Genomic DNA, 113,604 nt, shown 5'->3' with positions numbered 1-113,604 from the left:
GGCCCGGCCGTGGCAGGCGTGGACCTGCACGCTGCGGTCGCCTGCGGCCAGCAGTTCGTGGCCCAGTTCTGGTTCGTCCTCCCGCAACGACCGCTGCAGGCGGCCGAGCAGGGTGGCGGGCGGTTCCGGGGCCGGGTGATGATGGGCGACCGCCCCCCGCTGCACCCGCTGCTGCAGCTCGGATCCATCGGTTCCCATCGAGACCAGCAACGGGTGACGGGCCACCGGCTCCTGATCCGCCCGGCGGATCCCGGGCGGGGGCGTGGTCGCGACGGCGTCCCACACCACCGGGGAGGGGTGCGGCAGCCACAGGTGCACCTCGCGGTGAGTGGCCAGACCGCGCAGCACACGCAGCTGATCCTCCGGCAGCCGGGTGGGCCCGAACACCGAGAGCCTGCCCGGCAGGTCGACCGACTCCGGATCCGCTTCGATGGCGGTCAGCGCCGCCGTCAGTGTCTCCGCCGGACTGGGGGAGCCGATGTGCTCGCGCACCCGCCGCCAGAGTTGCGGTTGCCAGTGCAGATCGTCCGGGACTGCGATGCCGTGGCCGTCGGTGTCGCTACCCTCGCGCCACGCCGTGATCAGATCCGGACGTTGGTGAGCATAGGCAGAGAACAGGCCGGCGATGCGCTGGGCCAGCGCCACCCGGCGGGACCGGCGGATGGCGTCGACCGGCCCGTCATCTGCTCCGCCCACAAACCGAGACAACGGCGCGGCCCAGTCCTCGTCCAGGCACGCGTCGACGGTTTCCAGGACCGGCCACACCAGCCGGGCCGAGCGCCACGGATCCTCATCCGGGTCCACCCCGGTGCTCGCGGACAGCACCGCCTGCACCAGCCGCCCGGGGGAGCGGAAGTCGACGTTCGCGCACACACCCGCGGAACCTGCGCCGTCGGGGACCCCCAGATAGTGCGAGAGGCGCTGGGCGAGCCACCGCTCGATCCCGCGCGTGGGCACAGCCACCACGTCCGGGGTGAACGGATCCTCCGGTGCCTCGGCGAGCACCTCCGCGAGCGGCGCGACCAGGGCGTCGGTGCGCTCGGAGCGGTGGATGTGCAGCACGTCGGCCATGCTACGGGGGCGGTGTGACATCCGGGGCAGGGGTGTGGACAGCGTGACAGGTTGAGCGCGGTGAGTTGCCAGTTCCGGCCCGTGTCGGGCCGTTCGCACCGGCCACACCTGGCAACTCGGTGGCCGCAGGATGCGATCGCATCGGCCGTTTCTCTGCCAGGCTGTGTCCATGGTCGAACCGTTCATCGAGTCCGGCGCCGAGCTGCGCCGTCTGTACACCGGCAGTGTCTGGGCTGAAGGCCCGATATGGCTGCCCGGCCCCGAGACCGCCGGACGTGTGCGCTGGAGCGATATCCCCAACAACCGGATCCTCGAACACGACCTGACCTCCGGACGCACCCGCGTCTACTCCTCCGGCGCCGAGTACACCAACGGCCGCACCCGCGATCTGACCGGTGCTGTCGTGCAGTGTTCGCACGGACGGCGCGCGGTGGAACGGGACAGCATCGACGCCACTCCCGCCTCGGTCACCCTGGTCGACTCCTGGCGGGGTCGCCGCCTCAACTCCCCGAATGATGTGGTCGTCGCCTCCGATGGCGCGATCTGGTTCACTGACCCGCCCTACGGCATCCTCACGAACAAGGAGGGCCGCCAGGCACCCCAGGAGTACGACGGTTGCTACGTCTTCCGCTACGACGAGTCCTCCGGCGAACTGACCGCCGTGATCACCGACATGGTCCACCCCAACGGGCTGGCGTTCTCACCGGACGAGAGCACCCTGTACGTCTCCGACACCGGGGAGGGGGCGCGCCACATCCGTGCCTACGACGTGCAGATCCCAGACGGCGGAGCTCCCGTGTGCGGGAACGGCCGGGTGCTGGCCACGGTCCGCCCGGGCGCCTCCGACGGGTTCCGCATCGACACCGAGGGCCGCATCTGGACCTCTGCCGGTGACGGTGTGCAGATCTACTCACCCGAGGGTGATCACCTCGCCACGATCGAGGTGCCGGAGACTGTCTCCAACGTCTGCTTCGGCGGCGAGGACGGACGGGAGCTGTTCATCACCGCCACCACGAGTCTGTACACGATCCGGGTCACCGCGACCGAGGCGCCTCGGCCGGCCTGATCCGACCCGGATTCATCCCTGCCTCACTCAACCCGGCCTGGCCGCGTGCTGTTCCATCCCTCCTGGCCGGACCTGCCGGTCTGTCCTCCTCCCGCCTTGTCCTGTCCCCATCGACCGTCATACGTCGAGTCGCGCAGCCGGCTGCCTAGCTCGACGCATCTGTGTCGTTCCGGTCACCGCCGCCCGCTGCCAGGGTTGCCGCGGCGGTGATCTCACTGGCCCGGATCACCGCACCGGTGAGCTCGGCCGCTACCCCCACATCCGCCCTGACCGCGGCATTGCCGATCACTTCCAGCCGGTCCAGATCGGGCAGCAGGCGGCGCGCCGCCGCACGGCATTCGCTCACCCGGGCGTGGGCGACCTCCACGGCCCGCTCGATCGCGGCATCCCGGTGACGCCGCTCCACCCGCGTGTTCTCCGGCAGCCGGAACGCTTCGGCGAACCGGGCGGAGGCGCGGGCGTCGGCATCGATCAGCTCGGTCGCCTCCTCCTGCACGGCCTCCGCACGGGCGGCGATCGCGCGGCTCTCGTCACAGTCCGGCGCGTAGCGGGCGACCATGCCCGTCAGGGCGGCGGCCAGGGCGAGTGCGGCCGCCGTCGCGGCACCACCCCCGGGGTCGGGACGAGCGGCACCCAGGTCCCCGAGCCACTGCTGATCGAACGCGGTCACGTCGATCAGCCCTGCTCCTGTGCCGCCAGTGCCGCCTCCAGGTGGGACCCGAGAGCCGTGAACCCGAAGCACTGCCGCACGTTGTACACGGTGGCCTGCATGCAGAACTCCGGGCTGGTGGTGCCCACGCCGTCCTCCAGCATCACCACGTCATATCCCAGGTTCGCGGCATCGGTGAGCGTGGCCAGCACGCACTGGTCGGCGTTCACCCCAGCCAGCAGCAGCGTGTCCACCTGCAGATTCCGCAGGATCGAGTCCAACGGCGTGTCCGGGAAGCCGCTCATCCGGTACTTGTCCACGCACACGTCCTCGGGTGCGATCTCGAGCTCGTCCACCACGGCCGCGGCCCAGGCGTCTTTGGTCAGCACCGGGCTTCCGGACGGCGACGTAGTGGAGCCGATGCCGCCGCCGGTGCCGTCGCTGTCGTAAACGTGCCGCACTCCCGGGGGCAGATTCGCCTGGTCGGGCCGGTTCCCCCAGTTGACCCACACCACCGGTACACCGGCCCCGCGCAGCACCGGCAGCAGTCCGGCGATCGGCGCGATCGGCTCACGCGCCCCACTGATGTCAACGCCGATCCCGGCCAGCCACCCCTGCGGGTGGCAGAAGTCGTTCTGCATATCCACCACCACGACGGCGGTCCTCGCCAGGTCCAGCACGATCTGTTGCGGCTGGGCCGGCAGAGTGAGCGGCCGTTCCGGCCGCGGTGGGCGCCGCAGGTCGACAGTGTCCGGGGAGAGTCCCCACCGGTTGCGTGCGAGCGGCGGTGCAGGCAGTGCGGTTGTCGTCATCGTGTCCTTCTTGTCGCCTCGAGGATGTCGAGCAGGCTCAGGTCGCTACCGGGCGGGCCGATCAGGGAGAGCCCACCTGGTGCGGTGCCGACGCGGGCGGTCGGGGCGCTGACCTGCGGGAACCCGGCCAGGGAGGCCAGGCAGGTCAACCGGAGCGTGCCGGCACGGGCGGTGGCGATCTCCTCTTCACTCGCATCCCGCGCGGGAGCGGGAGCGGAGCTCGTGGGGAGAACCAGGGCGGCGTCGTCGAGGAGGTCGCGAAGCTGGTCACGGGCCTGGTCGAGAACGTCACGGGCGGAGGTGACGGCCTGGGCGCTGACCTGTGCCCCGGTCTGGAAGCGCTCGCGCACGGCAGGTTCGAGCGACTCGCCATGGTGGGAGATGAACCCGCCGTGCATCGCCCACGCCTCCGCTTGCTGCACAGTGCGGAATGCCGTGAACCAGGTCTCGAGCTGGTCCGGGTCGACGTGTACCTGGCTGACGTGGGCGGGGATGGCTCGCAGCGCGGCGAGCGTCGCGGTCTGCGTCTCCTCCTCGGCCAGCGCCAGGAGCGACGGGGCGAGGATCAGGCGAGTCACCGCCGTCGGGGCCGACGTGGGTAGCAGCGCGGCCGATGCGGCGCGCAGGGTGGCGAGGTCGCGGGTGAGCACGCCCACGGTGTCGAAGGAGGGGGCGAGGCCGAGCAGGCCGCGGCGAGGGACGTCGTCGTGAGTGGTGCGCAGGCCGTATAGGCCGCAATAGGCGGCCGGCACCCTGATCGAGCCGGCGGTGTCGGTGCCGAGTCCGATGGTGGCGGCACCGGTGGCCACGGCGGCCGCCGGACCACTGGTGGAGCCACCGGGGATGCGGCCGGGGGCGGCGGGGTTGGGAGGCGTGCCGTAATGGATGTTGGTGCCGGCGAGGGAGAACGCCAGTTCGTCGGTGTGGGCGATGCCGATCACGTCGGCCCCGGCCCGCGTGAGGAGATCCACGGCGGCAGCGTTGCGCGGCTCCGTTCCGGCCTGGGCGAGCCAGGCCGGCGTCCCGCCGCCGATCTGCTGCCCGGCGACGGCGAACAGATCCTTGACGGCGACGCTCGCCCCGGTCAGGGGTCCTCCGGGCCTGCCGGAGACGAGCGGGGTCGATCCGGGAGGAACCCGCCAGATGGTCGAGTCGGACCCGGAGAGGAGCCGGATCGTCGCGGCACGCCACTCCTCGCTGGGCCCGTCGCTGGAGACGTGCGCGGCGGTGATCTGCCACCGGCCGTCGAGAAGTTCCCAGACTTGCGTCTGCACTCCGGTCGAGCCCGTGGGGCGAACGGATTCGGCCACCACCAGTGTGCACCCGGTGCCGAGGTCGCGTAGGTGCACGCGCGTGAGCCGGCGCCGTGGTGCCCCGCCGCGGGTGGCGCGCATCTGGGCGATGTGGGAGTGACCGACCAGGGTGGCGCCGCCGGTGGATCGCAGTGTGGTGGTGCTCTCGGCGAAGAGGTCGTCCAGTGCGCTGACGTCGTCAGCCATCAGTGCGGTCTCGTAGCGCCAGAACGCTCGCTCCAGCTCCCGGTCGGGCCAGGCCGGGTGCGGTTCGAGGGGCTCCTCGAGCGGGCTCGGTGGGTCGGCAATCATGGTGGTGCTCACCTTCCCGACGCTAACCCCGGGTGTTGACCGGGCGAACATCGGATACGAAGTTCTTACCTGCGTGAAACACCAGGGTTGCTGGCGCCCGGTGCGGGGCGGTTCGGCGTGCGCAGCCGACACAGATGCGTGGGGCGCGGTCCGATGGTGCCGCAGACCGACGGACCCGTGTCGAGCCGGTCACGGCAGGGTGTCCACGACGCGCCACTTTTCGCTCGGGGACGCCGCGGTACCCGCGGTCTCGCTGTGGGTGAAGCGGGTCTTGGTCGGGGGTGTGTCCTCGGTGCCGGCCCGCCAGAAGTCGATCCGCCAGGGCGAGAGCTCCAGGGTGGTCCAACCCGTAGGCCGGGTAAGAGGTTCGCGCGCCGCGGCGGCGTCGAAGCGCTCCCGGATCCGGGTCTGATCGACCTCCCCGTCCGTTCCGGGCCCCTGGGGCGCCAGATCCTCATACGCCCAGGCCACGAGCTGCAGCTGCCGGGGTCGGGTGGGGTAGGCGGCGTCGGAGACCTCGGTCGGGAGCTCGCGGGCGGTACCGGTCAGGATCACCTGCCGGCCGAGGGCCGGCCAGTGGAAGACCGCGCTGACGCGGGGGTTGGCAGCGATGTCCTCGGTCTTCGTGGTCGGGGTCGAGGAGTGGAACCGGAGGCCCTGGTGGTCGATCTGGGTGACGAGCACCGTCCTGGCGTGTGGGGCGCCTGCGGCATCGGCGGTCGCGAGCGTCATCGTGCTCGGCAGCGGGAGGCCGGCGGCCTCGGCTTCGGCGACCCAGCGGTCGAGGATCGGTAGCGGGGCGCCGGTGAGGTTCTCGGGCACGTGCTCTCCTTGGATGCAGGGGGATGAGGGAATGCTGAGGTGCAGGTGAGTGCCCCGCACGCGCCGGAGTGTGATCCGGATGCAGGGCCAGGTCGTTCGTCAGGCGCTCTTGGGTCCGTCCGGTGTGTGCACCACCAGCACCACGCTCGGGTCCGGCCCGTGCCGGCGGAACCGGTGGTCGGTCTCGCCGGCGTAGCCGATCGAGTCCCGGGGGCCGAGGGTGGTGATGGTCGAGATGCCCTGTTCGTCGAGGATCTCGACGTCGATCGAGCCGGAGACCACGTAGAGCAGCTCATGGCGGGTGTGGCGGAAGAACTCCTCGAACTGTGGCGGTGCGCCGAGGAACTCGGTGACGCCGGTGCCGCTGGGTGTCTGCATCAGCAGCCGTGCCCCGCCGGAGTCGACGTCGACCAGCGGCGCCGAGCTGCCGCGTTGCACCTCATCCGAGGGTGGCCGGGCGGCGGCCAGTAGCTCCTGCTGCGTGGTGCCCAACGCCTGCGCGATATGGAACAGCGAACGCATCGAGGGCCGGGCACGGCCGTGCTCAAGCTGGGAGAGGAACGGGTGGGAGAGGCCGCTGGCGGCACCGACCTGCACGAGGGTCATCCCGCGCTCCTTCCGCGCGGTGCGGATGGCGGCGCCGAGCAGCACATCGGCTTCCGACTGTTTCGTCGGTTGTCTCCTACGCGTTCTGCGCGGGCTCTTCGGCGCGGTCGTCGTCATGTTCACACATCCGGTGCTGATCGGTTACGCCAGCGAAATAGTCGCTGCTTACGTTGCTCGATGTTACCCACATCAACATTTCGAGTCGGAAGTACCCGGGAGGTGGCATGCAGGTTCAGACAACCAGCTCGTGCGTCGAGGCGATGAGCGGCTGGTATCCGGCCGGCTCAGCGGACGTGTCGAGTTCAGGAGCCGGCACCCCTCGTGGCCACCGCACCCAACCCGCCGTGATCCCCGAGCCGGAGGGCCAGATCGCGATGTCCCGACCTGCCGGCCACGCCCGTGCCGCCGACTGGTTCGACGTCCGCGACCTCGGGGGCGGGCATCTGATCGCCGAACCCGGCCACGTCAACAGCTATCTCCTCACCGGCCGCGAACGAGCCCTTCTCATCGACTCCGGGATGGGCATCGCACCGATCAGCGAGATCGTCGCCGATCTGACGACACTGCCGGTACTGGTGGTCTCCACCCACGCGCACGCCGATCACCGCGGCGGCCACGCCGATCTCGCCCGCGCCCACCGTGAGGGCCGGCTGGAGGTATCCGGCTTCGCCGCCCACCCTGCCTCCCAGCTCACCGAGGTCGACGCCGCCTTCCTGGCCCGCTACGCCCGGGTGATGCGCGAGGTCGTGGCCGAGCACCACACGCTGCGCGAGATCGACGACCAGTCCTTCTTCGCGCTGACTGGCCTGCCGCGGATGCGGGACCTGCCCGACCTGCGTCGCTGGCAGATCCCGGCCACCCCAGCCAGCGTCCCCCTCGCTGACGGGCAGCGGATCGACCTCGGTGGCCGCATCGTGACGATCCTGCACACACCCGGTCACGCACCGGACGCCCTGAGTGTCTGGGAGGAATCCACCGGCACCCTCGTCACCGGCGACACAGTGCTCAGTGCCGCTCACTGGTTGCACGGAGCTGACGCTGATCTGACGGCGTTCGCCACCTCCACCGCCCGCCTCGCCACCCTCGGGGCACAGCGGGCGCTGGTCGCGCACAACCTGCGTCCGGAGATGCCTGGAAGCCACGTCCGGACGGTGGCCGCGGCGGCTGCGGCCGTTCTCGACGGCGTCACTCGCCCCGAGCCGGGCCGTGACCTACTCGGGGGGCGGGCCTGGCGGCACGAGCACGACGGCGTCGTGATCCTGACCGATGCGACGTCCGGAGGGTCACGATGACCGGCCCTGTGACCGGCCCTGTGACCGGCCCCGCGACCGGCCCTGTGACCGGCCCCGTCTCGATGGGAGCGCCGGACGCATGGGCGGATCTGACCGGGACCACCGTCACGAGCCTGCGCGGGGTGCGCCTGCTCGACGGCACGATCGCCGACCTGACCCTCGCCGGTGGCACGATCGCCGCGGTCACACCTGCAGGCGCCGGGCCTGAGGCGGTGGCTGGGCGCGGTGCAGCCACGGCGGTGGGTGACACGCGTGATCTCGCGGGCGCGTCCACGGACCGATGTGCACCCGGAACGTCCGAGCCGGCCGGAGCCCTCGACGCCACCGGGTGGCGGCTCGTCCCGGCCGCGAGCGAACCCCACGCTCACCTCGACAAGGCGCTGACGGCGAACCGGATCCCGCCCGGGACCGGGCACGACCTGGTCGGGGCAATCGACGCCTGGCGGTCCATCACCCCGACCATTGACGCCGGTGACATCACTACCCGCGCACGGGCCGCCGTCGGGCGCTATCTCGCCCGCGGCATCACCACGGTGCGCACGCACGTGGACGTTCACATGACGGGCGACCCGCTGCGCGGGGTGGACGCCCTGGTGGCCCTGCGCGAACAGCTACGCGGAACGCTCACGCTGCAGGTGTGCCTGCTCGCGGGTGAGCATGCCTCGGACGCGGTGGTCGCCGAGGCTGTCGACCACGGCATCGACGTGATCGGTGGCTGCCCGCACCTGGCCAGTGATCCGCGGCACGAGACCACCCGCATGCTCGACCTCGCCGAACGGACCGGCCTGCCCGTCGACCTGCACACCGATGAGCAGACCACCCTCGACGAGCACGCCGGAGGCGGCGGCATTGCTGACATCGTTGACATTGCCGACCTCGCCCAGCAGGTGCTCGCCCGGGGGCTGGCCCAGCGCGTCACAGCCAGCCACTGCGTGCGCCTGGGCTCCCTGCCCCCGGCGGATCTCGCCCCCGTGCTCGACGTGGTGGCGCGCGCGGGCCTGGGGGTCGTCGCGCTCCCGATCACCAACCTCTACCTGCAGGGCTGGCAGGACACCCACCTCATCCCCCGCGGGATCGCACCGCTGCGGGCGATCCTCGACGCCGGCATCGACCTGGCCGCCGGGGCGGACAACCTGCGGGACCCGTTCAACCCGGTCGGGCGGGCCGACCCCTTCGAGACCACCTCGCTGCTCGTGAGCGCCGGGCACCTGCGCCCGGAGGAGGCGCTTGCGGCGGTCACCACCTCCGCCCGGACTGTGCTCGGCCTGCCACCGGTGGGTGCCACACCCGGTGCGGCTGCCGACTTCCTGCTGGTACCCGATGCCGACCTCGGGGACGTGATCGCGGGCGGGACCACCGCGCGCGTCGTGGTCTCCGGCGGCCGGGTGGTGGCCGACACCCGGGTGCGCAGCTCCCTCGATCACCCTGCCCTCGTCGAGCCTCCCCCCGACCACAGAGCGTCCGAGGACAGAGCGCCCCACCACCCAGCACCTCACCCCGCAGTGCCCACGCCGGCTCTGGCTGCCACGGCAACCACAGCAACCACGTCATCCACCCCCACCCGTCGCCCCACCCCGATCGGAAGGTGACCCATGACTGCCCCGACCGCTTCCGCCCCCGCTCCCACCGCCTCACAACCGGACTCCATGACCCGCACCCTGGTGCTCGACGGCGTCTCCAAGCAGTTCGCCACCGGCACTGTGGCGCTCACCGACGTCGACCTGCACCTGCGCTCGGGGGACTTCGTCACCGTGGTCGGCCCCTCCGGCTGCGGTAAGTCCACGCTGCTGCGGCTGGCCTCCGGCCTCGACGACGTCACCGAGGGGACCGTCGAGGTCAACGCCCACGCGACCAGCTACGTCTTCCAGGAAGCGACGCTGCTGGAGTGGCGCACCGCCGCCAAGAACGTCGAACTGGCCGACGAACTGCGCGGACTGCCGACCTCCCAACGCCGTTCCAGAGCCCAGGAGGTCCTCGATCTGGTGGGCCTGACGGGCTTCGAGAAGCAGTTCCCCCGCCAGCTCTCGGGCGGGATGCGCATGCGCGTCTCCATCGCCCGGGCGCTGGTGACCGACCCCGATCTGGCGCTCTTCGACGAACCCTTCGGCGCTCTCGACGAGATCACCCGGCTACGGATGCAGACCGAGTTGCAGCGGATCTTCCAGCTGAAGAAGTTCGCCGGCCTGTTCATCACCCACTCCGTGTCCGAAGCCGTGTACCTGTCCACCCGCGTGATCGTGATGAGCGGACGGCCCGGCCAGGTCGTCGCCGACATCCCCATCCCCTGGGACTACCCCCGCCCGCCGGAACTGCGCTACTCATCCGAGTTCGCCGCCCTCACCGGCGAGGTCTCCACCGCACTGGGAGAGCACTCATGACCGCCACCCACGCACGTACCCAGCACCCATCAGCCGAGCACGCACCGGCAACTCCGGCGAGCGACCAGTCGCAGCAGTCCAGCGAGTCCGACCGCCTCAACCAGAGCCGTGTCGGCAACGATCGCCCCGTCGGAGTCCCCGGCCCGGCCACCCGCCCCAGTGCTCCTGAGGTGGAGGCACGCACTCTCGGCACGGCATCCACGACCGCCGTCCCCGGACCTCCCCGGTGGCGAGCCGCACTCGGCAAGGCGGCCCCGATCCTGCTCGCCCTCGCCGGGATCGCGGCCATCTGGTACCTCGTCTCCTACCTCCTGCTGCCGGCCGAGCAACGGTTCCTGCTCCCGCCCCCGCACGAGGCGTTCGGGAACACGGCCACCAACCCGGCTGTGATGACTCCGATGCTCGAGGCACTCGGGCGCAGTGTGTCGGTGGCGATGATCGGACTGGTGATCGCGGTCGCCGTCGGGATCGGCTACGCCGTGCTGATGTCCTCGGCCGGGTGGGCCGAACGGATCCTCTATCCCTACGCCGTCATCCTGCAGACCATCCCCATCCTCGCCCTGGTGCCGCTCATCGGCATCTGGTTCGGCTACGGGCTCGGTGCCCGGGTGATCGTGTGCGTGATCATCGCGTTGTTCCCGATGATCTCCAACACCCTGTTCGGGCTGCAGTCGGCCAGTGCCGCCAGCCACGACCTGTTCACTCTGAACAAGGCCACCGCACTGCAGCGCCTGACCAAGCTGAAGTTCCCCGCCGCCCTGCCGTCGATCTTCACCGGGCTGCGCAACGCGGCCGGGCTGTCGGTGATCGGCGCGCTGGTCGGCGACTACTTCTTCCAGCAGGGCCCCGTGGGCATTGGCGGACTGCTGCGCACCTACACGCTGCGGATCCAGATGGACGCCCTGTTCACCGCTATCGCGCTGACAGCCGTGTTCGGCGTGGCGGTCTTCACGCTCTTCGCCGTGCTGGACCGGCTCGTCATCGGCCGTTGGTACGGCCAGCGACAGTAGGCGTCCGGCGACGGCGGAGCCCGCACCCCCGCACCAGTCTCACCTGTTCCTGGCCCACCTGGGCGCGACCGCCCGGGTAGCCGCAGACCTCCAACCCCGTCCCTTCCCTCCTCCGAAAGCGAGATCCCCATGAAGCGACACCTCCTCCTGTCCGCGACCACCGCAGCCGGCCTGCTCGCCCTCACCGCCTGCAGCGGCAGCAGCGATGCCACCGAACCCAGTGACACCGGTGCCGGGGACGTAGCCACCGGCACCACCGCAGCCGAGGCGGGCAGTGCACTCGACCTGGCGGGCGTCTGCCCGGCCACCGTGGTCATGCAGCAGGACTGGCAGCCCGAGGCCGAGCACGGCGCCATGTACCAGCTGGTGGGGCCCGACTACGAGATCGACACCGAGAACAAGTCCGTCAGCGGTTCACTCGTGGTCGACGGCACCGACACCGGGGTCGACATCGAGGTGCGGCCGGGCGGCCCGAACGTCGGTTTCCAGCCCGTTCCGGCGCTGATGTACCTGGATGAGGACATCACCTTCGGTGCGGTCAACACCGATGCCGCCATCGCTGCGCACGAAGCGCAGCCCACGGTGGCGGTCACCTCGCAGATGACCTATAGCCCGCAGATCCTCATGTGGGACCCCGAGACCTATCCGGGCGCGACCACCATCGAAGAGGTCACCAGTCAGGGAGCCGTGGTGGTCACCTCCGGCGATGTGATCCCGGCGCTGCTCGCCGAGACCGTCGGCTTCGACCTCGCCCAGTCCGACACCAGCTACGAGGGCACCCCGGCGCGGTTCGTCTCCGACACCACGATCATGCAGCAGGGATTCGCCACCGCCGAGCCCTACATCTACGAGAACGAGATCGCCGAATGGGGCCGCCCGGTGGGCTACCAGCTGATGAGCGAGGTCGGCTTCTCGATCTACCCCGAGCCGCTGGCCGTGCGCGCCGACAAGCTGGAGGAGCTCTCGCCGTGCCTGGAGCTGCTCGTGCCGATCATGCAGCAGTCCCAGATCGACTATCTCGACGATCCCGAGTCCACGAACGAACTGATCGTCGAGCTCGTGGAGGCCTACGACCTCTCCTGGTCCTACTCCGCCGGGGTCGCGACCTTCTCCGCGCAGGCCCAGCTGGATGAAGGGATCGTCACCGACGATCCGGCCTCCGGTGTCTTCGGCCAGCTCGACCCCGACCGGATGGCGGAGATCGTCGACACCTTCGCCCCGCTGCTGGAGGCGCAGGGCACCATCACCGACGCCTCGGCGGTGGACCCCGAGGCGTTGTACACGAACGAGTTCATCGACACCTCGATCTCGATGGGGGAGTGACACATGACAGAGCGCACCATCGCCGAGCGCACCGCCCGACTGGCCGACCTCCTCGCCCTCGAGCTGGGACCGGACGCCGTCTCCACCGATCCCGAACTGGTCCGGAAGGTCTCCTCGGACTGGTCGAAGATGTCGCCGATCCTGGCCGAGAAGGTGCCCGCCGGGCGCTATCTGGCTGATCTGGTGGTGCGGCCCAGCACACCGGAGGAGGTGCCGGTCATCCTGGCGCTCGCCTACGACGCCCGCGTCCCGGTCACCCCCCGGGGTGCCGGGACCGGGAACTACGGGCAGCTGACCCCCTTCGACGGCGGGATCACCCTCGACCTGCGAGGGCTGGACCACATCGCCGTGGAGGGCGATCTGGTCCGGGCCGGTGCGGGTGCCAAGCTCACCGCCATCGATGCCGCGGGCCGGGCCGCCGGGCGTGACATCTGGATGTTCCCCTCCACCAAGGGCTCCACCATCGGCGGCTTCCTCGGTGGCGGCAGCGCCGGCACCGGCACCATCGCCCGGGGGACCACCGGCGATGGCTGGGTGGAAGCCCTGACCGTGGCGCCGATGGACGGCAGCGGACGCTCCGTCGTCGTGACGGGCGAAGAAACCCAGGCCTACATTCACGCCTACGGCGTGACCGGCGTGATCACCGAGGCGGTCGTGCGCACCGACCCCGCGCAGGAGTGGGTGGCGATCTACGCCGCGCTGCCCGCCTACGAGGCGCTGGTCTCGGTGCACCGATCGCTCCTCGACCTGCCGGTCCTGCCGCGACTGGCCTCCGGAGATGAACCGGCGTTGGTGGCCACGCTGCCCGCGGACGTGGAACTGGACCCGGCCTCCTACAGTCTGCGGGTGATCGCCGAGGTCTCCACGGCCGGTGAGATCGGCCGCCGTGTGCGGGCCGCCGGCGGTGAGGTGGTCGGTGTGCTGGAGGACTATGCCGCCACCGACAAGCTCTCCTCCCAGTCCTACAACCACCCGATCTACTACTGGCAGAAGGAGGTCGGCGAGCCCACCTGCTTCCACCTGGAGACCGGCGGGACGGTCCTGTGGGACGACCCGGACGCCGTCCGGGCGGTCTACGGGCCGAGCACCCGGCTGCACCTGGAGCTGATGGGCAGCCAGCCACTGGCGATGGTGGTGGCCGACTACGAGAGCGAGGAGCAGGTGCTCGCGGGTATCCCGCGGCTGGAGGCGACCGGGCTCGGGGTGCACTCCCCGCACCAGTGGTACGTCGACCGCAACGTGGACTTGGTGCTCGAGACCGTGAAGCGCACCGATCCGCGCGGCCTGCTCAATCCCGGCAAGCTCGACACCTCGCTCGCCCGGCCCGATACCCGCACCACGATCGGAGCCCGCTGATGCCCGCACCCCGCTTCATCGACCTGACGTTCCCGGAGGTTGCGCACCTGCCGGAGGACACCGTGGCGGTGCTCCCGCTCGGGGCGATCGAGCAGCATGGCCCGCACCTGCCGGTCTCGACCGACTACGTGACCGCCACCTCGGCCGCCGAAGCAGCGGTGGCGGAGGTGGCCGAGGCCGGTACGGCGCCGGTGGTCCTGCTGGAGGGGCTGGCCTACACCAAGTCCGATGAGCACCACTGGGCGCCCGGCACGATCTGGCTCTCCTGGGACACGCTCATGCGAACCCTGGTGGACATCGGGCGCTCGCTGCAGACCTCCGGGATCACCCGGTTGGTGTTCGTCAACGGGCACGGTGGGAACTCGGCGCTCGGGCAGGTGGCGTGCCGGGAGCTGCGGCGCCAGTTCGGGCTGGCGACGTTCTTCGCGCACCTGTCGGTGCCGGGGGATCAGGTGCGGGACGTCTCCAACCCGCACGAACTGGGCCTGGGCATCCATGGCGGGCACAGCGAGACGTCCCTGATGCTGCACCTGCGCCCCGAGTTGGTGAAGATGGACCGCGCCGTGCGGCGGGTGCCCGAACAGTTGACCGCCTATGAGCAGATCGGGTTCGGCAAGCCTGTCAGCTTCGGGTGGCTCTCGGACGATTTCGGGCCCGACGGTCACATCGGCGATCCGACCACCGCCACTGCCGACGCCGGCAAGGTGCTGTTCGAGGCCGGGGTGCAGCGATTGGCTGCCGCGATCGTGGAGGCGAGTACCTTCCGGGTCCGTTGAGGGGCGGGCCGAACTGCACCTTGGGCGAGAACGCGAGCACCTGCGAGAGCCTTGCCCCAGAACCGAACACCGACCAGAACCTCGCCCCGGGTGAGGTTGTGGTCGGTGTGGGGCCGATCATCGACGGCAGGTTCACCCGGGGGTGAAGTTGTGGTCGGTAGTCAGTCCTCGGTGAGCACGATGCGTTCGCCGTCGAAGTCGTCGGCCATGTAGGCGTCGTAGCCCAAGGAAACGAGATGCTCGGCCTGAGCCCCGAACCTGGCCAGGTCGGCGAGGTATCGAGCGGTCTTGTCGTCGTTCACAGCGGCACTGCCTCGCTCCGTGCTCGCTCGCCGACAGGGCTCCGGGCACAGTCGGAGACGATGTCCACGCGTACGCCCAGCGTGCTCTCGAGCTCTTCGACCAGGAGCACCTTGTCGAAGATGTCGAAGCCATCGGGCACGGCCACGAGTATCGAACCCGAGACGCAACTGCCTTGCGGGACTGTCGTCGTCGAGATCTTCGATCCAGGTCGCCCACGTCGCAGCCTGGATCGCGTCCTCGGGATCGATACCGTGCTTGCGAGCAGACGGGTGGACTCTCACGTGGAGGCCAAGGCCTCTCGGATCACCTCAGAGCGAGATGTGCCTTCGCGTTCGGCGCGTGCTGGTGTGGTCAACCCTCGTGGGTGTGCGATCCCGAGTGGTCCAGGGCCTCAGAGCTCGGCCAAATCGGCCTTCCGGATCTTTCCGTGCACTCCGCACACCCGGTCCACCACCTGCGAGACTGCGAAGTCCCCGGCCGCTGAGAGGTAGGCGTAGGCGTGCGCGGTATCCATCCCGCGGGCAGTCAACAATGTCAGTGCCGAGCGCACGCACGCCCGCATCGCCTCGTCCAGATCGGTATCCAGCCCCACGGGAACCAGCAGGTCGGGCGTCTCAGCCCAGATCATCGGCGGGTGCGGCAAGGACTCGGCCGGGATCACCTCGAAGCGCAGCCGCGCGCGCAACGGCGCCTCGAACGCCGTCAGTGCCACCTCGCCGTCGCCCTGCGCGAAGTGCGGATCGCCCACGTAGGCCAGCGCACCGGGCGCCTGCACCGGCAGGTACAGCGTCGACCCGGCCGTGAGCAGGGAGATGTCCAGGTTGCCGCCGTGCAGTCCAGGCGGCACTGAATGCGCGCGCTCCGACCCGGCCGTCGCCACCCCCATCGTGCCGAGGAACGGTCGCAGCGGGAAGTGCACCGTGGCCTCGCTCCCGGCGCTCGCCGCCATATAGCCGTACGTCGTCGCACCTGAGCTTCCGGGGCCCGTCCAGCACGGCACCGAGACGACGTCCTTGCCCCCGGCCGGGAGCTCCTCCGGCAGTGCACCGCGCCCGTGCCGGTTGGAGACCAGCCCGTAGCCGCAGCGCAGCGCCAGATCCAGCACCGTGATCGCCAGCACGTCCCCGGGCCGGGCTCCCCGCACGTGTACCGGCCCGGTCACCACGTGCGGACCCTGGGTCGCAGGGTCGTGCGGGACCGTCGCCGCGATCTCGACCGCATCGGTCAGCACCCGCTCCGACGGCACGCCCAGGCCTGCGAAGTAGGCGAGCGGGTCGCGCCCCTGATCCTCCAGGATTCCCTCGTGCGAGACCGTGTCGATCACGAGCTCCTCGCCCGGGTCGACCTCGACGACGGCCCTGTCAGTCCCGCACGGAAGCTCGCCCCACAGGACGGTCGCCGGGGTTGCCGGCAGGTAGCCCGGGCGTGGTGGGCCCGGTTGCAGGACGGGAGGGCCGCCGTCGGGAATCCGGGCGGACGGGGCGGCGATGGCGGGTGGGGAGGCGGGCATCCGCGTTCTCTCCGTCACAGTGGGTCAGGGCAGGCGGGGCAGGCGGTGGAACGCCCGGTCGCCATAGGCAAGCATGGACTGCACGGCCCCGGGAGTACCCGCGCTGCCCGGGCTGGCGTGCACGGCCCCGACGGCGCCCACGATCAGCAGGTGGTCGCCCGCCTCGGTGGTGGACAGGATGCTGCATTCCACCGCGTGCGCGGCGTGCCGGTCCAGCCACGGCAGGCCGGTGTCGGTGCGGGTGTAGCCGGTGCGGCCGAACTTGTCGGTGGCGCGGGAGGCGAAGATGGTGGCGGCCTCCTCGGCGTCGCCGTGCAGGATGTTCGCCACGAACGCGCCGCGTTGCAGTAGCACCGGCAGCGTTCGGGCGCGCAGATCGACGCAGAGCCCGAACATCGGAGGGGTCACCGAGATCGAGAAGCCGGTGCTGACCGTCAGTCCGCTGGGGGTGCCATCGGAGTCAGCGGTGGTGATCACGCAGACTCCGGCCGGGAGGGTGGACATCGCACGGCGGAACTGGGCGCTCCGCTCCTGAGCCTCGTCGCTGTCTACATGGTGCGCCGGCCGGGCTGTCACGGTCATGTCCCGTCCTCTCTGTCACTGATCTCATCGCCGAGGCGATGGTCGCGAATGTTGATGTGATCAACATTGAGACTAGGGACCGGATGTTTCGCCCGCGTGACGGCAGCGCAATCTTCCGGTGACACGCGCGGCGGACGATGACGCTCATGACCTCCTCCCGCCCGCGCCTGCTCACCCATGCGCTGCTGCTCCCGATGGCCGACGATCCGGACGGCCTGCCCGACTGGTTCCACGGCTGGATGCGCGTCGGCGCCGGCGGCCGTATCGAGTCTCTCGGCGAGGGAGACCCACCGGCCGAGGCGCTCACGGCCGATGACGGTGGTCCGGTGGAGATCCTCGACGCCGCCGGTGCCATCGTCGCGCCGGGTTTCGTCTCCGCCCACTCGCACCTGTTCACCTCCGGGTTGCGCGGGATCGCCTCCGGATCAACCCTCTACCCCTGGGTGGGGGCCATGATGGAGGTCTTCGCGCAGACCGGCGCGGAGGACATGTACTGGTCCACCTTCCACGGCAGCCTCGACTTCCTTGCCAACGGCATCACCAGCGCCTACAACTTCACCCAGTCGCGGGTGACCTGGCGCTACGACGCGGCCGCAGCCCGGAACGAGCTCGTCGGGATCCACCCGCCCGAGTACCTCACCCGGCAATTCGATGGTGCCCGTGACGCCGGCCTGCGCACCGTCCACGCCATCCGGCTCGACGACGAAGCGGCCCCCGAGCCGCAGGTCCGGGCGACATTCGCGGACATGGTCGGCGCCGCGGCGGAGCACACGGGGCTCGAGCTGTACCTCGGCTCCTCGGTGATGGGCGCCGTCCAGTGGGCTGCAGGGCCGCGCACGGCGGAGCTCGAGGCCGAGATGATGGCCGAGCATGGCATCACCAATCAGGCCCACTTCGTCGAGACCGCGGAGGGGATCGACGTGCAGCGCTCGAAGTTCGACTGGTACGTGCAGGCGGGAGCACTCGGGCCGGAGTTCCTGTTCGGTCACTTCATCCACCCGACGGACGAGATGGTCGCCGAGGCTGCCCGCGCGGGCGCGCGAATGGTGTGGCAGCCGACCTCGAACGGCCGCCTCGGTTCTGGGGTGGCCGATGTGGTCCGCTACCAGCGCGAGGGGATCGAGGTCGGGATGGGGCTGGATGATCAGTCCTGCACCGACATCTCCGACCCGTTCGCGAATATGCGCCTCGGGATGTACTCCCAGCGCGCCCTGCACCACGAGGCGGCGGTGATGATGCCGCGGGAGGTGCTGCGCCTGCACACGCTGGGATCGGCGGAGGTGCTCGGGGTCGCCGACCGGGTGGGAAGTCTAGAGGTGGGCAAGTACGCCGACTTCGTGGTGGTCGATCCCCGCCGCCCGGACACCGGACCCATCTGGGATGTGTACGCCACCTATGTGCTCGCGTGCGGACTGCGGAACCTGGCCCAGGTGTACGTTGGCGGGCGGCTCGCCAGCGAGGGCGGTGTGGCCACCGCACCCGGCGCTGCCGACGCCCCTGCTGAACTGGCCGAGCGAATCACCGCCGCGGCGCACCGCGCCGGGAAGCGGCTTGCCCTGGACGAGCCCACGCCATGACGACGTCCCTGACTCTCTCCGCCGTCGGGGGCTGCCCCAAGCACATGACCTACGGACCGTGCGGGGGAGTGGCCGCGGACGGCACCTGTGAGGTGACGCCCGAGCCTTGCCCGTTCGTGGCTGGAGCGACCGTGCCCTGGCCAGGGCCGGGCCCGGCGAGCACCTCCCCGACGGCGGAGGGTCTCCAGATCCTGGACCTGCTGGAGCGTCGCGGCATCGTCGTGGCGGGGATGCCCGCCCGGGCGCTGGACGTCGCCTCGGTCGAGGCGTGCGGGCGGCAGCTGGCAGGGCGGGTCGACGCCGTGCTTGCTGGTGACTCCGGGCGGGCGCGGGTGCAGTTCCCGCCCACCTACCGGGCCGAGCTGATCCGGCGGGCCGGATTGCGGGCGTGGCCGGGACTGAACTGCCGGGACCGCAACCGGGTGGCACTGGAGGGAGAACTGGCCGGGCTGGCTGCTGTGGGTGCGGCGGGAGTGCACTGCGTCACCGGCGACCACCCGGCGGGCGGACACCGGCCGGACGCACAGCCGGTCTTCGACCTGGAATCGACCGAACTGGTGGGGCTGGCACGCGAGCAGGGATTGCTCGTCTCCGTGGCCGAGTCCCCGGCGTCGCCCCCGGTGCACCGCCGGGCCGAGCGGCTGGCCGAGAAGGTGCGGGCCGGGGCGCAGCTGTGCTTCACCCAGTACTGCGGGGAAGCCGGAGAGGTGGGGGCCTTCGTGGCAGCGATGCGGCAGGCCGGGGCTGACGTGCCGCTGTTGCCCGGGGTGCCGGTGGTGCTGGACGTGCCCAGTGCCGAGCTGCTGGCCTCGTTCGCGGCCGCGGTGCTGCCCGCGGGGTACGTCGAGAGCGTGCTGACGGCGTCCGATCCGTTCCGCGCCGGCGTGGAAGCCGCCCTCCGGTATGGGGAGGAACTGCTGGCGGTCTCCGGGGTAGCCGGGGTGGTGGTGGCCGGAGCCGCCGAGCATGGGACCGAGGTGGAGACCTCTGCCGCCATCGGGGAGATCAGTGCGGCGCTCGGTGGTGGGAGCTGAGCCCGTCCTCCAGTGCCCTGACTCCCGGCGCCCGGCTGGCGCAACTGACACAGATGCGTCGGGCCGCGCGGCATGGTGCGCAGCCCGACGCGGGCGTGTCGATGCGGTCAGGGCTATCGGCCGAGCTGGGCCAACGGGGGCTACGCGGTCCCGCCCTCGACCAGGTATGGGCTGAGCACCTGCGGCCCGGCGGGCGCGGGGGCACCGTCCACCATGTCCAGCAGGGTGGCGGTCGCGGCTGCCACCATCTCCACCAGCGGGTTGTAGACGGTCGTCAGGCGCGGGGTGGTGCGCTCGGCGACCCCGAGGTTGTCGTACCCCATGACGGCGATGTCCGCCGGTACCCGCACTCCACGTTCGGTCAGCACCTGCATCGCTCCCAGGGCCATCAGGTCCGAGGCCACGAAGATCCCGTCCAGATCGGGGTGTGCCTCCAGCAACTCGGCAGTGGCTCGGGCTCCACTCTCCACCGTGAAGTCGCCATGTGTGACCGCATCGGTGGCCCGTCCCGCGCCGGTCATCTCCTGCCCCCAGCCCGCCAGCCGGTCCAGGCCGCCGGGCATCGTCATCGGGCCGGTCACGGTGCCGATCCGGCGACAGCCCCGTTCCAGCAGCCGCCGAGCCGCGATCGCCCCACCGGCGATGTTGTCAGCGTCGACGTAGTGCAGCCCTGAATCCGAGAGCGGTCGCCCCACGAACACCACCGGGAGCGCAGCATCGGCGAGTTGGTCATCGAGGTGGTCCTGCTCGTGGTGGGAGGCCACGATCGCACCATCGACATGCCCGCCGCGCAAGTACCGGGCGGTGCGGCCGGGGCGCTCGCCCTGCCGCGAGATCAGCAGCACCAGCTGCAGATCGGTGCCGCTCAGCCCGTCACTGACTCCGCGTAGCAGCCCCGCCAGGAATGGGTCCGAGAGGATCCGGGCGTCCGGCTCGGGTACGACCAGCGCGATCGAGCCGGTCCGCCGCGTTACCAGCGTGCGAGCCGCCGGGTTGGGTGAATAGCCCAGCATCGCCACCGCGTCGTCGACCGCCCGCTGCGCCTCCGGGGAGACCTTCCGGCCGCCGTTGATCGCCCGCGAGGCGGTCGAGCGGGACACGCCCGCAGCTTGGGCGACGTCGTCCAGCGTGACGGTGGGCATGGACCCGGAGCCTAGTCGTGTCAGCGTCATCGTGGCTGACCGTCCGGGGATTCGCTCGGCCCGGCAGGTGTCTTGGTCGACCCATCATCCACTGCGTTCGCGGCGGCCACCTGCGCATACCAGCGTCCAGACGTCTTCACGGTGCGCCGCTGCGTTTCGTAGTCCACCCGCACGATCCCGAACCGCTTCGAGTACCCCAGCGCCCACTCGAAGTTGTCCAGCAGCGACCACACGAAGTATCCCCGCACGTCCGCACCAGCCTCGATGGCCGCGTGCACCGCCCGCAGGTGCGCATCCAGATAGGCGATCCGGTCGGCGTCGTCCACCGAGCCGTCCGGCTCCACCACATCGGGATAGGCCGCCCCGTTCTCGGTGACGTACATGGCTACCCCACGGGGCCCGGCGTAGTCGGCCTGAAGTCGCTGCAGCAGCCGCGTCAGACCCTCCGGCTGCACCTCCCAGCCCATATCGGTCGTGGGCAGGCCGCGGCTGCGCGGGTGCACCGGCCCCACCGGCTGTGGCGGGGACACCTCACGGTGAGGTCCCTCGCTCGCGGAACGGACGCCGTCGGGACCCCCCAACTGAACGTGTGGGTCGGGGCGGGCGGAGACGGCCGCGCCGTTGTAGTAGTTCACGCCGAGCACGTCGATCGGTGCCGAGATGAGGTCCAGGTCCCCCTCCTGCACGTGACCGGCCAGCCCCAGGTGGGCCACGTCGTCGACGATGTCCGCCGGGTAGGCGCCGCAGAAGATCGGGTCCAGGAACATCCGGTTGAAGAACCCGTCCTCGAGCCGGGCTGCGTTCACGTCCGCCGGATCGGAGAGATCGAAGGGGTCGGCCACGGTGAAGTTCAGCGTGATCCCCAGGCTCGCCTCAGCGTCCCGACGGCGCAGCTCACCCAGGGCGAGACCGTGCCCCAGCAGCAGGTGGTGGACTGCCGCCACCCCGTCCGCCGGGGACTGACGGCCGGGGGCGTGCACCCCCGCCGTATACCCCAGGAACGCCGAGCACCATGGTTCGTTGAGCGTGGTCCAGGTGCGCACCCGGTCCCCGAGGGCATCGTGCATCACCGCGGCGTACTCGGCGAACCGGTAGGCGGTCTCGCGCATCGGCCAGCCGCCGGAATCCTCCAGGGCCTGTGGCAGGTCCCAGTGGTAGAGGGTCAGCCACGGCGCGATACCGGATTCCAGCAGTTCGTCCACGAGCCGGGAGTAGTAGTCCAGACCGGCCCGGTTCACGGTGCGCCCGTCCGGCATGACCCGCGCCCAGGAGGTGGAGAACCGGTAGGACTCCACACCCAGATCACGGAGCAGCGCCACATCCTCGCGGTAGCGGTGGTACTGGTCGCACGCCACCGCGCCGTCGTGGCCGCCATGCACGGCTCCTGGGACCCGGCAGAAGGTGTCCCAGATCGAGGGCCCACGGCCGCCGATCGCAGCCGCGCCCTCCACCTGGTAGGCGGCGGTGGCCGCACCCCACGTGAAGCCCTCCGGGAACCGGGCTGCGGCCGGTCCGCGGTTGGGCAGGGGAGTGGTGGGCGTGAACGGAACCTGCGGGCTCAGGGCGCGGGTCGTCGGCTGTGTGGTCATGGATCCTCCCTCAGCCCTTGACCGCGCCGGTCATGATCCCGGCCACGAGCTGCTTACCGACGATCGCGAAGATCACCAGCAGCGGGAACGTGACGAGGAAGATCCCGGCCATCACGAGCGAGTAGTCGGTGAAGTACTGGCCCTGGAGTGACTGCACCACCAGCGGCAGCGTCGGGTTCTGCGAGTTGAGCACGATCGAGGGCCAGAAGAACATCGTCCACTGCATCACGAACCAGAACAGGAACAGCATGGCCGCTGCCGGGGCCGCCGCGGGCAGCGCCACCGAACGGAACGTGCGCAGCATCGACGCCCCGTCCACACGGGCGGCCTCGATCAGCTCGAACGGCAGTGCCGAGGAGAGGTACTGGGTCATCCAGAACACCCCGAACGGGCACAGCATCGCCGGCACGATCACGGCTTGCAGCTTGCCCACCCAGTCCAGATCGGTCATCAGGATGTAGAGCGGGATGACGCCGAGCTGGGTGGGCACCGCCATCGTGGCGATCACAAACACCAGCAGGCCCCGCCGCCACGCGAACCGCAGCTTCGCGAACGCGAATCCGGCGAGCGTGGAGAACAGCACGACCGCGAGCGAGGCGGTGACCGAGATGATCACCGAGTTCATCAGCGCCTTCCAGAAATTGATCTGGCTGGCGTTGATCACCGTGGCGAACCGGTCGAACAGGCTCAGGTCCGGCAGCCACTGCGGCACCGCGTTCTGGGAGACCTCCTGCTGCGTGGACGAGCCCAGCAGCAGCGTGTAGTACAGCGGGAAGATCGAGATCAGCAGGGCGATCCCGAGCAGGGCGTAGGTGACCCAGCCGGGGCGGCGCTGGGCCGCACGAGTGGCGCGTGATCCCCGGTTGCGCCGGCGTGTGGCGGCCCGGGCGGCCGCCTTGCCGGCGGTCTGTGCGGTGACAGGTACCGAGCTCATCCTCGTCCTCCGTCCTCAGAATCCGTCGTCGATCTGGTGGTCCGCCCCGGCGACGGCGGAGCCTGGTCTGGCGGGCCCTCGTCCGGTGGCGTCGCGGGGTGAGTGGGCAGGGGTGCCGTGGGCGCCTCGGCTTGCGATCCTGCGCGTGCCTTGGCCTGCGCCTGGGCGATGAGCGCCTGAGTGCGGCGCCGGCTCACGGCCGACCGGTCGCCGTCAGCGGCTGAGATCCGGGAGGTGAGGTAGAAGTTGATCAGACCGATGCACACGATCAGTAGGAACAGGAGCCAGGCGACGGCCGCAGCCCGCCCGAAGTTCTTCTGGTTCCCCCAGGCCACGTCGTACAGATAGAGCACGGTGGTCATCCAGTTGCGGCTCGGCCCGCCCAGGCCGATCGGGTCGTACATGCGGACCTCGTCGAAGATCTGCATCCCGCCGATGGTGGCGGTGATGACCACGAACACCATGGTGGCGCGGATCTGCGGGACGGTGACGGAGAAGAACTGGCGCAACCGGCCGGCTCCGTCGATCACAGCCGCCTCGTACAGTTCGCGTGGGACCGCCTGCATCGCCGCGAGCAGGATGAGGGCGTTGTACCCGGTCCAGCGGAAGTTCACGATGGTCGCGATCGCTACGTGGCTGGCGAACCGGTCGCTGTGCCAGCCGACCGGGTCCAGGCCGATCCCGCCGAGGATGGCGTTGATGAGGCCGTACTGGTCGGCGAACATCCGCCCGAAGATCAGCGAGACCGCCACCGGGGCCACGACGTAGGGCACGAGCACGCCCATCCGCCAGAACGTGGCCGCGCGCAGGTTCTGGTCCAACACAGCCGCGATCGTGATGGCCAGTGCCAGCTGCGGGGCGGCGGAGAGCACGAAGATCGAGAACGTGTTCCCCACGGACTTCCAGAAGATCGCCTGCCCGAGCACGTCGGTGAAGTTCTGCAGGCCCACGAACTCCCCCTGGCCGCCGAGCAGGTTCCACTCGTGCACCGAGACGTAGGCGGTGTAGACGAGCGGGAAGGCGCCGACGAGGGCGAACAGGATGAAGAACGGTGAGATGTACAGATAGGGGGCGAGCTTGACGTCCCAGCGGCTGAGCCGTTGGGTGAAGCCGACTCGGCGGGGTGCCGGATCAGGGTTGCCGCGCGCAGGCGCGGGGGTGGGCGTGTGCAGGGCAGTCATCGGTGGCTCCAGGGCTGCGGAGTGCGGCGGCGTGGGTGCGAGCGTGCGGTGCGGTGAGGCACCGGCGGGCCGTGCCGATCGGAGATATCCCCGATCGGCACGGCCCGTGCGTGTCACATCAGGCCGAGGCCGTTGAACTCCTCGACTGCGCTCTCCCAGCTGGAATCGGCGTCCTGTTCACCGGTCACGTCCACTCGCAGCACCGCGTTCTGCACGGCCTGGTGGATGGAGAAGTAGTTCGCTCCCTTGAACGGCACCACATCGATTGCCTCGGCGCGGGAGGTGAAGATCTCCCCGATCGGGGCGTCGTTGAAGAACTCGTTCGTTGCGGACTGGACCTCATCGGAGGCCTGGGCCTCGATCTGGGAGGGGAAGGTTCCGGCGTTGCCGAACGCCTCGGTCTGCTGCTCCGGGTGAGTGAGCCAGGCGGCGAGCTCGGTCGCGGCCTCGGTGTTCGCACCCGAGGCGGGCACGGTCAGGAACGATCCGCCCCAGTTCCCGCCTCCACCGGGGAAGACGTCGGCGAGGTTCCATCCGTCCACGCCGCCGGCGCGCTCCTCGACCGGACCGGTCATCCACGCCGGGCAGAGCATGGTGGCGAAACCGTCGTTCTGGAACGCGGCGTCCCAGTCGGCGCTCCACTGCTCCAGGCCGGCCGAGAGACCGTCGTCGACGGATGCGGAGAGGACCTGGTCGTAGAGGTCGCGGACGGCGGTGTTGGTGGACAGGTCGAGAGCGTCACCGGTACCGGCGTCCTCATAGGCGGATTCGAGCTGGTTGACCATGCCCTGGTAGGTGGCCTGGGCGCCGTCGTACCAGGCCGCGTCGGAGTTGGCGACGAAGTCGCGCCCGGCTGCGAAGTAGTCCTCCCAGGTCGCGTCGTCGCCACCGAGCAGCTCGGCCACCTCGGCCGGGTCGGTGGGCAGACCCGCGGCTTCGAAGAGATCCTGCCGATAGCAGATGCCCTCCGGGCCGATGTCGGTGCCATAACCGAGCAAGCGGCCGTCCGGGGTGGTGGCCTGGGCGACCTTCCAGTCGACCCACCGGCCCTCGAGCTCGGGGTCGGAGAGATCGGTGAACAGGTCCGGGTACTGCATCAGCTCGGGCAACCAGTCGACCTCGATGCCCTCGATGTCGGCCAGGCCTTCCCCGCCAGCGGCGATCTTGGTGGTGAGGTTGGTGCGGGCGTCCTCGGAGGAGTCGGCCGTGGTCAACTCCACCGTGATCCCGGGGTGCTCCTCCTCGTAGCGGTCGAGCATCTCGTCGGTGTAGCCGAACTGGTTGAAGGTGGCGACGGTCAGAGTGATCTCCTCCCCGCCGTCCCCGGAGCCGGTGGTGCCGGTGTCCTCGGAATCGCTCCCGCTGTCACCTCCTCCGCAGGCGGCAAGCGCGGTCATCGCCGCGATGCTGGTCGTAGCCCAGAAGATTCTCGTGCGAGTGGTCATGATGACGTCCTTGTCTGTGCGGACTTCGGTGGCCGTGGTAGCGCTCCCACCCCCAAACGTGGAAGCGCTCCCACTCGTGTGTCATCGTGCGGTGATCGATGTGAGGTCGTCAACCCCGTGCCGTCGCGTCTTCGGTCGTCGATCGACATCGCCGCAGGTCAGCGACCTATAGCCGGCAGCAATGTGTCCGGATTGTTATCTACTGTTGCCGTCGCCGGGCTGCCCGGCGCGCGAGTTTGCGCAGGCGGTGGAAGCTGGGACGCGGTGGTTTCCACCCGACCGACTCCGGGAGCACCCAGCCGCGCCACTGTGCGAGCAGGCACAGCACGGCGCCGAGCGCGGCCCCGGCCAGGCTGCCGATCGTGCTCGCGCCCAGCAGGGTGAGACCGGTGGCCAGGACGGCGGCGGCGAGTGCGCAGGTGGCATAGAGGGTGGAACGCCCCAAGATGCGTGGGACCTGGCGCATCACCACGTCCCGCACGAACCCACCGCCGACGGCGGTGACCACCCCGAGCATCACGGCGGCCAGCGGCCCCAGGCCCACCGCGAGCGTCTTCTGAGCGCCCACGGCGGCCCACAGGCCCAGGGCAAGGGCGTCGATCGGTGGGAATGCCCGGTCCCAGATGCGCCCTTCGAGTCGCACGGCGAACGCGATCACGGCACCCGCGAGGGCTGTCAGGACGTAGGCGTTGTCCGTCAGCGCCACCGGCGGACCGGCCTGCAGCAGGGTGTCCCGGATGAGTCCACCCCCGAGGCCGGAGAGGATCGCCAGTACGGCGAATCCGATCGGATCAAGCCGGTGCGCCCGGGCGACGACGCCACCCAGGATCGCGTTGAACAGGACCCCGGTCAGGTCCAGCCAGCGGATGACCGCCTCAGGATCCACGTCACCCCTACGTCAGGCGTGCCTGGACGGCCGACCGGAGTCCGGCCTGCCACGGCTGATCCAGGTGCTGCTCGGCGAGGAAGGCCACCAGCTGCGGTGGCAGACCGTCGAGGACGACGAAGGTGGGAGCAGGCAGCGCTGCCTCCCACGGCACCAGATTCCACATCGGGGCGGCCGCCCGGGTGAACTGGCGGTCATGCTCGGCCGCGGAGGCCTCCTCCACGCCGTCCATGCTGCGCCAGTACCAGCGGCCGCGGGTGAAGGAGGCGTTCAGCTCATCCCAGCCCCGGTAGCGCGAGCGCAGGCCGGCCGCGGCTGCGAGCGCCAAGTCTCGCCCTTCGGGTTCGCTGAGATACCCGGCTCCGACCCCGGCGCGAGCGAGCAGAATGACCCGGTCCAGGTCCCAGGCGAGGAAGTCGATCGACCGCGCCCCCTGCGCATCGGTGCGGATCCGTTCGAAGCGCAGGTACTCCTCGCGGGCGGTGGGCGAGGTCATGGCCGCCCTGGCGAGATCCTTGCGGAGCTGGCGCTGCCCGGCCTGGTCGAGAGAGTGCCAGTGCGCACGTTCGGCGTCGAAGGAGGCGCGGTGCCCGGACGTCAGCAGGCTGAGGATCTGCGCCACCAGGTCGGTACGGGAGTGCACGTCCCACGACTCGGCGAGGATCCGGGCCCCCTCGCCCGGCCCCGGGTAACCGAACACGTCCAGCGGCTGACTCGCTGCCACCGCATGATGCCCGCTGGCCACCAGCAGCCAGCCGGTGGGGTCCTGAGAGATCGCATCTGGACCCCACTGGAAGGTGACGGTGTGTGCGCCGTTCTTGAACTCCTTGACCACTGCACGCTCGGCCCGCTTACGTTCACCGCGCTCACCGGCGCGGCGGTACAGCAGGGAGATCCCGAACCAGCTGGCTCCGACGAACAGGATGACGGCGACCCAGGCAGCAATCGTGATGAGGTCCACGAAAGACATCCCACCACAGACGTGGCATCTGCGGGCGAAAGGTCAGTTCCCGGCGGCGCGGAACTGTTCGATCACCGTGGTCGGGACGCGCTTCTTCGCGGGCACCTCGATGCCGCGTGCCCGGGCCCATTCGCGGACAGCCCGGGTATCGACGGGCGTCTCATCGCGCACGGATCCGGTATCGGCGACACCCCCGCGCACCCGGCGAGCCGCGGCCGCGAACGGGGCCAGAGCACGAACGAGCTTGTCACGGTTGGCGCCGTTGAGGTCGATCTCGTACACGGCGTCCTCGAGGGAGAACCGCACCGTGTGCTGTGCCTCGGTGCCGTCGAGGTCGTCGGTCAGGTCGATGATCGTCCTGGTGGCCACTTGGTCTCCTGAGTTGGGGGTCGGACCCATCGTAGGCGGTGCCATGGCACGTTCCGCCGACGGCGGTCGCTACTGTGGCGCCATGAGCTCCCGCCGGTCCGTGCGCACCGCCCTCCGGCGCGCGTGGGTGTGGATCGGTGCCGGCCGGTGGCGGCAGATCGGGGCAGGGGTGGTCGCAGGTGTGCTGCTGGCACCGGTGGCCATCGCAGCCGTGGGCGGCTTCGCCACGGCCGATGACGTGCAGGCGCAACGCTACGCCGTCGGGCAGAGACTCGACCTGGGCCAGGTGGAGGTGGAGGTGCGATCGACGTTCCTCTCCGCCGAGGTCCAGACCCACGCGCTCCCCGAGGAGGCGTCGGCATGGCTCGGCGTGGTGGTCGAGGTGGTCAACCGGGGGGATGAGGAGGTGATCCTCAGCCGCGACCTGCTCCGGGTGCCGGGACTGGACCCGCTGCAGGAGCATCCCCGGACCACGGTGGTGGTCAGCGACGAGTCGTTCTTGGTCACGCTTTCCCCGGATGTGCCGCACGAGGTCGCGATGCTGTGGCCGCTTGCGGGCTCACCCGCCGCCCAGTCGGTGGAGGTCGAGCTCTATCCCGTGCTGGCGCAGGAGAGCATGCTCGACCCTGGCAGCATCTTGTGGCAGGTCGAGCCGCTGCTGGGCGTGGTCGAGGTGCCCGTCACGGATGTGCCGCCCACGCTCGTGGATGAGGAGGACTGATGCGACCGCGGCTCTCGCTGTTGCTCGGCGTCCTCCTTGTCCTTGCCGCCGGGGTCGGAGTCAACGCCCTGACCGACCGGACCGAACCGTCCGGATCGGTGTCGACGCGTTTTGCGCTCGGGGAGGATGTGCGTATCGGCGAGTTTCAGGTGCACGTGCACGACGTGCGCGCGGCTCAGACCCTCGACGATGACGGCGTGCCGCTGCAGACCAGCGGGATATGGGTGATCGTCGACTACTCGGCCGCCACCACACGCGAGCCGGCCTACTCGCCCAATCTCGGGCTCCGGGACTCCGAGGGTCGCACCTATTCGATCTCGAGCCGCTCACCGGTGTCCGATTGGCGGGTCGCTCCGGACACCTGGACACGGGGCGAGGTCGCGTTCGAGGTGGCGGCCGATGCGCTCGGGGACCTCACGCTGTACGTGTGGGCCTACCCACGCACGGTGGCCGAGGACGTTCCCGTGGGCTACGGCGTCACGACGATCTCGCTCGAGGAGATCTCGGCCGATCGCGTGATCCTCGACGAGCCCGAGCTGCTCGGTGAGGGGGAACGGTGACCGGCGCATCCGCCGGCACAGCCGGTCTGCGGGGGAGGCGCCGCACCCTGGTGCTGACGCTCGTCGCCCTGATCTCGCTCGTTGCCCTCGGGTGGCAGGTGACCCGGGACGCGCGCGAGTCATGGTGGCCCAGCGGTCCACATGCGGCGCTCGGTGCGGGGGAGTCCCTCGACGGCGTCCAGGTCGAGCTGGTGGCGCTCGAACCCGCCGCTCGTGTGCTCGAGTGGGACACGGTCTGGTCTCCGCCCGAGGGGTTCCAGCCGTGGCGTATCTCGTTGGCGGTGACCACGACGCAGGATGAGTACTCCCTCGTGACCACGCTCGTGGAGTCTGCCGACGGCAGGTTGTTCGAGGCGGGCCAGAACGTTCCGCTCAGCTCCGACGACTACGAGTGGTCACTGACTGTATCCGCACCGGAGCCGGGGGAGGACCCGATCCCCGAGGTTCAGCACCTACTGGTGCTGCTGCCCGAGGATGCCGAACCCGCAGCGGTCCGGATTGAGGAAGTGGTCCGCTACCCGGAGTACATCCGGCTCGAGGTGGAGCAGTAGCTCGCCGCTCAGCGGACCGGGCGCTCTTGCAAGCGCAATGCCGTGGGTGCCCCGAGCCGCGCCAGCAGCCGGTCGGCTGTCGCCGCGAGCAGTGTGGCCGTGAGTGCCATGACGAGGATGTCGGAGGCGGCCGTCAGCGGCGCCCACCATGCGTTCCATGCGACGGCGTCGAGCCACGACGTGATCGCCCGGAACACGCCCCACACGAGGTAGGGGACGAACGTCAGCAGCAGGTACAGCAGGCAGTACGCCCCCAGGGGTGCCCACCCGGAGCGGATCATCAGGCCGAGGCCGCCGATGAGCATCCCGAACCGCCCCTGCGGCTGACTGATCCTCGTCCATGCGCGTGCCACCCTCGGGTCCTCCACCCGGGAAGCGATCCGCTGCGCGAACGGCGCTCGTGCTGAGACGTCCGCCATGCTGACCAGCTCGGAGGTGCGGATGCCGTAGATCACCAGCCCGATCGTCAGCCACGCCAACGGGACCACGACGGCGGTGATGGCCCCCGCGAGGAGTACCCCGCCGGCCGCCACGAGCCAGGAAACTGCGCCACCCAGGCTGGGTAGCGAGAGAGCCACCGAGTCCCACCAGGCGGCGAACGCCCGCGCGATCACCCGTGCGTGCCACCAGCCGCGTGCTTCGCCCATCGCGTAGGTGACCACGGAGGCACCGAGCACGATCCAGACGAGCTCGAAGTACCCGACGACGACCCGCAGTCCCATCCGGACCGGTGCGTCCTGGTCCGGCCAGAGTGAATCGCGCTCGACTACCTGCGAGCCGAGACGTCGCAGCACCAAGGCGATGGCCACGAAGGCGAGTACGAGCGGCGAGGTGGCTTCCGCCAGGCGGGTCGTCCCGTCGACGTCGTCGATGTCCATCCGGCCGATGTCATCCCACACGCCCGCCAGGGCGTACACGCGGCGATCCTCGGTGAGTCCGCCGCCGCTCTCGTACACCACCAGGAATGGCACGAGCACGCTGCCGAGTGCCGCGATGAGGTCCCGCGCCATGCTGCGAGAACGGGCCCGGCGGCGCAGCACCAGGAGGATCGCGACCGTCGTCAGCAAGGTGGCGAACGGCACCAGCGTCAGGGTGAGGAGTCCCGGGACCGCACCGAGCCGTCCGGCCAGGATGGACAGGTCCTGCAGGTACAGGTGCGCGGTCACGCCGACCAGGGCCAGGACCAGGACGGCGAACCAGTGTGTGCGCAGCAGGCGCGCCGTGGTGACCAGCAGGGCGACCAGCTCCACCGCGAGCGCCCGGAACGAGAACGGGTCCCCGGCGTGGGCGACCACGGCTGTCTCCTCCTGCGGCGGGTTGCTCATGGGGTGACGATAGCGAGTGGGTGACCCTGCGCCGTCAGCGGTCCATCCGGGCGGCGAGCCAGGATATGACGTCCTGCGCATAGGCGTGGCGGACGCGGGCTGAGGACAGCGCCAGATCGTGCCGGCCGCCCTCGAACCGGCGCACGGTTACATCCGCTCCGAGCCTGGGTGCGCGCGCCCACATGTGCGCCACGTTCAGCACGCAGTCGGCGCCGGCGAGATCCTCCGGAGAGGGGTGGCCGGGGTGCCCGCTGCGCCCCGAGGTGCACACCAGGACCGGCGCCTGGATGTCCAGGCCGTGCGCGACCCGGGCGTGCCCGCGCCGTACCGCCCGCAACCAGCCGGCGTGAACCGGGACATCCTCGATCGGCTTCCATGCCAGGTCGTAGTCCCAATCGCCGCCGGTGGAGGTGTGCAGGCTGCGCCCGTACGGCTCGCCCAGGGTGCTCACCTGCAGCATCGGGAAGCGGGCGCCGAGCACGTCGATGACCCGGGTGGCGATCACCCGGTTCATCCAGGAGGAGTTGAGATCGAACCAGGGGCTGTTGAGCACCACGGCGTCCACGGCTCCGGGGTGGTCGGAGGCGTACAGGGAGGTGATCAACCCGCCGGTGGAATGCCCGAGCAGCACCACCTGCTGCGCGCCGGCCGCACGCACCCGAGCGAGTGCGAGACCGATCTCCTCGTCGTAGGTGCCCAGGTCCGCCACGAAACTCGGTGTGCGGCCGGGGCGGATCGACCGGCCGCAGTCACGCAGGTCCAAAGCGTAGAAGTCGTACCCGGCGTCCAGCCACGCCTGGGCGTGTTCGGTCTGGAAGAAATAGTCGGTGAAGCCGTGCACGTAGAGCACGGCCGGTGAGGGTGTCGCTGCCGCGGCCGGATCAGCAACGTCGATGGGTGCCGTGGCGCTGACCAGGGTCGCGACGGGTTCGCCCGCCGCATCTGGCCGCAGCCGCAGCGTCTCCTGCTGCCAGGGGTGTCCCAGAACGTCCGTCGTCATGCACCGAGACTACGGGTGACGTTCGACCCGGCCGCTGCTGGGGCTGGGCTCAGTGCGTGCCGGCCAGGACCTGCGCCACCGTCGGTGCGGTGCTGGGAGCCGGGCCGCACCCTGCGCCGGCTGCCGCGGTCGCGAGCACCGACGGCGCATCCGCCTCCGCATGCAGATCCTGCAGCAGCCCGATCGCCTCCGGCAGTTCACGCTGGTCGTCCTGCGGCTGCCACCGGCCGCCCACCACCTCGTAGGAGGCGCGGGCACCGGTGGTCAGGTACTGCTCGATCCCGGCGATGAGCCGGTCCACGTGCTCGGAGGTGGTGCCGAGCCCGATGCTGGCGCGGAGCCCGGCCTCCAGCCCCCGTGCAGCGAGCAGCGGGTGGGCACAGAACCGGCCGTCGCGCACTCCGATGCCATGTTCGGCGGAGAGATAGGCAGCCACCAGGCCGGCATCATGACCGGGCAGGCTGAACGAGACCACCGCGGTCGGCTCGGCCGAGTCCGGCCACAGGCGCAGCACCTGCACGCCCTCGATCCCCTCCAGCCCGTCGACCAGCCGTGCGCGCAGCGCCGAATCATGCTCAGCCAGGCGCGCGGCCACCGCCTCCAGCTGGGTGCAGGCCACACCGAGGGCGATCGCCCCGATCACGTTCGGGCTGCCGGCCTCGTGCCGTTGCGGTGCGGGTTCCCACACGGTCTCCTCGACCGCGACGTTCGAGACCGCACCACCACCGGCCAGGTACGGCGTGCCCACGTCCAGCCAGTCCCGGCGCCCGATCAACGCACCGGCGCCGTAGGGCGCATACAGCTTGTGGCCCGAGACGGCCACGTAGTCGGCACCGGTGGCCTGCAGCGAGAACAGCCGGTGCGGGGCCAGCTGGGCGGCGTCCACGACGACGCGAGTTCCGGCCTCGTGCGCGGCTGCCACCACCTCGGCCACCGGCAACGACTCACCGGTCACGTTCGAGGCCCCGGTGATCGCCACCAGGGCGTAGTCGCCAGCAGTCAGAGCCTCCCGCAGTGCCGTCACCGTCTCGGCCACGGTGGCGCGCGCGTCGAGCACGTCGGCGCCGCGACGCTGCCACGGCAGCAGGTTCGCGTGGTGCTCGATGTCGAGCACCAGCACCCGCCCGGGTACACACCCGCCGAGGAGGTTCAGCGAATCGGTGGTATTGCGGGTGATGACCACCACGTCATCGGGCCGTGCCCCCACGAAACGTCCGACGGCGGTGCGAGCCTGTTCGTACAGGGCCGTCGAGACCTGCGAGAGGTACCCGGCCCCACGATGCACGCTCGCATACAGCGGCAACGCCCGCGCGACGGCGTCCGCCACAGCTGCCAGCGCCGGTGCGCTCGCGGCATAGTCGAGGTTCGCGTAGCCGATCGACGAGGCACCGTCACGGGGAACGGTCAGCGGGACCGTGGTCTCGGCGCCGACGAGCGGGAGAAGGGTGTGCTGTGACATGTGATCCTCCGGAAGGTCCGTCGGACCCCGAGGGGTCCGCGCTTGCCGGGCGCCACCTCGACGCCGGCCTGGTCGTCACCCGGGGCACCCCACCGCGGTTGGAGGGTTGCCGGCCAGCTAGCCGGGGCTGTTCGCTGGCGCTCATGACCTGATACCTAGGATGCCACAGACGCTCATGTGGCGGTCAGGGTGTCTCAGTACCCGTACTGCTCGCTGCATCGGCCGGTCGACGGTAACGGCATCCCGCAGCGCTATCGTGCCGTTCCACGGCGAGTGGCGCTCGCGGAGCGCACGCTCGGCACGCCGCGAGTGAGTTCCGGTTCGCGTGGTGACGGCGTGGCTGCTCTCGCGGGCCCTGTCCTGTCAGGCCTGGTGAAAGTTGCCCTTCACCTGACCGAGGCGGCCCAACTCGTCGAGTGTGCAGGTGGCGGTCCCATCCGGTGCAGCCAGCGTGAGGCCCTCGGGTGCCTCGCTCAGGGTGAAACCCCGCCATTGGGCGTAGCTGCGGATCGCCCGGTCCCAGTTGCGAACCTGCCCGGCCTGGGCCACTTCCGCGAGCACCCGTGCGGCACGGATCGCGCTCGGCGGGGTGGGAGCCAGCTCGGGGGATTCGAGCAGCAGCGCCGCCACGGTGCCGCTGCCGGCGTCAAGGGTGTAATGCGTCAACCCACCGCAGATCAGGCCGGCAGCGGCACAGAAGTGCCTTGCCACCTGGCGTGGTTCACCGTCCAGGGGAACCTCGGCGTCCCGTAGCGGCGGGATCGCGTACTGCTCGCCGAACCTCCGCACCTGTTCGGCGCGTGCGACCAGGGGACCGGCGTACTGCGGATTGGCCCACGACCACAGCCAGGATCCCGGTCCCGGTGCGGCGCTACCGAGCAGGTGCGCCGTGGCGGTGAACGTTCCCGCAGGGCCGGTGAACGTGGCCATGCGGGCATTGAGATCCACGTCCCAGGTGCGGTCCGCCTCGGGCCCGCAGGCCTCCAACCGGCCCTGGAGGTCGGACTGTCGGTCGTGAGCGGTGAGCAATGAGTCGTCGAGGACGTCCTGGAAGGAACTGATCCGGGCCACGCCTCGAGACTACGACAGCGGCATCGACGATGACCCGGCGTCGATTGACACACCGTGTGCAGACTGACGCATCTCCGGCGCTGCCCGGCGATGTGTCAGTCTGCCAATCCTGGTTCAGACGGTGAGGTGCGCGCCCCCTTACCCCCAGGATGTGGCGACCACCACAGGCCTTACCCAGCCTGCGCCGTCATGGGGGCCGGGGTAAGGGGGACCGGCGCAGACGGGACGTGACCACCCCATCCCCGGGTGTCAGACCTCAGGAGCAGAGTGAGGCTCATGCCGAGCACCGAGGAGCACACCATGAACGCCCACGACGACCTGTTCCGAGCCGAGACGGCCGACCGTCGGGAGCGGCTGCTCACCCAACTCGTCGTGCCCCGCACCCGCCGCCGGCTGAGCATCCGCCGGCTGATGGCTCAGCGTGCCGCCGCCCGGACAATACGAGCTCAGCCCAGCCTCGCTCACCAGGACCTGGAGCGGCGAGCCTGACAGCGCGGTGCATGACACGATGACCTCCGTGGCACGGGTCGGGTCTGAGATCGCGCTGGTCGCGCGCACCGCGGAGCTCGCCCGCCTGGACGCCGTGTGGCGGGAGGCGGTCGGCGGTTCCGCGGCTGCCGTGCTCCTGCCCGGGGAAGCCGGTGTCGGCAAGACCCGGCTGGTGGGCGAGCTCGCCGGTATCGCCGAACGCAGCGGCGGGGTCGTGCTCGTCGGGCATTGCGTCGGCCTCGGTGATGCCGCCCCGCCGTACCTGCCGGTGGTCGAGGTGCTCGAGCAGATGCGCGACATCGACGCCTCCCTGGTGGCGGACGCGCCGGCACTGGCGACCCTGGTGGCGCGCGGTGGCACCGGGCGGACATCAGAGCAGCTCCAGGTCTTCGACTCCTTCTTCTCGGCTCTGACCGCTCTGGCCGAACGGGCGCCGGTCCTGCTGGTGATCGAGGATCTGCACTGGGCTGACGCCTCCACCCGTGATCTGCTGACCTTCCTGCTCGCCCGCGTCTCCGGGGAGGCGCTCGCGGTGGTGCTGACCTACCGCTCCGACGAGATGCACCGCCGCCATCCGCTGCGCCCGATGCTCCTCGAGATCGCGCGGATGCGGCGGGTGGAACGGCTTGATCTGGAGCCCTTCACCGAGGCCGACGCACGCGAGTTCGCCCGGGCCGTGGCGGCCAGGGACGAGCTCGTACCCCGAGACGTCGAGGTGGAGCAGATCGCGGCCCGATCCGGAGGCAACGCCTTCTTCGTGGAGGAGTTGCTCGCTGCACCTGGGAGCAGGTTGGCCGGACCGCTCGCCGATGTGCTCCTGGGCCGGATCGAGCAGCTCGAGCCCGACGCGCAGCGCCTCGTGCGGGTCGCCTCGGTGGCGGGGCAGCGCCGGGTGCGGCGCGCCACACTGCTGGCGGTCACCGAGTTCGACGAGGACAGGCTCGAACTGGCGCTGCGCGAATGCCTGGCCCGCTACGTGCTGGTGCTCGGCGAGGACGACACGGTCGAGTTCCGGCACGCGCTGCTGCGGGAGGCCGTCTACGCCGACCTGCTCCCCGGGGAACGGACCCGGACGCACGCGGCCTTCGTGCGCCTGCTGCAGGAACGACGCTATCCCGGCTGGCGGGGGGCACAGGCGCATCACGCCACCCAGTCCGGCGACCTGCCCACCGCCCTCACGTCGCACATCGGTGCCGCACAGGAGGCCGAGGATGTCGCCGCCACTGCCGACGTCCTCGCCCACTTGGAGCAGGCGCTGGCGCTGTGGGACGCGGTGCCCGACGCGGTCAAGGTCACGGGAACCGACGAGCTCACGCTGATGATCCGGGCCGCGGATGCCGCCGTCGCCGCCGGGCGCACCGAACGCTGTACGGCATTCCTGAGGTCCGCTCTCCGGCTGGCCGACGCCGGTGGTGACCCGATCGCCCGCGCCGGGGTGCGCCGTCGGCTGGCGAAGGTGCGCTATGCCGAGGACGACTGGGCTGAGGGGCGGCGGATCATCGACGAAGCGTGGGAGTTGGTGCGGGACCAGCCACCCAGTGGAGAACGGGCGTGGGTGCTCTCGACCCTCGCGTTCGGCGGGCCGTCCGCCCAGCATCGTTCCTGGGTGGCCGAGGCGGTCAGTGATGCCCGGCAGGCGGGTGCCGGGGACGCCGAAGCTGACGCCCTGATCTCCCTGTCCTACCTGCTGCTGCACGAGGGGCAGGAGGAGGAGGCGATGGCGGTCCTGGACCAAGCACGCGCCCGCGCCGCTCAGGTGCGCGCCTACGAGGTGGAACTGCGTGCCCATTTCAACCTCACCGTCGGTGAGTTCGAGCGCGGGAACCTGGCGCTCGCCGTGGAGCACGCCCGTCGCGGGCTCGGCCGGGCCAGGCAGGAGGGACTGGTCTGGGCGACCTACGGCCGGGAGTTGGTGTGGCTCGCCATCCAGGTGTTCTATGCGGCCGGCGCGTGGGATGAGGCGGAAGAGCTCGCCTCGCCGCCGGGCGAGCAGGCACCCGATTGGCTCTCGGCGGTCATCGGCTGCTCGGCTGCGCTCTTGGCCGCCGGCCGGGGGCGGTGGGAGGAAGCTGACGCTCGGCTCGCACGGGCGCGCACCTGCGGAATCTCCGATGAGGAGGTGCTCAAGATCGCGGCCTATGCGACGGCGGAACTCGGCCTCTGGCGTCACCGTCCCCATGAGGTGGTCGCCGAGCTGGAGAGTCTGGTCGAGCGCAGCCTGGCTGAACACGCGGTGTCCGCAGCCACGGGTCATCACGGCCCGCCGCTGCATCTGCTGCGGATCGGTGCTCTCGGGATCGCGGCGGCAGCGGACGCGGCTGCCCAGTCACGCTCTCACCATCACGACGATGCCGTCCAGGATGCGGTGGCCGCCGGCGAGAGATTCGCAGCCGTGGTCGCCCGGGCCGAGCGGGAGGGTGCACCGCGTGGGGCGACGCTGGGACCGGAAGGGAAGGCGTGGCTGGCGCGAGCGGAGGCCGAGCTGGCGCGCGTGCACGGGTGTGCTGATCCGGGAGCGTGGGCACGCGTCATCGCTGCCTTCGACTATGGCGATGTGTACCAGCAGGCGGTCGTCCGATGGCGCTACGCCGAGGCGCTACTCGCCGAGCAGCGCACTGCACCAACGGAGGAGGTCGAGGACGGCGAGGGGGCGCGGGAGCGGGCGTGCTCGGAGCTTCTGCAGGCGTTGCAGGTGGCACAGGAACTCGGCGCCGCGCCGCTGAAGGCGGAGCTGGAATCCCTCGCGCGGAGGCACCGGCTCTCTGTGCCGGGCGTGCGGCTCGCCTCCACCGACCTGCTCACGCCGCGGGAGCGGTCAGTGCTGGAGCTCGTTGCCCAGGGTCTGACCAACAAGGCGATCGGCGCCCAGCTCTACATCAGCGAGAAGACCGTCAGCGTGCACCTGACGCGCGTCATGGCCAAACTCGGGGCGCACAGCCGCACCGACGCCGTCGCCCGTGCGTTGAGTCAGGGCCTGATCGAGGGCTTCTGAGAGGCAGGTCCTGACAGCGGCTCAGCAGGTGGCTGGGTCCGCGGAGCGTTCCGGCCGGTACTGTACCGAGACGTCCTCGGCGCTTGCCGTCAGCGTCGGACCGCCGTCGTCGGTTCCCTCGGCGAGCAGCACCTCCACCACGAGCGCACCCTCCTCGACCAGCGGTTCCCACGCCGTCGGGAGAGTGGTTTCCTCGGTGATCCAGGTAACGTCGTTGAGGCGTCCGAGCCGCCAGATGCCGCAGGCGTCGTCCACCGTGAGCCGGTAGGACCACGGGATTCCGGGCTCGATCACCGCGCCACTGGTGACCGGCTGCGGATCGGACGAAGCGTCCACCAGGTCGGGGTCGAGGCCGATCTCACGGTCGGTTGCCGTGCTGCCCGGCTCGGACAGGTCCACAGCCACCACGGTGCGTTCCTCCGGGGCCCCGGCGGGCGGATCGTCGGCGCCGAGCTGCACGTGGAACGGGCCCTCCGGGAGCGCCTCGCGCTCGACCGCCACCACATAGGCGTGCGGGTTCGCATCTCCCGTGCACGCCCCTGGCGCACCCGGGATCACGATGTCCGCGTGCACCACCCGGCCGGTGACCACGACATCGTCGAGCCGGACCGGGCAGCTGGAGCCGTACACGGCACCGAACCACACGACGATCTCGGTCTCCAGATCGACCTCCGGGGGTGCTCCCGCGACCCCGGCGCGTTCCCACAAGTCCGCGTACTGGTCGGCCGTCGTGGCCACCCCGGTACGGTAAGTCTCGCCGGTCAGGTCCTCCCCGAGCAGACGCCACTGCTCGCCGGCTGTGGGCTGCTCCCCGGGTTCGACGACGTCCTGCTCCTCAGGTCCAGAGACGCAGATGGGCTCCCCGGCGAACTGTTCCATGGCCTGCAGGTTCTCCTCGGAGAGCACCGTCAGGTCCACCGTGACCACGCCACGGTCGGGGGCCGTGCCGATCCCCGCAACCACACCTTCGGGGGTCTCTTCCTGCACCCGCGCGGCGAGCTCGGCCAGCTCATCCTGGGTGTGCAGCGCCTCGACCACGGCGATCCCCTCGCCGGGGAACTCGGTCTCGACCTCCGCGCGGCGCTCGGCGACGTCCTGCGTGAATGCCACGGCCACCCAGCCGTTGTGCTCCCGGTCGATCCAGACCCCCGCGTACCCGGGCTGCTGCTGCGCCCAGGTCTGCACGTCCTCCACGGGCTGATCGTTGCCCACGTACACCGGCTCGTCCCGGTAGGTCTCATCGGGTGCGCGCAGCGTGGTGACGTCTGCGCAGGCGATGATGCTGTCATCGACCGGTGGTGCGCCGGGCGCGGACGGCTCCGTGGTGCCGCAGGCGGCCAGACCGGCGATGGTCACGATCGCCAGTCCGATTCCGAGACGCTTCGGGTTGCGCATCTGCCCCCACTTTCCGGGTTCACCACGATCATGTCCCGCGAACCGCTCGTGTTGCACCCGCCACCAGCCTAGCCGCGATGTCCGAGGCGTGGGCAGGCACCGCCAGGGACATGACAGCTCAGGCTCTGCGGTCTTACGATGCACGAGACCATCCAGAGCAGCTGAGAGATCTGGCTCGACGACGCTGCAGCAACCTCGCCCACGAAGGTGCTACCGCCAGAACCGATGGAGGAGTGCATGTCCGAGCAACTGTCCCACCCGGCCACCGCAGGCCCACCCGGTCACCGCTACCGATTGCTCACCGGCCCCGATGACGCCGCCTTCTGCGAGCGGGTCAGTGCGGCACTTGCCGAGGGGTACCTGCTGTACGGGTCGCCGTCGGTGACCTTCGACGGCTCCCGTGTGATCGCGGCCCAGGCGGTGCTGTGGCCCTCTGACCCCGAAAGCCCGACCGCGGAGGTGCGGCCCCTATGAGTTATGCAGGTGACCTGAACCCGAAGGACGCGTGGGCCTTCCTCGCCGAGCACGCCGACGCCGCGCTGGTGGACGTGCGCACGCAGGCCGAGTGGTCCTTCGTCGGGGTTCCCCGGACGGACGAGATCGACCGCCCGACGCTGCTGATCGAGTGGAACACCTTCCCGAACGGGTCGCGCAACCCCGCCTTCCTCGACCAATTGCGCCAGGCCGGGTACGAGGCCGGCGACGGCAAGCCGCTGGTGTTCATCTGCCGCAGCGGGCAGCGTTCGATCGCGGCCGCGGAGGCGGCGACGGCGGCCGGGTATGGGCCCGCGTACAACGTCAGTGACGGGTTCGAGGGTCCGACGGACACCGAGGGCCACCGTGGTCAGGTCGGGTGGCGCGCGGACGGCCTGCCCTGGACGCAGAGCTGAACGGGTTCGTCGACCAGTGAGTGATCCGCGCCCCCAGTCCACCCTGCCCGACGGCCTCGGCCCGGCCACGCTCGCCGTGCGTGGCGGGCAGCAGCGCACCGAGTTCCGCGAGACCTCCGAACCGCTGTTCCTCACCCAGGGCTACACCTACGATCGTGCTGCCGACGCCGAGGCAGCCTTCAAGGGTGAGGCCGACCGGTTCATCTACTCCCGCTACGGCAATCCCACAGTCTCGGCCTTCGAGGAGCGGCTGCGGTTGCTGGAGGGGTCCGAGGCGTGCTTCTCGACGGCGACCGGTATGTCTGCGGTGTTCACCTCCTTGGCGGCCCTGGTCGCCTCGGGTAGCCGGATCGTGGCTGGGAACGCGCTGTTCGGCTCCACCTTCGTGGTGCTGGACGACATCCTCGGCAAGTGGGGGGTGCAGGTCGACTACGTCAACGCCCACCGGATCTCCGAATGGGAGGAGGCGCTCGCCACCCCGGCCGACGTGGTGCTCTTCGAGACGCCCTCGAACCCGATGCAGGACATCGTGGATGTGCGCGCTGTCTGCGAGTTGGCGCATCGGGCCGGGGCGACGGTCATTCTCGACAACGTCTTCGCCACGCCCATCCTGCAGAAGCCGCACGAGCTGGGTGTGGATGTGGTGGTGTACTCGGCCACCAAGCACATCGACGGCCAGGGCCGGGTGCTCGGCGGGGCGATCCTCGGCAGCCGGGACTACATCGAGGGTCCGGTCAAGCAGATGATCCGCAACACCGGTCCGAGCCTGAGCCCGTTCAACGCCTGGGTGCTGCTCAAGGGCCTGGAGACGCTGGCGGTGCGAGTGCGGGCGCAAACCGCCGCAGCACTGGAGCTGGCAACCTGGCTGGAGTCGCAGCCAGGAGTGCGAGGGGTGCGGTACCCGTTCCTGGACTCCCACCCGCAGGCTGAGCTGGCGCGAGCCCAGATGACCGGCGGTGGCACGGTGGTGACGATCGACTTGGACGTCGACGGCTCCCCGGAACAGATCAAGGAGCGGACCTTCGCCTTCCTCGACTCCCTGCAGCTGGTGGACATCTCCAACAATCTCGGTGATGCGAAGTCGCTCATCACCCACCCGGCCACCACGACCCACTCGAAGATTGCGCGGGAGAAGCGCTACGCCGTCGGGATCACTGACTCGACGGTGCGGCTCTCGGTCGGGCTGGAGGACGTCACGGACTTACAAGCCGATCTCACCCAGGCGCTGCGCACCCTCTGAAATCGAACGTCGATCTGGCGGTTGAGTCGGGCAGACTCAACGACCAGATTGACGTGCGATTCCACCCGTCTGAAATCACACGTCGAATTGGCTGCTGGCACCGCCGCCACAGCCACCAATTCGACGTGTGATTGTGGTGGGGGTGTCGGGTGTCAGTCGACAACCCCGTAGAGCCGGTCGCCTGCGTCACCGAGTCCGGGGATGATGTACCCCTTCTCGTTGAGGTGATCGTCGACGGCGGCCGTCACGATGGTCACGTCCGCCCGGTCTCCGATGGCGTCCTGGACAGTGCGCAGGCCCTCTGGGGCGGCGAGTAGGGTCACGCAGATCACGTCACGGGCGCCGCGCTCGAACAGGTACTCGATGCTCGACACGAGCGTGCCACCGGTCGCGAGCATCGGGTCGATCACGAAGCACTGGCGGCCGGTGAGGTCGTCCGGAAGTCGGTTGGCGTAGGTGATCGCCTCCAGGGTCTCCTCGTTACGTTGCAGCCCCAGGAACCCGACCTCCGCAGTGGGGAGCAGGCGCGTCATCCCCTCGAGCATTCCGAGCCCGGCGCGCAGGATCGGCACCACGATTGGGCGTGGTTCGGCGAGCGCGGTGCCCGTCGTGTGGGCCACGGGGGTGTCGATCTCCACCGATTCGGTGCGGATATCGCGGGTGGCCTCGTAGGCCAGCAGCGTCACGAGTTCCTCGGTGAGCTGGCGGAAGATGGGGGAGGGGGTCCGCACGTCCCGCAGGACGGTCAGCTTGTGGGCGATGAGCGGGTGGTCGGCGACGTGCAGGCGCATGGGTGCCAATCTACGCGGTCGCGTTGGTCGCGAGCACAGGTTCCGGGTGCCGACGTCCGTCGCCGACCCAGGTTCCAATTGCCGACCTGGGTTCCCGGCGTCGACCGAAGTCGCACACTGGGTCCAGGCCCGGAAGTTGTGTCGGCGCTGGAGCGTGCACACTGGTGACCATGTCTTCGCCCATACCCAGACCGGATAGCCCGGAGCGCATGCTCATCATGGACGCGATGGACCGGGCGCTCGAGGAAGCCCGTGCGGCAGGTGACGTGGGAGATGTGCCGGTGGGCGCCGTCGTGCTCTCCCCGACGGGGGACGTGATCGGGGTGGGCCGTAACCGCCGGGAGGCCGACGGCGATCCGACGGCTCATGCGGAGATCCTCGCCCTGCGAGAAGCGGGCCAGCATCTGGGCGGGTGGCGCTTGACCGGCTGCACGCTGGTGGTGACGTTGGAGCCGTGCACGATGTGTGCCGGCGCGATCGTGTTGGCGCGGGTGCCGCAGCTGGTGCTCGGGGCGTGGGACGAGAAGGCGGGCGCGTGCGGGTCCACACGGGACGTCGTCCGGGACTCCCGGCTCAACCACCAGGTGCGGGTGACCGGGGGCGTGCGCGGTCAGGAGGCCGTGACGATCCTGCGGGAGTTCTTCGACCAGCGTCGCTGAGTGATCGGCCCACGCTCGAGGAAGCGTCAGAGGGCGGCGTCGAGCGCCTGGAGGGTCTCGGAGGTTCCGGTGTGCAGGTGGAGGGTGGCCAACTCGTCGCCGCGAGTGGTGCCGCGGTTGACGATCGCCACCGGCATCCCGTTCTTATGGGCGTGGCGGACGAAACGCAGACCGGACATCACGGCCAGGGACGAGCCCGCTACCAGCAGCGCCTCACCGGAATCGACCATCGCGAATGCTCGCGCGACCCGCTCCTTCGGCACGTTCTCCCCGAAGTAGACGATGTATGGCTTGAGCATCCCGCCGCAGACGGTGCAGGCAGGGACGCGGAAGCCCGTGGTGGACTCGATGACGGCGTCCGCGTCGGGTGCGATCTCCACGTCACCGACCTCACGGCTGAAGTCCGGGTTCAGGGCTTCGAGCCGCTCGTGCATCTGCGTGCGGGAGATCACCGTGCCGCACTGCAGGCAGATGACCTCGTTGTAGTGGCCGTGCAGGTCGATGACGCGTTCGGAGCCGGCGGCCTGGTGCAGCAGGTCCACGTTCTGCGTGATCACGCCGGTGACGAGACCACGCTGCTCCATCCGCGCCAGCGCGCGGTGTCCGTCGTTGGGGTCGGTGCGGCGCATGTGCCGCCAACCGACGTGGTTTCGAGCCCAGTAATGACGGCGGAAACCCTCGTCTCCCACGAACTGCTGGTAGGTCATGGGGTTCCGAGGAGGCGAGTCCGGGCCGCGGTAGTCCGGGATACCGGAGTCGGTGGAGACTCCAGCGCCGGTCAGCACGGTGAAGGTCCGGCCACGGAGCAGGTCGACGAGCCGGTCGACCTCGGCCTGTGAAGTGGTGGCGGTGGTCACTCCCCGAGCCTACGACCCGTCTCGGTTTGGGTGTACCGGCGGTGTCCGGGTACTCTGGCTCGCCGAGGTAGCGTGTCCGAGCGGCCGAAGGTGCAGCACTCGAAATGCTGTGTGGTTCATAGCCACCGTGGGTTCAAATCCCACCGCTACCGCCATGTGATGAAGCCCCGCCCACGCGTTTCGGGCGGGGCTTCATCACATATCTGGCCTGTGGGATTTGGGAGGAGCGAGCGCCAGCGAGGGACGGCTCCTACCGCTACCGCCATGTGATGACGCCGGAATCGGTCTTGCAGCGCAAGCGTCACACATCCTCCTGCAGTCGCCAGAAGCGTTGATTGCGCCACCAGAAGCCGCTGACAGGGCCGACCATCCGGATATCGGCGTCGCGCACGTGCTTGCGCAACTCCCTGCCGGCCCGAGATGAGGTCCGGCGAATCAGATCCTCGATCATGTCGCGCGTCTCCGGTACGGGCCTGATGAACAGGCAGCACTCCCAGATCCCGCAACTCGTCACGGGTGGTTCGGTCACCGCTGGGGAATGGGACCAGACCTGCAGTGCGCGGAGCAGCGAGCCCCGCAGCAGGCCGGACCGGCGTTCGTAGCGGAGAACGGCGGCGCGAGCCGAACCCGACAGGAGCGGGCCACCGATGTTGCGTTGCTGGGGCGGCGTGGTCCGCCGAGCAAGCAACTGCGAGTCCCTGCGCAACCGGGAAGGGCGCCTACGAGGCATACCCCTTCAGTGTGAAGTCCATGACGAGGATCGTAGCGCTGCAGGTGACTGGAGCACGTCCCCAGTTCGTCCCGCGCTCCACTCCGCGCGGCAGCGGGCTCAAGACGCGAGGACTCCCGTCACCCCTGCAGCAGTGACTCCGCTCCGTCGATCCACACCTCGGTTCCGCTGATGTGCGAGGAGGCGTCACTAGCGAGGAAGGTCACCAGTTCGGCGACCTGATCGGAGTTTCCTGGTGTATTGCCGGTCAGCGGAATCGGGCCGGCAGGGAACTCGACCGGGATCTTCACCCTCTGGTTCCGCACGTCTGTGTTGTCCCCGATCGCGGTGTCGATCGCCCCTGGGCAGATGACGTTCACGCGGATTCCTCGCGGACCGAGCTCGACCGCCAGCATCTTCGCCAGGGCGATCTGGCCGGCCTTGGAGCTGGAGTAGGCCGAGGCCCCGCTGTTGGAGAAGATGCGGCTGCCGTTCACGGACGAGGTCACCACCACCGATCCACCTCGGCGCAGATGCGGTACGGCGTGCTTGATGGTGATGAAGGTGCCGACGAGGTTGATGTCCAGCGTCGAGCGGAACTCCTCGACCGTGAGCTCCTCGATCCCCGCCCACGTACCGTTGACGCCGGCGTTGGCAACCACCACGTCCAGGCCGCCGTGCGCGTCGAGTGTGGCCTGCACGGCCGCCGCGACAGCATCGCTGTCGGTGACGTCAGCGACAGCGACGATTGCTTCGCCGCCGCGCTCGCGAATCGACTCTGCGACCGTCTCCAACTCGGATTCGGTCCTGCCGACGAGCGTCACCGCAGCCCCACGCTCGGCGAGCAGGTGCGCCGAGGCCGCTCCGATCCCTGAACCAGCGCCGGTCACCAACGCCACCTTGCCGCGCATCTTCGCTCTCCTTGAGTGTCGGGCCGTCCTGCCGCGTCCAACCTACGCGCGACCGTGCGGGTTTCGCCCGGGAAGCGCCGGCTGCTCGCTGACCGTGCCGACACGAGTGACGGACCTTGCGCCGCATGTTGCCGCAGACTGACGGAGCCGTGTCGATACGGTCAATGATCCTCCGGCCATACCGCTCGCAGGACCCGCATGACGTCGTCGGGCCCCAGCGAGGCCGCTCGCCCAGCTTCTGCCAGCGCGCGTGCATGGGTGATCACCTCACGCGGGATCGGTGTGGCCGCGCTGCTGACTGTTGTCCCCGACCCGATGCGGCTGACGAGTACCCCCTCGGTCTCGAGCTTCCGGTAGGCCTTGGCGACCGTACCGGCGGCGACGCCCAGATCATGGGCGAGCTGGCGCACCGACGGTAGTCGTTCGCCGGCCGCGAGCCGGCCGGAGGAGACGAGTCCGTGAATCTGCTCGCGGATCTGATCGGCGGGGGAGTCCTGGCCGCTCAGGCTGATGCGCAGCGTCATCGGTTCACGGCTGCCTGGGATCGCACCGCGGCGCGGGTCCGGGAGCACACGGCGACGGCAAGGGCCAGGAACATGATCCACCATCCGACGGCATCGACCGTGAACCCCGCGACCCGCAGCGGGGTCTCGAGAGCGGAGAACGAGCCCTGCACGAACACTGGGCCCTCTGACGTGGCGGCGCTAGCTCGCGTGGATGCCGTAGCAGCGAAGGAGTGCAGCACACTCGCCAGATGCATCAAGAGACCCGCGCTCGCGGCACGCAGGATCTGGCGGGATCGCCAGCGCCGGGTTGTGACGTCACCTGATTCGTCATCCTGCAGCGATGGACGCGAGATCCACAGGAGGGTGAGCAGCGTGAGGATGAGCAGCGCGGCGATCGTGATCAACGAGGGGATCGACAGGTGCCATCCATAGATCCCGGTGCCGAACTGCATGATGCCGGCGTCGGTCATGTACATCCCATCCGGGCCGGCCAAGGTGCCGCCGGTGACTGTCAGGGCCAGCACGAGCACCAGCGTGAGTGCCGGCAGGATCAGCCAGCGACGGTCGACGAATGTCGCCAGGCCCCGGCGCGTGAGCGCGGCCGAACCGACCCGTCGGCGCCGTGGTGGTGGGAGGGCTAGCATCGCCACTGCCACGCCGGCAGCGATGAGCGGTCCGACGAACTCCAGGGCGATCAGCAGTCGTGTCAGGTCCGGGGTGCCCCAGACGAAGGTGAACACGCCGCCGATCTGGTCGATCAGGGCCAGCAGCACTCCTGCCGTCAGCCCGGCGATCGCCCAGCCTCGTACAGTTCCCGGAACAGGTGTCCGCAGGCGACCGCGCCGTATCGCCACTGTGAGGACGGCCAGCACCAGCCCTGCCAGGACCGGCCAGCCCACCATGAACAGCAGATACTTCATCGAATCCCCCCAAGTGTGTCACTGCGATAGCACAATGCGTATCACTGGCATGACACACTCCGCAAGGGGGTCGACCGTGCCGACACGCGTACGCGGACTGGCGCTGTATGTTGCCGCAGACTGACGGAGCCGTGTCGATACGGTCATGCCGGGATGGTGAGCACCACCCGCGCCCCGCCCAGTTCGGAACCGGTGATCGCCACGTCCCCGCCCTGGGCGCGTGCCACCTCCCGCGCGATCGCCAGGCCCAGCCCGGCGCCTCCGGCCTCCCGCTCGCGCGCCTCGTCCAGCCGAACGAACCGTTCGAACACGCGCTCCCGATCGGCCTCCGGAATCCCGCGCCCGTCATCGTCCACGCTGACTTCGCCGTCGCTCACCCGCACCCGCACAGCCGAGTCGGCGTGCCGCACTGCGTTGTCGAGCAGGTTGCGCAGCACACGGGTGAGGGCCAGCGCGTCGCCTTGGCCGCATCCGGCCCCCTCGACGGCGATCTGTGCACCCGGGCGCGCGTCACGGACGGCGCCGCTCACCAGCTCCCGCAGGTCCAACTCGTCCTGGCGCGGGGGAGCGGACCCGAGCCGGGAGAGCAGGAGTAGATCCTCCACGAGCGCCTGCATCCGCCCCACTTCATGCCCGAGATCGGACACCAGCTCCTCCTGGGAGTAGCTGTCCGGGTGTGCGGCCGCCACGTCCAGACTGGTGCGCAACGACGCCAGCGGCGAGTGCAGCTCGTGAGCCGCGTCAGCCACGAAGGTGCGTTGCCGGGCAGCGGCCACGTCCAGTGCGTCCAGCATCTCGTTCAGGGTCCGCGCCAGTGCCCCGAGCTCATCGCCTGCGCGTGGCACCGGCAACGTTCCCGGCCCACCCGTACGCGCCACCCGCTCCGCCCCGCGGCGCAACTCCTCCACCGGGCGCAGTGCCCGGCCCAGTACCAGCCAGATGGTCCACGCGAGCAGCAGGGTCAGCACCGGCACGATCGCCACCAGTGAGATCGCCAGCGCTCTCAGCAAGTCCCGGACCTCGGCCAGTGGCATCGTGACCACCACGGTGGCCGGCTCACCGCGGTACTGCGTCTCCATCGCCGCCAGCCGCACCTCCGCGTCATAGGCCGTGGCCGTCGTCGTCGTAGCAGCCTCCCCCGCGGACACCAGCAGCCGATCCAGCTCTCCCACAGGAACCACCGGCAGCGTCCGACTCGCGTTCGGCGAGGACGCCAGCACCCGTCCGTCGGCATCCAACAGCTGTGCAATCTCCCCGGGCTGCGCCACCGGAAGGGTCGCCGCGATCCGATCGTCTCGCGCCAGTGCAGCGATCGTGTCCGCCCGCGCCGTGGTGATCTCATCCAGTGTCGCGACCCGGCCGCGGGAGAGCACCGTCGTCAGGGCGAGCGCCCCCAGCGCGAGGGTCACACACAACAACCCCGCGGTCAGCAGGGTCAGCCGCAGCCGCAACGGCCTGCCGGACCACCGGCGTGGCGAGCCGTCCGGACCAGCCGACCCTCCGCCGTCGGGATTCATTCGCCCAGCACCCGGTATCCCGCACCGCGCACGGTGGCGATTGCCTCCCGCCCGAGCTTGCGTCGCAGGTAGCCGACGTACTGCTCGACCACGTTGACGTCCTCCCCGGCGCCGTCCCACACGTGATCGCGCAGCTCCACCTTGCCCACCGGCCGGTCGGCGTGCCGCATCAGGTACTCCAGCAGCGCCAGTTCCCGGGTGGTCAGCTCCACCGGTGCGCCGGCGTGCGTCACCGCCCGGGCGGCCGGGTCCAGGACCAGATTCCCGACGGCGAGGGTGGGCGGGCGGCTCTGCGCCGGCCTGCGTAGCAGTGCTCTGATCCGAGCCAGTAGCACCACGAACGCGAACGGTTTCGTGAGGTAGTCGTCGGCGCCCACGTCGAGCCCGTCGGCCACGTCGTACTCGCCGTCCTTGGCCGAGAGCATCAGCACAGGCGTCCACACCTGCGCCTCGCGCAGCGCCGTCACCACGTCGTAGCCGTTGCGTCGCGGCAGCATGATGTCCAGCACGATCACGTCGTGCTCGCTGTCCAGCGCCACCTGCAGGCCGGTCTCGCCGTCGTAGGCCACATCCACGGCGAACCCCTCCGCGACCAGGCCGCGGCGCAGGGCACTCACGAACCCGCGCTCGTCGTCCACCAGCAGCACTCGCACCTGACCAGTATCGCCGCCCGCCTCGACCGGGCCCACGGGAGGTTCTCAGCGCGGTCTCAGGCAACGGCGCGCACACTGGAGGCATGAGCACCACTCGCACCCTTTCCCACCGAGCCCGTTGGGCCGTCCCGGCAGTGGCCGCGGTCGTCGTGGCCGGCGCGCTCGCCGGCCCACCGCTGCTTGCTGCGGCGGATGAGCCCGCACTCCCGGAGGCCACCCCGGTCGAGCTACTCACCAGCATCGCCGAGGCCGAACCTGCCGCCCACTCCGGCACTGTCGTGCACACCGCGCGCCTGGGCCTGCCGACCGGCGGGCTCACCGAGATCACTGGTGCCGACCCGATCGGGCTGCTGGGCGGCAGCTCGACGCTGCGCGTGTGGACCGACGGGGCCGAGCGTTCCAGGGTCTCCCTGCTGGGGTCCGCCTCGGAGTACTCCGTGGTGCACGACGGTCCGCAAGCCTGGACCTACTCCAGCACCGACGACGTCGTCACCCACTACACCCTGGATGCCGCCGCCCAGGCCCGCTACGAGGACGCACAGGAGGGCCAGACCCCGCCAGGAGCACCGGAGCTGCCCACCCCGGAAGAGGCAGCCCAGCAGGCACTCGAGCATGTCGAGGAGTTCTCCTCCGTCACCGTGCTGGAGCAGGCCACGGTCGCTGGACGGGATGCCTACCAGTTGCAGATCACGCCCGAGACCGACGGAACGCTCGTCGAGCAGGTGCGGATCGCCGTCGACGGGGAGACCTTCACGCCGTTGCAGGTGCAGGTCTGGAGCACCTCCGACACGGCCGAGACCCCTGCGCTCGAGGTCGGGTACACCGACATCACCTTCGCCACCCCGGACGATGCGGTGCTCTCCTTCAGCGCCCCGGCCGGTGCCGAGGTCGTCGAGGAGACGGTGTCACTGCCCTCCGAGGAAGCATCCGGCGAAGCGTCCGCCGAGCACACCCCACCCGAGACCATCGGCGAGGGCTGGGAGTCGGTGATCATCATCGATGACGTTGACCTCCAAGGCCTGCTCGCCGGAGACCCGGAAGCCCTCGCCGACGCCGCCGCCTCCCACCCGATGCCCGGGTCCGACAGCGGCCAGGAGTTGATGGAGGAGTTCATGTCCGACTCCGAGGGCAACCACGGCCCACCCAGCCTGGACGCAGCCGCCCTGTACGAGCAGCTGACCACCGAGGTGCCGGAGGGCCGGGTGCTCAGCACCACCTTGTTGAGCGTGTTGATCACCGACGACGGCCGCCTACTCATCGGGTCCGTGCCGGTCGAGACACTGCAAGAGATGGCGTGACCGACACCCGCACGGCTGCCTCACCCGCCGCCTCACCCACCCCGGGTGGTGCGGCGGGCTCGCCGCGTGCCACACCTGCGCCTGAGGAGATCGCCGATCAGGCAGGCGCCGAGCTCGCCGTCCGCACGAAGGCACTGACCAAGCGCTTCCGCTCCGGGCAGGTGGCCGTCAACGGTATCGACCTGCAGGTGCCGCGCGGAGCTGTCTACGGTTTCCTCGGACCGAACGGGTCCGGCAAGACCACCACGATCCGGATGCTGCTCGGGCTGATCGGTCCGAGCAGCGGTCAGGCGTGGCTGCTGGGCCGGCCGATGCCGGCCGCCGGAACGGACGTGCTTCCCCGGGTGGGTGCCCTCATCGAAGGACCAGCCTTCCATCCGTGGCTGAGCGGGCGGGCGAACCTCGTGCGGTTGGATGCGTGCGATGCCACGGCTCCGCCGGACCGCAAGGGCCGGATCGACGAGGCGCTGGAGCGCGTAGGGCTCGGCGCCGCCGCGCACAAGAAGTACCGGCAGTACTCCCTGGGGATGAAGCAACGACTCGGCCTGGCCGCCGCACTGCTGCGCCCGCGGGAACTACTCGTGCTGGACGAGCCCACCAACGGTCTCGACCCCCAGGGCACCCGGGAGGTGCGCCGGCTCGTCGGTGAGCTCGCCGAGGCGGGCACCACCGTGCTGGTCTCCTCGCACCTACTCGCCGAGATAGAGAACGTGTGCACACATGTCGGCATCATGAGTACCGGCCGCCTGGTGCTGCAGGGCGAGCGCACCAGCCTCACGTCCCAGTCAGACCGGCAGCTGTGGGTGCGCACGGATGCCGAGCACGCGGCCGGCGCCGCGCAGGTGCTCACCACCCTTGGGCTGACCGAGGTGGTCACCGACGGCACCGAGTTGCAGGCGCTCCTGGGCGAGATCAGCCCCGCGGACGTCACGCGCGCCCTGGTGACCGCCGGCATCCCGGTGCTGGGGCTGGCCGAGCGCGCTCCCACACTGGAGGACGTTTTCGTCCGGTTGACCGGGGAGGGTTTCGATGTCGCCCGCTGAGACCGCCACCCCCACGACGGCGCCCCGCACCGGGGGTGGAGTGCGTCACCTTCTCGGCAGCGAGCTTCGCCTGGTGTTCGGGCGGCGCCGCAACGTGGTGCTGCTGCTCGGCCTGGCGGCCGTGCCGATCCTGCTCGGGGTGGTCATCTTCATCACCCAGGACACCGTCGTCGGATCCCAGGGCCCGGGGTTCATCGGACGGGTCGCCGGCAACGGGCTCTTCCTCGTGGTGGCGGCGCTGTTCACCTGCCTGCCGTTCCTGTTGCCCCTGACCATCGGCATCGTCTCCGGTGACGCGATCGCCGGGGAGGCTGCGACCGGAACGCTCCGGTCCCTCATCACCGTGCCGGTGCCGCGCACCCGGCTCCTGCTCGTCAAGGCGATCGTGGCGCTGTGCTTCGCCGCGGCCGCGGTGCTAACGATCGCGATCGTCGGGTTGATCACCGGCTGGGTGTTGTTCGGGATCTCCGATCTCGTGCTGCTCTCCGGGGACACCATCACCGCTGGTGCGGGTCTGTTCCGGGTGCTCGGCGTGGCCGCCTACGTGGCCATGTCGATGAGCGGCCTCGTCATGGTCGGTGTGCTGCTGTCCACCCTCACCGAGACCCCGGTCGCCGCCATGGCCGGGACGGTGACCGTCGCGGTCGTCTCCGCGGTGCTGGACAGTCTGCCGCAGCTCTCAGCGATCCACCCCGGCCTGCTCACCCACTATTGGATCGACTTCGCCGAGTTCCTCCGCCTCGAGGTCGACCCGGCGGCACTCGCACCCGGACTGCTGGTCCAGGCGGCGTGGGTACTGCTCGCCGGGACCATCGCCTGGAGCCGGTTCACCACGGCCGACATCAGTTCGTGATCGGGCACGTCATCCCGGCGGCTTCAGTTCCCGCACCATGGCCCGCATCGCGTCGATCGCTGTGAGCGCACCCTCGTAGTCCGGCAGGTCCGGTGCCGGCGACCACATGGCGTCCGCGTCGGTCACCGGAGCCGCAGCGCCCACGATCTCGTCCAGGTCCGTCAGCAGAACTCCCTTGGAGGAGTCGCCGGCCAGGTTCGCCTGGATTCCTGCCACATCCAAGGGTGCATCCGAGGCGATGAACGTCGCATTGCCGAAGCGTGCTCCGTGCAGTACTGAGCCCTGGATGATCATCGCCACGGAGGTGAACACGTCCTGAAGCGTCGCCAGCTCGCGCCGGGTGAACTCCAACTGCGGACCGGCCACCGAGTTGATTACCAGCACACCGCCCGGCCCCAGCGCCTGCCGGGCCGCGGCGAAGCACTCCCGGGACGTGAACGCCGGCGGGATGCGATTCCCGGCGAAGATGTCCAGCACGACGGCGTCCAGATCACCAGCCGTCGGCGTCTCCAGCCAGGAACGTGCGTCACCGACCTCGATGCGCACTCCGGGCGGCGGTGGGAATCGCGACTCCACCAGTGCCACCAGCGCCGGCTCCAGCTCCACCACCACCTGCTCGGCGTCGGGCCGGCGGGCCGCGATCGCGCGCGGCAATGTCAGCAGACTGCCCCCCAGGTGCGCGGACCGGGCCGGGAGCGCACCGCCCAGTGCGGCCAGCATCCACCGCACTGACGTCAATTCCGGCGGCTGGTGGACCGGGCCCACGTGGGCCTGCCGGATATCGTCGATCCGCAATGTCCAGCCCTCGCCGTCACGGCTCAACTCGGCCCAGCTCCCGTCGGAGAAGGTGACCTGTTCTGCGCCGTCCTGACCGCCGTCGGGATCAGATGCGGTGGCCGGCCGGTCTGCCGGAGTCTCGCCGGATGGGGACATGTCCCCGATCCTGCCAGAGCCGCGTGTCCCCTCAGGTCGGTACGGTGTGGGCGGAGTAGTGCGTGAGAGAGCGGGAGGAGCCCAGTGACGATCTGGGAAGTCGGTGAGAACGACCGGCAGGTCGAAGGGGTGGACGAGACCGGTCGCCCCGATCCGCACTACGCGGCTGCCTTGGGGCTGGTGCCCGCGCCCCTCCCGCGCCGCGCCGTGGCGGCGGTCATCGATGCCGCGATCTACCTGCTGCTGCAGGTGCCGTACTGGGTGTTCACGCTCCCGCTGCTGCTGAAGTTCCTCGACGCCCGAATCAGCTGGTACGGCTTCACCAATCATCCCCAGTTCATTCTCGCCGTGGTGATGCTGGCCGTCTCGTTCGCACTCAGCCTGGCCTACTGCATCGTCCAGCTCGTCTTCCACGGGCGCAAAGGAATCACCATCGGCAAGGCCATCATGGGCCTGCGCTCGATCAACGTCGTCACGCTGGAGCGTCCGGGTGTTTTTCGAGTCTTGCTGCGCGTGCTCGTGGTCTGGGCGTCCGGCGTGGTGCTGGTCGGCCCGCTGCTGTTCCTCCTCTCGCCTCTCTTCGATCCGGAGAAGCGGGGTCGTGGCTGGCACGACCGTGCGGGCCGGCTGTGGCTGGTGGACGTCCGCGAGGGCCTGCAGCCCTATGACGCCAAGCGCATGCGGATCGCCCGGAAGACCGTGACCGCGGAACCGGTCGCCCAGCCCAAACCGCTGCCGTCGCTGGCCACTCCGGTCGACCCGGATGCCGCACAGGCCTATCGTCCGGGTGCACGCGTCAGCGCCGGCGTCCTCGGGGTGGCGCGCCCGCACGGGGAGGGACCGCGGCCTGTGGTCGGCCTCTCCGGGATGGAGACCCCCCAGCCGGTCGGGGAGCAGGGTCAGCCGGCTCCGGGCCGCCCGGTGCTCGGCGCCTACCGGCGCCCGGCCGAGCCGGAGTCCGACGACGGCGCCCCCTCCGAGATCTCTGCCTCACCGTCGCCAGATGGTCGTCCCGAGCAGGTGCCGGACGGGCAAGGCTCTCCCGCATCGTCCCCGGCCACCCCCGACGTACCGGCGCCACCGGTGGGCGGACCGCTGGTGACCGGGTCGCCGTGGGGCGCTACGCCTGCGGCCGTTGGCGGTTCCGAGGTTCCACCGGCCCCGCCGTCGTCTCCTCCCGCGGCCCACGCAGCGGAGTCGCCGATGCCGAGGGCAGGATCGCCCGCGCAGGCCCCACCGCCGCAGGCGCCTCAAGCGCGCGCCGGCGCGGCGCAGCACTCGCATGTTCCGGTACCTCCCAAGCCTGCCGCGAACCCGGCATCTGCGCAGCCCTCCGCACCCGCGCCGGCGCACCCCCGGGTAGCAACGAGCCTTGCCCTCCAGCTCGACTCGGGCGAAGTGGTGCCGCTCTCGGGACCAGTGGTGATCGGACGCAACCCGGTAGCGCCGCACACGGCGCCGGAGGCACACCGGCATCCCATGCCCGACGACACCCGCTCGGTCTCGAAGACGCACCTGCTCGTGCGCCCGGGCCAGGGTGGGATCGAGGTGATCGATCAGAACTCGACCAACGGCACCGGGATCGTGCACCAGGGAAGCGAGCGCGAGCTCGTGCCGGGTACCCCGGCGCTGGCTGTCGCTGGTGACACACTCAGGATCGGTGAACGGACCGCCACGGTCGTTCCCGCATGATGGTTTCGAACTCCGCACTGCCACGAAGGGGGCCTGACTCGTGAAGGTCAAGCTGATGCTGCACCGCGAGGGCCTGGCCCCGGCGGACATCGTGGTGACGGCCGATTCGACCGCCACCGCGGCCGACGTCGCCCGCTACATCGCCGACTCCGACCCGGCTCGGTCGATCATCGCCGGCGAGCACGATCTCCTCACGCTGGCAGTCGCCCCGCCGACGGCCGACCGGCTCGAGCCGCTGCAGCCGGACGTGCCCATCGGGGAGGCCTCGATCGGCTCCGGCTTCGCCGCGTCGGTGCTCAACCTGGGCGCGCGATCCGCGCAGTCGGCCCCGGCCGGCGCTCGCAGCGTCGGGGTGCTGCGAGCCACGGACGGCCCGTTGCGGGGGCAGGAATTCCCGCTCTCGATGGGGCACACCTCCATCGGCCGTGATCCCAGCAACGGGATCGTGCTCGCTGACCCGATGGTCTCCAAGCGGCACGCCAGGATCGAGGTCGGTGGCTACGTCGAGCTCGTCGACCTGAACTCGGCCAACGGTGTGCTGGTCGATGGCGAGCTCGTCCAGCGGGTGCGACTGGTTCCCGGGAAGCCGTTCGTGATCGGCGGCACGACACTGGTGCTCTACCTGGCCAGCGACTTCGACGGCACGGGTGAGGACCCGGTGCTCGAGCGCGGCGGGGGACTGCTGTTCAACCGGAGCCCGCGCGTGGAGGTCCGCTACCCGGGAACAGAGTTCCCGCCGCCGCGGCTGCCCACTGAAACAGTCCAGAAGCTCTTCCCGTGGGTGATGCTCGTCGCACCGATCATCATGGCCGCCTCGATCTACTTCATCACCGAGCGGCCCCGCGCGTTGATGCTGATCATCATGACGCCGCTGATGGCGCTCGGGAACTACATCAATCAACGCAACCAGACCGGTAACAAGCGCAACCACGAACTGATGCTGTTCGAGCGGCAGTTCGAGGAGCTGGAGGAGAACTTCTACCGGGCCAAACCCGAGGAGGAGCGGGCACGCAACGAGGAGGTGCCACCGGTCGCCGAGGTATTCGAACATGCGATGCGCCTCGGCCCGCTGTTGTGGACCAGGAGACCTGAGCACTGGAACTTCCTCGCCCTACGGCTGGGCATCAGCGGCGCTCCGTCGCGGAACTCGATCGCCGATCGTGATTCCCAGGATGGGCTGCCCGAGTACATCGAACGCCTCGATCGCCTGAAGGAGCGCTACCGCTATGTCGATGGCGTTCCGGTGATGGACACCTTGCGTGACCTTGGTTCGATCGGTGTCTCAGGACCGACCGGGCCTGCCTCGGACGCGATGCGCGGACTCGCCGTGCAGATCTTCGGACTGCACGCTCCGAACGAGGTTGTCTCGGTCGCGTTCACCGACGCGGAGTGGGCCGGAGAGCTGGAGTGGATCAAGTGGCTCCCGCACACCACCAGTGAGACGAGCCCGTTCAAGAGCCTCCCGCTGGCGGACTCGGCACCGGCGGCGAATGCCCTGCTGAACTCACTCGAGGAGTACGTCCTGCGCGGTGGGTCGCGCCCGGACCCGAGGGGGCCGTTCGCGGAGCGGTGGACCCCGATGAACTATGGGCGCGACGTCAGCCGCGCTGCGGAGCAGATGAAGCGCCCGCATCCGATCAACGTGGTCGTCTTCGTCACCAACGACGCACCGGTGGACCGCGCCCGACTGGTGCAGGTGCTCGAACGAGGGGCCGACGTGGGCGTGCACGCGGTGTTCGTCTCCCCGACCGTGGAGTCGCTGCCCGCCGTCTGCCGCGGTTATCTGGATGTGACCGCAGGGCTCGAGAAGGTGACTGTCGGCCTGGTCCGCAGCGGTGAGGTCTACCAGGGGGTGAGCATCGAAGGGGTCTCGAATGCCTACATGCACACCTTTGCCAAGCGACTCGCTCCGGTGGTGGACGCGAGCACCGTCGTCCACGACTCCTCCGACATCCCGAACTCGGTGATGTTCCTCTCCCTGGTGGGGCACGAGGTGGCCCGGGAGCCGCAGGCCGTGGTGGACCGTTGGCGCCAGAACAACACCATCATCGACCGTTCGGACACGCCCCGCCCGCGCCTGAAGAAGGCCGGAAATCTGCGGGCGATCATCGGTCAGGGTGCCAGTGACGCGATGACGCTGGACCTGCGTACCCAGGGGCCCCATGCTCTCGTCGGCGGAACCACCGGTGCCGGGAAGTCGGAGTTCCTGCAGGCCTGGGTGCTGGGAATCGCCTCCGCGCACAGTCCCGATCGGGTGACGTTCCTGTTCGTGGACTACAAGGGCGGGTCGGCGTTCGCCGACTGCGTGGAGCTGCCGCACTGCGTGGGCCTGGTGACGGACCTGAGTCAGCACCTGGTGCGACGTGCCCTGACCAGCCTGCGGGCAGAGCTGCACTACCGCGAGCACCTGTTCAACCGGAAGAAGGCCAAGGACCTGCTGGAGCTGGAGAAGCGGCAGGACCCGGAGTGCCCACCGGCGCTGGTGCTCGTGATCGACGAGTTCGCAGCGCTTGCCGGTGAGGTCCCCGAGTTCGTCGACGGCGTCGTCGACATCGCCCAGCGTGGCCGCTCACTCGGAATCCATCTCATCATGGCCACGCAGCGCCCGGCCGGTGTGATCAAGGACAACCTGCGCGCCAACACCAACCTGCGGGTGGCCCTGCGAATGGCCGACGAGGCGGACTCCAAGGACGTGGTGGACGACCCCGTCGCCGCCACCTTCCCGCCCTCGATCCCCGGGCGCGGGATCGCCAAGACCGGCCCCGGACGGTTGGTGCCGTTCCAGTCAGCCTACGCCGGTGGCTGGACCACCGAGAACGAGGTGGTCTCCGCCGAGGTACGCGTGGCCGAGCTGCGGTTCGGATCCACGACCGAGTGGGAACCGGAGCGACCTCCGGAGTCGGATTCCCACGACGAGGATCTCGGTCCCAACGACCAGCGGCAGGTGGTCAACACCCTCATCCGGGCAGCCGATCTTGCGAACCTGCCGATTCCCCGCCGTCCGTGGCTGGACGATCTCGCTCCTGTGGTCGACGTCCGCGACCTGCCCGCCGAGGGCGACGGACGGGTGCTGCTCGGCCTGGCGGACCTGCCGGCCCACCAGCGCCAGGACCCGGTCTACTTCGCACCGGACCGTGACGGTTCGCTGCTGATCTTCGGAACGTCCGGTGCGGGCAAGTCGACCGTGCTGAAGACGATCGCGACCGCTGCGGGGATGCGACCGGACGTCGGCAGCACCCAGGTGTACGGGCTCGACTTCGCCTCGGGTGCGCTCGGGGTGCTGGAACGGCTGCCGCATGTGGGATCGATCATCGATGGTGACGACGGCGAGCGCCTGCAGCGTCTGCTGCGCACCCTCGACGCCGAACTCAGCCGCCGCTCCGATGCCTTCTCGTCCGCGAATGCCGCGAACCTGACCGAGTACCGCGACATGGTGGATCCGTCAATGCCGCGGATCATCTTGCTCATCGACAACTTCCCTGAGTTCAAGAAGGAGTGGGAGATCTCCTCTGCGAGGGCTCCGTTCTACCGCATGTTCATGCGGGTCCTCGGTGAGGGCCGCCCGCTCGGCGTCCATGCGGTGCTCACGGCCGATCGGGGCGGGGCCGTCCCGACAGCCGTGGTCTCCAACATCTCCCGCCGGGTGATCCTGCGCTTGGCGGACCCGAACCAGTACTTCATGCTCGGGGCGCCTAAGGACGTCCTCGACGACCAGTCACCTCCAGGGCGAGCGGTCGTGGACAAGAACGAGGTCCAGACCGCCGTGCTCGGTGGCTCGACGAATGTGGCCGAGCAGACGAAGGCACTCGATGAACTTGCCGAGCAGCTGCGTCAGAAGGGGATGCCGGAGGCGCCGCAGATCAGGTCGCTGCCGAGGCGCCTGAGCATCGAGGACCTGCCGGACCGCGTCGACGCCCTGCCGGTCGTGGGCATCGCCGACGACACTCTCTCCCCGCGCGGGTTCGACCCGATCGGCTCGTTCACGATCACCGGCCCGCCTCAGTCGGGCAAGACCAACGCGCTACGCGCCTTCGTGATGGCGGTGGAACGGTTCGACCCGGACGTCAAGCTGTTCCACTTCGGCAGCAGGCGTGCCCAGCTCACCGACTTCCGGGACTGGGTGCGCAGCGCCACCCGTCCCGACGACGAGAAGGAGCTTGCGACCGAGCTCACCGAGATCCTCGCGGACGAGAGCGTCCCGGGGAGGATCATGATCGTCGTCGAGGACATGCCGCACCTGGCCGACGGTCCGGCGGACCGCGCCGTGCGCGCCATGCTGCAGGCGTTGAACAACAGCGATCACCTGCTGGTCGGCGAGGCCGACGTCTCGCGGGCTGGTGGTGGTTCCGGCGTGCTGGGCGAGTGGAAGTCGCCCCGCCAGGGGATCGCGCTCAAGCCCGACACCTACGACGGCGACACGCTGTTCAAGGTGCCTTTCGGGCGCGTTAAGCGCGCCGACTTCCCGGATGGGCGAGGGATCTTCGTCCAGGCCGGCCGTGCGGTGACCATGCACCTGCCGCTCGTGGACGGTGACGGCGACGGACGCCGTCGGGAATCCCGGCCGGACACCGCGCGCGCCGCGCAGGGGTTGTGAGGGAGGCGGGTACCCCATGGGGACCGGTCCCCATTGAGTGGGTGGGCAGGCCACCATAGAGTCCTTCTTGGGTGATCCAAGTAGGGGCCCGGAACCGATACGTAGGAAGGCTGGGATCGATGACCGACTTCGGTGCAACGTATGACGAGATGGAGTCCACGGCTGACAAGCTGGACGACGGCAAGGACAGCATCGATACGGCGCTCGAGGAGTGCCAGGGGTACGTCGACGAGCTCGTCGAGGACGGGTTCAAGACCGAGAAGGCGTCCGGCAAGTTCAAGGACGGCTACGACGAGATGACCTCGGGCCTCAAGGATGCCTCCGAGGGAGTCAGCGAGATGGCGCAGGCACTGCGGGACATGGCGCAGTCCATCCGCGACCTGGACGACCAGCTCGCCGGCGGCTGATCGTTCGTCTCGACGGTGGGGCCCAGCCCGGAGCGGCTGGTCCCCACCGTTCGCGTCGCTTGCAGGTCAGCGACGTCATCCCCCGTTCCAGGACGAGCTGAAGGAATCACGCCGTGGCAGACATCTATCTCTCTCTCGACGAGCTCAGAACCGCGAATGACCAGCTGACGAACATCGTCGAAGAGTTCGAGAACGCCGTCAGCAGGTCGGAGGCACTCGAACGAGCCATCGGTGCACCGTTCTCCAAGACCGAGCTGCGGGAGAAGGCCGAGGACTTCGAGACCCGGTGGGACGTCAAGCGTGACAAGCTCAAGGAGGGCCTGAGCGATGTTCAGAAGCACCTCAAGGGCGTGATCGACGGTGTCGAGGAATGGGACGCCGAGGCGGCCATCAAACTGACGCCCGAAGCGTAGCCGCAGCGCCCCATCAGAACTACAGGAGCCTATTCATGTTGATGCCGCCCTCCCCCCGAGGTCGCCAGATCATCCAGGTCGAGGGTAATCCCGCGGAGATCACGGCCCGCGGGACCGAGATCGAGCTGCTCGGCGAACAGATGCGCGAGGCTGCTGGCGTGCTGAGCGAGATCAAGAACCGGGCCGAGGACCAGCAGGGCAAGGCCATCACGACCTTGCGGGAGACGATCGGCGACTCCTACGAGACGCTGTACGAGTCCGCCGACCTCTATGAGCCTGTCGGGCCGGTCATCAGGGCTTACGGCGAAACCCTCGACACGGTCCAGCCCAAGCTCAACGCCCACGCGGACAACTGCTGGGAATTATGGCAGACCTACTTCTACCTGCCGGGTCAGCTCGAACCGGCTGCCACCGGCGCCGACCCGGAGCCGGGCAGCGACGAGGCAGCGGAGCAGGAGGAGAACGACCAGAAGCGCCAGGCGTACGAGGCGTGGGAAGCAGAGGCCGGTCTCTTCGACACCGACTACGACACGTGGGAGAACGCCTTCGACCAAGCAGTCCGGGACATCGGCGACGAGATGTCCGGTCAGATCGAGGACGGCGGGTGGCGCTCGTTCCTCGACATTGCCGGCAAGGTGCTCGGTTGGGCGGGTCTGATCGTCGGTGTCGCGGCGATGATCATCGGTGGTCCGGTGCTGGGAATCATCGCGGCTGTCATCGGCGTGCTGACCCTCGCCGTGGTCATCTGCCAGGCGTTCATCGGGGATGCGAACGGGTGGGATATCGCGATAGCCGCAGTCGGGGTTCTCCCGGTCGGGAAGCTCGGCAAGCTGGCCCAGGGGCGGTACCTCGAGTTCGGCGCTGACACCATCTCGGCGTTCAAGCCGAGTACCTACGCCGGGGACAGCGTCTACACGCTGTTCAAGAACAAGAACGTCACCGACGGCATCTCGACACTGATGACCGGGAGCACCGGAACCCAGTGGCGCAACGACATGACCGAGTACGTCATCGGTGGGCCCAACGGAACGCGGTACTTCTACCAGGATCTCGGGACGTCCGTGTACAACCAGTACGAGACCTACAAGGGGTGGGTGGACACTGGTGGATCGGTGATCGACCACCTGCCGCCCTCGGACAGTGCAGTCGATCGCGTCGAGGCGCTGCAGTCCCAGTGAGCACCTGATGCTGCGGGTCGTCTGGCCGGCAGACAAGCCTGAGAGGCAAGACGCCGGAGAAGGGTGACGGATATGACGGAACCAGATCGCTGGTCCGTGGGGCTCGAGACGGTGGCCCCGGGGTGGCTGCTGATTCCCGCTGGGATGAGCGAAGAAGACCGGACGGCGTGGGTGGACGCCCGCGTCGCGGAGTTGCGCGAGGCCTGGGGGGCTGAATGGGGCCCCGGGAGCGAGGACCGTGTGCGCTCGCTGCTGGTTGCCGGTGCCGAGGAACGTAGCGAGTCCGACGCTCTCCTGCTGTTTCAGGTGTGGCCGGTCTTCGCTCCGATCGCGGCCATGTGCCGCATCGCGGTGCTCCCCAACGACGGGCTCCCTCCCTGGAGCGAGTGGGGCGGCGTGGCCCACCGTGTCGAGGCCCCGCACGTGGGGCCGGGCGTGCAGTACACGGAACGGCACGAGCGAGAGATGGGCGGCGCCGGCCTCCATGAGGTGTTTTCGACGGCGCTGGTGTTCAACGACGACCGGTCGGCCCTGGTGATCGCGTTGCAGGAGATGCCGGCCATCGTGCTCAACGACATCCGTGACGGGTTCGTCGGTCTGCTCGACTCGATCCGGCTGCAGGCACCCGACGGGAGCGCCTTCGCCTCACAGGAGCCGGCTGGTGTACTGGACGATGGCCCATGGCGAGTGGAGGCAGTGTGATGACAGCGACGAGTCTGCGAGACGAGCTGGGTGTGCGCAAGGACCCCGAGTTCGAGATGACACTCCCGCCGGGGTGGTCGCGCCGCGCTCCGGACGACGAGACGCTGGAAGCCATGATGGTGCGGATGAAGCAGCGCCTGATGGACGCCCACCGACCGGACCTGTACGGCCAGCTGCGGACCCAGCTCCAGCAGTCGTTCGAGGACATGCGCAAGAACGGCGTCTTCGCGATGTTCGTCCCCGATGGTGACGAGAACGAGACTCTCTTCCTGCCGGTGTCCCTGAACGCCTCGATCCGGCGCGCCGAGGCCGGGCAGACGCTCGACCAGGTGGTCTCCACCCTGGTCCGTGACTACGGTGCGACTCCGCTGTACGCCGACAAGCGGACCATCCGGTGCGAGCAGCAGCAGCAGGTGCGTCTCGGTGGCGACACCATCGTCAGTCACTCGGTGCTGTATCTGACGCCGGTGCCCGGGGCGAAGCGCCAGCGTGCCCTGCAGCTGGTGGCGGGTTACGGGCGACCGGTGGACGTGCCGGAGGACGAGCCCGGGTTCCGGGCCCTGCGGTCCCTCTTCGACGCATGTGCGGCGAGTGTCCGGTGGAAGGCGCCGGTCGCGTGAGCCGGTGCGTGATCAGCGGAGGGTGCCGTGGCGTCAGCCGACCCTCATCATCCGTGCCAGGTCACGGATCAGTGAGACCCGATGTTCCAGTCGATCGACGTCGAGGCTCCCGGCAGTCGTGAGGATGATGTCGCGCCCCTCGAACGTGAGGTAGACGGTGTGGAGTGAGACAGCCTCCTGCATCAGCCGGTCCCGCACATCGGAGGACAGGAGTCGGCGTACCTCCCCAGCCGCCTCTGGGGTGGTGGTCACGACGGTCCACGTGAAGTGCGGATCCGCCAGGTCGACGTCGTGGGGTGGATGCGGATTCGGGACCGGTGCCGACGGCGAGGCCGCGACCACCGTCGGGAGGACGGCGGGGGCCTCCAGCACCGTGATGTGCCGTGTGGTCGTCGAGGAACTACCGGCGATCGTCACATGGCTCGTGAAGGACGTGATGGCGCCTTCGGCCACCGTGCCGCGCAGCACGTGCGTGGCACTCCCGGCGCCGCGGATCGGGTGCTCCTTCCACCGCTGGGTGAGCTGCGGGACCTTGGGCTCGAAGGCCCACCCGTGGCGCTGTGCCCACTGCGTGAGCGCGGCCGAGCGTTGCCGCCACTGCCGTACTCCGAGGAGCGCGCCGACGACGACGACGAGGACGAGGGCCGCAGCGACGACGTAACCGAGAATGTCTGTCAGTTCCATCGGGACCACCCTAGCCGCGGTTGGGCGCGATGATGGATGCGAGGAGAACCGCACCGGACCAGCCGTCCGGGGCCGGGATGCGAGGAGAATGGACGAGGTGAACGTGCTGCGACGCGATTCGCGCCGGACCAGGGGAGTGCTGGCCGCCTGTGCCGTGGCGTTCGCGCTGAGCGCGTGCTCGGGACCAACTCTCCCCAACACGGTGGTGGCCGGAACCACGGCGACGGTCGGGTGGTCCGGTGGGTTGGTGAGCACGAACGCAGCGATCGGTGGCGCGACCTCGGGCGATCTGGATGTGGCGGCGATGACCCGCTCACAGTTCGCCGAGCTTGTCGACGGGGTCCCGGTGATCGACGAGAGCTTCGGCTCCGTCGAGATCGTGGACCCGGAAGGGTTCACCGTTCGCTACGACCTCGCCGAGCCCGAGTGGTCCGACGGGATCCCCGTGGATGCGGCCGACCTGCTGCTCGCCTGGGCCGCCGGGTCGAATGCGATGCTTCCCGACGACGTCGACCCTGGTGACCTGACCGAGGACGAGGACGAGGACAGTGACGGGGGTGACGCGAGGGCCAGCGCGAATGTCCCGTGGTTCGACTCAGTGCCCACGGGTCTGACCGAGGCGCAGGATCTTCCTGCCTATGACGAGTTCGAACGGGCTATCGAGGTCACCTACCCCGACCCCGTGGTGGATTGGCAGACCGCGTTGGACGTCGCCGTTCCTGCTCACGTGGTCGGGGCGCTCGCGTTCGGTCTGACGGACCCGATGGAGGCGAAGCAGGCGATCATCGACGCCATCGTCGAGGAGGACACCAGCCGGCTCACCACGATCGCACGCGTGTGGAACGATGGATTCACTCTCGGCGACGGTGATGGCAGTTCCATCCCGGAGGAGTTGCTGCTCTCGAGCGGGCCGTACCGGGTGGAAGCAGTCGATCAGGCGCGCCTCGATGCACAGCACGTCACCCTCATCGTCAACACCCGATACACGGGCACACCCACGCCCGAGTACGAGCGGATCGAGCTGACACCGGCGCCGACCTCGGACCCCCTGACCTACGTCGGGGAGACGCTCGACGTCGTCCAGGTACCCCCCACTGCACCGAACCGTGAGACCACCCGCGAGATGGAGCGGCTCGACTACACCGTGGCCACCAGCCACACCGGCGAGCTCTGGGCGCTGGTACTGCGCAGCGACCGTGGAGAGTTCTCCTGGCAGAGCGCCAGAGAGGCATTCCTCGGCGCCGTGCCCGTGCGAGATGTCGCTGAAGCGGGTGCGGGGCCCTGGGCTGGACTTCACGAGATCACCGACGTCGTGCTCTTTCCGCCGGGCACCGACGGCCACCAGATCGTCGGTGAGGATCTGGACCCGGAATCGCGCTTCGAGCACTCCGAGGAGGACGCGATCGCGGAGCGTGAAACTGCCGGGATCGAGTCCGGCACACGCATCTGCGTGCTCTACGACGCTGGTGAACGGTATGCGGTCGATGCCTTCCACGAGCTTCGCAGCAGTGTCGAACCCACGGGCTGGGACGTGCGCGACTGTGGCAGCGAGGACCTCGAGGCGAGCCTTCAGGACGACGGATGGGACGCCGTCCTGACTCGTATCCCCATACCTGAGGGTACGGACGAGATCAGTGCGCAGTGGGGCAGCGGCGGCCCGGCGAACCTCAGTGGCACTGCCGACGAGGCGCGGGACGCCCTGATCGACGAACTCGCGCACACCGCGGATCGCTACGAAGCTCGCGACATTCGAGTGCAGATCGAGGCCTCCATCATCGACGAATCGATCATCGTGCCATTGACCATGGACATCGCCGTCACCGTCTCGGATCGCGATATCGCGGTTCCTGTGCCACGCGGCGGCGCGAGAGCACCCCTCATGTCGGGGGTCGTGGAGTGGCATCTCGCCGATTGATGCGCAGTTGTCCTGCGGCAGCCCCATCCGCGGATTACTGTGGTTGTTCACAGGTTGTGCAGTCGGTGCCCGGGCAGGTGCGCTGGTTGGACGGCTATATAGCAGGGGAGTACCCACGTGGAAGAACAATTCGAGACGGAGCCCCGGGACCGGGCAGCGACGACCCGCGCCCGAATCCTCCAAGCGGCGCTCGACGTCTTTGCCGAGGAAGGTTTCGACGCGGGGCTGCGCGCCATCGCTGCCCGCGCCGGCGTGACGGCTGGGCTCATCACCCACTACTTCGGGTCCAAGACGCAATTACGCATCGAGTGTGACGACTTCATCATCGATCGTGTGGTCCAGGGACTCCCGGACCTGTTCGACATCGGCAAGATGGACGGGCCGTCAACCACCGACGCCGACGCCGTCATGCGGAGCATGCGCTACAGCATGCGCGGGCTGACGGAGGGTGGGCCGCTCGCTGACCGGATCCTCGCGGTCACGATCGAGCACGTCCTGGCGACGATCAAGATCGGCCTGGCGAAGGGGGTGGTCGAACCGAGCGAGGACGAAAGCGAGCGAGCGCGCGTGGTGGTGCGCTACAGCGTCGGCGCGGCGATGCTGGACTTCGCCCTCGACCCGCCGGACAGTCCGGAAGCGGTCAAAGATGGACTCGCACATTACTGGCGCAACGTCGTCCTGCCGATGATCCGGGTGACCGGTGGGCGGCACTTCGTCAGCTCCCCTGATCATGGAGGGGTGCTGGGCCGATCGGCCTTCGAGGCACCCAGGATTCAACCGGGGAGCCAGTCCGAGCCGGCGTGATGTCGTGAACGCGGTGGCTCGTGGGCAGCGGGAGGCCGTCAGAACCCGGTCACCCAGATCGCTGCCAGGATCAGCGACCATCCGGCCGTGGCAACGCTGCTGATCACCAGCCCAGCGGTCGCCACGCCGATGCCCCCGACGTTCGTGCGGCGGATGTGCCGCAGCGCGAGCACGCCGCAGATGATCCCTGCCACGGCCGGTGCGTAGAAGAGCACGCCGAGGCAGCCCAGCAGCAGCGCGGCGATCGCCAGACCGGACGTCCCGGGCGGTGAGGCCGAGTAGCCAGGGCCGGCGAACGTGCGCGCCGGATCAGGCATCGGCAGCGTGTAGGAGTTCACGAACGGCGACTGCTCGTGACCGGAGGCCATGGTCATTCCTCAGATGAGGCGGACTCGTCGGTGGGCTCCGCCGTCGACAGGGGCGTGCACCCCTGCGGCGCTGGGATCTCGAGATCGGGATCGATGTCGATCTCATCCGCCGAGCGCAGTGCCTCGTATGTCGCGCCGAGCACGATGTCGACCGTCTGGTCGGAACGGTCGTCGACGTCGATCACGGCGTCCGGGAAGAGCACGGCCGTGGTGAAGGCCGCCGCCAGACCATCCTGTCCGCTGATGATGCGGGCCGTGCCCGCGAACGGGGAGGACGCGTTCGCCGTCCTGCTGACCGCGATGCCGCGTTCGCCCAGTTCTCCTGACGTCCTTGCTGCAAGCCCTGACTCGCTGGTGCCGTTGAGCACGTTGGCCGAGATCTCGCCCAGCGGGACGTAGGTGGCATCGGCGGGCGGGCACGGACCGGCGTCAGCGGTCTCCGTCGGTTCCGGGGAGCTGATCGCCACGTTGAACGGCGACGGGAGGACGCCCACCCACACGGCACCGGCACCCAGGCCGATCAGCAGCATCACGAGGATGAGCGTGCCGAAGATGACCGTCTGGCGCTGCTGCAGGTGGCGCCGTCGGGCCGCTCGAGCCTTGGCTGGGGTGGTCACGGTTACGAACCTAACGCACAATCGGCCGCTGCCGGTCGTGGCAGTGGCTGGTCAATGCCGACCGGTGCTGGTCGGCGCTCTCACAACTCGAGGACTCGTGCGTGGAGCACATTGCGTTGCTGCAACGCCGTCCGGAGGGCGCGGTGGAGCCCGTCTTCGAGGTACAGGACACCGCGCCACTGCACGACATGGGCGAAGAGATCGCCGTAGAAGGTGGAGTCCTCGGCCAGCAGGCTGTGGAGATCGAGGGTCGCCTTGGTGGTGACCAGCTCGTCCAGGCGCACCTGCCGTGGTGGGATCGCGGCCCAGTCCTTGGGTGAATGATGGCCATGGTCCGGGTAGGGGCGGTCGTCGCCGACGGACTTGAAGATCACATCGACGATCCTAGGTGAGGAGATGGTGCAAGGGCCTCCACCTGAAGTCGGATCTCGAGGGCCGGAATGAACCCAGGCGGAACAGGGCACAGGGGAGCGGACCGAGGCGGAACGGACCCAGGTGGAACGGACCCAGGCGGAGCCGGCCGGCCCCGATCGCGCCCGCGACGGGAGCCGTTGGAATCCCCTTCGCGCGTTCGAATCCCGGTGCGGGTAGTTGTGTGTGGCTTCCGACGCGGGTACGGGATTCGAATGGGTTGGCTCGGGCCCGGTGTGGGCGGAAGTTGGGGCGGAGGATGGGGGAGCCGTCGTCGCTCGTCCCTCGCTCCTCCTCCCGAATCCCGCAGCGTCCGATACGCCTCAGAGCCCCCAGTCGAAAAGCGTGACTGAGGGCTCTGAGCCGTGGCGGAGGATGGGGGATTCGAACCCCCGAGGGCTTGCACCCAACACGCTTTCCAAGCGTGCGCCATAGGCCACTAGGCGAATCCTCCAAGGCGACCTCCAGGGTAGCGGGTCGGCAGCGGCAAGACGAACTCACGTGGTGTGACGGATGACACCGGGGTCGGAGCGAGCGGGCGACGGCGCAGCCCACATTCGTTGTCCGGCACCGGCGCACGGGCGGTACAGTGGAACCAGACCCCTCGTGCGGCGTCATCTCACTGAACTCCCCCAGGGCCGGAAGGCAGCAAGGGCAGGTGGGCTCTGGCGGGTGTGCGGGGGGTCCTTTACACGTCCCGACGGCAATGGTGCTTCCCGGTCAGTGCCTTCGCCCGAGCTTCGACCCTTGTGGTGTTGATCTGACCTGCCGCGTGAGTCGGATCAACACCACAAGGTGCTCCGGGGCGCCGCCGCCCCCGATGCATCCGCAGATCGGTGGGATCCGGGCACCAGGACCCCGATCGGGGCCCACCTGCCGGATCGGCTGGACGCGATGTCGGTAGTGCGGCCTATTGTGAGTCGGGTGAGCACTGCGTTGTACCGCCGGTACCGGCCCGAGACGTTCGCTGACGTGATCGGTCAAGAACACGTCACCGAACCGCTGATGGCTGCGTTGGGCTCGGGCCGGATCAACCATGCCTACCTGTTCTCCGGTCCCCGCGGCTGCGGGAAGACCACGTCGGCGCGGATCCTGGCGCGATGCCTGAACTGCGCCGAGGGCCCGACGGCGACGCCGTGCGGTCGCTGTGACAGCTGCCTGGAACTCGCCCGCGGCGGATCGGGATCGCTGGACGTGGTGGAGATGGACGCGGCATCACACGGTGGTGTCGACGACGCCCGCGAACTGCGGGAGCGAGCCGCGTTCGCCCCGGCGCGCGACCGTTTCAAGGTGTTCATCATCGACGAGGCGCACATGGTGACCCCGCAGGGGTTCAACGCGCTGCTGAAGCTGGTGGAGGAACCGCCACCGCACGTGAAGTTCGTCTTCGCCACCACCGAGCCCGAGAAGGTCATCGGGACCATCCGTTCGCGCACCCACCACTACCCCTTCCGACTGGTGCCCCCGGACCGGCTCACCGACTACCTGCAGAGCCTGGCCACCGCCGAGGATGTACGGATCGACTCCGGCGTGCTGCCACTGGTGGTGCGCGCCGGTGGCGGATCGGTACGCGACTCCCTCTCGGTGCTGGATCAGCTCATCGCCGGCGCGTCCGAGGGAGTGGTCGGGTACGAACGAGCCGTCGCGCTGCTGGGATTCACACACGGCACCCTTCTCGACGACACGATCGACGCATTGGCGGCGCGCGACGGCGGGAGTCTGTTCCGCGTGGTCGACCGTGTCATCGGATCCGGGCATGCGCCGCGCCGCTTCGTGGAGGACCTGCTCGAGCGGCTCCGTGACCTCATCGTGGTCCGCGCCGCAGGCGAGCACGCCGGCTCGGTGCTACGGGCGGTGCCCCAGGACCAGCTCAGCCGGATGGAGGCTCAGGCCGGCCACTTCGGCGCCCATGCGCTTTCCCGTAGTGCCGACCTGGTCAACGAGGCGCTCACGGAGATGACCGGGGCCACGTCCCCGCAGTTGCAGCTGGAGCTGCTCTGCGCACGATTGCTGCTCCCGGCCGCCGACGACGGAGTCGAGGGTTTCGGGGCCAGGCTCGACCGGGTGGAGGGTGCCCTCGCCGGAGGAGGGCCTGTGCCGGCTGCCGTCGGCACGGCACCTGCCCAGCAGTCGCCCCGGGCCGTAGTCACGCCGGAACCTGCGGTGCGGCAGCCTGTGGACGAGCCTGCGTCCGCGCCCCGACAGCCCTCCCCTGAGCAGTCGCAATCGCCCCAGACGACGGAGCCTGCTCGGAGGCCGGAGCCTGCTCAGACGCCGGAGCCCGCCTCGCATGACTCGGCATCGGCTCCGGAGCAACCCGCCGACCTCGCACAGAGTGAGGCAGCAGAGCCGCCTGTGCCGCAGCCGGTTGAGGAAGCCACGCCGCACACGGCCCCCGACGAGCGACCGACTGGGCCCGCCGACCCGACACCAGGTCCCGCAGGGCAGCCCGCCCCCGAGTCGGCCGCCCCTGACACTGCGCCATCGATGCCACCGACCGCCCCGGCGACGAGCCCGTCAACCGAGGACGGCGCGCCCACCGCTGCAGCCGAGACCACCGGGATGACTGCCGACCAGGTCCGGCGCCGGTGGCCGGAGGTCCTCGAGACGCTCGCCCGCCTCAAACGCATCACGTGGGCACTGATCTCCCAAGATGCGCAGGTCGTCAACCTGACCGCGACCACATTGACGCTCGGCTTCTCCACTCCTGGACTTGCCTCGACCTTCCGCAACGGACCGCACGCCGACTTCGTGGCACGTTCATTGCAGGAGACGCTCGGTCTCGGAGTGCGAATCGACTCGGTGGTGGCCGACGGGTCGGCCCCTCCTGCTCACGGCTCGGCCTCTCCGTCTCCCGCACCGGCACCCCCACTCGCTTCGAGCGACTGGGGTTCCCCCGCACCCGGGGGCACGACACCAGTGCAGCCGACGACCGGCCCATCGTCCAGCCAGCCGGCCACCCAGCACGCGTCGTCGCCCGCGGCGCCCCCGTGGGAGCAACGGGACCGGGAATCACACTCCGGCCCGCGTGCGTCCTCCGATGACGGCGACACTTCCGATGCGGAGGCTGACCCAGCCGCCCCCGGCGTCACGGCTCGAGCAGCGCCCGACCAGGATGCTGCGCCCTCGACGGATGCTGCGCGATCGAGGGACGCTGCGCCGTCGGTCGCCCCGGCCCCGGCACCAGCCGACGACTGGCCCGATCTGCCGCCGGCCCCTACTGACTGGGATCAGGAACCCCCGCCGGCGGACGAGCCGCCGGCGCCCGATCCCGGTGCGTCGGTGGACGCAGAACCCCCCGCCAGTGCGCCGGGAACCTCCTCCGCCCGGGACCAGGCGTTCGCCGCGGCACGGCAGGCGAGGACCGCACCCGCGCCGAGGGCGGCGCAGGCGGGTGAGCCGCCTCACGGAACGCAAGCTCCGTCGTCGGCCTTCGACGACGACGCCCCGAGCCCGGACGACCCGGACATCGAGTCCACCGGACTCGTCGGTGCCCCGCTCGTCGCACGCCTGCTCGGCGGTACTGTCATCGACGAGATCGTCGACCACCCGGACGGGAGTGACCAGTGAGCGCGTACGACGGCGTGGTCCAAGAGTTGATCGACGAGCTCGGTCAGCTCCCCGGCGTCGGCCCCAAGAGCGCTCAACGCATCGCCTTCCACATCCTGTCCGCCGATACCGAACGCGTGCATCGACTCGCCACCGCGCTGACCGAGGTGAAGGCCCGGGTACGGTTCTGTGAGATCTGCGGCAACGTCTCCGAAGAGGACCAGTGCCGCATCTGCCGCGACCCGCGCCGCGACGGCGGGTTGCTGTGTGTGGTGGAGGAGGCCAAGGACGTCGTCGCGATCGAACGCACCCGCGAGTTCCGCGGCCGCTATCACGTGCTCGGTGGCGCCATCAACCCCATCGACGGCGTCGGACCGGATGACCTGCGCATCCGTGAGTTGATGACCCGCCTCGCCGACGGGGAGGTCACCGAGGTCATCATCGCCACCGATCCCAATGTCGAGGGTGAGGCCACGGCCACCTACCTGACCCGCATGCTGCGCCCGATGGGCATCGTCGTCTCTAGGCTCGCCTCCGGATTGCCCGTGGGTGGAGACTTGGAGTACGCCGACGAGATCACCCTCGGGCGGGCGTTCGAAGGCCGAAGGAGCATCGATGTCTGAATCGCTGGAGCTGGACTCCGACCTGCAGGCCCTCGGCGGGGCCACCGCAGCGGTCGCGGAGCGCTACGTGGAGACCATTCGTCAGGTCGCTTCCGGAGCGAGTCCGGAAGCAGCGATCCCGCTGCTGCTGCTGGCTGTCTCCGACCTCACCGCAGCAGGCGCGCGCCTCGGGGCGATCGTCGACGTGGTCCCCGCGGCCCGGTTCGAACCCGACGACGGCCCCGACCCGGATGTCGAGCCGCTGCGGCACTCCCTGGTGAACCTGCTCGACGGCGTCGATGAGTACCACGAGGTGTCGGACCCACTTGTCAGCAGCGATGTCACCGACGGCAGTCTCAGCAACGACCTCACCGACATCGCCCAGGCGCTGCTCGTCGGTCTCAACCACCAGCGCGCCGGGAACCTCTCCGAGGCGCTGTGGTGGTGGCAGTTCTCCTACCTTTCCGACTGGGGCGAGCGTGCGGCCAGTGCCGGCCGGGTACTCCTCGGCCTCATCGCCCACCTCCGTCTTGATGTCGACCCCGACGTTGCCGGCGAAGCGGAGTTCGAGGCGTTGCACGCCGACGACTGACTCCGGCTCCGCTCGCGGGCCCGGCCGTGGTACTACTTCCTGGTGACCGACCTCGCCATGCTGGCTGATGCGACTCTCACTCTCCCCGGATCAGCCGGCCTGGAGATCACTGTCTGGGTGCTGACGCTGCTCGTGTTCGCCGGGCTCGCGGCCGGCTTCGTCGACGCTGTCGTCGGCGGCGGTGGGCTGATTCAGCTCCCCGCGCTGCTGCTCGTGCCGGGCATCAGCCCGGTCCAGGCTCTTGCGACCAACAAGGTCGGCTCGATCATGGGAACCTCCACGAGTTCGATCACCTACTACCGGCGCGTCCACCCGGATATGCGCACTGCCGCACCGATGGCGATCGCGGCATTGCTCGCGGCCGTCGGCGGAGCGGCACTGGCGGCCAACATCCCCGCCGAGGCGTTCAAGCCCATCATCATCGTGGTGCTGATCGCTGTCGCCGTGTACACGGTGGCCAGGCCGCAGGTCGGAGTCTCCACGGAACTGAGGTGGACCGGCAACCACCACTACGGCATGGCGATGCTCGTCGGGGCAGCCATCGGCGCCTACGACGGGCTGCTCGGGCCAGGGACCGGTAGCTTCCTGGTGATCAGCCTGGTCAGTGTGCTCGGGTACGCCTTCCTGCCCGCGACGGCGCTGGCGAAGATCGTGAACTTCGCCACGAATCTCGGCGCGCTCGCCTTCTTCGTCCCGCACGGTGCGGTGCTGTGGGGGATCGGCCTCGCGATCGGCACGGCGAACATGCTGGGTGCCTACATCGGTGCCCGCACCGCAGTGGCACGAGGGAGCCGATTCATCCGGATCGCGTTCGTCGTCGTGGTGGCCGTGCTGATCGTCAAGCTCGGGTGGGATGTCGCGCACGGGCGATGACCGCCGTCAGGGCCCGCGTCACCCTCCTGGAGGGCCCGGGTGAGGTTTCGGGATCCGGACGACCCCGGGTCCAGCACCCGGGACGCAGGTACCATGAACCGTTTGATATTGGCCATTCGATCCCAACCCCCCGGAGCGCCCAGTGGCACTCATCGTCCAGAAGTTCGGTGGTTCATCCGTCGCGGATGCCGAGAGCATCAAGCGCGTCGCGAGACGGATCGTCGAGACGAAACAGGCAGGGAACGACGTGGCTGTCGTCGTCTCTGCCATGGGAGACACGACCGACGAGCTGCTCGACCTGGCTTCACAGATCACGTCCGCTCCGCCATCGCGCGAGATGGACATCCTGCTCACCGCCGGTGAGCGGATCTCGATGGCACTGCTCGCGATGGCGATCCACGAGCTCGGCGTCGATGCGCAGGCTTTCACCGGTCAGCAGGCCGGGATGATCACCGACACCGCCTACGGCAACGCCCGCATCGTCGACGTCAGCCCTGACCGCATTCAGGAGACGCTCAGCGGCGGAGGTGTGGCCATCGTGGCCGGCTTCCAGGGCGTCACCGAGAACACCAACGACGTCACGACTCTCGGCCGTGGTGGCTCGGACACCACCGCGGTGGCGCTCGCGGCCGCGCTGAACGCCTCGGTCTGCGAGATCTTCACCGATGTGGACGGACTGTTCACCGCCGATCCGCGCATCGTGCCCAGTGCGCAGCGGATCGACCGCATCAGCATGGAGGAGACGCTCGAGATGGCTGCGCACGGTGCGAAGATCCTGCACCTGCGCGCCGTGGAGTACGCCCGCCGCTACGGTGTGCCGATCCACGTCCGCTCCTCGTTCTCCCAGCACAACGGGACGCTCGTCACCGACCAGGAAGAAGAAGGATCCATGGAACAACCGCTCATCTCCGGCGTCGCGCATGACCGCTCGCAGGCGAAGATCACGGTGATCGGGGTGCCGGACGTTCTCGGGAGCGCCGCCCAGCTGTTCGAGGCCGTCGCCGCGGCCGGCGTGAACATCGACATGATCGTTCAGAACGTCTCCGCCCATCACTCCGGTGTCACCGACATTTCCTTCACGCTCCCGCACGAGCAGGGTGAGGCCGCACGCGCGGCGCTGCAGGCGTTGGCTGCCGAGTACGGCTACCAGGAGATCCAGTACGACGAGGGCGTGGGCAAACTCTCCCTCGTCGGTGCCGGGATGCGCTCGCACCCGGGGGTTTCCGCCCAGCTCTTCGGTGCGCTGCGCGATGCCGGGATCAATATCGAGATGATCTCCACCTCGGAGATCCGCATCTCGGTGGTGACCCGCAGCGAAGACCTGGACGAGGCCGTGCGCGCCGTGCACAGTGCGTTCGGACTGGATGCCGACAAGGTCGAAGCCGTGGTCTACGGCGGGACGGGGCGCTGAGATGGGTGTGAACGTTGCCGTCGTCGGCGCTACCGGGCAGGTCGGTGCGGTCATGCGCCGCCTGCTCGACGAGCGCGACTTCCCGCTCGACTCGCTCCGGTTCTTCGCCTCTGCCCGCTCGGCAGGCACCACCCTGGAGTGGCGCGGCCAGCAGATCGAGGTCGAGGACACCGCGACCGCCGACCTGAGTGGGATCGACATCGCCCTGTTCTCGGCGGGCGGGTCCACCTCCAAGGCGCAGGCTCCGCGCTTCGCCGAGGCGGGCGCCGTCGTCGTGGACAACTCCTCCGCATGGCGGATGGACCCGGACGTGCCGCTGGTGGTCTCGGAGGTGAACCCGGAGGCGATCGACCAGGCGCCCAAGGGCATCATCGCCAACCCGAACTGCACCACCATGGCCGCCATGCCCGCGCTGAAGGTGCTGCACGAGGCGGCCGGCTTGCAGCGGTTGATCGTCTCCACCTATCAGGCGGTCTCCGGCAGTGGCCTCGCCGGGGTGGACGAGCTCGACAGCCAGGTGCGCGGGACCGTGGACCAGCACATCGCCGGACTCACCCATGACGGCTCCGCCGTCACGTTCCCCGACCCGGTCAAGTACATCGCCCCGATCGCCTACAACGTGGTCGCCCTCGCCGGCAGCCTCGTCGACGACGGCTCGGGGGAGACCGACGAGGATCAGAAGCTGCGCAACGAGTCCCGCAAGATCCTCGGCCTGCCCGAGCTGCTCGTCTCCGGCACCTGCGTGCGGGTGCCGGTGTTCACCGGTCATTCCCTCTCGGTCAATGCCGAGTTCGAGCGCCCGCTGAGCCCCCAGCAGGCTGAGAAGCTGCTCGCCGAGGCGCCCGGTGTGCGCCTGGCGGATGTCCCGACGCCGTTGCTCGCCGCGGGTCAGGACCCCACCTTCGTGGGTCGTCTCCGGCAGGACCCGGGAGTTCCGGACGGGCGCGGGCTCGCGCTGTTCATCGCGGGGGACAACCTGCGCAAGGGCGCAGCGTTGAACGCGATCCAGGTGGCCGAGCTGGTGGCTGCCAAGCAGACCGCTTCCGCCTGAGTACGCGTGGAACCGCCCGCATCACCGCGGGAGAACGCTCGTCGATCGTGCCGCTGACAGCGGCACGATCGACGAGCGTTGTGCGTTGCGCTCCATCAGCCAGTGGAGTCCAGGTTCCGGTCTAGCCGTCGAGGCATCGCAGTTCGACGGGTTCCAGTGCTCGTGCGGCTCCGGCCTCACGGGTTCGATTCTCTCTCGCTCACGGTTCGCGCCGGATCGAGCAGGCGGCGCATTCCGGTGTTGAAAACCATCGGGTCGGGCATGATGCCTCCCGCCAGCTGGATCAGACCGGCGCCCTGATCCAGTGCGGCCAGTAGCGTGCCGACATCCGAGACGGCAAGCGTCTCGTCCTCGGCGCGAGCCTTCTCGGCGATCGCGTTGTAGTAGGTGAGAACTGCCGCGAGACGTTGATGTAACTGTGGCGCAATCGTCTCGTCTCGGGCTGCGCTGGCGATGAACTCCAGCGTTGCCAGTGCGAAGCCCTGTGTTGCCCCTGGTGGGTAGCCCTCTCGCTCCGCAAGGTCTCGCCCGGTCGAGGCCGGGTTGGACATCTGCTCGAACGGATCTGCCAGGTCCGCTTCCGCGAGTTCGAGATTGCGATCCATGACGGCCAGGAACAAGGCGGACTTCCCGTCGAAGTTCGAGTACACGGCGCCCTTCGAGAAGCCGGCCTCGCGCGCGATCCGGTCCAGGCTCGCGGCGTGATAGCCATCCTCGGCGAACACGCTGCGCGCCGCGAAGATCAGTGCCTCGCGCGTCTGCCGCTGTCGATCCCGGCGGGAGAGAGGGTCGGGAAGCTCACTCATGTCTCCAGGGTAGAGCGATCTGAGCCTGTTGACGTACTGTCGGTATCCGAATACCGTCGGTATATGCATACCGACGGTATTCGAACTGGTGCGAACACCGATGTTCTACGCATCGCCGGCCTGACCCGGCGCTACGGGCGCGTCGTCGCCAACGACGACATCTCGCTCCGCGTCCGTGCCGGGGAAGTCGTCGGGCTGTTGGGCCACAACGGTGCGGGAAAGACCACGCTGGTTTCCCAGGTGGTCGGTCTGCTGAAACCGGACGCCGGCGAGATCCGGGTGGGAAGCGCCGACGCCGTGCAGAATCCGGGCGCCGCACGTCGGCACGTGGCTCTTCAGCCGCAGGCGCACACGCCCATCGACGGACTCACTCCGCGCGCGGCGATCGAGATCGCGGGCCGCTTGCGCGGGCTTTCGTCCCGCGATGCTCGTGCTGTTGCCGTCGAGCTGGCCGAGGAGCTCGACATCGGCCCCTGGCTGGACCAGCGCGCCCTGCCCGAGGGTGGTGGCCTCTCGGGTGGGATCCGGCGGTTGGCGGGTTTCGCTATGGCCGTGGCGGCACCCACGCCACTGCTCATCCTGGATGAGCCCACCAATGACATCGACGCCTCCCGGCGCCGCTTGCTCTGGGACGCTGTGCGCCGCCGCGGCGATCGAGGCAGCGGAGTCCTGCTGGTCACCCACAACGTGGCCGAGGCCGAGCGGATTGTGGACGAACTGGTCATTCTCGATCGTGGCCGTCTCGTCGCCGACGGGTCACCGGCGCGTCTGCGGGGAACCCAGGACAGCGACCTGCGCCTGGAACTGCAGCTGCCGCCTGAGGGTGTGGACCCATCGGAGGACGGCCTGGGCCTGCCGGTACTGCGCCGCGTGCGAACTGGACGGCGCACCCTGCTGACCGTCGCAGCGAGCGAGGCCGCAGCTGCCGTTTCGTGGGCTACCGCCCACCATGCGCAGGGCCGGATCGAAGGCTTCTCGCTCGCACCGGCGACGCTCGAGGACGCCTACCTGGCCCTCACCGAGCCAGCTGCCCCTCATGCCACCCCAACCAGCGAGGAGGCAACCCATGTCTGAGTCCATCGCCACCCCAACGACGTCTCCCGGCCCGCCACTGGAGCCGATCGCTCCGGTCCAGGTGAGCCTGTGGACCAGCTTCCGTACCCTGATGCGCTGGTCGCTGGCATCGATCGGCGCGATGCTGCCGCTCATCGTCATCGTCCAGGCCATGCTGGCCGCCGGGGTCATTGTCGGATTCGGGTTCCTGATCCCCGGCATCACTGCGGAGAGCGCCCTCGTCCTGTCCTCCGGTACGCCGACGATTCTGCTACTGACCATCGGCCTTGTCATCGTTCCGCAGGGTGTCTCCCGCGCGAGGGCTTCGGGCGCGTTGGACTATCAGCGCGCACTCCCGGTATCGCGGCCACTGTTGCTGCTGGTCGACCTCGTGGTGTGGACGCTCATTGCGCTGCCCGGGGTGGCGATCGGGCTCCTCGTCGCGTGGCTGCGCTACGACCTGACCTTCTCCTTCGACTGGCCGCTGCTCATCCTCGCCTCGTTGCTGGTGACGACGATGGCGACCAGTGTGGGATACGCGATCGCTGTGACGTTGCCGGCGATGCTGGCTCAACTCGTCTCGCAGGTACTGGTGTTCCTCGTCCTGCTGTTCTCGCCGATCACTTTCCCGGCCAGTCAGCTACCGGACTGGTTCCAGGCGCTGCATGCGATCCTGCCCATCCAGCCCGCTGCGGATCTGATGCGGGCGGGGATCGCGTCCGATGCCTTCGCAGCGGACGGGCGGGATCTGCTGGTCCTGGCGCTCTGGACCGTGCTCGGTCTGCTGATCACCACCCGGGCCCTGGTGCGGCGGAAGTGAACCGACAGCCGGAGCCTATCCTCGCCGGTCGCGCCTCAGAGTGACTGGCAGCCCGAGCGGGTCGGCGCGCACGAGCGCGACCGCTCGCTGCAGCGCGCCCGTGCGTACGACGTCCGCCCCGAGCGTGGAAGCGGTGATCGTGGGGTGCGGCGGATGGGTGTACTCCCGCAGCAGTTCCGTTGCCTGGGCGACGACCGGCTCGGCCGCGGGTGCGATGGCGCCAGCGACGATGACCCTCTCCAGGTCCAGCATCGTCGCTATCACTGCGCACACGCGGGCCAGGCGGTCAGCCAGCCGGGCCACGATGTCGGTGGCGAGGGGGTCGCCATTGAGGGCGGCGGCGAACACATGCTCGGCGTCCGGGCCGGTCGTGCCTGCGCGCAGCAGCGCTGAGCCGGGTGGGACGGTCTTGTTCATGATCGCCTCGTGCGCCATCTCCCGGGCTGCGTAGCCCACCCAGGCCTTCCGGCCCCCCGACACCAGCCACGAGGTCGAGCAGACGAAGCTCACCCGCTCCTCCGGACCGCCCCCGTAGCAGCGTGCCGTCGACGATCAGGCCGGATCCGAACCGCTCACCGGAGAGCAGCACCCCGAAGGACTGCAGGCCCGTGCCTCCACCGACGGCACCTTCGGCGACTGCGGCGAGGTTGGCGTCGTTCTCGACCTCCACGATGCGTGCCTGCTCCGAGAGCGCGTCGGTGAGCCCGGGATTCATCCGCTCCCAGAACTCGTGGCCGCGGGGGGAGGTGCCGGCAGCGTCGGTGGGTGCAGGGACGCCGGCAACGATCGCCAGTACCTCCTCGCGCGCGACCCCGGCGTCCGTCAGCGCCCGTTCGAGTACCGCCAGCACGGTCTCGCGGCGTAGCGCCGGATTGGTGTCCTCCTCGCCCAGGCTGGCCTCGGCCGCGCCGCGTGGGCTGCCGCCGAGATCGGCGACCGTCGCGGCGATCCGGTGCCACCCGGCGTCCACACCGACGACGTACCCGGCCTCAGCCGCGAATGCGTAGCGGCGTGCAGGGCGTCCCTTCTGGTAGGTGCCGGCAGACCGGGCGTCCGCGAGCTCGGTGATCCACCCGCGCTGCACCAGTTCGTCGCACATTCCCAGCACGGTCGACCGGGTCAGGCCGGTCGTGGCGATGACGTCACTGGCAGTGAACGGGGCACCGTCCCAGACAGTTCTCAGCACCATGGCCGCGTTGCTCCGCCGCAGGTCCTGCGGAGAGGTCACGACGGCGCTCGAGGTCACCCCTTGACTCTAACGGAGATCGGCGCCATGATTCAGGCATTAAATCTTGCCAGTAGATTTAATTGGAGAATCAACATCGGGTGACCTCACACCCGATGCCGTCCTAGGGAGACAATGACGTGCTTACCTCACAGTCATCGGCGCCATCGGAGCCCACCAGGAGAGCGTTCCTGGCCGGTGCCGGGATCGCCGGTGCGGGGCTCGCTCTGAGCGGATGCACCGCAGGACCAGGAACCGACGAGATCACCTTCTACCAGTCCAAACCCGAGGTCATCGGCTACTTCAGCGACCTCGTCGAGCGGTTCAGCACCGACCGTCCCGCGGTCCGCGTGAGCCACGATTCCACCTCGAACCTCTCCGGCGGATTCGTGCGCAGCTCACCGCCGGACCTCGGGTGCCTGAACTACAACTTCGAAGTCGCACGGTTCGTCGACCGGGGTGCGCTCACCGACCTGAGTGACCTGCCGGCGGCCCAGCGGATCAACCCCGATCTGCAGCCACTGATCGAGCTCACTGCGAACTATCCGGGTCGCACGAGCGTGCTGCCCTACTCGCTGATGATGGCCTCGGTGCTCTACAACCGGGAGATCTTCGCCGAGCACGATCTCGACGTCCCGACCACCTGGCCGGAACTGATCGAGGTCTGCGACACGCTGGCCGACGCCGGCATCACGCCGATCTACTCCACCTTCGCCGATCCCTGGACCGTGGGTCAGGGCCTGTTCGACTACAGCGTCGGGGGCATGGTCGATGTCACCGACTTCTTCACCCGGCTTCGCCAGCAGGGTACCGACGTCGGGCCGGACTCGCCCGTCTCGTTCCAGAAGGACTTCGCCGAACCCGTCCAGCGGATGCTCACCTTGGCCGCCTACTCCAACGACGACGCCACCAGCCGCGGCTACGGGGACGGCAATCTGGCTTTCGCGGGTGGCCAGGCGGCCATGTACCTGCAGGGGCCGTGGGCACTGACCGAGATCGCCAAGTTGGACGAGACGGTGGATGTCGGTGCGTTCCCGCTGCCGATGACCGACAGCGCTGACGACCTGCGCGTGCGGGTCAATGTCGACCTCGCGCTGTGGATCCCCGAGATGTCCTCCCAGCAGGATGAGGCACGTGAGCTGCTGACCTACCTGATGCAGCCGGAGGTCATCAACGCCTATAACGAGTTCGCCAACGGCTTCGGCGTCACCACCGACGCGCCCGATGTCTCCAACCCGACCCTGCAGGAGCTCCAGCCGTTCTACGACGACGCCGCGTTCTACCTCGGCGCCACCCAGCTCATCCCGCAGTCGATACCCGTGCACAACTACGCCCAGGCACTGGTGACCGGTTCGGACCCCGACCAGATCCTGCGCACGCTCGATGCCGACTGGGCCCGGCTCGCCTTCCGCTCCTGACTCCCGTTTCCTGACCTCTGAGAGGACTGCCATGGCAACCTCACTCACCAGCCGCAAGGTCGCGGCTGCTGACGCAGCGTCCGTACCACCCCGGCGTAGCCGTGTGGACACCACCTTCTACCTGTTCCTGATCCCGTCACTGGTGTTGTTCACCCTCGTCATCACCCTGCCGGCGGTGATGGGGATCTTCTACAGCTTCACCGACTCCATCGGCTTCGGTGAGTTCGAGTTCGTCGGCTTTATCAACTACATCGTGATGTTCTCCGACCCGGCGATCCTGGGGTCTTACGCGTTCACGATCGGATTCTCGTTGGTCACCGTGCTGGTGGTGAACGCGGCCGCCTTCTTGCTGGCGATCGGCCTGACGTCGAAGATCCGCGCCAAGACGGCCCTGCGCACGGTCTTCGTGATGCCGATGGTGGTGTCCGGCATCATCATCGCGTTCGTCTTCAACTTCCTCTTCTCCAACTCCTTGCCCCGGCTCGGTGCCGCGCTCGGATCGGACCTGCTCTCGCAGAGCATCCTCGCCAATCCGGACCTGGCATGGACGGCGATCGTGTTCGTGACCGCCTGGCAGGCGATCCCGGCCACGATGCTCATCTACATCGCGGGGATCGTCGCGATACCGGGGGAGGTGTACGAGGCGGCTTCACTGGACGGTGCCTCACCGGCCCGACAGCTGGTATCCATCACGCTTCCGCTCGTGGCCGGCTACGTGCTGATCAACATGGTGCTGGGGTTCAAGAACTACTTGAACGCCTACGACATCATCGTCGGTCTCACCGACGGCGGACCGGGCACGGCCACGCGCAGCGTGGCCATGACGATCTTCTCGGGCTTCACCGGTGGTGACTACGCCTACCAGATGGCCAACGCCGTCATCTTCTTCCTCATCGCCGTCGCACTGGCGATGCTCCAGCTACGTCTGACCCGCGGAAAGGTGTCGGTCTGATGTCAACGAACACTGTCTCAACGAGCGCTGTGCCAACGAGCACCGGCCGCCCTCCAGTGCGCGCCGATCGGCGTGATCGCGCCAACATTCCCGTCACCATCATCCTCGCGGTGGCGTCGCTCGCCGTGCTCGTACCGCTGCTGGTGACCGTCTCGATGGCTCTGAAGTCGACCGCCCAGGCTGTCGACGGGAACGCGTTCTCGCTGCCCGATCCCGTCAGTGCCGCCGGGGTGGTCGAGGCCTGGGTGATGACCAACTTTCCACGGGGCTTCGTGGTCTCGCTGTTCGTGTCCACGGTCACCGTCGGTGGCGTCATCGTGTTGAGCGCGATGGCCTCCTATGCGATCTCCCGCAACTGGGAGCGCCGCCTGTTCCGGTACTCCTTCTTCTATCTGCTGGGCGCCATGTTCCTGCCGTTCCCGGTGCTGGCGCTCTCCCAGGTCAAACTCACCGGCATGGTCGGTCTCGATAATCCGGCCGGCGTGGCGTTGTTGCACGTGATGTTCCAGCTCTCGTTCAGCACCCTGCTGTTCACGGCCTTCCTCAGGTCGATCCCGGAGGAGCTGGAGGAGAGTGCCCGGCTGGACGGCGCCACCACTCGCCAGGCATTCTGGAGGCTCGTCTTCCCGCTCCTGGCGCCGATGAGCGCGACCGTCGGAATCCTCGCCTTCCTGCACTCCTGGAACGACTTCATGATGCCGTCGCTGATCACGTCCGACCCGGCGTGGCAGACGCTCCCCGTGCTGCAGAGCATTTTCCAGACGCAGTTCAGCAACAACTACAACGTGGCGTTCGCCTCCTACATGATGTCCATGGCCCCTGCGATCGTGGTGTACCTGTTCACGCAGCGGTGGGTCATGTCCGGCGTGACCCAGGGTGCGATCAAATAGTTGCCAGCAGCCGCTCACAGACCCTCGTGCTCGCGGCCTTCCCCAGCTCGACGAGACAACCAGAAAGAAGAGCTACACCCCATGCCTCACTCCCTGGCCAGCGAACCCCGCGCCGAGGTTCTCGCTTCAGATCCCACCTGGTGGCGGCAGGCCGCCGTCTACCAGATCTACCCGCGTGCGTTCGCCGATTCCGACGGCAGCGGCCTGGGTGACCTGCGGGGGATCACCGAGAAGGTCGGTTACCTCAGCGCCCTGGGGATCGACGCCGTCTGGCTCAGCCCGTTCTACCCCTCGGCCCTGGCCGACGGTGGCTATGACGTCGACGACTACCGCGACGTCGACCCCAAGCTGGGGACGTTGGCTGACTTCGACGACATGGTCGCCGCCCTCCACAGCGCCGGGATCCGGCTGATCGTGGACCTCGTGCCGAACCACACCTCGGACCGGCACGAGTGGTTCCAGGCCGCCCTCGCGGCCCCGAAGGGCTCACCTGAGCGTGACAGGTACATCTTCCGGGACGGCAAGGGCCCCGACGGCGCAGAGCCACCCTCGGACTGGGGTTCCACTTTCGGTGGACCCGCCTGGCATCAGGTGGCCGACGGGCAGTGGTACCACCACTTCTTCGCCAAGGAGCAGCCGGACCTGAACTGGGACAACCCCGACGTCCGGGCGGACTTCCTGCACACGCTGCGGTTCTGGTCCGACCGCGGGGTGGACGGGTTCCGGGTGGACGTCGCGCACGGCCTGGCCAAAGATCTCCCGCTCGACCTGCCCAGCCAGAAGGCGCTCGATGCGATGCCCCAGGACGGGACCCACCCGATGTGGGACCGGGACGAGGTGCACGAGATCTACGCCGAATGGCGCGAGGTCTTCAACTCCTACGACCCGCCCCGTATCGCGGTCGCCGAAGCATGGGTGCCTGCGGATCGGCGCTGGCGCTACGCGAGCGAGCACGGGCTCGGGCAGGCCTTCAACTTCGACCTGCTCGAGGCGGATTTCGACGCCGCGCAGTTCCGGGAGATCATCACGTTCAACCTGGAGCTGGCCACCGAGTCAGGTTCGTCGACCACGTGGGTCTTCTCCAACCACGACGTCGTCCGTCACGCCACCCGGTACGGTTTGCCTCCCCGGAACGGGGACGAACGCAAGGCTGGGTCGGCGTGGTTGCTCAGCGGTGGCACCGAGCCGGTGCTGGATGCCGAACTCGGCCTGCGGCGTGCCCGCGCGGCCACGCTGCTGGAGCTCGCGTTGCCGGGTTCGGCGTACCTGTACCAGGGGGAGGAGCTCGGACTGCACGAGGTGGCCGACATTCCCGCCGACCAGCGCCAGGACCCGACGTTCTTCCGCACCGAGGGCGCCGAGATCGGCCGCGACGGCTGCCGCGTGCCCCTGCCCTGGGCAACAGAGGGAGTCTCGTTCGGCTTCGGGTCCGCCGAGCCCGATCTGCCGCAGCCGGAGTGGTTCGGAAAGTACTCGGTGCAGGCGCAGGATGGGGTGCCGGGCTCGACGCTCACGATGTACCGGGAGGCGCTCGCGCTGCGCCGGCAGTTGCAGACGGAGGAGAGCCTGGAGTGGCTCGAGACCGGCAACGAGCAGGTGCTGGCGTTCACCCGGCCGAACGGCTGGGTGAGCGTCACGAACTTCGGAACCTCCGCCGTCGAGCTTCCGGCGGGTGAGGTGCTGCTCACCAGCAGCCCCCTGACGGCGGACGGTCACCTCCCCGGGGCCACCACGGCCTGGCTGCGGCTGCGCTGATTCCCATCGGCACTCCCGCCCCACCGCCACTCCACTCGCCCTCACCCCAGGCCGCGAACGCTGAGTTGTTCGGCGTTCGCGGCCTGAACGCCGAACAACTCAGCGTTCGGCCACGGATGGGTTCGGGGGTGCAGGTGGGGTAGGGGGCAGCGGAGGTAGGCCCCGATGTTCGCTTGTCCACAGCCCCCTGGCCCGCTGGCGCGGCGACTCACGGATGACGCGACCATCGAGCGATGGTTCGAGCACCGACACCGGAACTCCTTCTTCTCGCCAGGCGACAAGAGGGACTGGTCAGCGCGCAGCAGTGCAAGGCACACGGGATCAGTGGGGATGTCCTCACCAGGCTCGTGCGATCGGGACAATGGCGGCGGGTCGTACGCGGTGTCTACGACACAGGTGTCATCGAGAACCCGGTGGACTGGGAGCACCGGCGGATGCGGCCGGTGTGGATCGGCGTCCTCGCAGGTGGCCCGCGGTCCGTCGCGGTCGGCCCGTGCGCCCTCGCCGTTCACGGCGCATGGGGTCTGCCGATCGACCTGCAACCGCAGATCTCGGCGCCGGGCGCTACGGATTCCCGGCCGGGTGAGCCCGTGAGGGTCCGCAGGTTTGAGTCCGACAGGATCCTGACCGTGCGTGGCATCCGCGTGATTCCACCCGAGCGTGCGCTCGCGCAGTCCGTGTGCGAGATGTTCCGGTCGACCGCGATCAGTGTGCTCGACTCCGCGCTCAACCGCGGTGTGCTCCGCCTCGATGGGCTCGACACCGTGCGCCGGCTGGTTCGGGGTCGACGCGGCGCCGCACGGACGCACGACTGGTGGCACCTGGTCGATCCACGTGCCGAGTCACCGATCGAGACGCGGGCCAGGCTGATCTTCTCCGATGCGGGCCTGCCACCCACCGCGCTTCAGGTTCCCGTGCTGGCTTCCGACGGGTCCACCATCGGATTCGCCGATATGGGCTGGCGTCGTCCGGACGGCGGGTGGGTTGCGGTGGAGATGGACGGCCGCGAGTTCCATGAGGCGCCCGGTGCTCTCCTGCATGACCGGCGACGGCAGAACGACATGCTTCTGTCCGGCACGACGATGCTGCGCTTCACTGGCAGCGATCTCAACCACCCGCCGCAGATGGTGTCGAAGCTGCGTCGCGCCCTCCTCGGGATCCCGTTGGCCGCCTGACACGGTGACGAACGCTGAGTTGTTCGGCGTTCGCGGCCTGAACGCCGAACAACTCAGCGTTCGGCCGAGGGTGGATGCATGTAGAATGCATGCATGGTTGCGATGCAGATTCGGGACGTCCCCGACGACGTACGTGATGCACTGGTCGAGCGAGCCCGCGAGTCTGGGCAGTCGCTCCAGGGTTTCCTGCTCAGCATGGTGGTCCGAGAGGCCAACTACACCCAGAACCGCGCCATCATTGCCGAGCTGGATTCGTGGACCACCGGCACAGGGGTCACGGGTGAGGACGTGCTCGCTGCGCTGGACACGGCACGGTCCGAGCGCTCGGGTGACGCCGGATGATCGTTCCGGATGCCTCGGCCGCTACGCTCCTGTTCACCGACCCAACCGCCGACTCGAGGGCTGCGTCGGCCCGGACGGTGCTAGCGGCAGACCCGGCATGGATCGTGCCGGAGCACTGGCACACCGAGGTGTTCAGTGCGATCCGCGGACTGTGGCTCGGTAAGAGGCTGGACGATGCCCACGCCGAACGTGCCGCCGCGACCCTTGCCCGAATGGTCGTCGGCGCTACCCCCACGGCCCCGCTCCTGCCGCGCATGTGGGAACTGCGCTCATCGCTGAGCGCGTATGACGCCGCCTACGTTGCCGCCGCGGAATCACACGCCTGCACCCTGGTCACTGCCGACGCCCGCATCGCCCGTTCCGGCGCCGCTCGCTGCGACATCCGCGTCATCGACTGACCACACGGCGGCCAGCACCCCGGCCCGTCACAGCCGGCCGAGCACGAACTCCAGCTCGGCCCGCATCTGCCGCACCCGTTCGTCATCGACCACCGATCCGTGCCCGGCGTCGTAGGTGTAGGTCTCGACTTCTCCGCCGTGGGAGCGGAGCATCGTCACGTAGTTCTCGATCTGCCGATAGGGGCAGCGCGGGTCGTTCGTGCCCGCGAGGATCAGCACCGGCGCGCGCACCTGGCCCACATAGGAGATCGGCGAGGCGTCGGAGTACGCCTGCGGCACATCGGCCGGGGAGCCGCCGAACAGCGAGCGGTCGAACGCCTGCAGCGCGTCCATCTCGTCCTCATAGGCGGCCACGTAATCGGCCACCGGCACGCCCGCCACCCCCAGGGCCCATCGGTCCGGCTGTGTGCCCAGTCCCAGCAGCGTCAGGTACCCACCCCAGGATGCCCCGGCAAGCACCGACCGCTCGGCGTCCACCACACCGGCCTGCACCAGCGCCTCGTGCACGGCGGCGATGTCCGCCAGCTCGGTGTGCCCGACTCGCCCCTCCAGGGCGTCCCGCCAGGTGTTGCCGTACCCGGTCGATCCCCGGTAGTTGACGCTCAGCACAGCGAACCCGTGATCCACCCACGCGGCCGCGTACGGGCTGAAGGAGTCCGACTCGTGCCACGTGGGCCCGCCGTGCACCTCCACCACCACCGGATACGGCTCCTCGATGCCTTCCGGGCGCCGCAGCAGTGCGTGCACCAGACCACCGGGGCCCTCGGCCCAGACGTCCTCCACCGGTACCGAACCCGGTACCCGGTTCGCCCCCAGGTCCACCAGGCTCGCACCCGTTGACGCGACGATCACATCGCGTGGCTCGGCGGCGGAGGATCGCGCGAGCCACACCTCGCCGTCAGGTCGTGCCGTGGCAGCCGAGACCGTCCCGACGGCGGCCCCCACCTGCCGTACCGTGCTGTCCACCAGGTCGTAGCGGTAGGTGAGCGTCCTGGCCTCGTGATCCATGGCCACGAGCAGCCCACGTCCGTCCGGGTACCAGTGCGCGTCCGCCACTTCGCCGGACAGGCCGAGGTCGATCGGCCGCACCACACCGGTGGCGACGTCCCACAGCAGCAGCCGCCCCAGGTCGGTGCGCTCGTGCCGCACCAGCAGCCGGGTGTCCCCGGCGATCGGGGCGAATCCGAGCGCCGTCAGGCCGTGCCCGGGTCCGTCGTCCAGTTCGCCGGCTGTGGTGCCGGTGTCCACGCGCAGCACTCGCAGTGCCGGGTGGCGGGAGTCGCCCCGCTCGGAGTGTTCGATCGCGACGAGGTTCCCGTCCCGGCTGAGAGCTGCCGCCTCCGCCGACTCGGCGTGGGCGTACAGCAGGCGTGGTTCGGTCCCGGCGGCCGCCGCTCCCACGTAGAGCGTGTGGATCTGGGTGCCGAAGTCGCCGCTGCGCCCGATGACGACGGTCCCATCCTCGCCGAGCAGCAGTCCCGCGTCGTAGCCGGCCGGCAAGGGGATCGGCCGCTCTGCCTGCCGCGTGGGGGTGGAGTCGAAGCGCTGCCGCCGCCACCGGCCGAACTCGTCCCCGTCGGAATCGTCGAACCACCAGATCCACCGGCCGGAAGGATCGATGGTGGCATCGGTGGTGCCGTTCGGGCGCTCTGTCGCACGGACCAGCCGCCCGGTCGAGGGCGTCCAGGAGTGTACCTCCAGTGTGCCCCCGACGCTGGCGACCACGACCGCCCGATCGGGGTCAAGGTGCGCCCACTCCGGTAACCCGAACCGCTGCGCCCGGAACCGGCGTTCCCAGTCGGGCGGTGGCCACTGACCGACCTGCCCGATCGGCTCGCGCGGGATCACTCCTGCCGCCGGAAACGCACCAGGAGCGCGGCCACGCCGCCGATCACGGCGAGCGCGGCCACGGCGAACAGGGCGATCCGACCTGCGCCGGGTCCGTCGTCGGTCTCGCTCGTGTCTGCTTCGTCGGCAGACGCTCCGTCTTCTGCGGCGACTGCGTCGGTCGTCTGCTCACCGGACGGGTCGGAGTCTGCCCCCGTGGGTTCCTCAGCCTCCGTCGTCGGCTCGTCGTCGGTGGCTGCGGCTTCCTCGGCATCGGCGGTGTTCTCCGGCTCGGACTCGCCGGCCCCACCTTCGGCGGGCTCTTCTCCGGTGCCGGCCGTGGCCGTGAAGGTCAATTCGCCGTCGATCGGGTGACCGTCGGCAGAGACCACGCGCCAGATCATCGTGTACTCGCCAGCGGCCAGGTCCGCCGCGAGCGGCTGCGTCACCTCAGGGCCGTTCAGCACGGGGTCGCCCTCGGCCGCCTCCGCACCGTCCGGGCCGGTCACCTGGATGCTCGTGCCCATCTCCAGGATGTCCTCGTTGAAGGTCAGGACCAGCTCAGTGGGCGGTGTGTCGAGCACCGCACCGTCTTCCGGGTCGGAGGAGATGAGCGCACTGTGTGCGGACGCCGGGGCTGCCGGGAGAATCAGGGCGGTGACGGCCGCGACGACGAACGCCACGATCGATGTACGGGCGAGCGGAGAACGCATGGGATCAGCGTAAGCCCGGGCGAGACCTCCTCCGGCGAGTTGCCGGCTGTGGCCCGTGTGAGTCCGCTCGCACAGGCCGCGATGGGCAACTCGCTGCACTCGCCGCTGCCCATCACCGCGCGTAGATCGACCCGATGTGGATACATTGCAGGAGGCGAGTGCACCAGTTCCCGCAGGCCAACCAGACCGGCCAGATCCGCGGGCCGGTCAGCCTCGCCAGGCCGAACCCACTGTCGGAAAGGGACCATCGATGCCGATCACCCACGAGGTGCGGGTTCACCCCAGCTCAGCGAACCTGCCCCGCACCGAGCAGCTCGCCTGGAAACTCGCCGAGGTTGCGACCGACCCCGCCGACCTTCCTGGCGAGGTGGTGGACATGGTGATCAATCGCATCATCGACAACGCCGCGGTTGCCGCCGCCTCGCTGCTGCGTGAACCGGTCGTGGCCGCCCGCGGTCAGGCCCTCGCGCATCCGTACCATCCAGGTGCCTGCGTCTTCGGCCGCAGCTCCGAGTTGCGAGTCAGCCCCGAATGGGCAGCCTGGGCGAACGGGGTCGCGGTCCGTGAGTTGGACTTCCACGACACCTACCTGGCGGCCGACTACTCCCACCCGGGCGACAACATCCCCCCGATCCTCGCGGTCGCCCAGCACACCGGTGCCGACGGTGCCGCCCTCGTACGCGGGATCGCCACCGGCTACCAGCTGCAGGTCGACCTGGTCAGCGCCATCAGCCTGCACAAGCACAAGATCGACCACATCGCCCACCTCGGTCCCAGCGCCGCGGCCGGTATCGGCACGCTGCTCGGCCTGGACACCACCACGATCTTCCACGCGATCGGGCAGGCGCTGCACACCACCACAGCCACGCGGCAGTCCCGCAAGGGCGAGATCTCCACGTGGAAGGCGTACGCGCCCGCCTTCGCCGGGAAAGTCGCCGTCGAGTCCGTGGACCGGGCGATGCGCGGCCAGTCGTCTCCGGTGCCGATCTATGAGGGCGAGGACGGAGTGATCGCATGGCTCCTGGACGGCCCGGACGCGAGCTACCAGGTGAACCTGCCCGGTCCGGGCGAGGCGAAGACGGGGATCCTGCGCACCTACACCAAGGAGCACTCGGCCGAGTACCAGTCGCAGGCGCTCATTGATCTCGCCCGCCGCCTGCATCGCACCCACCCCGAGCTGACCGACCCCGCGAACGTCGAGAGCATCGTCATCCACACCAGTCACCACACCCACGACGTGATCGGCTCCGGGGCGAACGACCCACAGAAGTACGACCCGCGCGCCACCCGCGAGACCCTCGACCACTCGATCCCGTACATCGTGGCCGTGGCCCTGCAGGACGGCGACTGGCACCACGAGCGCTCCTACGCCCCCGAACGGGCCGCCCGCCCGGGCACAGTGGAGCTCTGGCGCAAGATCACCACCGCCGAGGACCCCGAGTGGACCCGCCGCTATCACAGCGAGGACCCGGCCGAGAAGGCATTCGGGGGCCGGATGGAGATCACTCTCACTGACGGGCGCACGCTCAGTGAAGAGATTGCCATGGCCGACGCACACCCGCTGGGGGCCCGGCCGTTCGCGCGCGCCCAGTACATCGAGAAGTTCCGCACGCTCTCCGACGGCGTTCTGGAACCAGCCGAGTCCGCCCGCTTTCTCGAGCTGGTCCAGCGCCTGCCGGAGCTCACCTCCGAGGAGGTCGTGGGACTGACCGTGGCCGCCAGGCCCGGCCTGCTCGGCACGGCGCGCAATCCGAAGGGGCTGTTCTAGGTGCTGTATTCCACGCTCACCCCGGCGGCGAAGCGGGCGCACCTGCGCGAATCCCTGGCCAGCGGTCAGTTGCTGCGCTTCCCCGGGGCGATGAACCCGCTCTCGGCCCGGTTGATCGCGGAAAAGGGCTTCGAGGGCGTCTACGTCTCCGGAGCGGTGATCGCCGCCGACCTGGGTCTGCCCGATATCGGGCTCACCACGCTGCCGGAGGTGGCCACCCGTGCCGGGCAGGTCGCCCGGATGACCGATCTGCCCACCCTCGTCGATGCCGACACCGGCTTCGGAGAGGTGCTCAACCTCGCCCGCACGGTCCAGACCCTGGAGGACGCCGGCCTGGCCGGCTGCCACATCGAGGACCAGGTCAACCCGAAGCGCTGCGGTCACTTGGATGGCAAGTCCGTGGTCGACCTGGCCACCGCGACCCAGCGGATCACCGCCGCCGCCGATGCCCGGCGAGACCCCGCCTTCCTGCTGATGGCCCGTACGGACGTGAGGGCACTGGAGGGGGTGAGGGCCGCCGTCGAGCGGGCGAAGGCCTTGGTGGACGCGGGGGCGGACGCCATCTTCCCCGAGGCCATGCGTGACCTGCGCGAGTTCGAGGCCATCGCCAGTGCTGTGGACGTGCCGGTGCTGGCGAATATGACCGAGTTCGGCAAGTCCGAGCTGTTCACCACGTCCCAGCTTGCCGATGCCGGGGTGCAGATCGTCATCTATCCGGTGACGTTGCTGCGGCTGGCGATGGGTGCGGTGGAGGACGGGCTGGACGTGATCGCGGCCGCCGGCACCCAGGCCGAGCTGGTCGAACGCATGCAGACCCGCTCGCGACTGTACGAGCTGGTTGACTACAGCGGATACGAGGAGTTCGACGCGACCGTGTACCGCGGCCGCTGAGGAGTACACGGTCGAGGAGGACCCATGACGGACATCCACAAGGGGCTCGCAGGCGTGGTGGTCGACACCACCGCGATCTCGAAGGTCAACCCGGACACCAATTCGCTGCTCTACCGGGGCTACCCGGTGCAGGAGTTGGCGGCGAGGTGCTCCTTCGAGCAGGTCGCCCACCTGCTCATCTACGGCGAACTCCCGACGGCGGACGAGCTCGCCCAAGCGCAACGGCTGGAACGGTCGCTGCGGCCGCTCGATCCGCGCACCAGAGAGCTGATCGACTCCCTGCCCGCCACGGCGCACCCGATGGATGTGGTGCGTACCGCCGTCAGCCAGCTGGGCACCTTCGATGACACGTTGGGCCAACCCGATGGGCTCACCGACCGGACGTTCAACCAGGGCCGCGCGATGTACCTGTTCGCGCAGCTGCCCTCGATCATCGCCTACGACCAGCGCCGCCGCCGCGACCAGGAGATCATCGAACCGCGCGACGATCTGGGGTATGCGGCCAACTTCCTGTGGATGACCTTCGGGGCTGAGCCCGAGCCGGTGGTCGAGCAGGGTTTCAACGTCTCGATGATCCTGTACGCCGAGCACTCCTTCAACGCCTCCACGTTCACCGCCCGGGTGATCGCCTCGACGCTCTCGGACCTGTACTCGGCGGTGACGGGTGCGATCGGGGCACTCAAGGGGCCGCTGCACGGGGGCGCGAATGAGGCCGTGATGGCCACGTTCAGCGAGATCGGCACCGCGGATCGGGCAGAAGTCTGGTTGGAGGAAGCGCTCGCGGCCAAGCGCAAGATCATGGGCTTCGGGCACCGGGTGTACAAGCACGGCGATTCCCGGGTGCCGACCATGAAGGCCGTACTGGACGACCTGGTAGATCACTACGAGCGCCAGGATCTCGGCGAGTTGTACACGGCCCTCGAGCAGGCCATGGCAGAGCGCAAGAACATCCTGCCGAACCTGGATTACCCGGCTGGCCCGGCCTATCACCTGATGGGATTCGACACCCAGATGTTCACCCCGTTGTTCGTGGCCTCGAGAGTGACCGGATGGGCCGCCCACGTGATGGAGCAACTGGAGTCCAACGCGTTGATCCGGCCGTTGAGCGAGTACTCCGGGCCGGAGCAGCGGGAGGTACCGGGCCGGCGGGTCTGATGTGTGCGGCGGCCCGGCTGGGTCCTGCGGCCGCACCAGCTCATAGCCGTATAGCCGTATAGTCGTATGGCCGCAATGCAGCATTGCTGCGCTGCGGTTGTCGTCGTAGGCTTGGAGCTATGAGTACGCCCACCAGTCATCGCTACCTCGGAATCCAGGGCCGGGGCACGATCGCGCTGCCCGCCGACGTCCGCCGGCGCCTGCACCTGGATGAGCCGGGCGCGCAACTTGAGATGGTCGAGCGCGCCGACGGTGTGATCGAATTGCGGGCTGCGCTTCCCGTGCCAGCCGACCAGCGATGGTTCTGGACTGATCGTTGGCAGGAGCGTGAGCGCGAGGTCGACGAGCACGTGGCGGCAGGGCGTGTGGCGGTGCATGAGTCGACTGAGGGCTTCCTCGATCACCTTGACGAACTCGACCGCGAGTGAAGTTCGAGACGACGCCGGCCTTCGACAGCGACTACCGCAGGCTCAAGCGGGAACACGCCCAGACGTTCAAGAGGGTGGTCCGGGAGAAGTTCGCGCCTGCTTGCGACGCTCACGTCGAGGATCCCTCAGCACCATGGCCAGCCGGGCTCCGCGTGAAGTCGGTGCAGTCGGCACCGGGCGTCCTTGAGATGACTTGGTCCTTCGCCAGTCCGGACGGCCGTGCGACTTTCGAGCTGGTCACAGTCGGCGGCGAGCTGCGATGCCGGTGGCGGCGAGTTGGCGACCACGATGTCTTCAAGCAGCCCTGACCGCCCGCGGGCCGCTCGGCGTCCTGTGACATCGCTGCGGGACCTCCTCCCACGTCGCGTCGAGGTGTCTTCAGAGGAGATCCTGCGCGAACGCAGAGGCGAGCGGTGATCACCCTCTACCTCGACGTGACAGCGTCAGGCACCTGCTACGCTCCCGGTATGCATTCGGTTCGTTGGTATTGGTTTGCGTCGGCTCCGGCCGCCGCATCCTGCTGACGCGCGCGACCGGAGCCGACCAAGGCGTGGACCACGAGGTCCGCGCCTTCGCCATTTCAGGCGGGCGCTCCGGGCATCTTCGGCGGGTCCGCCCTCATCACACGAGACGAGGACCTGAGGATGACCACGACTGCCGCTGAACGCACCCACGATCTGCGGGTGCTGCGGATGGACCCGCTGCCCACACCCGGTGAGGTGCTCGCCGAGCTGCCCTTGCCGGATACGTCCGCCGATCTGGTAGCACGCGCCCGTGCCGAGACCGCCGACGTGCTCCGGGGCGACGACGACCGGCTGCTGGTGCTGGTGGGCCCGTGCAGCGTGCACGACCCGGTCGCGGCGATCGAGTACGCCGGGCGGCTGGCCGGCGCTGCTGAGAGGTACGCCGACGACCTGCTCCTCGTCATGCGCGTCTACTTCGAGAAGCCGCGTACCACCACCGGGTGGAAGGGACTCATCAACGATCCGGGCCTGGACGGCAGTTACGACATCCCGCGCGGGCTGCGCCTGGCCCGGCAAGTGCTGCTCGACGTGCTTGCCGAGGGTGTGCCGGCGGGGTGTGAGTTCCTCGAGACCACCTCGCCGCAATACATCGCCGACACCGTCAGCTACGGTGCGATCGGCGCTCGCACGGTCGAGTCGCAGGTGCACCGTCAGCTGGCCTCCGGGCTGTCGATGCCGGTGGGATTCAAGAACTCCTCCGACGGCGACCTTCAGGTGGCCGTGGACGCGTGCGTGGCCGCCGCCTCACCGCAGGCATTCCTGGGCGTCGACTCCGAAGCGCGTGCGGCGCTCGTGGAGACCGCGGGCAACCCGGACTCGCACGTGATCCTGCGTGGCGGGCGTCGGGGACCGAACTACGGGGTGGAGCACGTGCGCGATGCCGCCGAGCGGTTGGGGCGTGTCGGGCGCTCCGGTGTGGTGGTCGATGCCAGTCATGGCAACTCCGGCAAGGACCACGTGCGTCAGGCGGAGGTGGCGGCGGAGATCGCGGGCGCGGTTGCCGCGGGTGAGCGCACCGTGTCCGGGGTGATGCTCGAGAGCTTCCTCGTCGCGGGAAAGCAGGAGCCGGCGCCGTCGGGCCTGACCTACGGGCAGTCGGTCACGGATGCCTGCATGTCCTGGGAGGTGACCGAAGGCGTGCTCGAGCAGCTCGCGGCTGCTGTCCGGGCTCGCCGGGGGTGAGCGGCGCCGTCGGGAATGCGGGCGTGGCGTGGAGTGGGCTGCGCTGTCGGGTGGGCTGATCAACCGGCCCGCCCCGCCCCGCCCCGGCGACCGGCCTGCCCCGACCCCGCTTTCGTGGGTCCGAAACTCAGGGTCGGAACCCTCCAGGGGCCGAAAGATTGACCCGTGAAATCGGGTGCGCGAGTGCGAGTGGCGTGCGGGGGTCCGAAACTCAGGGTGAAACCCGAGTAGGGGTCGATTATTCGGCCCGTGGGTGGGCCGCTCGGGTGTCGAGTGTGCGACGTAGTCGCGACGCAACTGCGATTGGCTCGGTGTCGGTGTGCGGGTCGATCGAAGGATGTGGTGGCGGTGCGCGGACGTGTGGCGATGGCAGCGGTGCTCGCGGTGAGTACGGCGATACTGACCGGGTGCAGCGACGGCCGGTCGGTGGGTGCGTTCTGCGAGGTGCATGACACCCACCGGGACCGCTACCTCGCCTCCATGGACGTGGCGAACGGGAACCTGGAGTCCGACCCCGTGCTCGGGTTGCTGCAGGGTGGGTCGGCCATCGCCGATTTGGCGAACATGTGGCACGAGCTGGCCGAGGTGGCACCGGAAGAGATCCGCTCCGACACCGAACGGGTGGCTGAACTGTGGGATGCCCAGTCCGAGCAGGCCGCGGAGAGCGTGGGCGACCCGCTCGGCGGACTTGCGGGCATCCTGCAGACCGCGCTCACCATGAGCGGCCCACTGAATCGAGTGGACGAGTTCGTGATCGAGAACTGCTAGAGAACCTCAGCGTTCGGCCCTGAGGGCAATGCGTCAGCGCATCCGGTAGGGCGCCTTCAGCCGGAGCCAGCACAGCACGCAGAACACCGCGGCGAGCACGTCCATCATCAGCACGCTCAGGAGCCAGGTTCCCGGGTCGTGATCCCACAGACCGTCCGGTTCCCGCGGGGTGATCGCGTTCAGGTCCACGGTCGAGGCAGCTGCGGCGAACCCCCAGCGGGCGGGGGCGATCAGGGCTGCCACCTCCAGCGCCGCACGCCCTGCCACGGGGAACAAGCCGCCGGAAAGCACCAGTTGGGCCATGACGAGCACGACCACGATCGGCATGAACTGGGCGGCGTTGCGGACCAGCGCGGACAGGCACAGTCCCACCCCCATCGACGCGATCGAGCATCCGGCCACCGCGATGGTCAACTCCAGTCCAGCAGATCCGAGCAGGACGGCGGACTCCGGGCCCTCCCGGACGGCGAGCAGCACCACCACCAGGATGATGCTCTGGAGAATGGCGAGAGTGGAGAGCACACAGATCTTCGCGAGCAGGTACGCCGTCGCGGACAGGCCGACCGATCGCTCGCGCACGAACACGGCCCGTTCGGACACCAGTTCACGGATGCCCATGGATAGGCCGATGAAGACCGCCCCGAGCACTACGATCACGAGGATCTGAGCAGGCTGCGTCGACGGCGGAGCATCCGGGGCCGCGGCGGCGAGACCTTGGTCTCCGGGAACCACGAGCGCCAGCAGGGCGACCAGCGCGGGCATGAGCAGCAGGAACGCCAGGTAGATGCGGTCTGCGAGCAGCACCCGCAGATGCCGGCGCATCAGGGTGCCGAGCTGGCGTCCGATACTTCGCGTCGGGACCGGGGCCGCGGCATGGTCGGCGTCGGTGGGTGCGGGCGTGCTGGTCACCTGCGGGTGGGCAGGTGGGAAGACGCGGTCGGAGGCATGGCGAGCGGCCCGGAAACGCTCGGCCATCTCCTCGGGCCGGCTCTCGGTCAGCTGGAACGCGTCGGCGTACTTGGTCACGCCGAAGTGGTCGAGCAGCGCGGCGGGCTCACCGAAGTAGGCGGTGCGGCCGCCTGGGGCGAGGAAGAGCACGCGGTCGCACAGGTCGAGGTTGTCGGTGCTGTGGGTGATGATGCAAACTGTGCGGCCGCCGTCGGCGAGGTCGCGGACCGTCTCCATGAGTTGCTTGTCGCGGCCAGGGTCGAGGCCCGAGGTGGGTTCGTCGAGGAAGAGCAGCGATGGCTCGGTCAGCAGCTCGAGCGCGACGGAGGTGCGTTTGCGTTGCCCACCCGAGAGCCGGGACACCTGTGTGCCGGCGTGGTCGGTCAGGCCGAGCTCGGCAAGGACGGCGTCCACCCGGGTGGTGCGTTCCGCAGCAGCCATGTCCTCCGGGAAGCGCAGCTCTGCGGCGAAAGTGAGTGCTTGCCGGACGGTCAGCTGGCTGTGGACGACGTCGTCCTGTGGGACGACGCCGATGCGGTGCCGCAGGTGGTCCAGGTGCAGGTACAGATCCCGGCCGCCGTAGCGGACGCGGCCCGAGGTGGCGGGCTGCGAACCTGTCAGGGCCCCCAGCAGTGTGGACTTCCCTGCTCCGGAGGGACCCACGACGGCGAGGACGGATCCCCCGGGCAGGGCGAAGGAGATGTCCTGCAGGAGGTTCTTCCCGTTCGGGAGGGTGTAGCTCACGGACTCGACCACGAAGTCCGGCACACCGGGATCGGACTCCACCTCGATCGAATCCTGATGGACCCGGAGCGTGTGACGGCCGACGGTGAGGTCTTCCCCGGGAGAGAGCAGCACCGTGCTCGTGCGGACGCCGCGGTGGTGGATCCCGTTCGTACTGCCCACGTCCTCGGCGCGGATGCCCTGCTGCTCGCGGGTGAGGCGCACGTGACGTCGGGAGACAAGGGGGTCCTCGAGCGTGAGGTCACAGCCGGGGTCGCGACCGAGGATGAGTGCGGCCCCCACGGCATCGAGACGTGCGGATCGACGACCGGTCTGCTGGCCGCTGACGATCAGGTCCACCTCCGGTCCGCCTGTTCCGAGGGTGAGGTGCACTGACGAGGTGACCTCCAGTGCGCCGTGGAGCGGGGTGCCGTCGACGAAGGTACCGTACCGGGAGCCGGAGTCGGTGATGACGCATCCGCGATCGGTGCCCTCGATGGTCAGATGCTGCCGGGAGACGCGTGGGTGGGTGAGATGCAGATCGACCTCCGACCCGCGCCCCACGCGGAGCAGGGTGCCAGCACCGATCGCGTGGTCTGCTCCGGCGATCCGCAGCACGACCGCAGTGGCCGGTGATGGGATCACTCGTCGGTCTCGTCGGGAATCTCACCGGGGACGCCGAGCAGACGGGCATCCCCGAGCGCCACCTCGGACCGGTTGTCCTGCAGGCTCGTGTACTCGATCCGTAGTCGCAGGGCGTCGGTGACGTCGAGATCCAGCTCTGCTGGGGAGCCGACGCTCACGCGTTCGGACCACACCTCTCGCTGGTCCAGGAAGATCGTCACCTGCACCTCGTCGGCGGCGTCGCTGGCGGAGTCGACCCGCCCGACGGTGGCGAGCAGCTGCTGGTAGCTGCGGCTGAGGTTGTACTCGATGTAGCCGCTGTTCCACGCGCCGACGACGGATCGAGGGTAGTCCTCGGCATCGATCTGCGCTCCCTCGGAGCTCATGTTGCGGTCGTCGACCTCGTCGAGCATGGCGAGGTACACCGTGGCCGGCTGGCTGGCGACGGTCAGCTCGACGCTCACGGGCAGATCCTCGCCCTCGGCCACCGACTGGGCGATCACCTCGTTGTTGGGCACGTCCTGGTGGATCTCCGGGATCGTGGTGACCTCGACGCCTTCGAGTTCGGCCATCGCGGTGCCGAGCGGGAGGCCGACGACCTCGGGCATCTCCCGTGGCGGTTCAGGAGAGGGGTCGTCCGACGGTTCCTCGGAGGAGTCCTCGGCCGGTTCGTTCGTGGCCGGCTCCACGGTGCTGGAATCCGGTGACGTGGACTCGGAGCTGGTCTCACCCGGGTCGGCGTTCGTTTCCGGATCGTTCCCACCCAGCGCCAGCACTGCGGTGGTGATCGCGGCGATGAGCACCGCGAGCGCGATCACGGGGACCCACATCCGCTTCCTGCGCTTGCGCTGGCCCGGCGGTGCTGTCGGTGTCGCTGATGCCATCGGTGCGGAGGCGGTCGGGGGTGTGGACGACCCGCTCTGGCCGGCGGGAACGGCGAGCATCGTTGCCTGGGCGGTGCCGCCCAGCGGAACCGGGGCCGGTGGCTCGGACAGTCGGGCAGCGGCGGGGGCGGCCGCGAGAACGGGAGCCAGGGCGGAAAGGCGAGCTGCGACGTCGTGGGTGCTCGGGCGCTCGGTCGGCGCCTTGGTGAGCATCGCCTCGAGCAGACCCCAGAGCGGGTCCGGGACTCCTGGCGGGCGTCCGGCCGCCATATCGGCGTGCCGGCGGATGACGGCCATGTGGTGACCACCCTCGAACGGCGTGAGGCCGCACAGCAGCTCGTAGGTGATGATCCCGAGTGCGTAGACGTCGGCTGTAGGCGTCGGGGCTTCACCGGCGAGAATCTCGGGAGCCATGTAGTTCGGTGTGCCTAGGGCGACCGAGGTGCGGGTGCTGCCGCTGGTCTCGGCGATGTGCGCGATCCCGAAGTCGGAGACCTGCGGCACGGGGCCCTCAGGGGTGGGGGAGAGCAGGATGTTCTCCGGCTTGAGATCCCGGTGGACGATGCCGGCCTGATGGACGGCCGTGAGCCCGGAGGCGACGCTGGCCATCAGCCGGGCTGCGTCGGCCGGCGCGAGCGGCCCGTGCTGGGTGAGCTGATTCCGAAGGTCGCCACCGGTGACGAGATCCATCACGATCGCCAGTCGCGGCCCCTCGACCACCAGATCATGAGTGCGCACCACATTCGGGTGCTGCACAGCGGTCAGGGCCGACCGCTCCTGTATGAACCGCTGCACCACCGCCGGGTCTGCGGCGTACTCCGAACGCAGCAGTTTGAACGCGTATGCCCGGCCTTGCTGGTCGTGGCCGCGGTAGACGGTGCCCAGGGCACCGCTGCCGAGCTCGTGGGTGAGGGTGTAGGCGCTACCGAGAGCGAACTCTGAGGACATCGGGCCTCTCCGGTATCGGGGCTGGGGTGTCGGGCACAGGTGGTCGAGGTCAGCACACCAGCGTTGTGTCGCCGTTATGTCGCACCACTTCCGTCGCGTGCGGCCCTGTGCGACGTACGCGCGACACGGCGCCGTGAGGCTGGTCGTGGCAGTGGCGGGACGAAGCGAGGGTGAGCGATGAACGGTAGGTCGATGGGCAGGGTTGGTGCGGCGCTGGGCGCAGTGGCGGTCACCGCTGCAGCGCTGACCGGGTGTTCCTCCAGCGGTGGGGAGACGACCTGCACCGAATACTGGGAGATGGAGAGCTCGGATCGGACCTCGACCATCCGCAGCATGCTCAGCGCGCACGACCTGGAGCCCAGTGATGTCGGAAACCTCACCGGTGCGAAGGACAACGTGCGGGACTTCTGCGGGATGGGAAATCTCGAGCTCAATCTGCAGCCGCCGAGCCAGAACCATGACGAGCCGATCGAGAACGGCGTCGATTGGGATTCGCCGTACTGGTGACGGCGCCTGAATGGCGGAACGAATGTTCGTAGCAGAGGCGAGAAAGAAGGGCCACACCATGAAGAAAACACACATCGGAGGGCTCGTCACGGGGGTCGGAGCCGTGATGGCTCTGATCGCCTTCATCAAGCTGGCGATCATCGGGTACTACCCGGACGAGTTCGTGCCGTTCATCGTCCTCATGCTTGCCGGCGCGGGAGTCCTCGCACTGGGAAACAAGATCTACCGGACCGGAAAGTTGGAGGGTGAATGATGACGATCGACGAGAAGTTTGCTGCCGCTGCATTCACAGCGTCGACTGCAATGAGCTACGAGCAGGTGCTGGCCGCGGCTGACGATGCTGCCGAGCGGTCCAAGGAGATCGGCACCTCGCTCAAGCGAGTAGCCGCTGACGGCGCAGCGATCGTGTACGAGGTCCGTCGCCTCAAGGGGTTGACCATGGGGCAGGTGAGGGTGCAGTACAGCGCCGCCGACGGCGGCGCGACCGTCTCGTGCACGGCACCCGACTACGCCGTCTTTCAGGACAAGCTGCTGTTCTTCATCCCGATCGGTCCGAAGGAGAGCCCGGCGCTGGGGATCTTCCGCACGTTCTCGAAGGTGCTGCGGCAGGCGCTCGACGGGGTCGCCGCGTGATCTTCGGGTACACGGCATTCACACGGACGGCTTCCAACCGCTAGGAAAACGATGAGCGACCAAATCCCACCGCAGGCGCCCACGCCGCCGGACCCCACTCAGCAGGCCGCTCCCGGTTGGCCCGCGGCGAACGCGCCCGCACCGCGCCGGCGACGGCGGTGGCTGATCCCCGCACTCGCGGCGGCCGTGGTGCTCGTGCTCGGGCTGAGCGCGGCCCTGCTGCTACCCCGCCTGTTCGGGGCAGCCGAGTCGGGGGGTGCGCTGCAGCCCTACCCCCAGCAGCCCACAGTGGCGTGGACGATCAGCACCGCCGACATCCTGGGGGAGGAGGGGCTAGCAGCGGCGAGCGAGAATGGTGGTCCTTCCGGCCCGCCCGTCGTGTACTCGCGCGGACAACTCGATGACGGGACATTCCTCGTGGGTGCGTGGCAGCAGTCCGGCTTCTGGGCGGCCGGGGCCATCGTCGGTGTCGACCCTGATGGTGAGATCGTCTGGCGAGGACCGCGCTACGAGGTTGTCCTGGGGTACGGGCGTGTGCCACTTGCCGCCGAGTGCACCACCGGCCATGGCCGTATCGCCTGCGTGACCTTTCCCGACGATGGTGCAGACCTGTACTCGATCCTCATCCTCGACGAGAGGTCCGGCTCGCAGGTCGAGCGGATCGACGTTCCGTATGACATCTTCGCTGATGCCTACGACGTGGGGGAGTTCGCGCCGATGGCCGTTCCACTCGAAGACGGCGTCGCCGTGGTATTCCCGATCTCGCAGGGTGCTGCGACGGTCGCGCGACTCGACAGCAGCGGTGTGCAGTGGAGTGCGGACATCGAGAACAACCACATGGTCGGTGGCGCCTTCGACATCCGCGTCAGGGACGGGGAGATTCGCGTTGCTCCCTTTGACGGTGTGCTCAGCCCTCTCGGTGTTCCCTGGGTGTTCGATGCCGACACTGGGGAGGCGGTGTCGGAGCCCGTCGAGGGCGAGATTGTTCTGCTGGCGGATGATGGGGTGGTTCGCTCGAGTGAGGACTCGGACGATCTCGAAGTCGTGACAGCTGATGGCGGCGCGTCCGTGCCGATGCACAGCGGCACCGGACTCGCGCCCCTGCTTCGCTTCGACCAGGTGCGCGGCCCCATCACGTCCCTGGAGGGGTTCGTGGTCGTCGACACGGATGGTGAGCGCGACGTGGCCACGGTGTACGACACACAGAACATCGAGAATCCGGTGGTGCTCGATGACACCATCAGCAGCTCCGACCTGGAACCCGTGTCGACTGTCGTTCGTGGAGCAGGTTCACCGGTGATCGTCCGTATCCGCGATGAGATCCGGGCGTATGACGCGGAGACTGGCATGAGGCTGTGGACGGGGTTGACCCGGGCGATCAGCGAGGAGGCCATCGGCAGCGATGGGAGCACCGGGATCGACTTCCTGTGGATCGCGGACGACGGCGAGCGCGTGATCGCGCCCGCTGCTGCTACGGGAACCGCTGGTATCACGGCGTTCTCCGTGGCCGACGGACAGGAGCAGTGGACGCTTGAACTGCCCGGCTTCGACCCGGCGGCGTTCGAAATCGGTCGGGCGGGAGAGTTCCTCACGGTGACCGACACGTCCGGACAACTGGCTCTGATCGAACCGTAGGTATCGGGCGGCATCGGGTGTCATCCGCCGGCGCGCCGCTTCGCGCCACCGGTGACAGTTCCTGGCTTGTGTGTACATCAGGGGCCTCTATCAGGCTGATGCATCCCGTCAACTGCGCGACTCCGACGACCGCCAGGACCAAGAGGAGCGGCTGCTGAAGATGGCCCGTCAAGTCGTCGACGTCCTCGCCGAGCAGGTTGAGAGCGAGACTGTGCGCATCGCCGAGGAGGAGCTTCCGCAATGAACGATCCGATTGAGCCGCAGCACCACGGGCCGCCCATGGTTCAACAGTCCCCGCCGCAACGACCCGAGACGCGCCGGCGCTGGCTGATCCCCGTGATCGCCGTCGCGGTGGTGTTGGTGCTCGGCGCCGTCGCGGCGGTGCTGCTCCTACCTCGCCTACTCATGTCAGGAGCAGTCAGCGACGGTTCCACCGTACGGTCCTATCCCGACCAGCCGTCGGTGGCGTGGACGATCGATCCGACGGAGATCCTGGGCGACACCACGGGAATTCTTGATGGGGAGTACGCCTTTGATCCAGACGCCTACTCGGTCGGGCCAACAGCCGATGGCACCGTTCTCGTGGCGGCGCAGCAGTTTGATGACGAAACAGCCGTCCGCTCGATCGTGGCCGTCGATTCCGAGGGCGGGGTGGTGTGGCAAGGGCCGCGATCGGTGGGCGAGACGGATCTGGATCTGGGCGCGTGCCGGCCGGGGAGCGGCCGGATTGCCTGCGCGGTGTTCGCCGAGAGCGGTCTGATCTCGATCGCGATGTTGGACGACGCTACCGGTGCACAGGTGGCCGGCTTCGATATCCCCTACGAGCCCTTCCGTCACGTGTACGACTCGCTGGCAGCGGGCGGACGCATCTTCAGGGTCGTCCCACTGGAATCTGGCGCAGCGATCGTGGGCGGAGACTACGACTCGGTCCAACTCGCCCGCGTTGATGATGCCGGCGCGGTCCTCTGGCAGCAGCAGTTGGAGGGCGAGCCCCACGAATGGGTCCACCTCGACGTAGCTGACGGTGAGATCGTGGCGACTCCTGCCCAGTACATCTTCGGCTCACAGCTCGTCAGCGTCCCGTGGCGAATCAGCACGGACTCCGGCGAGGTGCTGAGCGCTCCCGCACCTGAGGACTTCTGCCCCCTTCCCGATGGGGGCGTCATTCGCACCCTGGATCAGGGCCCGGAGATGGTCACGGGCGCAGGGGAGGTCATTGCCTTCCCTGAATCGAGCGAGGAGGCTGCGTTCCAGATCGCGTACGACGACTGGCGCGGTGAGTTCGCACGGTGCGACCGGTTCGCGTTGCTGGGCGACGATCAGTCGATCAGCGTCTACAACGGTCACGACGTGGCGAGCCCGGTGGTGCTCAACGATGCGTCCACCGGTCTGATCGACGGTGAGAGTGTGGCCGTTGTGCACGGCTCGGACACGGTGGAGGTGCTCCAGTTCGGCCAGGAGCTACGCGCCTATGACGCCGAGACCGGGATGCGCCGCTGGACGATCCTGCTGAACGTGCCACCCGGCGATACCGAGGATGGGGCGAGTCCCATGTGGATACCGACGGACGGGAACCGGATCATCGTCCCGGACACATCAGGCGGACAGGCTTCGATCGTGGCGTACTCCCTGAACGACGGGTCGGAGCAGTGGACCCTCCCGCTCCCGGATCTCGATCCAGCATCGCTCGCGCTGGGCCGGGTCGGCGAGTTCCTCACCGTCAACGACGGCCAGGGCCGGTTCTCGCTCATCCAGCCGTGACGGTCACCTTCTCGTTGGAAGGCGCCTCACCACTCCCACCGGAACCCGACCCCCTCACCGGCGATCGATTCCAGGTAGCGGTGAGCGTCACCGTCGGCGTTGGGCGTGACCGGCTCGGCGGAGAGCGGGCCGGACTCCAGGCGATCGGCGCCCCATCGGCACCACTCCAACCGGCGCGGCCGACAGCGAGGGTGGAAGGCCACGTGCACGGTGACGTTCCGCGCCTCGTTCCTGCTGACGCGTCGCACGTGCGGCTCGGGCGGGCGCTCGTGGGCGAATAGCACCTGGTACTCCAGTGACGCCGTCTCGCCGGGCTGGAGTGCCTCGGTCAGTGTGATGTCGACTGCGTGCAGGTCTGGTACGCCGCTCGGGGTCATGTCGGCGGCCCGGCCCCCGCGCAGCACCTGCACCGCGGTCACATCACCGTCGAAACGGCACTGCACGTTCGCGACGGGTGCGTGGGCGCGGATCACCTGCACGGTGCGGTGCTCCACCGGGCGCCCGTCCGACCCGAGCCGGTGGAAGTCGTGGACCGAGACCGTCTGGTAGGCGGTGGCTGACCGGGGTGAGGCGTTCCCAGCCAACGGGGCCACCGGCGGCAGGGCGACGGCGGGGTCGGGGTCCTCATCCAGCAGCAGGCTCCACGCGGTGCGTGCCTCAGCGTCACTGATGCCGAACGCCTCGATGATCAGCTGCAGCATCGCCGGCGGTAGCGCGCGCCCGGAGAGGGCCCGCGAGACCCTGTCCTTGAGCCGCCGTGGGAGCGTGATGTCCAGTTCGGAGACCTGGCCCGTCTCCCACAGGTGCCTGCTCAGGACCGTCGCGACAGCCGCCTGGCTCAGCCCCTGCCGGTGACGTTTGCAGTGGGGCAGCCAGGTCTCCCGGTAGGAGTGGGTGAGCAGGTCGCATACGAAGGACGCCGCTCGTGGTTCAGTGCTGATCCTGGGTTCTTCAGTCAACTGCATGTTGGGTGGCCGGTCTCTCGCACTCGCGTCGAGGTCACTGGTTGAGACTTCAACGTAAGGTCCGCAGAACGTCGGCCGGTAGGTGTACTTTCTCATCAGAGGTGGCAGAAGGGGGCGGTGGTGGTAGCACGCAAGACAATCGGACTCGTCGAGGATCACCCCCTGGTCGCGCTGGGGCTGCAGGGCTCCTTGGAAGCCGACGGCGTCGCCTCCGTGTGGGCGCCGACCGTCCCCGAGCTGCTGCAACTCGGTCGCGAGCTGGATCTGGCTGTGCTCGACCTGAACCTCGCCGACGGCTCCCGTGTCGCCGCGAACGTGGCCGCGCTCCGCGACGCCGAGCTGAACGTGCTCGTGCTCACCGGCGCCGACAACGCCGCACTCGTGCGTGAGGCAGCCCGCAGTGACGTGCTCGGGATCGTGCGCAAGTCGCTGCCCGAGCACGAGATCCGGGACGCGGTGCAGGCGGCCCTGCGCGGGGAGACGGTGATGTCGCTGGAGTGGGCTGCTGCGCTCGACGCCGATCCAGACCTCCCCGACGCTCGCCTGAGCCCCCGCGAGCGCGAGATCCTCGCCCTGTACGCCTCCGGGGAACAGGCGAAGAGCGTCGCCCGCGTCACCGGGCTCACCGCCGCGACCGTGGCGAACTACATCAGCCGGATCCGCACCAAGTACGCCGACGTGGGGCGCCACGCGGACAGCCGCGTGGACCTGTACCGCCGAGCCGTCGAAGACCGGCTCATCGAGGACGGCGAATGAGCGAGTCCGGCGCACGCGCCCGGATCGAGCGAGTCGTTGTCGTCGCAGTGGGGGTGGCTGCCGCTGCGTACACCGTCGTGTGGCTCGCGCTCGCCCAGAGCCAGTTCGAGCTGCTCGCACCCGGGTGGGGGCCGCTGCTCTACGGCCTGTGCAGTGCCCTCCCGGTGCTGGCTGGTGTGCTCGCGTTCCTCGCCAGGTGGATCGGTGGACCTGCGGTCCTGATGCGGTGGGCGCGGGTGCTGCTCGTGGGCTACTGCTGTGTCTATGCCTTCGCGTTGCTGGCGTGGGTTCCCCTGATGGTGGTGCCGACGATGCCCGGCGAGGGTGCGCCGTGGACATGGCAGATCTCCTCCATCCCGACGTCGGCCGCTGCCGCGATCCTGTCCGCGCGCCTCGCGTGGGCGTACTACGGCGGCGTCGTGGTCGCCACCACGCTGCTGCGTCAGTTGGCCACACCCGGGCTGGAATGGCCGGTCGCCGTGCAGGACGGCCTGTTCCTGGCCATGCTGGCCGGGATCCTCACGTTGTTGATCCGGGTCACGGTGGCTGCCGGTGCTGCGCTGGACGCCGCTGCGGCCCAGGTGCGGGATGCCGCCGAGTCTGAGGCGGCGACCCGAAGCGCTGCCTGGCACCGGGCGCGCCTGGACGCACTCGTTCACGACCGTGTGTTGTCCGTGCTCTTGGCCGCCGGCCGTGCCGGCCCTGAGGCTCGCGAGCAGATCCGCACTGCGGCGCGAGCGGCTCGTGACGTGCTCGATCCCGCGGCCGAGTCTGCACCGGTCGCCGGGCCGGAGGTGGTGGCGCGGCTGCGATCGGTCGTCCCGGACGGCGTGGTCGTGACGGTCGACAGTGCCGAAACCGCTGGTACTGCCGCAGCGACGGTGCCGGCCGATGTGGCCACCGCGCTCGTGGAGGCAGCCGGCGAGGCGATGCGCAACAGCGTGCGCCACGCCGGCCCGGCGCACCGGGAGATCGCGGTGAGCATCGATCGCGGGTCCGTTCGCATCACGGTGGCTGACGATGGGCGCGGCTTCGACCTGGCGCACGTTCCGCCGTCGCGGCTGGGCCTGCGGGCGAGCATCGTGGACAGGATGGCGAGCCTGACTGGCGGCCGTGCGGAGGTGGACTCCCGGCCCGGGCGGGGAACCGTGGTCACCCTCACCTGGAGGGGGAACCGATGAGTGGGCGGACCTTGGCTGGGTTCTTCCGGCTCGATGAGTGGCCGGGACGGGTGATCCTTGCACTCTTCACCCTCAGCAACACGGTCAACACCCTCGCCACGCTGAACGACGTCCGGTCACCGGCCGCTGCGGTGGGCACGCTGGCGCTCGCTACCGCAGGGGCGGTGCTGCTGTTGCTGCCCATCCGCTCCGCACTCTATCCGCGGGCTGCCGCTTCTGCCGTGGTCCTCATCGTCGTCGGTCTCTCGCTCGCCTCCTGGAACCTGCCTGCCACCGGCTGGCCTGGCTGGGCCTCGTGGAACTGGTTCGCCAGCACGCTGCTGCTGATCGTGCTGGTGCTGCGCGGCCGCGTGCTCGCTGCATGGGCCGGCTTCGCTCTCCACGTGCTGGTGGTGTTCGGGTGGGTGGCCCAGGTCGGGCGCCCACTCACCCAAGGGGTCGAGTTCGTCGCGCACCATGCCGTGCTGCTGCTGGTGTTCACCCTGTTCTCGAGTGTGCTGCGCAGCACCATGAGATCGATCGCGCAGGTTGAGCAGGCGCACCTCGAGCTCGTCAGCAGCCGGGCCTGGGCTGACGCCGCAGCCGGTGCGCGCGAGGAACGGGTGGCCCGCGTGCGGTCAGCGGGCGGCGACCTGCTCGATATCCTGGCCTCAGACACCCCGCTGACGGACCAGCACCGGCGGGAGTGCTTACTCGCGGAAGCCGCCATCCGCGACGTGCTGCGCGGAGGCGTCCTGGCCAGCGACAGTGTGCTCGCCGCCGCGCGCGCCGCGCGCACCCGCCACGTGGAGGTCCAGCTCCTCGATGACGGCGGCACCTCCCGCCCGGAGCATGGCGATCTCGGGCGTATGCACGAGGCAGCCCGTGCTGCTCTTGAACGGGCCGACGGCGGCACCGTGACGATCCGGCGGCTTCCCCCAGGGCGGCCCCAGCTGGCCACGATCCGCGTGGTCGCCGCGGGCAGTGCCGAGCGGTTGGACGTTCCCGCGCGCAGCCTGGAGCGCGACGTAGCCGCGACATAGGTCGGCGATCCTGACAGCCCTGCCCGACCACTCCGAGGAGCGCCTGTGAGTGAGCCACCCTCTGGTGGTCGACCCCGACGACGTTCGGCACGGCTGGTCGTGATGGCCACCATCGCCCTGGTGCTGGTTGTCGCGGTGATCGGTGGCATCTGGTGGTTCCGCGACGATGCGTCCTCGCCTGCACCGGTGGGGTCTGGCGATGCGGACGCACAGGCTGTGGCGGAGGTGTTGCGCGGCCTACCGCAGGATCCGGCGGCCGGTTTCAGCGCGGATGTCGCCGACGAGGTGGCGAGCGATCCGCACCAGTACGTGCCCGATGGGGCGGTGATCGAACCGGATCAGGAATCGTGGCAGGAACTGGCCGAGGACATGAGCACGGTGGATCTGGTGATGACGATGCCGGACGGCACCCAGCGTGAGTACCGCGCCGTCATGGTCCTCCAGGAGGGGGCGTGGGTGGTGGCCGCGACGATCGAGATCGAGGTGACGGGATGACTACGTCGATGATGCCGTTCGCGCGGCGGGTGCGCCGGCCGGTCGCCACACGTGCCGCGGTGCTGCTCCTGGCCGCCATACTCCTGACCGCGGTGGGCGTGGGGCCGGTTGGTGCCGCACCGGCCGCACCGGCCGGCCCGGCCGAGCCGGGCGCCCCGGAGTGCACCGGGAGCGATCTGGCCCACGCCAGGATTGACCCGGCTGACACGGCGAACGATGGTTCCGCGCTGACCCACGTCCCGCTCCAGGACGGCAGCTTTGTCCCTGTCGTGCTGGTGCACGGGTGGCGGGGATCGGTCGGCACCTGGGATCTGCACATGGACCTGAGCGAGAATGCGACGGCCGAACCGGGCACCTCGCACCGGTCGTTCGTGGGGAATCTGCAGGATGTTCCCGGGGTGAGCGTCTTCACGTTCGACTACGAGGGCGTGAACACGTCCTGGGTGACCGATCCGGCGATCGGGCCCACCCTGGCGACCCACATCGCCTGTTTGCACGATGCTTTCGACCAGGACGTGATCGTCATCGCGCACTCGATGGGTGGGCTGGCCACGAGGCAGGCATTCGCCGAAGCCCCCGAGACGGCCGAGATGGTCAGCCAGGTGATCACCTACGGGACGCCGAACACCGGCTCTGACCTCGGGGCGGCGGGCGTCACCACCGCACTGGCGTTGCTCGCCGTGAATGCGGCTCCCGATCCCGACCGCACGATTCGAGATCTCACCGGTGACGCCGCGGTGGACCTCGCCACAGGTTCCCAGGCACTCGCCGAGCTGCCGGAGTGGCCGGAAGGGCTCGCGGTCCACGCCCTGTACGGGGACACCCGTATCGAGACGCACTCGCTAGGCCTATTTGCCGGCGCGCATCCTGATGGGGCGACCGTGGCGATGGGTGACATGATCGTCCCCACCTCCTCCGCCACAGCAGAGGCGAGTACTACCGACGGTGTCACGTGCGAGTACTCCTACAGCCTCACCCGTCGCGCCGGCGAGGTAGTTGAGGAACTGTTCCAGGTACTGGGTACAGACCGCACCCGGGCAGGCAATCCGATCGGTGCGCAGGCCCCCTGTTTCCACGGCAACCTCATGCGCACCCTCGAGCTGCACAACGCGATGCTGGGCTACGTCGTCGATGATCTCGAGGCCCGGGCCGTCCCCGCGCTCGATGAGCGCGCCGTGCCGGAAGACCTGCGCGGCCAGTGGTGCTACCGCAGCGACCCGGACGACTGCTTCAGCTTCGCGGAGTTGATGGAGGAGTACCCGGGGAGCGGATTCGTGAACTCAGGGAGTGGCGAAGTCTCAGCGAACGGGTCGTACCCGTACGAGTACTGCTTCCAGTTCGATGCGGATGGCAGATGCACGGCACCACTCGCTGGCCGCGGCACGTATTGGTTGTTTCCCGCTGGCGTGCCATGGGACTGCGAACAAGAGTATCCCCGCACTGAGGCGCCTGAGTCAGACCAGTGGGAGTACCTGGGCGGCTGTAACCCCGATTTCAGCGATCAACATGATGTGTCAGAGGACCGGCTGGTCCGTTGGGCGAATCATCCCTATAGCGAGAGTCTGAGCTTCTACGATGAGGAGCCGTGGTATCGCCGCTGATGCTCACCACTCCCACGCGAACCCGACCCCCTCGGCCTCGATCGCCTCGACGAAACGGTGAGCTTCGCCGTCGGAGTTGAGCCGAACCGGCTCGGCGGACACTGGCTCGGATTCGAGGTGATCGGTGTTCCAGTGGCACCACTGGAGGCTGCGGGGGTGGCGGTCGAAGGCGACGTGGATGGCCACATTGCCGGAGCGCTTCAGGCTCACCCGCCGGAAGAGCGGCTCTGGCGGCTCCTGGTAGGCGAAGATCGTGCGGTACTCCAGGGACGCCGTCTGGCCGGCCTCGAGCGGTTCGGTGAAGGTGATGTCGACGGCATGAAGCCCGGGAACCCCGCTCGGGACCAGCTCGGCCGCACGGCCGCCGCGTAGCACTTGAACGACCGCGGCGTCGGTGTCGAAGCGGTACTGGAAGGTGCTCAGCGAGGCATGGGCGCGGATCACGTGCACGGTGCGGTGCTCCACCGGGCAGCGGTCGGCACCGACCCGGTGGTAGTCGTGTACCGAGACCGTCTCGAAGTCACGGGTGCGCGGGGCCGCCTCACCGCCCAGTGGGGCTGCGCCCGGCACGATCACCGGGCCGGCGGGGTCATCGAGCAGAGCCTCCCACAGCAACCGCGCGTCGGCCGGGGACACGGCGAACGCTTCGATGAACAGCTGCAGCATCGCGGGTGGCAGCGCTCGCCCCGAGAGCGCCCGCGAGACACGGTCCTTGAGCCGCCGGGGGAGCGTGACGTCGAGTTCGGATGCCTGACCGGTCTCCCAGAGGTGCTGGCTCAGCACCATGGCCACCGCTGACTGGTTGATGCTCTGGCGCTGACGTTTGCAGTAGGGCAGCCACGCATGTCGATAGGTGCCCTCAACCAGTTGGCTCAACAACTGGGCGGCCCGCTGCTCCCGGCTGTGTGTGTCGGTCAGATCCGCGACCATGCAAACGACATTAGCGAGAGGTTGCTGATCGGTGCTCGTCCCTCTCACGCATCGATCGCGACCGGGTAGGCCCGTTGCGGAGAGCGTCGTGATCAGGTCGTGACCCGAACGTCCGCGCGGGTTCCCCGCTGTCGGCATACTTGGGCCCGCGAATGTAGTGCCCGACGACAGAGGAGACCACCATGACCGCCGTCACCGTGCCCGAGCCCGTTCACTCGTTCATCGAGACCGTCAACACCCACGACGAGAAGGGCTTCCTCGACGCCTTCACCTCCGACGGATTCGTGGACGACTGGGGCCGGGTCTTCACCGGACGGGAGGAGATCAAGGGCTGGAGCGACAACGAGTTCATCGGTGCGACTGGCGTGCTCACCCCGAAGTCGGTCACGACCGAGGGTGACGTCGTCACCGTGATTGGTGACTGGCGCAGCACCCACGCTAACGGGCTGTCCAGCTTCGAGTTCCGGGTGACCGGTGACAAGCTTGCTTCGATGACCATCCGCGAGGGCTGACCCGGCCCGCCGCGCCGCTCACCCGCCCTCTGCACGACTGCCGCTTCGAAGGACCCGCTATGTCCGTACTTGCCCGCCCGCAGACGCGCCGCAGCGAGGTCGGCCCTGCCGAGCTCTTCTTCGACCTCGTCTACGTCTTCGCGATCATCCAGCTCTCCCACCTGCTGCTGCACCACCTCTCCTGGCTCGGCGCCGCTGAGACGGTGATCGTGTTCGCCGCCGTCTGGTGGGGCTGGAACTACACGGCGTGGGCGATGAACTGGCTCGACCCGCAGCGCACCGGCGTGCACCTGTTCACTGGGGTGCTGATGCTCGCCTCGCTCGGGATGGCGGTCGCGATCCCGGAGGCCTTCGGCGACAAGGCGTGGCTGTTCGTGGCCTGCTATCTGTTCGCCGGTGTGCTGCGCCCGGTGATGATGATGGTGGTCTTCCGGGGCCAGCAGATGGCGGCGAACTACCGGATGCTGCTGCTGTGGACTCTCGGAGCGGGCGTGTTCTGGGTGGCGGGCGCGTTCGTCGATGACGAGCTTCGGCTGTGGATCTGGTTGATCGCGGTCGTGATCGACTACGCGGCGCCGCTGATGAACTTCCGCGTGCCGGGTGTGGGCGCGGCGCCGATGAACCTGTGGGACACCGACGCCGAGCACCTCGCCGAGCGCAATCGGCTGGTGTTCATCATTGCTCTCGGTGAGTCGATCCTGCTGATGGGTGGTGCTGTGGTGGACGCGGGCGATCTGACCGCGTCGCTGGCGCTCAGCCTGCTGCTGGGCTTCGCCGGGCTCTTCGTGCTCTGGTGGAACTACTTCGCGCTCGCCGGGCACCAGGTCGAAGGTGCCAAGACCACGACGGCGGCCCTGCGCTCCGCCTTCGCCTACGCCCATGCGTTCATGGTGCTGGGCGCGATCCTGTTCGCGGTCTCGGTGGAGCTGCGTCTCTCCCACGAGCACCTGACGCCCACCGTGGTGATCGTGACCGTGGCCGGCCCGCTGGTGTACCTGGTCGGCAACCTGCTCTACCTGGGATCACGCTTCGGCCGGTTCGCCCGGTCCCGGTTCGTGGCGATGGCCGCGCTCGCGCTGATCGGGGTGGTCGGTGTGCTGACGGCGGACCAGCTGCCTCCGGTGGTGCTGAGCCTGGCTGTGCTCGCGGTCACGGGCTCCTTGGCTGCCCTGACCGCCTACAGCCGTCGAATCTCCCACGCCGAACGCTGACTTGGTCGGCTTCCGCGGCGGCGATGTCAAGGGGTCAATGCAACTTCGGGCGGATTGGCGAGTAGGTGGGTCAG

The 113,604-nt window shown here is 69.1% G+C and carries 111 protein-coding genes, 2 tRNA genes, 1 other RNA gene and 2 riboswitches (1 of these 116 only partly in view); of the genes, 68 read left to right on the top strand and 46 right to left on the bottom strand.

Features of this window, described 5'->3' with window-relative positions:
* A protein-coding gene (gene recC, locus FV560_RS08000; protein WP_200837577.1) for an exodeoxyribonuclease V subunit gamma crosses the window boundary here: on the bottom strand, window positions 1-1,062 show its start. 2,418 nt of this gene lie to the left of the window's left edge; the window shows 1,062 of its 3,480 coding nt (coding positions 1-1,062); the start codon lies at window positions 1,060-1,062; its stop codon lies off the left edge, out of view.
* A 178-nt stretch (window positions 1,063-1,240) separates the two neighbouring features.
* Between recC and FV560_RS07995 the strand changes: the two genes are divergently transcribed.
* Entirely contained in the window at window positions 1,241-2,137 is an 897-nt protein-coding gene (locus FV560_RS07995; protein ID WP_159620998.1) for an SMP-30/gluconolactonase/LRE family protein, read from the top strand.
* 145 nt (window positions 2,138-2,282) lie between these two features.
* Here the strand turns inward: FV560_RS07995 and FV560_RS07990 are convergent, their stop codons facing one another.
* The 5 genes from FV560_RS07990 to FV560_RS07970 all read right to left on the bottom strand — a co-directional run bounded on the left by FV560_RS07990 (window position 2,283) and on the right by FV560_RS07970 (window position 6,747).
* Window positions 2,283-2,807 (bottom strand): cyclodeaminase/cyclohydrolase family protein, encoded by a 525-nt coding sequence (locus FV560_RS07990; protein WP_159620997.1) that lies wholly within the window; start codon window positions 2,805-2,807, stop codon window positions 2,283-2,285.
* Window positions 2,808-2,812: 5 nt separating this feature from the next.
* Window positions 2,813-3,598, bottom strand: coding sequence for a cysteine hydrolase family protein (locus FV560_RS07985; RefSeq protein ID WP_159620996.1), 786 nt, complete (start codon window positions 3,596-3,598; stop codon window positions 2,813-2,815).
* On the bottom strand, window positions 3,595-5,214 hold the full coding sequence (locus FV560_RS07980) for an amidase (protein ID WP_235020000.1): 1,620 nt from the start codon (window positions 5,212-5,214) through the stop codon (window positions 3,595-3,597). Before FV560_RS07980 ends, FV560_RS07985 begins: the two co-directional genes overlap by 4 nt.
* Window positions 5,215-5,391: 177 nt before the next feature.
* A complete protein-coding gene (locus tag FV560_RS07975; RefSeq protein ID WP_159620995.1) occupies window positions 5,392-6,024 on the bottom strand; it encodes a pyridoxine/pyridoxamine 5'-phosphate oxidase in 633 nt (210 codons plus the stop codon).
* A gap of 99 nt (window positions 6,025-6,123) precedes the next feature.
* Window positions 6,124-6,747: a helix-turn-helix domain-containing protein gene (locus FV560_RS07970; protein WP_159620994.1), complete on the bottom strand. Its 624-nt coding sequence runs from the start codon at window positions 6,745-6,747 to the stop codon at window positions 6,124-6,126.
* A gap of 107 nt (window positions 6,748-6,854) precedes the next feature.
* Here FV560_RS07970 and FV560_RS07965 point away from each other — a divergent pair, with 107 nt between their 5' ends.
* From FV560_RS07965 to FV560_RS07935, 7 genes are all read left to right on the top strand, one after another.
* Window positions 6,855-7,922, top strand: coding sequence for an MBL fold metallo-hydrolase (locus FV560_RS07965; protein ID WP_159620993.1), 1,068 nt, complete (start codon window positions 6,855-6,857; stop codon window positions 7,920-7,922).
* On the top strand, window positions 7,919-9,511 hold the full coding sequence (locus FV560_RS07960; protein ID WP_200837576.1) for an amidohydrolase family protein: 1,593 nt from the start codon (window positions 7,919-7,921) through the stop codon (window positions 9,509-9,511). Before FV560_RS07965 ends, FV560_RS07960 begins: the two co-directional genes overlap by 4 nt.
* Before the next feature lie 3 nt (window positions 9,512-9,514).
* Entirely contained in the window at window positions 9,515-10,300 is a 786-nt protein-coding gene (locus FV560_RS07955; RefSeq protein ID WP_159620992.1) for an ABC transporter ATP-binding protein, read from the top strand.
* Window positions 10,297-11,310: an ABC transporter permease gene (locus tag FV560_RS07950; RefSeq protein WP_159620991.1), complete on the top strand. Its 1,014-nt coding sequence runs from the start codon at window positions 10,297-10,299 to the stop codon at window positions 11,308-11,310. The genes FV560_RS07955 and FV560_RS07950 overlap by 4 nt, the downstream gene beginning before the upstream one ends.
* Before the next feature lie 129 nt (window positions 11,311-11,439).
* The gene (locus tag FV560_RS07945; RefSeq protein ID WP_159620990.1) at window positions 11,440-12,633 is read left to right on the top strand and encodes a hypothetical protein; all 1,194 of its coding nucleotides are present in this window, start codon (window positions 11,440-11,442) and stop codon (window positions 12,631-12,633) included.
* Window positions 12,634-12,636: 3 nt separating this feature from the next.
* Window positions 12,637-13,989, top strand: a complete 1,353-nt coding sequence (locus tag FV560_RS07940; RefSeq protein WP_159620989.1) for an FAD-binding oxidoreductase — start codon at window positions 12,637-12,639, stop codon at window positions 13,987-13,989.
* A complete protein-coding gene (locus FV560_RS07935) occupies window positions 13,989-14,765 on the top strand; it encodes a creatininase family protein (protein ID WP_159620988.1) in 777 nt (258 codons plus the stop codon). Before FV560_RS07940 ends, FV560_RS07935 begins: the two co-directional genes overlap by 1 nt.
* Window positions 14,766-14,926: 161 nt before the next feature.
* Here FV560_RS07935 and FV560_RS20090 read toward each other — a convergent pair whose 3' ends face one another.
* From FV560_RS20090 to FV560_RS07915, 4 genes are all read right to left on the bottom strand, one after another.
* Window positions 14,927-15,067 (bottom strand): hypothetical protein, encoded by a 141-nt coding sequence (locus FV560_RS20090; protein ID WP_200837575.1) that lies wholly within the window; start codon window positions 15,065-15,067, stop codon window positions 14,927-14,929.
* The gene (locus FV560_RS20085) at window positions 15,064-15,207 is read right to left on the bottom strand and encodes a hypothetical protein (RefSeq protein ID WP_200837574.1); all 144 of its coding nucleotides are present in this window, start codon (window positions 15,205-15,207) and stop codon (window positions 15,064-15,066) included. The genes FV560_RS20090 and FV560_RS20085 overlap by 4 nt, the downstream gene beginning before the upstream one ends.
* Before the next feature lie 252 nt (window positions 15,208-15,459).
* Window positions 15,460-16,578 (bottom strand): acetamidase/formamidase family protein, encoded by a 1,119-nt coding sequence (locus tag FV560_RS07920; RefSeq protein WP_159620987.1) that lies wholly within the window; start codon window positions 16,576-16,578, stop codon window positions 15,460-15,462.
* Window positions 16,579-16,602: 24 nt separating this feature from the next.
* Window positions 16,603-17,160, bottom strand: a complete 558-nt coding sequence (locus FV560_RS07915) for a flavin reductase family protein (RefSeq protein ID WP_159620986.1) — start codon at window positions 17,158-17,160, stop codon at window positions 16,603-16,605.
* Between the two features lie 146 nt (window positions 17,161-17,306).
* On the opposite strand from FV560_RS07915, the gene FV560_RS07910 reads away from it, so the two are divergent.
* Entirely contained in the window at window positions 17,307-18,737 is a 1,431-nt protein-coding gene (locus tag FV560_RS07910; RefSeq protein ID WP_200837573.1) for an amidohydrolase family protein, read from the top strand.
* Complete coding sequence (locus tag FV560_RS07905) at window positions 18,734-19,771, top strand: methylenetetrahydrofolate reductase C-terminal domain-containing protein (RefSeq protein ID WP_159620984.1); 1,038 nt, start codon at window positions 18,734-18,736, stop codon at window positions 19,769-19,771. Before FV560_RS07910 ends, FV560_RS07905 begins: the two co-directional genes overlap by 4 nt.
* A 140-nt stretch (window positions 19,772-19,911) precedes the next feature.
* Here the strand turns inward: FV560_RS07905 and FV560_RS07900 are convergent, their stop codons facing one another.
* The 8 genes from FV560_RS07900 to FV560_RS07865 form a co-directional block, all read right to left on the bottom strand.
* The gene (locus FV560_RS07900; protein WP_235019998.1) at window positions 19,912-20,913 is read right to left on the bottom strand and encodes a LacI family DNA-binding transcriptional regulator; all 1,002 of its coding nucleotides are present in this window, start codon (window positions 20,911-20,913) and stop codon (window positions 19,912-19,914) included.
* Window positions 20,914-20,939: 26 nt separating this feature from the next.
* On the bottom strand, window positions 20,940-22,502 hold the full coding sequence (locus FV560_RS07895; RefSeq protein ID WP_159620982.1) for a glycoside hydrolase family 1 protein: 1,563 nt from the start codon (window positions 22,500-22,502) through the stop codon (window positions 20,940-20,942).
* Window positions 22,503-22,512: 10 nt separating this feature from the next.
* Window positions 22,513-23,436: a carbohydrate ABC transporter permease gene (locus FV560_RS07890; RefSeq protein WP_159620981.1), complete on the bottom strand. Its 924-nt coding sequence runs from the start codon at window positions 23,434-23,436 to the stop codon at window positions 22,513-22,515.
* Window positions 23,433-24,617 (bottom strand): carbohydrate ABC transporter permease, encoded by a 1,185-nt coding sequence (locus FV560_RS07885; RefSeq protein ID WP_159620980.1) that lies wholly within the window; start codon window positions 24,615-24,617, stop codon window positions 23,433-23,435. Before FV560_RS07885 ends, FV560_RS07890 begins: the two co-directional genes overlap by 4 nt.
* Before the next feature lie 113 nt (window positions 24,618-24,730).
* Window positions 24,731-26,062: an ABC transporter substrate-binding protein gene (locus FV560_RS07880; protein WP_159620979.1), complete on the bottom strand. Its 1,332-nt coding sequence runs from the start codon at window positions 26,060-26,062 to the stop codon at window positions 24,731-24,733.
* 199 nt (window positions 26,063-26,261) lie between these two features.
* Entirely contained in the window at window positions 26,262-26,948 is a 687-nt protein-coding gene (locus FV560_RS07875) for a trimeric intracellular cation channel family protein (protein WP_159620978.1), read from the bottom strand.
* Between the two features lie 7 nt (window positions 26,949-26,955).
* A complete protein-coding gene (locus FV560_RS07870) occupies window positions 26,956-27,918 on the bottom strand; it encodes a DUF1266 domain-containing protein (RefSeq protein ID WP_159620977.1) in 963 nt (320 codons plus the stop codon).
* Between the two features lie 33 nt (window positions 27,919-27,951).
* On the bottom strand, window positions 27,952-28,278 hold the full coding sequence (locus FV560_RS07865) for a histone-like nucleoid-structuring protein Lsr2 (RefSeq protein ID WP_159620976.1): 327 nt from the start codon (window positions 28,276-28,278) through the stop codon (window positions 27,952-27,954).
* Between the two features lie 82 nt (window positions 28,279-28,360).
* Between FV560_RS07865 and FV560_RS07860 the strand changes: the two genes are divergently transcribed.
* From FV560_RS07860 to FV560_RS07850, 3 genes are read left to right on the top strand one after another with little or no spacing between them, the layout of a single operon-like run.
* Window positions 28,361-28,999: a hypothetical protein gene (locus FV560_RS07860; RefSeq protein WP_159620975.1), complete on the top strand. Its 639-nt coding sequence runs from the start codon at window positions 28,361-28,363 to the stop codon at window positions 28,997-28,999.
* On the top strand, window positions 28,999-29,559 hold the full coding sequence (locus tag FV560_RS07855) for a DUF4352 domain-containing protein (protein ID WP_159620974.1): 561 nt from the start codon (window positions 28,999-29,001) through the stop codon (window positions 29,557-29,559). Before FV560_RS07860 ends, FV560_RS07855 begins: the two co-directional genes overlap by 1 nt.
* Window positions 29,556-30,110 (top strand): hypothetical protein, encoded by a 555-nt coding sequence (locus FV560_RS07850; RefSeq protein WP_159620973.1) that lies wholly within the window; start codon window positions 29,556-29,558, stop codon window positions 30,108-30,110. Before FV560_RS07855 ends, FV560_RS07850 begins: the two co-directional genes overlap by 4 nt.
* A gap of 8 nt (window positions 30,111-30,118) precedes the next feature.
* Here the strand turns inward: FV560_RS07850 and FV560_RS07845 are convergent, their stop codons facing one another.
* From FV560_RS07845 to FV560_RS07830, 4 genes are all read right to left on the bottom strand, one after another.
* Complete coding sequence (locus FV560_RS07845; protein WP_159620972.1) at window positions 30,119-31,435, bottom strand: hypothetical protein; 1,317 nt, start codon at window positions 31,433-31,435, stop codon at window positions 30,119-30,121.
* Between the two features lie 34 nt (window positions 31,436-31,469).
* Window positions 31,470-32,435, bottom strand: coding sequence for an alpha/beta hydrolase (locus FV560_RS07840; protein WP_159620971.1), 966 nt, complete (start codon window positions 32,433-32,435; stop codon window positions 31,470-31,472).
* Between the two features lie 49 nt (window positions 32,436-32,484).
* On the bottom strand, window positions 32,485-33,894 hold the full coding sequence (locus tag FV560_RS07835) for an aminotransferase class V-fold PLP-dependent enzyme (RefSeq protein ID WP_159620970.1): 1,410 nt from the start codon (window positions 33,892-33,894) through the stop codon (window positions 32,485-32,487).
* A gap of 33 nt (window positions 33,895-33,927) precedes the next feature.
* Window positions 33,928-34,043: riboswitch (SAM riboswitch) on the bottom strand.
* Between the two features lie 214 nt (window positions 34,044-34,257).
* Window positions 34,258-34,965 carry a DUF6882 domain-containing protein gene (locus FV560_RS07830; RefSeq protein ID WP_159620969.1) on the bottom strand — a complete coding sequence of 236 codons (708 nt, stop codon included), beginning with the start codon at window positions 34,963-34,965 and terminating at the stop codon, window positions 34,258-34,260.
* A gap of 276 nt (window positions 34,966-35,241) precedes the next feature.
* Between FV560_RS07830 and FV560_RS07825 the strand changes: the two genes are divergently transcribed.
* The gene (locus tag FV560_RS07825; protein ID WP_159620968.1) at window positions 35,242-35,454 is read left to right on the top strand and encodes a hypothetical protein; all 213 of its coding nucleotides are present in this window, start codon (window positions 35,242-35,244) and stop codon (window positions 35,452-35,454) included.
* A 19-nt stretch (window positions 35,455-35,473) separates the two neighbouring features.
* Complete coding sequence (locus tag FV560_RS07820; protein ID WP_159620967.1) at window positions 35,474-38,446, top strand: helix-turn-helix transcriptional regulator; 2,973 nt, start codon at window positions 35,474-35,476, stop codon at window positions 38,444-38,446.
* A 21-nt stretch (window positions 38,447-38,467) separates the two neighbouring features.
* Here the strand turns inward: FV560_RS07820 and FV560_RS07815 are convergent, their stop codons facing one another.
* Window positions 38,468-39,841: a hypothetical protein gene (locus FV560_RS07815; RefSeq protein ID WP_159620966.1), complete on the bottom strand. Its 1,374-nt coding sequence runs from the start codon at window positions 39,839-39,841 to the stop codon at window positions 38,468-38,470.
* A 145-nt stretch (window positions 39,842-39,986) separates the two neighbouring features.
* Window positions 39,987-40,073: riboswitch (SAM riboswitch) on the top strand.
* A 5-nt stretch (window positions 40,074-40,078) separates the two neighbouring features.
* On the opposite strand from FV560_RS07815, the gene FV560_RS07810 reads away from it, so the two are divergent.
* The 3 genes from FV560_RS07810 to FV560_RS07800 are packed head-to-tail and all read left to right on the top strand — an operon-like array spanning window position 40,079 to window position 41,971.
* A complete protein-coding gene (locus FV560_RS07810) occupies window positions 40,079-40,315 on the top strand; it encodes a DUF1737 domain-containing protein (protein WP_159620965.1) in 237 nt (78 codons plus the stop codon).
* Complete coding sequence (locus FV560_RS07805; protein WP_159620964.1) at window positions 40,312-40,731, top strand: rhodanese-like domain-containing protein; 420 nt, start codon at window positions 40,312-40,314, stop codon at window positions 40,729-40,731. The genes FV560_RS07810 and FV560_RS07805 overlap by 4 nt, the downstream gene beginning before the upstream one ends.
* A gap of 16 nt (window positions 40,732-40,747) precedes the next feature.
* Window positions 40,748-41,971 carry an O-succinylhomoserine sulfhydrylase gene (locus FV560_RS07800; RefSeq protein WP_235019997.1) on the top strand — a complete coding sequence of 408 codons (1,224 nt, stop codon included), beginning with the start codon at window positions 40,748-40,750 and terminating at the stop codon, window positions 41,969-41,971.
* A gap of 152 nt (window positions 41,972-42,123) precedes the next feature.
* Here the strand turns inward: FV560_RS07800 and upp are convergent, their stop codons facing one another.
* Window positions 42,124-42,762: a uracil phosphoribosyltransferase gene (gene upp / locus FV560_RS07795; protein WP_159620962.1), complete on the bottom strand. Its 639-nt coding sequence runs from the start codon at window positions 42,760-42,762 to the stop codon at window positions 42,124-42,126.
* A gap of 170 nt (window positions 42,763-42,932) precedes the next feature.
* On the opposite strand from upp, the gene tadA reads away from it, so the two are divergent.
* Entirely contained in the window at window positions 42,933-43,421 is a 489-nt protein-coding gene (gene tadA / locus FV560_RS07790; RefSeq protein ID WP_420853358.1) for a tRNA adenosine(34) deaminase TadA, read from the top strand.
* Window positions 43,422-43,447: 26 nt separating this feature from the next.
* On the opposite strand, the gene FV560_RS07785 is transcribed toward tadA, so the two are convergent.
* The gene (locus FV560_RS07785) at window positions 43,448-44,278 is read right to left on the bottom strand and encodes an NAD-dependent protein deacetylase (RefSeq protein ID WP_159620961.1); all 831 of its coding nucleotides are present in this window, start codon (window positions 44,276-44,278) and stop codon (window positions 43,448-43,450) included.
* A gap of 66 nt (window positions 44,279-44,344) precedes the next feature.
* On the opposite strand from FV560_RS07785, the gene FV560_RS07780 reads away from it, so the two are divergent.
* Window positions 44,345-44,433: transfer RNA gene (locus FV560_RS07780), tRNA-Ser, on the top strand.
* 146 nt (window positions 44,434-44,579) lie between these two features.
* On the opposite strand, the gene FV560_RS07775 is transcribed toward FV560_RS07780, so the two are convergent.
* The 6 genes from FV560_RS07775 to FV560_RS07750 all read right to left on the bottom strand — a co-directional run bounded on the left by FV560_RS07775 (window position 44,580) and on the right by FV560_RS07750 (window position 49,494).
* Entirely contained in the window at window positions 44,580-45,008 is a 429-nt protein-coding gene (locus FV560_RS07775) for a hypothetical protein (RefSeq protein WP_159620960.1), read from the bottom strand.
* Between the two features lie 119 nt (window positions 45,009-45,127).
* Entirely contained in the window at window positions 45,128-45,898 is a 771-nt protein-coding gene (locus tag FV560_RS07770; RefSeq protein WP_159620959.1) for an SDR family oxidoreductase, read from the bottom strand.
* Between the two features lie 161 nt (window positions 45,899-46,059).
* Window positions 46,060-46,422: a GntR family transcriptional regulator gene (locus tag FV560_RS07765; protein WP_159620958.1), complete on the bottom strand. Its 363-nt coding sequence runs from the start codon at window positions 46,420-46,422 to the stop codon at window positions 46,060-46,062.
* Entirely contained in the window at window positions 46,419-47,324 is a 906-nt protein-coding gene (locus FV560_RS07760; protein WP_159620957.1) for a hypothetical protein, read from the bottom strand. Before FV560_RS07760 ends, FV560_RS07765 begins: the two co-directional genes overlap by 4 nt.
* Before the next feature lie 143 nt (window positions 47,325-47,467).
* On the bottom strand, window positions 47,468-48,841 hold the full coding sequence (locus tag FV560_RS07755; protein WP_159620956.1) for a sensor histidine kinase: 1,374 nt from the start codon (window positions 48,839-48,841) through the stop codon (window positions 47,468-47,470).
* Entirely contained in the window at window positions 48,838-49,494 is a 657-nt protein-coding gene (locus FV560_RS07750; protein ID WP_159620955.1) for a response regulator transcription factor, read from the bottom strand. The genes FV560_RS07755 and FV560_RS07750 overlap by 4 nt, the downstream gene beginning before the upstream one ends.
* A gap of 83 nt (window positions 49,495-49,577) precedes the next feature.
* On the opposite strand from FV560_RS07750, the gene FV560_RS07745 reads away from it, so the two are divergent.
* The 3 genes from FV560_RS07745 (at window position 49,578) to FV560_RS07735 (ending at window position 52,688) form a co-directional block, all read left to right on the top strand.
* Entirely contained in the window at window positions 49,578-50,792 is a 1,215-nt protein-coding gene (locus FV560_RS07745) for a LolA family protein (protein WP_159620954.1), read from the top strand.
* An 89-nt stretch (window positions 50,793-50,881) separates the two neighbouring features.
* Complete coding sequence (locus tag FV560_RS07740; protein WP_159621143.1) at window positions 50,882-51,835, top strand: ABC transporter ATP-binding protein; 954 nt, start codon at window positions 50,882-50,884, stop codon at window positions 51,833-51,835.
* On the top strand, window positions 51,822-52,688 hold the full coding sequence (locus FV560_RS07735) for an ABC transporter permease (RefSeq protein WP_159620953.1): 867 nt from the start codon (window positions 51,822-51,824) through the stop codon (window positions 52,686-52,688). Before FV560_RS07740 ends, FV560_RS07735 begins: the two co-directional genes overlap by 14 nt.
* Window positions 52,689-52,697: 9 nt before the next feature.
* Here FV560_RS07735 and FV560_RS07730 read toward each other — a convergent pair whose 3' ends face one another.
* Window positions 52,698-53,621, bottom strand: coding sequence for a spermidine synthase (locus tag FV560_RS07730; protein ID WP_159620952.1), 924 nt, complete (start codon window positions 53,619-53,621; stop codon window positions 52,698-52,700).
* Window positions 53,622-53,705: 84 nt separating this feature from the next.
* Here FV560_RS07730 and FV560_RS07725 point away from each other — a divergent pair, with 84 nt between their 5' ends.
* From FV560_RS07725 to FV560_RS07695, 7 genes are all read left to right on the top strand, one after another.
* Window positions 53,706-55,313: an RDD family protein gene (locus FV560_RS07725; protein ID WP_159620951.1), complete on the top strand. Its 1,608-nt coding sequence runs from the start codon at window positions 53,706-53,708 to the stop codon at window positions 55,311-55,313.
* Window positions 55,314-55,353: 40 nt separating this feature from the next.
* Window positions 55,354-59,907, top strand: a complete 4,554-nt coding sequence (locus FV560_RS07720) for an FtsK/SpoIIIE domain-containing protein (RefSeq protein WP_159620950.1) — start codon at window positions 55,354-55,356, stop codon at window positions 59,905-59,907.
* 119 nt (window positions 59,908-60,026) lie between these two features.
* Complete coding sequence (locus tag FV560_RS07715) at window positions 60,027-60,314, top strand: WXG100 family type VII secretion target (protein ID WP_235019996.1); 288 nt, start codon at window positions 60,027-60,029, stop codon at window positions 60,312-60,314.
* Window positions 60,315-60,427: 113 nt separating this feature from the next.
* Window positions 60,428-60,727, top strand: a complete 300-nt coding sequence (locus FV560_RS07710) for a flagellar protein FlgN (RefSeq protein ID WP_159620949.1) — start codon at window positions 60,428-60,430, stop codon at window positions 60,725-60,727.
* Window positions 60,728-60,762: 35 nt separating this feature from the next.
* A complete protein-coding gene (locus tag FV560_RS07705; protein ID WP_159620948.1) occupies window positions 60,763-61,905 on the top strand; it encodes an AAA family ATPase in 1,143 nt (380 codons plus the stop codon).
* A 72-nt stretch (window positions 61,906-61,977) separates the two neighbouring features.
* Window positions 61,978-62,607, top strand: coding sequence for a hypothetical protein (locus tag FV560_RS07700; RefSeq protein ID WP_159620947.1), 630 nt, complete (start codon window positions 61,978-61,980; stop codon window positions 62,605-62,607).
* A complete protein-coding gene (locus FV560_RS07695) occupies window positions 62,607-63,227 on the top strand; it encodes a protein TPRXL (RefSeq protein ID WP_159620946.1) in 621 nt (206 codons plus the stop codon). Before FV560_RS07700 ends, FV560_RS07695 begins: the two co-directional genes overlap by 1 nt.
* A 33-nt stretch (window positions 63,228-63,260) precedes the next feature.
* Here FV560_RS07695 and FV560_RS07690 read toward each other — a convergent pair whose 3' ends face one another.
* A complete protein-coding gene (locus FV560_RS07690; protein ID WP_159620945.1) occupies window positions 63,261-63,911 on the bottom strand; it encodes a hypothetical protein in 651 nt (216 codons plus the stop codon).
* A gap of 97 nt (window positions 63,912-64,008) precedes the next feature.
* Between FV560_RS07690 and FV560_RS07685 the strand changes: the two genes are divergently transcribed.
* The gene (locus tag FV560_RS07685; protein WP_235019995.1) at window positions 64,009-65,826 is read left to right on the top strand and encodes a periplasmic substrate-binding domain-containing protein; all 1,818 of its coding nucleotides are present in this window, start codon (window positions 64,009-64,011) and stop codon (window positions 65,824-65,826) included.
* 117 nt (window positions 65,827-65,943) lie between these two features.
* Entirely contained in the window at window positions 65,944-66,630 is a 687-nt protein-coding gene (locus FV560_RS07680) for a TetR/AcrR family transcriptional regulator (protein WP_159620943.1), read from the top strand.
* A gap of 38 nt (window positions 66,631-66,668) precedes the next feature.
* Here FV560_RS07680 and FV560_RS07675 read toward each other — a convergent pair whose 3' ends face one another.
* From FV560_RS07675 to FV560_RS07660, 4 genes are all read right to left on the bottom strand, one after another.
* On the bottom strand, window positions 66,669-66,998 hold the full coding sequence (locus FV560_RS07675; protein WP_159620942.1) for a DUF4190 domain-containing protein: 330 nt from the start codon (window positions 66,996-66,998) through the stop codon (window positions 66,669-66,671).
* A gap of 2 nt (window positions 66,999-67,000) precedes the next feature.
* Window positions 67,001-67,615 carry a LytR C-terminal domain-containing protein gene (locus tag FV560_RS07670; RefSeq protein WP_159620941.1) on the bottom strand — a complete coding sequence of 205 codons (615 nt, stop codon included), beginning with the start codon at window positions 67,613-67,615 and terminating at the stop codon, window positions 67,001-67,003.
* An 80-nt stretch (window positions 67,616-67,695) separates the two neighbouring features.
* Window positions 67,696-67,989 carry a type II toxin-antitoxin system VapB family antitoxin gene (locus FV560_RS07665; protein ID WP_159620940.1) on the bottom strand — a complete coding sequence of 98 codons (294 nt, stop codon included), beginning with the start codon at window positions 67,987-67,989 and terminating at the stop codon, window positions 67,696-67,698.
* 403 nt (window positions 67,990-68,392) lie between these two features.
* Window positions 68,393-68,480, bottom strand: a tRNA-Ser gene (locus FV560_RS07660).
* A 141-nt stretch (window positions 68,481-68,621) separates the two neighbouring features.
* Here FV560_RS07660 and ffs point away from each other — a divergent pair.
* From ffs to FV560_RS07625, 7 genes are all read left to right on the top strand, one after another.
* An RNA gene (ffs, locus tag FV560_RS07655) (signal recognition particle sRNA small type) lies at window positions 68,622-68,718 on the top strand.
* A gap of 232 nt (window positions 68,719-68,950) precedes the next feature.
* Complete coding sequence (locus tag FV560_RS07650; protein ID WP_159620939.1) at window positions 68,951-71,596, top strand: DNA polymerase III subunit gamma and tau; 2,646 nt, start codon at window positions 68,951-68,953, stop codon at window positions 71,594-71,596.
* Window positions 71,593-72,198, top strand: a complete 606-nt coding sequence (recR, locus tag FV560_RS07645; protein ID WP_159620938.1) for a recombination mediator RecR — start codon at window positions 71,593-71,595, stop codon at window positions 72,196-72,198. Before FV560_RS07650 ends, recR begins: the two co-directional genes overlap by 4 nt.
* Window positions 72,191-72,769 (top strand): DUF5063 domain-containing protein, encoded by a 579-nt coding sequence (locus FV560_RS07640; protein WP_159620937.1) that lies wholly within the window; start codon window positions 72,191-72,193, stop codon window positions 72,767-72,769. Before recR ends, FV560_RS07640 begins: the two co-directional genes overlap by 8 nt.
* A gap of 57 nt (window positions 72,770-72,826) precedes the next feature.
* On the top strand, window positions 72,827-73,642 hold the full coding sequence (locus FV560_RS07635) for a TSUP family transporter (RefSeq protein WP_159621141.1): 816 nt from the start codon (window positions 72,827-72,829) through the stop codon (window positions 73,640-73,642).
* Window positions 73,643-73,784: 142 nt separating this feature from the next.
* Window positions 73,785-75,053, top strand: coding sequence for an aspartate kinase (locus FV560_RS07630; protein ID WP_159620936.1), 1,269 nt, complete (start codon window positions 73,785-73,787; stop codon window positions 75,051-75,053).
* A gap of 1 nt (window position 75,054) precedes the next feature.
* Window positions 75,055-76,104 carry an aspartate-semialdehyde dehydrogenase gene (locus FV560_RS07625; protein WP_159620935.1) on the top strand — a complete coding sequence of 350 codons (1,050 nt, stop codon included), beginning with the start codon at window positions 75,055-75,057 and terminating at the stop codon, window positions 76,102-76,104.
* 176 nt (window positions 76,105-76,280) lie between these two features.
* Here the strand turns inward: FV560_RS07625 and FV560_RS07620 are convergent, their stop codons facing one another.
* Complete coding sequence (locus FV560_RS07620; RefSeq protein ID WP_159620934.1) at window positions 76,281-76,910, bottom strand: TetR/AcrR family transcriptional regulator; 630 nt, start codon at window positions 76,908-76,910, stop codon at window positions 76,281-76,283.
* Between the two features lie 63 nt (window positions 76,911-76,973).
* Between FV560_RS07620 and FV560_RS07615 the strand changes: the two genes are divergently transcribed.
* Together FV560_RS07615 and FV560_RS07610 are read left to right on the top strand one after the other, a co-directional pair.
* On the top strand, window positions 76,974-77,984 hold the full coding sequence (locus FV560_RS07615; RefSeq protein ID WP_159620933.1) for an ABC transporter ATP-binding protein: 1,011 nt from the start codon (window positions 76,974-76,976) through the stop codon (window positions 77,982-77,984).
* Window positions 77,977-78,783 (top strand): ABC transporter permease, encoded by an 807-nt coding sequence (locus tag FV560_RS07610; RefSeq protein ID WP_159620932.1) that lies wholly within the window; start codon window positions 77,977-77,979, stop codon window positions 78,781-78,783. The genes FV560_RS07615 and FV560_RS07610 overlap by 8 nt, the downstream gene beginning before the upstream one ends.
* Window positions 78,784-78,798: 15 nt before the next feature.
* Here the strand turns inward: FV560_RS07610 and FV560_RS20515 are convergent, their stop codons facing one another.
* Both FV560_RS20515 and FV560_RS07600 read right to left on the bottom strand, forming a co-directional pair.
* A complete protein-coding gene (locus FV560_RS20515) occupies window positions 78,799-79,086 on the bottom strand; it encodes a hypothetical protein (protein ID WP_275401894.1) in 288 nt (95 codons plus the stop codon).
* A complete protein-coding gene (locus FV560_RS07600; RefSeq protein ID WP_159620930.1) occupies window positions 79,070-80,029 on the bottom strand; it encodes an ROK family transcriptional regulator in 960 nt (319 codons plus the stop codon). The genes FV560_RS20515 and FV560_RS07600 overlap by 17 nt, the downstream gene beginning before the upstream one ends.
* 119 nt (window positions 80,030-80,148) lie before the next feature.
* On the opposite strand from FV560_RS07600, the gene FV560_RS07595 reads away from it, so the two are divergent.
* From FV560_RS07595 to FV560_RS07565, 7 genes are all read left to right on the top strand, one after another.
* Window positions 80,149-81,426 (top strand): ABC transporter substrate-binding protein, encoded by a 1,278-nt coding sequence (locus tag FV560_RS07595; RefSeq protein WP_159620929.1) that lies wholly within the window; start codon window positions 80,149-80,151, stop codon window positions 81,424-81,426.
* A gap of 31 nt (window positions 81,427-81,457) precedes the next feature.
* Entirely contained in the window at window positions 81,458-82,378 is a 921-nt protein-coding gene (locus FV560_RS07590; RefSeq protein ID WP_159620928.1) for a carbohydrate ABC transporter permease, read from the top strand.
* Entirely contained in the window at window positions 82,378-83,268 is an 891-nt protein-coding gene (locus FV560_RS07585; RefSeq protein WP_159620927.1) for a carbohydrate ABC transporter permease, read from the top strand. Before FV560_RS07590 ends, FV560_RS07585 begins: the two co-directional genes overlap by 1 nt.
* Before the next feature lie 81 nt (window positions 83,269-83,349).
* Window positions 83,350-85,023: a glycoside hydrolase family 13 protein gene (locus FV560_RS07580; RefSeq protein ID WP_159620926.1), complete on the top strand. Its 1,674-nt coding sequence runs from the start codon at window positions 83,350-83,352 to the stop codon at window positions 85,021-85,023.
* Window positions 85,024-85,256: 233 nt separating this feature from the next.
* Entirely contained in the window at window positions 85,257-86,198 is a 942-nt protein-coding gene (locus tag FV560_RS07575; RefSeq protein ID WP_159620925.1) for a type IV toxin-antitoxin system AbiEi family antitoxin domain-containing protein, read from the top strand.
* A 93-nt stretch (window positions 86,199-86,291) separates the two neighbouring features.
* Complete coding sequence (locus tag FV560_RS07570; protein ID WP_159620924.1) at window positions 86,292-86,540, top strand: hypothetical protein; 249 nt, start codon at window positions 86,292-86,294, stop codon at window positions 86,538-86,540.
* Window positions 86,537-86,938, top strand: coding sequence for a type II toxin-antitoxin system VapC family toxin (locus FV560_RS07565; protein WP_159620923.1), 402 nt, complete (start codon window positions 86,537-86,539; stop codon window positions 86,936-86,938). The genes FV560_RS07570 and FV560_RS07565 overlap by 4 nt, the downstream gene beginning before the upstream one ends.
* A 27-nt stretch (window positions 86,939-86,965) precedes the next feature.
* Here the strand turns inward: FV560_RS07565 and FV560_RS07560 are convergent, their stop codons facing one another.
* Entirely contained in the window at window positions 86,966-88,786 is a 1,821-nt protein-coding gene (locus tag FV560_RS07560) for a S9 family peptidase (protein WP_200837571.1), read from the bottom strand.
* Window positions 88,783-89,478: a copper resistance CopC family protein gene (locus FV560_RS07555; RefSeq protein WP_159620922.1), complete on the bottom strand. Its 696-nt coding sequence runs from the start codon at window positions 89,476-89,478 to the stop codon at window positions 88,783-88,785. The genes FV560_RS07560 and FV560_RS07555 overlap by 4 nt, the downstream gene beginning before the upstream one ends.
* Window positions 89,479-89,728: 250 nt before the next feature.
* On the opposite strand from FV560_RS07555, the gene FV560_RS07550 reads away from it, so the two are divergent.
* From FV560_RS07550 to FV560_RS07520, 7 genes are all read left to right on the top strand, one after another.
* Window positions 89,729-91,246 (top strand): MmgE/PrpD family protein, encoded by a 1,518-nt coding sequence (locus FV560_RS07550; RefSeq protein WP_159620921.1) that lies wholly within the window; start codon window positions 89,729-89,731, stop codon window positions 91,244-91,246.
* A complete protein-coding gene (prpB, locus tag FV560_RS07545) occupies window positions 91,247-92,137 on the top strand; it encodes a methylisocitrate lyase (protein WP_159620920.1) in 891 nt (296 codons plus the stop codon).
* A gap of 24 nt (window positions 92,138-92,161) precedes the next feature.
* Complete coding sequence (locus FV560_RS07540; RefSeq protein WP_159620919.1) at window positions 92,162-93,292, top strand: bifunctional 2-methylcitrate synthase/citrate synthase; 1,131 nt, start codon at window positions 92,162-92,164, stop codon at window positions 93,290-93,292.
* Between the two features lie 119 nt (window positions 93,293-93,411).
* A complete protein-coding gene (locus tag FV560_RS07535; protein ID WP_159620918.1) occupies window positions 93,412-93,720 on the top strand; it encodes an AbrB/MazE/SpoVT family DNA-binding domain-containing protein in 309 nt (102 codons plus the stop codon).
* Window positions 93,717-94,028 carry a hypothetical protein gene (locus FV560_RS07530; protein WP_159620917.1) on the top strand — a complete coding sequence of 104 codons (312 nt, stop codon included), beginning with the start codon at window positions 93,717-93,719 and terminating at the stop codon, window positions 94,026-94,028. The genes FV560_RS07535 and FV560_RS07530 overlap by 4 nt, the downstream gene beginning before the upstream one ends.
* Before the next feature lie 336 nt (window positions 94,029-94,364).
* A complete protein-coding gene (locus FV560_RS07525; RefSeq protein ID WP_159620916.1) occupies window positions 94,365-95,426 on the top strand; it encodes a 3-deoxy-7-phosphoheptulonate synthase in 1,062 nt (353 codons plus the stop codon).
* Window positions 95,427-95,774: 348 nt separating this feature from the next.
* A complete protein-coding gene (locus tag FV560_RS07520) occupies window positions 95,775-96,194 on the top strand; it encodes a hypothetical protein (RefSeq protein ID WP_159620915.1) in 420 nt (139 codons plus the stop codon).
* 33 nt (window positions 96,195-96,227) lie between these two features.
* Here FV560_RS07520 and FV560_RS07515 read toward each other — a convergent pair whose 3' ends face one another.
* On the bottom strand, window positions 96,228-98,510 hold the full coding sequence (locus FV560_RS07515; protein WP_159620914.1) for an ATP-binding cassette domain-containing protein: 2,283 nt from the start codon (window positions 98,508-98,510) through the stop codon (window positions 96,228-96,230).
* Window positions 98,507-100,321, bottom strand: a complete 1,815-nt coding sequence (locus FV560_RS07510; protein ID WP_159620913.1) for a serine/threonine-protein kinase — start codon at window positions 100,319-100,321, stop codon at window positions 98,507-98,509. The genes FV560_RS07515 and FV560_RS07510 overlap by 4 nt, the downstream gene beginning before the upstream one ends.
* A 177-nt stretch (window positions 100,322-100,498) precedes the next feature.
* Between FV560_RS07510 and FV560_RS07505 the strand changes: the two genes are divergently transcribed.
* From FV560_RS07505 to FV560_RS07480, 6 genes are all read left to right on the top strand, one after another.
* Window positions 100,499-100,828 (top strand): hypothetical protein, encoded by a 330-nt coding sequence (locus FV560_RS07505; RefSeq protein WP_159620912.1) that lies wholly within the window; start codon window positions 100,499-100,501, stop codon window positions 100,826-100,828.
* 58 nt (window positions 100,829-100,886) lie between these two features.
* Window positions 100,887-101,081: a hypothetical protein gene (locus tag FV560_RS07500; protein WP_159620911.1), complete on the top strand. Its 195-nt coding sequence runs from the start codon at window positions 100,887-100,889 to the stop codon at window positions 101,079-101,081.
* Complete coding sequence (locus FV560_RS07495; protein ID WP_159620910.1) at window positions 101,081-101,461, top strand: hypothetical protein; 381 nt, start codon at window positions 101,081-101,083, stop codon at window positions 101,459-101,461. The genes FV560_RS07500 and FV560_RS07495 overlap by 1 nt, the downstream gene beginning before the upstream one ends.
* Before the next feature lie 51 nt (window positions 101,462-101,512).
* Window positions 101,513-103,096 carry a PQQ-binding-like beta-propeller repeat protein gene (locus FV560_RS07490; RefSeq protein WP_159620909.1) on the top strand — a complete coding sequence of 528 codons (1,584 nt, stop codon included), beginning with the start codon at window positions 101,513-101,515 and terminating at the stop codon, window positions 103,094-103,096.
* Between the two features lie 70 nt (window positions 103,097-103,166).
* Entirely contained in the window at window positions 103,167-103,340 is a 174-nt protein-coding gene (locus FV560_RS07485) for a hypothetical protein (RefSeq protein ID WP_159620908.1), read from the top strand.
* Window positions 103,337-104,857 (top strand): outer membrane protein assembly factor BamB family protein, encoded by a 1,521-nt coding sequence (locus FV560_RS07480; RefSeq protein ID WP_159620907.1) that lies wholly within the window; start codon window positions 103,337-103,339, stop codon window positions 104,855-104,857. Before FV560_RS07485 ends, FV560_RS07480 begins: the two co-directional genes overlap by 4 nt.
* Before the next feature lie 26 nt (window positions 104,858-104,883).
* Here the strand turns inward: FV560_RS07480 and FV560_RS07475 are convergent, their stop codons facing one another.
* The gene (locus FV560_RS07475) at window positions 104,884-105,822 is read right to left on the bottom strand and encodes a hypothetical protein (RefSeq protein WP_235019994.1); all 939 of its coding nucleotides are present in this window, start codon (window positions 105,820-105,822) and stop codon (window positions 104,884-104,886) included.
* A gap of 120 nt (window positions 105,823-105,942) precedes the next feature.
* Here FV560_RS07475 and FV560_RS07470 point away from each other — a divergent pair, with 120 nt between their 5' ends.
* Genes FV560_RS07470 through FV560_RS07450 form a run of 5 tightly spaced genes read left to right on the top strand, consistent with a single transcriptional unit; the run spans window position 105,943 to window position 110,877 of the window.
* Entirely contained in the window at window positions 105,943-106,578 is a 636-nt protein-coding gene (locus FV560_RS07470; protein ID WP_235019993.1) for a response regulator transcription factor, read from the top strand.
* Window positions 106,575-107,759, top strand: a complete 1,185-nt coding sequence (locus tag FV560_RS07465; RefSeq protein ID WP_159620904.1) for a sensor histidine kinase — start codon at window positions 106,575-106,577, stop codon at window positions 107,757-107,759. The genes FV560_RS07470 and FV560_RS07465 overlap by 4 nt, the downstream gene beginning before the upstream one ends.
* Window positions 107,756-108,781 (top strand): hypothetical protein, encoded by a 1,026-nt coding sequence (locus FV560_RS07460; RefSeq protein WP_159620903.1) that lies wholly within the window; start codon window positions 107,756-107,758, stop codon window positions 108,779-108,781. Before FV560_RS07465 ends, FV560_RS07460 begins: the two co-directional genes overlap by 4 nt.
* Before the next feature lie 45 nt (window positions 108,782-108,826).
* Window positions 108,827-109,276, top strand: a complete 450-nt coding sequence (locus tag FV560_RS07455; protein ID WP_159620902.1) for a hypothetical protein — start codon at window positions 108,827-108,829, stop codon at window positions 109,274-109,276.
* Window positions 109,273-110,877, top strand: coding sequence for an esterase/lipase family protein (locus FV560_RS07450; protein WP_159620901.1), 1,605 nt, complete (start codon window positions 109,273-109,275; stop codon window positions 110,875-110,877). The genes FV560_RS07455 and FV560_RS07450 overlap by 4 nt, the downstream gene beginning before the upstream one ends.
* A gap of 3 nt (window positions 110,878-110,880) precedes the next feature.
* Here FV560_RS07450 and FV560_RS07445 read toward each other — a convergent pair whose 3' ends face one another.
* Window positions 110,881-111,807: a hypothetical protein gene (locus FV560_RS07445; protein ID WP_159620900.1), complete on the bottom strand. Its 927-nt coding sequence runs from the start codon at window positions 111,805-111,807 to the stop codon at window positions 110,881-110,883.
* Between the two features lie 182 nt (window positions 111,808-111,989).
* Between FV560_RS07445 and FV560_RS07440 the strand changes: the two genes are divergently transcribed.
* Window positions 111,990-112,319, top strand: coding sequence for a nuclear transport factor 2 family protein (locus FV560_RS07440; protein ID WP_159620899.1), 330 nt, complete (start codon window positions 111,990-111,992; stop codon window positions 112,317-112,319).
* A gap of 59 nt (window positions 112,320-112,378) precedes the next feature.
* The gene (locus FV560_RS07435; protein WP_159620898.1) at window positions 112,379-113,530 is read left to right on the top strand and encodes a low temperature requirement protein A; all 1,152 of its coding nucleotides are present in this window, start codon (window positions 112,379-112,381) and stop codon (window positions 113,528-113,530) included.
* Window positions 113,531-113,604 lie beyond the last annotated feature (74 nt).

Origin of the sequence: Ruania rhizosphaerae, from assembly GCF_009805705.1 — a bacterium.
GTDB lineage: Bacteria > Actinomycetota > Actinomycetes > Actinomycetales > Beutenbergiaceae > Ruania > Ruania rhizosphaerae.
The sequence above is the reverse complement of the archived record's forward strand: the minus strand, read 5'-3'. Positions and strand labels throughout refer to the sequence as shown.

Bases quoted from the DNA above. Each gene is read 5' to 3' on its own strand.
- FV560_RS07995 (WP_159620998.1), top strand. From the start codon at position 1,241: ATGGTCGAACCGTTCATCGAGTCCGGCGCCGAGCTGCGCCGTCTGTAC.
- FV560_RS07985 (WP_159620996.1), bottom strand. From the start codon at position 3,598: ATGACGACAACCGCACTGCCTGCACCGCCGCTCGCACGCAACCGGTGG.
- FV560_RS07970 (WP_159620994.1), bottom strand. From the start codon at position 6,747: ATGACGACGACCGCGCCGAAGAGCCCGCGCAGAACGCGTAGGAGACAA.
- FV560_RS07965 (WP_159620993.1), top strand. From the start codon at position 6,855: ATGCAGGTTCAGACAACCAGCTCGTGCGTCGAGGCGATGAGCGGCTGG.
- FV560_RS07960 (WP_200837576.1), top strand. From the start codon at position 7,919: ATGACCGGCCCTGTGACCGGCCCTGTGACCGGCCCCGCGACCGGCCCT.
- FV560_RS07955 (WP_159620992.1), top strand. From the start codon at position 9,515: ATGACTGCCCCGACCGCTTCCGCCCCCGCTCCCACCGCCTCACAACCG.
- FV560_RS07950 (WP_159620991.1), top strand. From the start codon at position 10,297: ATGACCGCCACCCACGCACGTACCCAGCACCCATCAGCCGAGCACGCA.
- FV560_RS07945 (WP_159620990.1), top strand. From the start codon at position 11,440: ATGAAGCGACACCTCCTCCTGTCCGCGACCACCGCAGCCGGCCTGCTC.
- FV560_RS07940 (WP_159620989.1), top strand. From the start codon at position 12,637: ATGACAGAGCGCACCATCGCCGAGCGCACCGCCCGACTGGCCGACCTC.
- FV560_RS07935 (WP_159620988.1), top strand. From the start codon at position 13,989: ATGCCCGCACCCCGCTTCATCGACCTGACGTTCCCGGAGGTTGCGCAC.
- FV560_RS07920 (WP_159620987.1), bottom strand. From the start codon at position 16,578: ATGCCCGCCTCCCCACCCGCCATCGCCGCCCCGTCCGCCCGGATTCCC.
- FV560_RS07915 (WP_159620986.1), bottom strand. From the start codon at position 17,160: ATGACCGTGACAGCCCGGCCGGCGCACCATGTAGACAGCGACGAGGCT.
- FV560_RS07910 (WP_200837573.1), top strand. From the start codon at position 17,307: ATGACCTCCTCCCGCCCGCGCCTGCTCACCCATGCGCTGCTGCTCCCG.
- FV560_RS07905 (WP_159620984.1), top strand. From the start codon at position 18,734: ATGACGACGTCCCTGACTCTCTCCGCCGTCGGGGGCTGCCCCAAGCAC.
- FV560_RS07900 (WP_235019998.1), bottom strand. From the start codon at position 20,913: ATGCCCACCGTCACGCTGGACGACGTCGCCCAAGCTGCGGGCGTGTCC.
- FV560_RS07895 (WP_159620982.1), bottom strand. From the start codon at position 22,502: ATGACCACACAGCCGACGACCCGCGCCCTGAGCCCGCAGGTTCCGTTC.
- FV560_RS07890 (WP_159620981.1), bottom strand. From the start codon at position 23,436: ATGAGCTCGGTACCTGTCACCGCACAGACCGCCGGCAAGGCGGCCGCC.
- FV560_RS07885 (WP_159620980.1), bottom strand. From the start codon at position 24,617: ATGACTGCCCTGCACACGCCCACCCCCGCGCCTGCGCGCGGCAACCCT.
- FV560_RS07880 (WP_159620979.1), bottom strand. From the start codon at position 26,062: ATGACCACTCGCACGAGAATCTTCTGGGCTACGACCAGCATCGCGGCG.
- FV560_RS07870 (WP_159620977.1), bottom strand. From the start codon at position 27,918: ATGTCTTTCGTGGACCTCATCACGATTGCTGCCTGGGTCGCCGTCATC.
- FV560_RS07860 (WP_159620975.1), top strand. From the start codon at position 28,361: ATGAGCTCCCGCCGGTCCGTGCGCACCGCCCTCCGGCGCGCGTGGGTG.
- FV560_RS07855 (WP_159620974.1), top strand. From the start codon at position 28,999: ATGCGACCGCGGCTCTCGCTGTTGCTCGGCGTCCTCCTTGTCCTTGCC.
- FV560_RS07845 (WP_159620972.1), bottom strand. From the start codon at position 31,435: ATGAGCAACCCGCCGCAGGAGGAGACAGCCGTGGTCGCCCACGCCGGG.
- FV560_RS07840 (WP_159620971.1), bottom strand. From the start codon at position 32,435: ATGACGACGGACGTTCTGGGACACCCCTGGCAGCAGGAGACGCTGCGG.
- FV560_RS07835 (WP_159620970.1), bottom strand. From the start codon at position 33,894: ATGTCACAGCACACCCTTCTCCCGCTCGTCGGCGCCGAGACCACGGTC.
- FV560_RS07825 (WP_159620968.1), top strand. From the start codon at position 35,242: ATGCCGAGCACCGAGGAGCACACCATGAACGCCCACGACGACCTGTTC.
- FV560_RS07820 (WP_159620967.1), top strand. From the start codon at position 35,474: ATGACCTCCGTGGCACGGGTCGGGTCTGAGATCGCGCTGGTCGCGCGC.
- FV560_RS07815 (WP_159620966.1), bottom strand. From the start codon at position 39,841: ATGCGCAACCCGAAGCGTCTCGGAATCGGACTGGCGATCGTGACCATC.
- FV560_RS07810 (WP_159620965.1), top strand. From the start codon at position 40,079: ATGTCCGAGCAACTGTCCCACCCGGCCACCGCAGGCCCACCCGGTCAC.
- FV560_RS07805 (WP_159620964.1), top strand. From the start codon at position 40,312: ATGAGTTATGCAGGTGACCTGAACCCGAAGGACGCGTGGGCCTTCCTC.
- upp (WP_159620962.1), bottom strand. From the start codon at position 42,762: ATGCGCCTGCACGTCGCCGACCACCCGCTCATCGCCCACAAGCTGACC.
- tadA (WP_420853358.1), top strand. From the start codon at position 42,933: ATGTCTTCGCCCATACCCAGACCGGATAGCCCGGAGCGCATGCTCATC.
- FV560_RS07775 (WP_159620960.1), bottom strand. From the start codon at position 45,008: ATGCCTCGTAGGCGCCCTTCCCGGTTGCGCAGGGACTCGCAGTTGCTT.
- FV560_RS07770 (WP_159620959.1), bottom strand. From the start codon at position 45,898: ATGCGCGGCAAGGTGGCGTTGGTGACCGGCGCTGGTTCAGGGATCGGA.
- FV560_RS07765 (WP_159620958.1), bottom strand. From the start codon at position 46,422: ATGACGCTGCGCATCAGCCTGAGCGGCCAGGACTCCCCCGCCGATCAG.
- FV560_RS07760 (WP_159620957.1), bottom strand. From the start codon at position 47,324: ATGAAGTATCTGCTGTTCATGGTGGGCTGGCCGGTCCTGGCAGGGCTG.
- FV560_RS07755 (WP_159620956.1), bottom strand. From the start codon at position 48,841: ATGAATCCCGACGGCGGAGGGTCGGCTGGTCCGGACGGCTCGCCACGC.
- FV560_RS07745 (WP_159620954.1), top strand. From the start codon at position 49,578: ATGAGCACCACTCGCACCCTTTCCCACCGAGCCCGTTGGGCCGTCCCG.
- FV560_RS07735 (WP_159620953.1), top strand. From the start codon at position 51,822: ATGTCGCCCGCTGAGACCGCCACCCCCACGACGGCGCCCCGCACCGGG.
- FV560_RS07730 (WP_159620952.1), bottom strand. From the start codon at position 53,621: ATGTCCCCATCCGGCGAGACTCCGGCAGACCGGCCGGCCACCGCATCT.
- FV560_RS07715 (WP_235019996.1), top strand. From the start codon at position 60,027: ATGACCGACTTCGGTGCAACGTATGACGAGATGGAGTCCACGGCTGAC.
- FV560_RS07705 (WP_159620948.1), top strand. From the start codon at position 60,763: ATGTTGATGCCGCCCTCCCCCCGAGGTCGCCAGATCATCCAGGTCGAG.
- FV560_RS07700 (WP_159620947.1), top strand. From the start codon at position 61,978: ATGACGGAACCAGATCGCTGGTCCGTGGGGCTCGAGACGGTGGCCCCG.
- FV560_RS07695 (WP_159620946.1), top strand. From the start codon at position 62,607: ATGACAGCGACGAGTCTGCGAGACGAGCTGGGTGTGCGCAAGGACCCC.
- FV560_RS07690 (WP_159620945.1), bottom strand. From the start codon at position 63,911: ATGGAACTGACAGACATTCTCGGTTACGTCGTCGCTGCGGCCCTCGTC.
- FV560_RS07675 (WP_159620942.1), bottom strand. From the start codon at position 66,998: ATGGCCTCCGGTCACGAGCAGTCGCCGTTCGTGAACTCCTACACGCTG.
- FV560_RS07640 (WP_159620937.1), top strand. From the start codon at position 72,191: ATGTCTGAATCGCTGGAGCTGGACTCCGACCTGCAGGCCCTCGGCGGG.
- FV560_RS07635 (WP_159621141.1), top strand. From the start codon at position 72,827: ATGCTGGCTGATGCGACTCTCACTCTCCCCGGATCAGCCGGCCTGGAG.
- FV560_RS07625 (WP_159620935.1), top strand. From the start codon at position 75,055: ATGGGTGTGAACGTTGCCGTCGTCGGCGCTACCGGGCAGGTCGGTGCG.
- FV560_RS07620 (WP_159620934.1), bottom strand. From the start codon at position 76,910: ATGAGTGAGCTTCCCGACCCTCTCTCCCGCCGGGATCGACAGCGGCAG.
- FV560_RS07615 (WP_159620933.1), top strand. From the start codon at position 76,974: ATGCATACCGACGGTATTCGAACTGGTGCGAACACCGATGTTCTACGC.
- FV560_RS07610 (WP_159620932.1), top strand. From the start codon at position 77,977: ATGTCTGAGTCCATCGCCACCCCAACGACGTCTCCCGGCCCGCCACTG.
- FV560_RS07590 (WP_159620928.1), top strand. From the start codon at position 81,458: ATGGCAACCTCACTCACCAGCCGCAAGGTCGCGGCTGCTGACGCAGCG.
- FV560_RS07585 (WP_159620927.1), top strand. From the start codon at position 82,378: ATGTCAACGAACACTGTCTCAACGAGCGCTGTGCCAACGAGCACCGGC.
- FV560_RS07580 (WP_159620926.1), top strand. From the start codon at position 83,350: ATGCCTCACTCCCTGGCCAGCGAACCCCGCGCCGAGGTTCTCGCTTCA.
- FV560_RS07575 (WP_159620925.1), top strand. From the start codon at position 85,257: ATGGTTCGAGCACCGACACCGGAACTCCTTCTTCTCGCCAGGCGACAA.
- FV560_RS07570 (WP_159620924.1), top strand. From the start codon at position 86,292: ATGGTTGCGATGCAGATTCGGGACGTCCCCGACGACGTACGTGATGCA.
- FV560_RS07565 (WP_159620923.1), top strand. From the start codon at position 86,537: ATGATCGTTCCGGATGCCTCGGCCGCTACGCTCCTGTTCACCGACCCA.
- FV560_RS07555 (WP_159620922.1), bottom strand. From the start codon at position 89,478: ATGCGTTCTCCGCTCGCCCGTACATCGATCGTGGCGTTCGTCGTCGCG.
- FV560_RS07550 (WP_159620921.1), top strand. From the start codon at position 89,729: ATGCCGATCACCCACGAGGTGCGGGTTCACCCCAGCTCAGCGAACCTG.
- FV560_RS07540 (WP_159620919.1), top strand. From the start codon at position 92,162: ATGACGGACATCCACAAGGGGCTCGCAGGCGTGGTGGTCGACACCACC.
- FV560_RS07535 (WP_159620918.1), top strand. From the start codon at position 93,412: ATGAGTACGCCCACCAGTCATCGCTACCTCGGAATCCAGGGCCGGGGC.
- FV560_RS07525 (WP_159620916.1), top strand. From the start codon at position 94,365: ATGACCACGACTGCCGCTGAACGCACCCACGATCTGCGGGTGCTGCGG.
- FV560_RS07510 (WP_159620913.1), bottom strand. From the start codon at position 100,321: ATGTCCTCAGAGTTCGCTCTCGGTAGCGCCTACACCCTCACCCACGAG.
- FV560_RS07505 (WP_159620912.1), top strand. From the start codon at position 100,499: ATGAACGGTAGGTCGATGGGCAGGGTTGGTGCGGCGCTGGGCGCAGTG.
- FV560_RS07500 (WP_159620911.1), top strand. From the start codon at position 100,887: ATGAAGAAAACACACATCGGAGGGCTCGTCACGGGGGTCGGAGCCGTG.
- FV560_RS07495 (WP_159620910.1), top strand. From the start codon at position 101,081: ATGACGATCGACGAGAAGTTTGCTGCCGCTGCATTCACAGCGTCGACT.
- FV560_RS07490 (WP_159620909.1), top strand. From the start codon at position 101,513: ATGAGCGACCAAATCCCACCGCAGGCGCCCACGCCGCCGGACCCCACT.
- FV560_RS07480 (WP_159620907.1), top strand. From the start codon at position 103,337: ATGAACGATCCGATTGAGCCGCAGCACCACGGGCCGCCCATGGTTCAA.
- FV560_RS07475 (WP_235019994.1), bottom strand. From the start codon at position 105,822: ATGCAGTTGACTGAAGAACCCAGGATCAGCACTGAACCACGAGCGGCG.
- FV560_RS07465 (WP_159620904.1), top strand. From the start codon at position 106,575: ATGAGCGAGTCCGGCGCACGCGCCCGGATCGAGCGAGTCGTTGTCGTC.
- FV560_RS07460 (WP_159620903.1), top strand. From the start codon at position 107,756: ATGAGTGGGCGGACCTTGGCTGGGTTCTTCCGGCTCGATGAGTGGCCG.
- FV560_RS07450 (WP_159620901.1), top strand. From the start codon at position 109,273: ATGACTACGTCGATGATGCCGTTCGCGCGGCGGGTGCGCCGGCCGGTC.
- FV560_RS07445 (WP_159620900.1), bottom strand. From the start codon at position 111,807: ATGGTCGCGGATCTGACCGACACACACAGCCGGGAGCAGCGGGCCGCC.
- FV560_RS07440 (WP_159620899.1), top strand. From the start codon at position 111,990: ATGACCGCCGTCACCGTGCCCGAGCCCGTTCACTCGTTCATCGAGACC.
- FV560_RS07435 (WP_159620898.1), top strand. From the start codon at position 112,379: ATGTCCGTACTTGCCCGCCCGCAGACGCGCCGCAGCGAGGTCGGCCCT.